This is a genomic window from Curtobacterium phoenicis (genome assembly GCF_047238015.1).
GTDB lineage: Bacteria > Actinomycetota > Actinomycetes > Actinomycetales > Microbacteriaceae > Curtobacterium.
Genome location: NZ_JBDFLZ010000002.1, coordinates 510,504 through 622,604, shown reverse-complemented (window position 1 = coordinate 622,604; position 112,101 = coordinate 510,504). Strand labels below are relative to the sequence as shown.

Here is a 112,101-nt window from a genome sequence, read left to right as displayed (position 1 = left end):
GCGACGTCACCAGCCCGTTGACCACCGCGAAGACACCGGTCATCGTGAGCAGGGTCGTGATGAGGAGCGCCCACGTACCGCGGCGCCTGAGGAACCGTGTCTCGACGAGGGGCTCGCGCACCCGCGACTCGACGGCCCAGAAGACACCGAACGCGACGAGCGCGACGACGATCCCGCCGACGACGAGTGCCCAGTCCGCGGCCGCGAGCTTGCCGGCCTCGTCGAACGCGGTGAGGAGCGCGCCGACGCTGACGACGAGCGGCAGGACGCCCCACCAGTCCATCCGGGTGCCGGCGGACGGCTTCGACTCGACGCCCCACGCGGCCACCATGAGCGCGGCCACGACGGTGACGACCGCGATCACCCAGAAGATCCCCCGGAACCCGAAGTGCGTCGCGATCCAACCACCCGCGAGCGCGTCGACGCCCGCGATGCCGCCGTTGACCGCGGTGAGCAGGCCGAGCGCGGCGCCGTAGCGCTTCGGGTCGGCGATCTCGTTGCGGAGGATGAGCAGGCCGATCGGCACGACCGGACCGGTGACGCCCTGGATCATGCGGCCGACGAACAGCATCGGGACGCTGACCGCGAGCGCCGCGACGACACTGCCGACGAGCATCACGACGAGCATGCCGAGCAGGACGCGTTTGCGGCCGACGATGTCCGACAGCCGGGGCAGGAACAGCGAGAACAGCGCCGCGAGGGTGAAGAACAGGGTCTGTGAGAGCCCGATCGTCGCGTCGTCGGTGCGGAGCTCGCGCGCCATCGTGACGAGGGCGGGGCTGAGCATGCTCGCGTTCAGCTGGAACGCGACGCAGGCGGCGAGCAGGGCGGCGGTGAGGGCCGCGACGGAGCGCGCCGGGGCGGTCGACGTCGTCGTCGAGGTGGTGGTCATGGTGGGTCAGTGCTCCGGGGTGACGGCGGTGTCGGGGTCGGTGATGGTGGCGGCCACGGCGTGGGGTGCGGCGGCAGCGCGGGGCGTCCAGCCGGTGTCGGGCGTCTCGCCGATGCGCTCGAGGGCATCGACGACGAGGTCCCAGAAGCGGCCGTGGTCGAGCTCCGTCGCGGCGCTCGTGCGGCAGTCCGCCGGCGCCGGGGCACGGAAGTCGGCGACGGTCATGCCGAGGGTGTGCTCGCCCTTCGTCTCGATCGTGATCGGCACCTTCACGGTGCGCACGACGGTCGGGTCGATGACGTACGCGACGGCGCAGGGGTCGTGCACCGGCGGCGCGTCGAAGCCCTGCGCGTCCTGGTAGGTCTGCCCGAAGAAGTCGAGGAGCTCGCCGACGAACGCGGCCGGGCCGGTTCCGACGGCGGCGATGCGGGCGGCGACCTCCGGGGTGGCGAGTGCCTGGTGCGTCAGGTCGAGCCCGACCATGACGACGTCCCACCCGGCGCCGAACACGATGTCCGCGGCCTCGGGGTCGATGACGATGTTGAACTCGGCGACCGGGCTCCAGTTGCCGACGTGCAGGCCGCCGCCCATCAGGACGACCTCCTTGACGCGCTCGACGATGCGGGGCTCCTTGCGGGCGGCGAGGGCGATGTTCGTCAGGCCGGCGGTCGGGACGAGCGTGACCGTGCCGGGCTCGTGCGCCATCACGGTGTCGATGATGAGGTCGACCGCGTGCCGCTCGTCGAGACCGAACGCCGGCTCGGGCAGCACCGGCCCGTCGAGGCCGCTCTCGCCGTGGATGTCCTCGGCCACCTCGATCTCCCGCAGCAGCGGGCGCGGCGATCCGGCGGCGAACGGGACGCCGGTGATGCCCGCGATCCGGGCGACGGCGAGGGCGTTGCGGGTGACCTTCGGGAGGGTCTGGTTGCCGACGACCGTGGTCACGGCGAGCAGCTCGACGTCGGGGTTCCCGTGGGCGAGCAGCATGGCGACGGCATCGTCGTGGCCGGGGTCGCAGTCGAGGATGATCTTGCTCGGCACGCGGTCGTCTGCCACGGGGTCTCCACTTCGTCGGGGATGGAACGCTGAGGCCTGACGCGGTGGGGTCCGCGGCGGAGGAATCAGCTCCCGCGGCACGTCAAGCGTTTGACATGGAAGCACGTCAAGCGTTTGACGTCAAGTCCGCCGAGGTCGCTCGCTACGATCGTCTGGTGCCCTCCCCCGCCCGCGTCACCGCCGCGATGGTCGCCGAGCGCGCGGGGACGAGCATCGCCACCGTGTCGCTCGTGGTCAACGGGAAGGACCGCGGCCGCGTCTCGGCCCCGATCGCCGAGCGGGTCCGCGCGGCGGTCGACGAGCTCGGGTACGTCGTCGACCACGCCGCGAGCTCCCTCGCCCGGGGCAGCGGCGACCTGGTGGTGCTCATCGCCCCCGACCTCTCGAACCCGTTCTTCGCCGAGGTCATCCGTGGCGTCCGGGACACCCTGACGGACCGATTCCAGCTCGTGCTCTCCGTCACCGAGCGCGGACGGCAGCCCGAGACCGCGGACGTGCGGCGCTTCGAGCGGCTCCGACCGGCCGGGATCCTCGTGGACGCCCCTGCCGCCGGCGAGGACCTCTCCGCGAGCGTGCCCGTCGTGCAGCTCGACGCCCCGGGCGGTGCGGACGCCGTGAACTACGACCTGACGACCGGCGTGCAGCACCTCGTGGCGCACCTGGCCGACCTCGGACACCGCCGGGTCGGGTACCTCGACGGCACGTCCCGCGCGGCCACCTTCGCGCTCCGCCGACGCCTGCTCCAGGACGCAGCGACCGACGCAGGGCTCAGTGTGTCACCGCTCGTCGGGCGGGCCGACCTCACGGTGGACGCCGGCGCCGAGGCGGCGTCGGAGCTGCTCGACCAGTGGGTCGCGGACGGGGTCACGGCGGTGGTCGCGGCCGCCGACACCCTGGCGTACGGCGTGCTGCGGACCGCGGCGGAGCGTGGGCTCCGGGTGCCGGAGCGGCTCGCGGTCGCGGGCTTCGACGACCTGCCGTCGTCGTCCGTCACCGCACCGGCCCTGACGAGCGTCGCACTGCCGGGAGCCGACCTCGGCCGGGCCGCGGCCCTCCGGCTCCTCGCGACGCTCGACGGTGGCGCCGCCGAGGTCCCGTCGCTCCCCACGCGACTCGTCGTCCGCGCGAGCACCGCGGGCTGACGCCGAGCCGAGCCGGGATGCCCGGCGCGAAAGCGACAACGTGCGGGGACGGGGCGCCGTCAGTGCTGCGAGAGCGACAGGTGCGCGCGTGTGGACGGCGGAGATCTGTCGCTTTCGCGAGAGCGACAGATCGCTCGTCGGCGAGCGACCGCGCTCGCGAGACCACGGACGGACGGGAGGCGCGGTACCAGCTGGCACAGCGCCTCCCGTCCGGGGATGGTGACGCAGGAACCGCTCAGGCCGGGTCTCGGCCGTCGCCCTCCGGCGCGGCCGCCGCGGCCGGCGTGCTCGCGCCGCGCTGCGCGCGCTCGAGCTCGTCGGCCTCGGCACCGCCGACGGCCTCACCGCGGGCGACCATCCCGGCCACGTCGGCGAGCTGCATCTGCGGGATGAACAGCGCCAGCACGAGCGCGACCGCGATGAACGGCAGGAGGTACCAGAAGACCGGTGCGAGCGAATCCGCGTAGGCGTTGACGATGCCGTCCTGGATCGCCTGCGGCAGCTTCGCGAGCGCCGTCGGGTCGATGCTCGCGCTCGCGGAGGCCGCGTCGGAGGCGCTGCCCCCGGCGCTCGTGAACACGTCGCGCAGCGCGTCGGTCAGGCGCGACGTGAAGAGCGCACCGAAGACGGCGACGCCGAGGGAGGCGCCGACCTCGCGGAAGTAGTTGTTCGTCGACGTCGCGGTGCCGACCTGCTCCGGGGGGACCGCGTTCTGCGCCACGAGGACGACCACCTGCATGATGAGCCCGAGCCCGGCGCCGAACACGAACAGGTACACGCAGATGAGCCAGATCGGGGTGCTCGCGGCGAGGGTCGTCATCGAGAGCATCGCGAGGCCGACCAGGACCGTGCCGACGATCGGGAACATCCGGTACTTCCCGGTCTTCGTGATGAGCGTGCCGGACAGGATCGAGGTCCCCATCAGCCCGGCCATCATCGGCAGCATCAGCAGGCCGGAGACCGCGGCCGAGGTCCCCGATGCCATCTGCAGGAACGTCGGGACGAAGCCGATCGCCGCGAACATGCCGACGCCGAGCACGAAGCCGATCGCCGTCGCGGTCACGAACGTGCGGTTGCGGAAGAACGACAGCGGGATGATCGGGTCCTCGGCGCGGGACTCGACGAACACGAAGAGCGCGGCGGCGACGAGGAACCCGGCACCCCACGCCCACGTCTCGGGGGCACCCCAGCCGTGGTCGCGGTTGCCGCCCGACTCGGTGAAGAACACCAGGCACGCGGTCGTCGCCGAGAGCAGGAGCACGCCGGGGACGTCGATCCGTCGGGTGGCCCGCTTGCTCGGCAGGGTCAGCGCGAACCACGCGACGGCGAACGCGGCGATCCCGACCGGGATGTTGATCCAGAACGCCCAGTGCCAGGTCAGGTGGTCGACGAAGAAGCCGCCGAGCAAGGGGCCGCCGACCGCCGAGAGGCCGAAGATCGCCCCGAGGGGGCCGAGGTACTTGCCGCGCTCGGACGCGGGCACGATGTCGGCGATGATCGCCTGCGACAGGATCATGAGCCCGCCGCCGCCGAGGCCCTGCATCGCGCGGAACACCACGAACTGCCAGAAGTCGGTCGACACCGCGCAGCCGAGCGACGCCAGCGTGAACAGCGCGATCGCCACGAGGAACAGGTTGCGGCGGCCGATCACGTCGCCGAACTTGCCGTAGATCGGCATCACGACGGTCGACGCCAGCAGGTACCCGGTCGTGATCCAGGCCTGGTGCGCCACCCCGCCGAGGTCGCCGACGATGGTCGGCATCGCGGTCGAGACGATGGTCTGGTCGAGGCTCGACAGCAGCATGCCGGCGATCAGCGCGGAGAAGATGATCCAGATGCGCCGCTGGGTGAGCAGCAGCGGTCCGTCGGAGCCGGGGCGGGCGCGTCTCGAGCCCTGCGCGGTGGCGGTCATGCGGTGGGGTCCTGTCCGGTGGTGGTGACGGCCGCCCTGAGTTGGCGGAGGTTGTCGGTGAGCAACGCCTCGAACGGCAGGTCGGTGGCCTCGTCGTAGGCGTCGTCGAAGTACGCGGCCGCGGTGACCTTGAGCAGGGTGCCCGCGGTCTCGGCCACGAGCTGCGCGCGACGGTCCGCCGGGTCGTCCCAGCCGAAGCGCGCACGGACCGCGCGGGCGACGGCGGCGAGCTGCTCGTCGACGACGGCGAGGAACTTCGGAACCATGGCCGGTTCGCGCTCGAACACCCGGCGTGCGAGGTCCTGTTCGGCCCGGTCGAGCCCGACGACGTGCACCTGTTCGATCGCCAACGCGACGACGGCCGCGAGCGGGTCGAGGTCCTCCGGCACGACGGCGCGGGTGGCGAAGGCGTGCAGCAACGCTTCGGACGCGCCCTGTTCGATGCCGAGCACGGCGTCGTCCTTCGAGGCGAAGTGGTTGAAGAACGTCCGACGGGACACCCCCACGGTCTCGCACAGCTGCTCGATCGTGAAGCCGTGCAGGCCGTGCTCGACCGTCGCCCGGCGCGCCTCGACGATCATGCGTCGTCGGAGTGCGCGGGTGCGCTCGGCCGTGGTCACCCGACAAGAATTGCACTATCAATCTGAGAGTGCAATGGACGGTCGGCGGCTAGAGCGTCTTCGCGAAGCAGAACGACCAGGGCATGGTCTCCGCGTACGGCGCGTAGACCGGGATCTGCTCCCACCCGGTCTTCCGGTAGAGCGCGACGGCCTCGGGCTGCTTGTCGCCGGTCTGCAGGATCACCCGCGCGGCGCCCTCCTCACGTGCGACCTGCTCCCCCTCGGCGAGCAGTGCCGTGGCGGCACCCTTGCCGCGAGCGGCCGACAGGACGATGAGGCGCTTCAGCTCGACCTCGTCGCCGAGCCGACGCACGGCGATGTGCCCGAGCGCCGTGCCGTCCTCGTCGATCGCCAGGAGCGACGTGATCACGTCGGCCGGGTCGACCGTCAGCACCCGGTCGCGTTCGGCGGTGACGGCGGGGTCCTCGGCGGCGTTGGCCGAGCCGTACCGCTCGTGCATCTCCTCGTCCATCGTGGCGCGGAGGGCCACTCCGCGGGGGTCGTGCCAGGCGACGCGTTCGATCGTGATCACGAGGAACGATCCTCGCACGCCAGGACGACGGCGAGCGCCCGACGACGCGCGGCGCAGCGCTCACCGCAGGGCGGCGATCGGTCCCTCACCAGCTCGGAGCGCCGCCAGGACCGCGGCCGCGTCGTCGTACACCGCCGCCGCCCCCGCTCCGCGGAGCTCGTCACCTCCGACGCCCCCGGTCATCACCCCGATGCTCGTGACACCGACCCGCCCGGCCGACTCGACGTCCCACACGGCATCGCCGACCATGACCGCGGCGTCGGCGGACACCCCGGACCGCTCCAGCGCGACCGCGATGATCCCCGGGTCGGGCTTCGCCTGCTCGACGTCCTCGGAGCTCGTCACCGCGGTGAGCCACTCCTCGGCGTCGAGCAGTTCCCGGAGTCGGACGAGCTCAGACTCCGGGGCGCTCGTGGCGAGGACGACGGCGTGCCCGGCACCGGCGACGGCGGCGAGGAGGTCCCGCGCGCCGGGCAGGAGCCGGAGTCGCGGCTGCTGCTCGGCGTAGTACGCCGAGTGGTACTGCTTCGCGGTGTCACGGGTCTCGTCGGAGGCGTCGGGCAGGAGTGCCCCGAGCAGCTTCGCCGAGTCCATGCCGATCGACCGGTGGATGCGCCACGCGTCGACGGACTCGCCGATCGCCGTGAACGCCCGCCACCAGGCGTCGATGTGGGCGTAGTTGGAGTCGACGAGCGTGCCGTCGATGTCGAAGAGGACTGCGGTGGTGGGTGCGTCGGCCATGACGCCATGGTCCTCGGCGCCCGACCTGCCGCCTCCCAGGGCTGTCCGTCAGACCGTGATCGACTCTCCGGACGCCAGGATCGCCACGGGCACCGGTCCGAGTCCGTCCGGTCCGAGGAACCGGGCGGCCGACTGCTGCCCCATCTCGCTGAGCATGGCCTCGTGGATCTGCACGGCGCGCTCGGGAGCGACAGCGCGCACGAAGTCGACCGCCTCCGAGGTGTGGGACCACGGACCACTCGTGGGCACGAGGAGGGTCTGCACGGGGACACCGGGCACGAGGTACGCGTCACCGGGGTGGAACACGGCGTCGTCCACGAGGTACCCGACGTTCGCGATCGTCGGGATGTCCGGGTGGATGACCGCGTGCTGCTCGCCGAAGACCCGGACCGAGAACGGACCGACCTCGAACGCGTCCCCTGCCTGCACCGCGACGACGCGGCCGTCGTGCTCGCCGAGCTGGTCGACCACGGGCTGCGGCGCACGGACCACCAGCGCGGGGTTCGCCTCGAGCCCGGCGCGGACGGCGTCGGCGTCGAAGTGGTCGAAGTGCTCGTGCGTGACGAGGACGCCGGTCGCGGCACGGACCAGGTCGGCGGCCTCCGGGGTGAAGGCACCGGGGTCGATCACGAGGGTCGCGCCGTCCCGCTCGAGGACGACCGTGGCGTGGGTGTACTTCGTCAGCTCCATCCCGCAACTGTACAACACGGTTGTACAGTTCAGGTGAGCTGACGGTGAGCGAGCGCTCGGTCCGCGTGCCGCGCCAACCGCTCGAACAGCTCCGGCAGCCGGGTCAGGAGTGCGATCTCGTCGTCGTCGAGCTCGGCGCGCATCGCCTCGGCCAGCCAGTCTGCGCGGGCGTCCATCTCCTGCTGCAGCGCGTCGCGACCGGCTTCCGAGGCGCGGATCACCGTCGCGCGACGGTCAACCTCGGACGCGGCGCGCTCGACGAGGCCGAGCGCTGCGAGCTCCGCGACGGACCGGGACTGCCCCTGGTGCTTCACCCCGCGTCGACGGGCGAGCTCGGCGATCGTGAGCGGCCCCTCCCGGACGAGGAACCCGAGCGACGCCGTGTGGGCGGGCGGCATGGTGTCGCCCTCACGGCGGACGGCACGCACCACGCGCCCGAGCGACTGGCGCAGCTCCGCCGCGAGCGCGTCGATCGGGTCCCCACCCGGTTCCGTGCCGCGGTCCATGCCCGGAACGCTACCGCGCAACGGCCTGGAGGCCCGTGGCGGCGTCGCCACGGGCCTCCAGGCCGCCTGCTGGTCGCGTCAGCTGCTGCGCACGTCCTGCGCCGCGCCCTGCGCATGGTCCTGCACGTCGGACGCGGCGCCCTGCGCCTCGTCCTTGACGGTCTGCGCCGCGTCCTGCGCGGTGCCCTTGAGGTCCTGCGCGTGCCCCTTCGCGGCGTCGCCGAGCTGCGAGCCGACGTCCTTCGCCTGTTCCTTGACGTCCTCGACGAGCGGAGCGGCCCGGTCCTTCAGTTCACCGGCCAGCTCCTCCTCCTTGTCCGACGTCGGGATGAGCGACGAGACCAACCACCCCGCTCCGAAGGCGATGAGCCCGACGGCGAGCGGGTTGCCCTTGGCCTTCGCGACGCCCTGGTGCGCGACGTCCTTCGCGTGGTCGGCGACACCCGAGGCGGAGCCCGATGCGCTCGAACGGGCGGAGTCGGCAGCGCCCATCACGGACTCGCGGACGTTCTGGAACCGTCCCTTGACCTTCTCGGTCTGCCGGTGGGCGATGGACGACGGGCTGACCTTGTCGGCCAGCGCGTCGACGTCCGAGCCGAGTTCGCCGCGTGTGCGTTCGATCTCGGCACGGATCTCGTCGGGCGTACGGCTCTCGTCGGTGGTGCTCATGACTTCCTCCCGGTGGTGTGGGGCTTGAGTGCTTCGGGGACTTCCTTGGCCGTCTCGACGGTCTGCGGCGCGCCCTGGATCTCCTGGATCTCCTTGCGACCACGCAGCGCGAGCACGGCGGCGACGATTGCGTAGACGACCGCGACGACGACGGCGGACCAGGCGTTGCCGATGAGGTACCCGAGACCCCACCACGCCGCGATCGACAGGAACAGCAGTGCGAAGAGTGCGGTGATCCCGGCACCGCCGAACATCCCGCCCGCCTTGCCCGCCTTCTTCGCCGACTCGGTGAGCTCGGCCTTGGCCAGCGCGACCTCCTGGCGGAACAGGCTCGACAGGTCCTTCGAGACGTCGGACAGCAGCTCGCCGAGCGGGGTGGTCGCCGCGCGCTCCTGCGGACTCGGTTCGCCGAGCGGTGTCTCGTGGGCGCTCGGTGGCGTGTGGCTCATGCGCCGTCCGCTTCCTTCTCGTGCTTGACCTCGGTCGCGAGCGCCTTCGTCAGGCGTCCGGCGAGGATGCCCGCACCCGCGGCGATCGCGATGAAGGTCCCGGGTCGCTTCGCGGCGAAGGACTTCACCTCGTCGAGGAGCGAGCCGGGGTCACGGCCTTCGAGGTACCCGGCGGCGCTGCTGGCACGGTGCGACAGGTCACGGACGACCTTGGACGCGATGCCCTGCTCGTCGTCGTTCTCGGCCATGCGCCCCAGTTGCTCGCCGATGTCGCGGAGACCGGACGCGGCGCGCTGCTGCTGGTCGGCAGCCTGGGACTTCAGGGTCTCGCTCGCCTGACCGTAGAGCTGCTTGGCGTGGTCGGTGGCCTCGGACGCGACCTTGCCGGCCTGCTCCTTGGCGGTCCCGGCGACGTTCGCGGCCTTGTCCTTCGCGTCGCCCGCGACGTCCTGGGCCGCGGCCTTCGCGGCGTCGGCCTTCCCGCTGCCGGCGCCGTCGCTGCTGCCCGCGCTGCCCGCGCTGCTGGTGCCGCTGCTCGCGCTGGATCCGGTCGCGAGCCCGATGCCCGCGGAGCCGGCCGCGCTCGGGGTCGCCGGCAGCTGCTCGTCGGCGGGGAGGGCGTCCAGTGGCTCGTCGAGCAGGGGGTCGACACCCCGTCCGGCGTGCTCGGCACCGCCGGTGCCGGTGTACTCGGTCGCACCGGCGCCGTCGTGCTGCGCAGCGCCCTCGCCGAACGGTGCGTCCTCGCCGAACGGGTCGTAGCGCTGGGGCACGCCGGGGTCGGTGCTCGGCAGGCCGTCGGCGGCAGCGGTGCGGTCGTGGATCGGCGTCCCGGAGTCGTTCCCGGGTGGGTTCGTGGTCATGGTGGCCTTCCGGTTCGAGCCCCGCGAGCACGGCGCCCGCGGGTACGGAGCCGAACGTGCGCCGTGCCGGCTCCGACCCGTTCCAGACCGTCCACCAGGCGCGGTCTCGTTGTCCGCTGCGCGCGGACGCGCCGCGCCGCCGCTCGCCGCCGCCGCGCGCCGCGCGCCCGCCGCCGCGTGCCGCATCAGCGTCGAGCGGACCGCCCGGCCCGCTGTCAGCGCAACGCCACCCACACCGGGAACGCCGCCGCCGCACTCCAGGCCTGCGGCCGGCACGCGGCGGGGTACGGCGCCGGACGAGCGACGTCGGTGGCGGCGTCCCCGGCGTGCAGTTCGGGCATCCGGAACTCGAACGCGACCGCGGCCGCGAGCAGCTGCTCGGCGAGCACCCGCGCCTCGACCGCGTGTCCGGTCCGGACCAACCCGCTGATGACGACCGCGGTGTCGTGCGCCCACACGGTGCCGCCGTGGTAGCTCAACGGCCAGTAGCCGGCGGCCGTGGTGGACAGCGTGCGCAGGCCGAAGCCGCTCGCCATGTCCGGGGCGACGACACGGGCGGCCACGACCGACTCCTCCTCCGGGGTGAGGATCCCGGTGCCGAGCAGGTGCCCGATGTTGCTCGTGGCGGAGTCGACCGGACGCTTCGCGGCGTCGAGGGCGATCGCCGGGTAGGGCCCGACCTCGTCACGGACCCAGAACGCCTCGCGGAAGCGCTCCGCCAGCCGAGCGGCCCACGCCCGCCAGTCGTCGCCTCCGCTGCGGCCGAACGCGTCGAGCAGGTCCGCGCCGTGCACTGCTGCCTCGTGCGCGTACCCCTGCACCTCGCAGAGCGCGATCGGCCCCTCGGCCAGCGTCCCGTCGCGCCACTGCACACTGTCGCCCGAGTCCTTCCACCCCTGGTTCGCCAGACCGCGGCCGGTCTCGTCGACGTACTCGAGCAGCCCGTCGCCGTCGTCGTCGCCGTGGTCGCGCATCCACGCCAGGGCCCGTTCGAGCGCGGGGAGGAGCGCCTCGACCTCGGCGTCGGGCAGTCCGGCCCGCCAGGCGTCGTGGAGCAGGCAGACCCAGAGCGCGGTGGCGTCGACGGTGCCGTAGTACAGCGGCGGCAGGGTGAGCTCGTCGTTGTCGATCGCGAGGGTCGCCTGGCGGAGCTCGTGCATGACCTTGCCGGGCTGCTCGGCCGTGGCGGGGTCGGTCCGTGTGCCCTGCAGCGCGGCGAGCACCCGGAGCGTCCCGCCGGCGATCGACGTGTCGACGGGCAGCAGGAAGCGTGCGGCCCAGATGGAGTCGCGGCCGAACAGCGTGAAGAACCAGGGCGCGCCCGCGGCGAGGAACTCCCCCTCGGGCCGGGTGAGCCGCAGCGCGTCGAGGTCGTCGGTCGCCCGTGCCAGCCAGCGGCGGAGACGGTCGTCCCCGACGCCGTCCGGTGCCGCGAACGGAACAGGGCTGGTGGCGCCGGTCACGACGGCGTCCGGCGCGACGACGGAGCAGTCCCAGCCGAGCTCGACGACGCGGTCGCGTCGGACGCGCCAGGTCAGGACGACGTCACCGTCGTCGAGGGAGACGTCGGCTCCGGGGGCGCTGAGCGTCACCTCGACCGATCCGGCCGTCCAGGAGGCGCGGCTCGCCCCGTCGGGTCCGGGCTGCGTCGGGAGGGCGGCGGGGACGGGCGCGGGGGCGCCGCCTCCCTTCACCGCGTCCATGCCGCTCGCGTCCGGCGAGATGCGGACGGTTACCTCGATCGTCCCCGCGGACGCGTCGACGGCGGCGGCACCGTCGACCGTCCGGTCCGTGATCCGGAGGGTCTCGGCCACGCCGTCGGTCCGCACGCGCCGACGGCGGTCGAGCCGGACGTCGGGGTCGGCACCGGGCGCGTCGAGTCCGCGGAGGAGCGCGGTGAAGACGACCTCCCTCGCGTCCACCGGCGCGGTCGACACGGGTTCCACGTCGGTGGACGCGATCGTCACCCCGACCCGCGACACGAACCGCTGGTCGCCGGTCCAGTACCCGTGCACGGGGTTCGTGCCGACGGTGCCGTGCCGGTCCGACCACGCCTGCGTCGGCGCGGCGAGGACGACGACCTCGTCGTGGAGCAGCGGTTGCCTGGGCCCCGCTGACGCTGCTGTGGTCGTGGTCGTGGTGTCGCTGGTCGTCGTGGTCATTCCTTGACCGCCCCGTCGCTCGTGTTCATGATCCGCTTCTGGAAGACGAAGAAGGCGATCGCGACGGGGATCGTCATCACGAACGCGGCGGCGAGCTTCACCGGGAACTGGTTGCCGGCGCTCAACGCACCGGAGGCCAGGGACGCGACGCCCTTCGTCAGGGTGGTGAGTGCCGGCGAGGACGCCGACACGATGAAGTGCGGCAGCTCGTTCCAGGACCCCTGGAACGACAGGATCGTGATGGTCACGACGGCCGGCCTGGCCATCGGCAGCACGATCGACCAGAACGTCCGGAACACCCCGGCGCCGTCGATCTTCGCCTGTTCCTCGACGCTCACCGGGATCGACTCGAAGAAGTTCTTCATGATGAACACCCCGGCGGCGTCGACCAGCAGCGGGATGATCATGCCGGAGTACGAGTCGTACATGCCGAGCTGGTTGATCACGAGGAACTTCGGGATGAGCAGCACGACGTTCGGCACCGCCATCACCGCGATGATGAGCGCGAACACCGTCTGCCGCCCGGGGAACCGAAGACGTGCCAGCGCGTAGCCGGCGAGGGAGTCGAAGAAGATCCGACCGACGGTGACGAACACGGCGACGATCACCGAGTTCATCGTCCAGATCCCGAAGTCGGAGTTCTCGAACAGCGTCCGGAACGCCGCTCCCGTCCAGGTCGCGGGGAGGGCGAGCGGGTGGAGCGACGCGTCCTCGTCGGTCTTGAACGAGTTCACGATCGCGACGTAGAACGGCAGCAGGTAGACGACGGCGATGACGGCGCCGACGACGAGCAGGGCGATCCCGCGGCCGGTGAGCCTGCGTGGTCGTCGGCCCGGGCCGGGCGCCTGTGTGACGGCTGCGGCGCGGAGGTCCGGCACCGCGCCTCCCGGCCGGGTGGAGGTGGCGGTCATCGCGACCCTCCCTGCTCGATCCAGCGCATGCGGCGGCGTGAGACCGGACGCTCGCGCAGTGCCCACCGCTGCAGGAGCGTGAAGACGATGATGATGGCGAACAGGATGAACGCGATCGCCGCGCCGACGCCCCACTGCTGGTTCTGCCCGAACGCGGTCGAGTAGGCCAGGTAGGCGGGCGTGAGCGTGGTGTTCGCGGGCGCGCCCTTGGTGCCGGTGTAGATCTGGTCGAACACCTGCCACGTCCCGATCAGCCCGAGGGTCAGCACCGTGAACAGGGTCGGGCGCAGCTGCGGCAGGGTGACCCGCCAGAACCGCGTCCAGGCACCGGCGCCGTCGATCATCGCGGCCTCGTCGACGTCGTGCGACAGGTTCTGCAGCGCCGCGATGAACAGCAGCATGAAGGTGCCGCTCGTCGTGAACACCGCAAGCAGGATGAACGCCGTCATCGCCACCGACGGGCCGGCAAGCCACTCCGACCACGGGATGCCGAGAGCGGTGTGGTCGGCGAGGAAGGCGGGCGGCTCGCCCCCGCCGAGCTGGAAGATGCCGGTCGGCTCGTTGAACCAGTTCGGCCCCTGCACCCCGATCCACCCGATGATCGTGTTCACGGCCCCGGTGGAGGAGAACAGGAACAGCCAGAGGACCGTGATCGCGACCGAGCTCGTCACCGACGGGAAGTAGAACGCGGTGCGGAAGAACCCGCGGCCGCGCAGGGCCCGGCCGTTCACGAGGACGGCCAGACCGAGCGCGACGGCGGTCTGCAGCGGCACGACGAACACGACGTACCAGAGGTTGTTCCGCAGCGCCGTGCCGAAGTTCTGCTCGTCGAGGCCGCCCCCGCCGAGGATCTTCGCGTAGTTCTGCCCGCCGACGAACTGGACGCCGGACGAGAACGGGCTGCCGACGCCGCGCCAGTCCGAGACGCTCACCCACGCGGCCATGAGGACGGGGACGAGGAGGAACAGGCCGAGCACGATCACCGTGGGGGCGGTGAACAGCCAGCCGGAGACGGCCTCTCCGCGGTTCTTCCGGGACACGGTCGTCAGCCCTGCAGCGCTGCGGACATGTTCTTCTGCACGCCTTCGAGCAGCGTCTTCACGTCCGTGCTCTTCAGCGTGCCGAGCTTCGAGTCCATGTCCGCGATGACGTCCGCCGTCCCGCTCTTGGTCGGCAGGCCCACCGCGTCGCCGGCCTGGTCGAGGAACGGCGCGTACTGCGGGTACTCCTGCTTCCAGGTGCCCGCGGCCGACTCGACGGAGGGCATGACGCCGAACGCCTTCGCGAACGCGAGCTGCTGGTCGGTGCTCACCATCTTCTCCACGAACGACAGGGCGGCCTTCTGGTTCGGGGAGTCCTTCGCGATGCCCCAGCAGTTCGTGAACTGGAGCGTCCCCGCGCCCTTCGGCCCCGCGGGGAGCTTCGCCACCTCGTAGCCGACGCTCGGGTAGCTCGACGACATCGCACCGGTGAGCCAGTTGCCCTCGATCGTCATCGCGGCCTTGTTCTTGCCGAAGGCGTCACCGCCCCAGCTCTCGCCGAGGTCGCTCGAGAACTTCATCGAGCCGTCGTCGAGCAGGCCCTTGACGTAGTCCAGCGCTTCGACGTTCGCCTCGGAGTCGACCGTGGCCTTCGTCTGGTCACTGTTCGTCAGTGCGCCGCCGGCCTGGGCCATGAACGCTCCGAGCCGCTCGACCTGGGGGCTCACCGCGAGCCCGACGCGGCCGTCCTGCGTGAGCTTCTCGGACACGGACTTCAGCTGGGCCCAGGTCGTGGGGACGTCGGCGTCGGTCAGCCCGGCGGCCTTCCAGTCGGCCGTGTTGATGAAGAGCGCGAGGGTCGAGAAGTCCTTCGGCGCGCAGTACAGCTTGCCGTCGAGGGTGAACGACTTCGTGAGGGTCGGGTAGAAGTCGCTCGTGTCCTTCAGCTGGTCGCCGTACGCCAGGAGCGAGCCGTTCGAGGCGTAGCCCGCGAGCGACGAGGTGCTGACGTAGAAGACGTCGGCGGGCTTGCCGGACGCGAAGCCCTGGGCGAGCTGCTGGTCGAGGTTGTTGGCGGCCTGCACGGTGGCCTTCGTGCCGGACGACTTCGACCACGACGCAGCGGCGCGCTTCACCGCGGCGGTCTCGGCATCGCCGGACGAGCCGATCAGGACACTGATGGGGTCGCTGCTCGAGGTGAGCTTCCCGGACGCGGAGCCGCCCGAGCCACCCGATCCCCCGGAGCCGCCCGACCCGGAGAACCCGGACCCGCAGGCGGAGAGGGTGAGTGCCGCCGTGAGGGCGATCGCGCCCGCGGTCAGCTTGCGTGCTGTGCTTCGTCGCACTGGTCGTTGCATCGGGGACTCCTCGTCGAGTTCATGCTCACGGTGGTTTCGATCGTTCAAATTTGATCGATCAAACGATGTCACGGTACACCCTGGAACCGCTAACGTGAACCCCGTGTCCCAGCCCGCCACCGTCGCCGACGTCGCAGCGGCCGCCGGGGTGTCCCGACAGACGGTGTCGAACGCGCTGAACCGCCCCGAGGTCGTCCGGCCGGCGACGCTGGACCGGGTGCGCGCCGCGATCGACGAGCTCGGGTACCGGCCGCACGCCTCGGCCCGGCGGCTGCGGACACGGCAGAGCTCCACCCTGGGCGTCCGGCTCCCGCCGGTGCACGGCATCTCCGGCGCGGTCCTCGACCGGTTCCTGCACGCGCTCGTCGAGCGGGCGGACGAGCGCGGCATGCGGATCCTGCTCTTCACCGCGACGGATGTCGACGACGAGCTCGCGCACATGGAGCGCCTCGTCGAGGGCTCGGACGTCGACGGGTTCGTCCTGACCTCGACGGCGCACGGTGATCCGCGGGCGGCCTGGCTCGGTGAGCGCGCCGTGCCGTTCGTGACCTTCGGTCGGCCGTGGGGTGTGCCGGACATGGACGACGCCTCGCACCCCTGGGTCGACGTCGACGGTCGGGCCGGGCTCCGGGAGGCCACGGCGGGGCTCATCGCGCGCGGACACCGACGGATCGGGTTCCTCGGCTGGCCGAGCCCCTCCGGCCAGGGCGACGAGCGGCGACTCGGCTGGCGGGACGCCCTGGCCGCAACGGGGCTCGCCGGTGACCGGGACGCGCTCACCAGTCAGGACGACGTCGCTGCGGCCGAGTCGGTGGTGTCCCGTGCGGCGCGCGACGGTGCCGCGTTCGACGCCGTGGTCTGCGCCTCCGACACGCTCGCGCTCGGAGCCCGGTTCGCCCTCGGGGCGGACGTGCCCGTGGTCGGGTACGACGACACCCCGGTCGCCGAGGCCGTCGGCATCTCGAGCGTCGAGCAGCCCCTGGACGCGGCGGCGTCTGCGGCGGTCGAGCTTCCTCATGGGGTCGGGCCGCGCGGTCCTGCCCGCGACGACCGGGCACCGCCTGCTCGCGCCGCGGGTGGTCTGGCGCGGCTGACCACCGCTGTCCTGCCAGCCACGACCGGGCACCGCCTGCTCGCGCCGCGGGTGGTCCGGCGCGGCTGACCACCGCTGTCCGAACCGGTCGGACACGATCCGGTGACGATGGCGGCGACGACGATCCGGACGCGCAACCCGGGGCTACCGTGCACCTCGACGGCCATCGAGTGCACGGACGGTCAGGGGGACGGTCATGGCGGGCAGGCAACGAAGTGTGAGGACGAGGGAGGCGACCGGGACGCGCATCGGCGTGGTGCTCCTGGCGGCCCTGGCGCTGACCGGCTGCGCGACGACGACGGCGGCCGACCCGACAGCGACGCCCGTCACCGGGAGCGCGACCGACGCCGCGGCCACCACGACGACCCCGTCACCGACGACGGCGACGACCCCGCGGCCGACCTCGACGATCACCCCGGTCCCCGGTGTGGACGACGACGCCGGCAAGCTCCCCGACAGCTGCACCGGGCTCGTCACGGCCGGGAAGTGGGACGACGCCTTCGCCTCGGCGCCGCTGAACGACCCCGACGTCGTCGGCGACCCGGTCGAGGCGCCGAAGGACGACCTGACGCCGGTGCTGCAGCCCGACGGGAAGTCCCTGTACTGCGTCTGGCGCGACCCCCGGGCGGACACGACCTTCCTGTCGATCCGGGTCGCGGTCGTGGACTCGACGACGGCGTACGCGCACCTGCAGAGCGCACTGCAGGGCTACGACTGCTCCCTCGACGGGTACGGCTACCGGTGCCAGAAGGTCTCGCAGAACCCCCAGTACCCGGTCACCGACGGCGACACGTACTACACGCGCGGCGACGTCGGCATCCACATCCAGCAGTCCAATGTCACGACCTCGGGTCTGCTCGACGACGTCATCGACCACGTCTTCTAGCGGACGTCCGAGTCCTCCCGAGGGGTGGGCTTCGACCGGACGTGCGCCCGCTCGCCCTGCGGCCCGTACAGGCACAGCACCTCGGTGACCTCCTCGGTCGTGTTCCCCACCCAGTGCGGGGTGTGCGTGTCGAACTCGACGACCTCACCGGGTGCGAGGTCGAAGTCCCGGTCGCCGAGCAACAGCCGGAGCCGACCCGACAGCACGTACAGCCACTCGTAGCCCTCGTGCGTCCGCAGGGTCCGGTCGGTGTTCGCGGGTTCCGGCGGGATGAGCTGCTTGAACGACCGCATCCCGCCGGTCCGCCGGGTGAGCGGCACGACCACCCGTCCGCCGTGCCGCTCGGGCTTGAGGTGCACCCGCGGGTCCCCCGTCGGCGGCGCTCCGACGAGGTCGTCGAGCGGCACCTGGTAGGCCCGCGCGAGCGGCAGGAGCAGCTCGAGCGTCGGCCTGCGCTGCCCGGACTCGAGCCGCGAGAGCGTCGACACCGAGATGCCGGTCTCGGCGGCGAGCGCCGCCAGCGTGACGTCGCGGCGCCCGCGTAACGCGCGGAGTCGTGGGCCGACCGCCTCGACGACGTCCGCGGTCGTCCGCGGGGTGATCCGTGCCTCCCGGTCGTGTGCCATGCCGACATGTTGCCATGTCGGCAAGGTTCCTTGCTGATCCATGTGCTCGGTACGCATGCTGCAGTCATGCGAGATCACTTCGACGTCATCGTCGTCGGCGGCGCGGCCGCCGGCCTGTCAGCCGCGCTCATCCTCGGTCGGTCCCGACGCTCCGTCCTTGTCGTCGACGCGGGCGAACCCCGGAACGCGCCGGCGGAGGGCATCCACAACTACCTCGGGCGCGAGGGCGCCTCGCCAGCAGCGCTCGGTCGCGTCGGTCGCGAGGAGGTCGCCTCGTACGGCGTCGAGGTGACGGCCGGCAGGATCGTGGCGACGTCCACCACGGAGGGGGACGGGACCGATCCGGTCGCCTTCTCGGTCACGTTCGACTCCGGCGCGGTCGTCACGGCACGCAGGCTGGTCGTCGCCTCCGGCGCCGTCGACGTCCTGCCGGAGGTCCCGGGCCTCGCCGAGCAGTGGGGACGCGGGGTCGTGCACTGCCCGTTCTGTCACGGGTGGGAGGTCCGCGACCAGCGCATCGGCGTGCTCGTGACGACCCCGAACGGCGCGCACCACGCCCTGATGTTCCGCGCCCTGAGTGACGAGGTGACGGCGTTCGTCGCCGATCCGGGCCTCGTCGACGACACCGCCCTGGCCGGTCTCCGCGCCCGTGGGATCGAGGTCGTGCACGAGTCGGTCGCCGCGGTGGAGTCCGAGGATGATCGGCTGATCGGCGTGACCCTCGGGTCCGGGGAGTTCGTGGCACTCGACGCCCTCGCCGCAGCGAGCACGGTCGAGGCGCGGGTGGACTTCCTCGCCGGGGTCGGTCTCGAGGCCACCGACTTCGTCGTGGGTGACCACCGCTTCGGGTCTGCGCTGACGGTCGACGGGGTCGGGCAGACCTCGGTCCGGGGCGTGTACGCGGCCGGGAACGTGACCGCGCCGATGGCGACCGTGATCGCGTCGGCCGCGGCGGGGACGGCGGTCGGTGCGGCGGTGCACGGGGACCTCGTGCAGGCGGACCTCGCGGCTGCGGTGGCTGCTGCAGCGTCGCCGCTTCAGTCGACGCGGTAGCCCGCCTGGGCCGCGAGGAGCGGGGCGAGCGTGTACAGCTGCTCGCTGCCGATCGTCGCCCCGCGGAGGCCTTCGAGCCGCTCCACGCGGTCGAGGTCGGTCTCGCGCAGGTCGACGTGCTCGATGCGGGTGTTCGTCCCCTCGACCACGCGGATCCGCGTCCCCGGGAACGCCACCCGGACGAGCTTCGCGTCGGCGAGGTCGAGCTCGTCGACCACGCAGTCGCGCAACACGACGTCGGTGAGGGTCGCGCCACGGAGGTTCACGAAGCCGAGCTTCATGCCGACGAACTCGACACCGTTCAGCCCGGCGTCGTAGAGCTCGGCGGACCCGACGCGGCCGCCCGCGACCCGCACGTCGCGCCAGGTGCTGCTCGAGACGCGGAGCACGGGCGCGTCCAGTTCCTCGACCACGGTGTCCCGGATCCGCAAGCCTCGGAGGTCGGCGTCGTCGGCGCGCAACGACTCGACGACGGACTCCTCGAGCTCGAGGTCGGGCACGCGCTCCCCGGCGAGGTCGAGCACGGCGATGCGCTTGCCCTCGATCCGGTCGCCGGACAGGACGTCGCCGGGGCCCGGCGTCCACGGCTCGAGGTCGGACGGGGACGGGACGGTGGTGCGCGGGGCGTCGGTGCCGTCGGTTCTGCGGGCCATGCGCTCAGTCTGCCCCGCGGGTCCGACGTCGGAGCTCACTCGCGAGCGTGTAGTCCTTCGCCGGGCCGCGGGCGTCCCAGCGGACGGTCCACCGGTCCGCGTCCCCGTCCAGGACGCCGGTGTAGTCGTCCGGCGAGCAGGCGTGCTCCACGGAGGTACCCCAGACCCACGGGTGGAAGACCCGGCCGTCCGAGAAGTGCACCATCCACGAGCCGTCGTCGTCACGCTGGACCGACAGCGTCCGCGAGACCGGCACCGTGCGGCCGTCGAGGGTCATCGTGCCGGACTCGTCCCAGCGCACCTCATCCGGACCGATCAGGGACAGCGTCGTGCTCCCGGTGACGGTGCCCTCGACGTGAGCGAGCCGGTCGACCACCCGCCGCCGGAGTTCCCACTCCCCGAGGAGGTCCGTCGGTTGCAGCACGGGTCCACCCTACGGCCGCGCGCCCGGCCGGTCCCGCGCGCCCGGCCGGTCCTGCTCGCCCGGCCGGTCCTGCTCGCGCTGGCGGCGTCGGAGCGCGAACCAGAGTGCGCTGCCCACCCCGGCCAGAGCGGCTGCGGCGAGCAGTCCACCCGCGATGCCGGCAGTCGAACCGACGCCGTAGTTCGACCAGGGCAGACCGAGCGCCCACTGCGTCGCCGGCCCGACGAGCAGCAGCACCCCGGCCGGGACGACGACCAGGCGCAGTCGCCGCGCGTCGGACCAACCGGGGCGCAGGAGCACGGCGGCGCCTGCCAGCAACGCCACCGCGGCGGCCCCGTACACCCAGGACGATCCGGAGACCCGCCATCCGTGGTGGGCCAGCCAGGCCTCGACGTCGTGGACGATGCGGGCCCAGGCGCCGTCGTCGAAGCCGTACCGTCCCGCGCCGACGGGCAACGGCCAGCCGACGACCGCGAGCAGACCGACGACGGCGCCGAGCACCCCGAGGAACACCGCCCAGAACCGCGGCCCGGCGGCGGGTTCGACGTCGTGCTCGGGGATGCTCACCCGCCGAGCGCCTCCCCGCGGGCCTTCCGGTGCTCCTCGTCGGAGATGACCCCACGGGTGTGGAGGTCGTCGAGCTCGGCGAGCCGCTGCTCGAGCGACTTCGCCGGTGCGAGGGTCTGGCTCTGCATGGCCTGGTACGCCAGGTCCTCCTGCAACGTGAACGGGTTCTGCCCACGCTTCGCCATCCGTGTGCTCCGGACGACGATCGTCACGATGATCGCCACGAACCCGAGGCCGATGATCACCGAGACGACGCCGAACAGCACCCCGAACGCGCTGATGCCGGCGCCCATCTCGTCGCCGAACAACTCTCCGAACACGTCGTCCCCCTTCGTCGGACTGCTCCGACCGTAGTGGACGCCGGGTCGGTCGTGCTGCCCCGCGAACGAGGCCTGCCGACGCTCGGAGGAGTCGCCCGTCAGTGCGAGGTCCTCACCCCTGCAGCGGCCCGGACGCCGGCACGTTCGCCCCGTCCGCGAACCCACCGACGAGCTCGCGCAGCGCGTCCTCCGCGGTGTGCCGCGGTTCCCACCCGAGCTCCGTCCGGGCACGGTCGGTGCGCATGACCGGCACCCCCGCCGCGATGTCGATCCACCCGGCGTCCGTCGGCTGCAGTCGGAGTCGCCACGTCAGCGTCACCAGGCCGCGCAGCAGCCGGAGCGGGACGCGGACGGCCCCGCGCATGCCGAGCGCCCGCGCGATGCGGGGCGGGGTGAGCACGGGTGCCGCGGCGACGTTGAACGCGCCCGCCGCCCGCTGGTCGAGCACCCGCCAGTACGCGTCGGCGAGGTCGTCGGCGTGCACGGCCTGGAACACGAACGGGTACGGCAGCGGCAGCATCGCCCACCGCACCCAGCGGACGATGCGCATCGGCACGAGGTGCCCGAGGAACAGCCCTCGCAGCTCAGCGGCGACGTTCCGCTGGAACACCAACCCCGGGCGGAGTCGCGACACGGTGATCGTCGGGTGCGCCTCGGCGAAGGCGTCGAGGGCGGCCTCGTTCTCGGCCTTGTGCTTCGAGTACGTCGCGGTCGGGATGCCCGTGGCGGGCCAGGACTCGTCGACGGGCGTGCGTTTCCCCGCCGCGTCCACACCGTGGTACGCACCCACCGACGAGGCGACGACGACGTGTCCGACGCCCGCCCGGACCGCGGCCTCGAGCACGTGCGCCTGACCGTCGACGTCCGTCCGTCGTTGCGCGGAGACGTCGTGGGTCGGCTGGAGCGCCCAGGCGAGGTGCACGACCGCGTCCGCGCCCTGCAGCACGGCGGCGAGCTGCGGTACGACGCCGGGGTCGCCGACGTCGAGCGCGTGCCAGACGGCCACGTCGTACGGTGCGACGCGGGCGTCGGGCAGCCGGCGCGCGACCCCGACGACCTGCAGGTCGCCGCCGTCGACACCCTCCCCGGCCAGGCGCGCCGCGGCGAGCCGGCGGAGCACGGCGGTCCCCACGTTGCCGGTCGCCCCGACCACGACGATCCGCATCAGCGTGACCCGCGCGCCGGCCCGCCACAGGACGCCAGCGACCCGGTCACGCCGCGGCCATCGCGGGATCGAGCACGACCTTCACGCAGTCGTCCTGCTTCTTCTGGAACACCGAGTACATGCGCGGTGCGTCCTCGAGCGACACGCGGTGCGACGTGAGGTCGAGCGTGCCGAGCGGGTCCGCGGGGTCCGACACGAGCGGCATGATGTCGTCGATCCAGCGCTTGACGTTGCACTGGCCCTCGCGGATGGTGATCTGCTTGTCGAACAGCGTCATCATCGGCATCGGGTCGGCCATCCCGCCGTAGACTCCACTGAGCGACACCGTGCCGCCCCGGCGGACCAGGTCGATCGCGGTGTGCACGGCTGCGAGCCGGTCGACACCGGCGGTCTCGATCGCCTTCTGGGCGAGCTTGTCCGGCAGCAGTCCGGCAGCGCGCTGCGCGAACCCGGCGACGGGGTTGCCGTGCGCCTCCATCCCGACCGCGTCGACGACGCCGTCGGGTCCGCGACCGTCGGTCAGGTCGACCAGCTGCGGCACGAGGTCGTCGGACAGGTCGAACACCTCGGCGCCGTGCTCCGCCCCGAGGTCGCGTCGGACCTGCTCGGGGTCGACGGCGAGCACCCGGTAGCCGAGGTGCTTCCCGATCCGGGCGGCGAACTGCCCGACGGGGCCGAGACCGAGCACCGCGAGGGTGCCGCCCTCGGGGACGTCGGCGTACTGCACCGCCTGCCAGGCGGTCGGCAGGATGTCGCTCATGAACAGCCAGCGGTCGTCCGGGGTCCCGTCGTCGGGGACGACGATCGGACCGTAGTCGGCGTGGGGCACCCGGAGGTACTCGGCCTGACCGCCGGGCACCTGGCCGTACATCTTCGTGTACCCGAAGAGCGACGCGCCGGTGCCGTACTCCGTCACCTGGGTGGTCTCGCACTGCGACTGGAACCCGTGCCGACACATCCAGCAGTGCCCGCAGGAGATGTTGAACGGGATGACGACGCGGTCTCCGACCTTGAGGTTCGAGACGCCGGAGCCGACCTCCTCGACGATGCCCATCGGTTCGTGCCCGAGGACGTCGCCCTTGTCGATGTACGGTCCGAGCACCCGGTACAGGTGCAGGTCGGACCCGCAGATCGCGGTCGACGTGATGCGCACGATCGCGTCGGTGGGTTCCTGGATGGTCGGGTCGGGGACGGTCTCGACGGACACCTTCTCGGTGCCCTGCCAGGTCAGTGCGCGCACGTCGCGTTCCTCTCGTGGTCGCTCCGGGCCGGCCTGGAGGCACGGCTCGTCTCCGCCCCGTCGCTACCCGCCCGCCCCCGGGTGCCCTCCCAGCCGCGTCCCCGACACGCGGTACCGGCGACGGCGAGCCGTGCCTCCCGTCCGACCGTGCGGCGACCTGCGGTGGCCGACCGGCCACCGCAGGATCGTCCGCCACGGCGATGTGCCGGACGAGAACCCGTCGGATCGTGGTGGGGATGGACCACCGCACCACCCGTCGCACCCTGCTCGCCGGAGCCGGTGCGCTGCTCGCCACCTCGGCGCTGTCGGCGTGCTCGCCTGCCACGCCTCGGCGCGTCGCGGATCCGTCACGCTCCTCGGTGCCCGTCGGCGTCCCGTCGTCGACGCCGACGCCGACGCCGACCCCGACCTGGACTGCGCCGACGATCGCGAAGGTCCCGCTCCCGGCCGGCACGGTGACGGCGCTGCCCGCCGGGACGCCCGCCATCGCGTGGACGGTCGACGACGGCGCGTCCTCCGACGTCGTCGACGCCTACGTCCGGTTCGCCCGCGAGACGGGCACGCGGCTGACCTTCTTCGTCAACGGCGTGCGCCCGTCGTGGACGGAGCACGCCGACGCCATCCGTCCGCTGGTGGAGTCGGGCCAGGTGCAGATCGGGAACCACACGTGGGACCACCCGGCACTGACGGGGCTACCCGACCAGGCGATCGAGGACGAGCTCACCCGCAACCACGACTTCATCGAGCGGACCTTCGGCGTCGATGCCCGCCCGTACTTCCGGCCGCCGTACGGGTACCACGACGCCCGGGTCGACGCCGCCGCCGCGCGCGTGGGCTACACGACGCCGTTGCTCTGGTACGGCACGCTCGCGGACTCCGGGGACATCGGCGCCGGCCAGATCGTCGGGTTCGCCGACGAGTGGTTCACGGCGGGGCGGATCGTCATCGGCCACGCGAACCACCCCGGGACGATCGGTGCGCTCCCCCGGCTCGGTCGACTCCTCCGGCAGCGGCGACTCGGGACCTACACGCTCGACGACGTGTTCTCGCGCTGATCCGGATCCGCGGCGTCGAGGGAGCGACCGAAGCAGACCGAGACGTCCGAGCCCGTGTACGCGCCGAAGAGCGGGATCGGCTCGTACCCCTCGCGCTGGTAGAACCGGATCGCGTCCGGTTGGGCCGGCCCGGTCTCGAGCACCAGCCGCCGTGCTCCGAGTCGGCGGGCCTCCTCTTCCAGTGCCCGGAGCACCGCCGTTGCCACGCCGGTGCCGCGGGCCCCGGGAGCCGCGTACATCCGCTTCACCTCGACCACGCCGGGTCCGAGCACGTCGTCAGTGAGCGGCCGGAGTCCGCCGCAGGCCACCGGAGTGCCGTCGGCGTCCCGCGCGACGAGGAACACCGGGACGTCAGCGGCCGACGGTGGCACGCCCGGTTCGTGGTCGCTCGAGCCGTAGCGGTCGTCGAGCTCCCGGCGCTGCGCGCGGCGGAGGCGGTCCGCGTCGGGATCGTCGAAGGAAGTCGTCGTGATGGTCCAGGGCGTGGCGTCGGGCATGGCCGTCCTTTCGTGACGATCGTTACGGTAACACCTGTTACGCTTACTCTGTGCCCCGGATCCGCGACGACGCCGCGCAGCGCGCACGCCTCTCCGACGCGGTGTTCACGACCCTTGCCGAACTCGGCCCCACCGGGCTGACCCTGCGCGCCGTCGCCGAGCGGGCCGGCTGCACCACCGGGCTCGTCCTGCACACCTTCCCGGACAAGCGCGCGTTGCTCCTCCACGCCCGTGACGTCCTCCACGAGCGCACCCGGGTCCGAGCCGACCAGGCCGAGTCGACCGCTCCCGACCCCGCCGCGGCCGTCCGCGCCGTGGCGCTCGGGGCACTCGCGACGGACGCCGACCGTGCCGCGGAGGCCCGCGTCTGGGTCGGCTTCCTCGCTGCAGCACTCGGCGACCCGGTCCTCGCCGAGCGACACGCCAGGAACGCCCGCGCGTTCGCCGATCGGCTCGCGCGCCTCATCGGCGCCGCGACGGACCTGCCTGCGGACACCTGCACGGCGCGGGCAGCGTCGCTCGGCGCGGCGGTGGAGGGCGTCACCGCGCTCGCTGCCGGCGACCCGGAGCACTGGACGCCCGAGCGCCAGTCGGCGGCGCTCGACGTCGTGCTGCGCGCGGCGCTCGCAGCGGAGCCCGATCCGCGGAGCTGATCGGGCTCCGCTGCGCTGATCCCGTCAGACCCTCCCAGGATCCGTGACCGGGTCCGCGAGCACGGCGTCGAGGACCGCCCGGTGTTCGTCCGCGTCACCCGGCCCGGCGCTCCCGGCGAGCATGATGAGCGACTTCCAGAGCGCCCAGCCGCGAGCCCGCGCCCATGTGTCCGCGTCCAGGCCGACCGCGTCGCGGAACACCCGGCGGGCATCGGGGTCGAGGAACGTCCACGCCAGCACCAGGTCGCACGCCGGGTCCCCCACGCCGCACGTCCCGAAGTCGATCACGGCGCTGAGACGGCCTCCGTCGTCCACGAGGAGGTTCCCGGGAGCGACGTCGCCGTGGAACCAGACGGGCGGTCCGCTCCATGCCGAGCGCGTCGCTGCGTCCCAGACGGCCTCACACGCCCGGCGGTCGACGCGGGCGCCGAGTCGGTCGAGCGCGGCGACGACCTCGGCGGCGTAGTGCGACGGGTGGGCCCCGCGGTGGAACGAGTGCGCGCCAGCAGCCGGCCCCGGTCCGACAGGCAGGCTGCGCAACTGCACGAGCACCGCGGCGACGTCGGTCGCGGCCAGCGTCCGGTCCGCGTCCGGCACGTCGACGAGCAAGGAGCCCGGCAGCCAACGGCGCACCGACCACGGGAACGGGTAGTCGGCGTCGGGCGCCCCGGTCGCGACGGGCTCCGGAACGGGGACGTCGAGGCGCGCGGCGAGGTACGGCAGGACCCGCTGCTCCTTCTCGACCGCGGGCACGTACCCGGCGGCGCTCGGGAGGCGCACGCTCAGGTCGTCACCGAGCCGGAAGGTCCGGTTGTCCCAGCCCTGGTGCGCGACCTCGCGGACGGGCAGGTCCGCCCACCCGGGGAACTGCGTCGCGACGAGCCGATGGACGAGGTCGGCGTCGATGCGGGGCGCGTCGGTGTCCATGGGCAGCAGGGTAGACGGGCGCCGTACGTGGGCCCGGGCACGCCACCGACGGGACGGAGGTGCCCCGTGCCTCCAGGCCGTCACCCGCGCAAGCGGTCCCGCTCCGCCGGGGGCAGGTGCTCCGTCGCCGTCGCACGCGCGACGGGCGTGAGCCAGCGGCCCTGCCGCTCGAGGAACGCCACGAGCGCCGGTTCGGAAGCGCGCTTCCCGACCTCCCGCAGCACCCAGCCGATCGCGGACTGCACCGTGTCGCCGCGCTCCCGGACGAGCCGACCCACGATCCCGAGAGCGACGTCCGCATCGCCCTGCTTCACGAACGCCAGCGTCGCGACCACCGCGATCCGCCGCACGATCGCGACGTCGGACTTCGCGAGCGCGAAGAGCGGCCCCGTCGACCCGCCGGCGACGAGGGGTGCACCCACGAGCTCCTCCGCCGCGAGGTCCACGAGCACCGGGTCGTCGAACCGCTCGGCCTTCGCCGCGGCGAGGTACTCCTCGGTCAACTCGTCGTCCGGACGCGCCCGCATCGCCTGCACGAGGAGCAGCACCGCGACCAGCCGCGCACCCGCGTCCTCGCTCCACAGCAGCGCCGAGCGCTCACCCTCGTCGAGGGCGGCGAACCGCCGCGCGACCCTGCGGGCCGCGGCGACGTCGCCGGTCGTGCGAGCGAGGGCCGTGATGACGTCCTCCGCCGACCCGCCGGCCTGGAGGCCCGTCACGCGACCTCCCCGGCGGTCGCCTCCGCCGCCCGTCGGCTCCGGCGACCGCGCCGCAGCACGATCACCGCGACCACGACGAGGAACGCCGCGAACAGCCACGTGCTGACCTGCGGGTCCACCAGCCGTGCGAGCCACGCACCGGCCGGCGAGCAGACGGCGGCGGTCACACCGACGGTGAGGCCGACCCGCACGTCCACCGCACGCCGTCGGAGGTTCGCGACGGTGCCGGACACCGACGTCGGCACCATCGTCAGCAGCGACGTCCCCTTCGCCAACAGGTCACCGGCACCGAGCGCCACCTCGAGCCCCGGCACGATCACGACACCGCCCCCGACACCGACGAGCCCGGACAGGACGCCCGACAGGAGCCCGAGGGCGAGCAGGACGAAGGCCTCGCCGACGCCGAAGTGCACCTCGCCGCCGCGGGTCGGGACCGTCGTGAACAGCGAGACGAGCACCACCGCGACGAAGCCGACGAAGATCCACGGCAGGGCACGGAGCGGGACGGTCCGGAGGAGTCGTGCACCGATCGGCGCACCGACGACGCTGCCGACCGCCAGCGTGAGGGCCGCCAGCCAGTGGACCTCTCCCTGCACGGCGTAGGTGACCGCACCGACGACGGCCGCCGGTGCGATCGCCACGAGCGAGGTGGCGGAGGCACGACGCTGGTCCATGCCGGCGAAGGCCATCAGGGCGGGGACGACGACCACACCGCCGCCGACGCCGAACAGCCCCGACAGGAGCCCGGCGACGACGCCGATCGCGACGAGGGCGAGGGTCCGGGGCATCGTCCCAGCCTAGGACGCGCGTCGCGGGAACCGGCGTACCAGTCCCCGTGGGCTGTCCTGCGGGACGGCCGTTCCCCGGACGACTGCCCCGGGCAGAGGTCGCCCCCGACTGCCCGCCCGCGTCAGCGGAAGTGCAGGATCGACAGCGGGTCGATGAGGGTGCCGCCGCGGCGGGTCTCGACGTGCACGTGCGGCCCCGTCGACTGTCCGGTGTTGCCCGACTTCCCGATCGTGGTCGAGAGCGACACGATCTGTCCCTTCTTGACCTGGATCGCGCTCAGGTGTGCCGTCAGGACGGTCACGTTGCCGTAGGTCACGACGACGTAGTTCCCGTACGTGGCGTTGTTCGCGACGGTGGTCGTCACGGTGCCCGTCCCGGAGGCGTAGACCGGCGTACCGACGGCCACCGGGGAGTCCGTGCCCTGGTGGTACCGCGGGACGTGGTTCGCGCCGCGGTCGTCGCCGTACCGTCCGGAGATCTTCGTGCTCGCCACCGGCCAGCGCAAGCCGGTCACCGGCTTCGTCGACCAGACGCGGGTGTCGCTCTTCCCGTAGAGCACGACGTTCCCGTCGACCTGCACGAGGAGTTGACCACCGCCGTACTTGTACGTGCGCGTCGACCACTTGGCCGCGTTCGCCGCCGTGTAGACGACGAGGTTGCCGTCGGTCTGCACGGCCGCGTACGCCCCGGGGTTCCCGGACGTGCCGGAGGACCACACGACCTTGCCCGCCACCGACTGGACGAGGTTGCCGTCGGTGCGCATCTCGAGGGTGCGGGTGGTGCTCGCGTCGGAGCGGAGGGTGGTGCCGCCGAGGATCGTGTACCCGGCCGGGACCCGGTCCTGGTACCCCTTCCAGCTGACGATCGGCGTCGTGCCGGAGAGCAGTGCCATCGTGCCGTCGCCGCGGAGGACGAACGACGTCGACTGCTTGGTGCCTGCCGACGACCACCGCGTGACCCGCTTGCCGCCGAGGAGCAGGTCGACCGCACGGTTCTTGCCGATCTTGAGGATCGCGCCGGGCTTGTTCGAGGTTCCGGACGCCCACAGCACAGCGTTGCCGATGCCGTACTCGACGAGGTTGCCGTCGCCCTGCAGGACGAGGCGGAACTGTCCGTTCGGCGAGGTGACCGAGTCACCCGGGTTGAGCGTGGTCCCGGCAGGGACGGAGCCCTTCCAGACGACGGCGGCGGAGGCCGGCTCGGCCGTTCCGATGAAGCCACCGGCGACGACGGCGATCGCTGCGAGGCCCGCTGCCAGGCGGGACGCGCGGGCTCGGAACGGCCGGCGCGGACGCGTGGCGATGGACGGGTTGCTGGTCATGGTTCCCCTGCTGGTCGGTGCGCCGTGCCCCTGCACGGACTGCGACCCGCCCTGCACGAGTCACCGAACGATGGTCGGTGTTCTGCGTCCGCGAGGACAACCCCAGTTCCGGGGGCACGGTGCGAGCGGAGCAGGATGGGAGCATGCCGACACCGAACCCCGCCTTCGTCCCGCCCACCTCGACACCGACGCGCCCGGACCTCGCCGGCACGTTCGGAGCGGTCGCGTCCACGCACTGGATCGCGACCGCCACGGCCCAGTCGGTGCTCGAGCGTGGCGGCAACGCGTTCGACGCCGCGGTGGCCGGAGCCTTCGTGCTGCAGGTCGTCGAGCCGCACCTCAACGGTCCGGGCGGTGACCTCACGGCGGTGTTCGCGACGGCCGACGACCCGACACCGGTCGTGCTCTGCGGGCAGGGACCGGCCCCCGCCGGCGCGACACGTGGACACTTCCTCGCGGAGGGCCTCGACCTCGTCCCCGGCGCCGGCGCCCTCGCCGCCGCGGTGCCCGGGGCGGTGGACGCCTGGCTCCTCCTGCTCCGCGATCGCGGAACCTGGGACCTCGCGGACGTCCTGGCCCCGGCGATCGGGTACGCCCGCGACGGTCACCCGGTCACCGCCGGCGTCGTGCGGACGATCACGGCCGTGCAGGACCTGTTCCGCGAGCACTGGCCCACGTCGGCTGCGCAGTGGCTGCCGGGAGGCACGGTGCCGGTCCCAGGCGACCTGCTCCGCAACGAGCCGCTCGCGGCCGTCTACGAGCGGCTCGTCGCCGCCGGCGGTGAGCACGCCGGCCGGACGGCCCGCATCGACGCCGCTCGCACCGAGTGGGCGGAGGGCCTCGTCGCGCAGACGATCGACGCGTTCGTCCGCGAACCGCACCGGCACGCCTCGGGCACGGACCACGCCGGCGTGATCCGCGCGACCGACCTGCAGGCGTTCCGCGCGACGTACGAACCGGCGACCACGGCCGAGTTCCGCGGCTGCACGATCGCGAAGACCGGGCCGTGGGGCCAGGGCCCGGCGCTGCTCGAGACCCTGCGGCTGCTCGAACCGTTCGACGACGCGCTGCTCGACCCGTCGACCGAGGTCGGCGTCCACACGATCGTCGAGGCGCAGAAGCTCGCCCTCGCCGACCGCGACCTGTTCTACGGCGACGGGGACGTACCCCTCGAGGTCCTGCTCTCGGACGCGTACACCGACGAGCGTCGCACCCTGATCGGCGAGCAGGCCTCGGCCGAGCTCCGACCGGGCACCGTGCCAGGCTTCGAACACGCCACCCCGCCGCTCCGCACCGCGTACGACACCGAGGCCGACGGCACCGTCGGCGAGCCGACCGTCCGGGTCGCCTCCGACGCGGACGAGACCGTCCCGGTCGAGGACCGCGGCGAGCCGTTCGTCGCCCCGAACGGCGAGACACGCGGTGACACGGTCCACATCGACGTGGTCGACCGCTGGGGCAACATCGTCAGCGCGACGCCGTCCGGCGGGTGGCTCCAGTCGTCGCCGACGATCCCGGGTCTCGGGTTCTGCCTCGGCACCCGGCTGCAGATGACCTGGCTCGAGGAGGGCACCGCGTCCACACTGACACCCGGCGAGCGACCCCGGACCACCCTCACGCCGACCCTCGTGCTCCGGGACGGCCACCCGGTCGCGGCGCTCGGGTCGCCCGGGGGCGACCAGCAGGACCAGTGGCAGCTGCTCTTCCTGCTGCGGTGGATCGTCGGCGGCTACTCACCACAGCAGGCGATCGACGCGCCGATGCTGCACACGACCTCGTTCCCCGGGTCGTTCTGGCCACGGACGTGGGAACCCGCTGGCCTCGTGGTCGAGGACCGGCTCGGCGCCGACGTCATCGACGCACTGGAAGCCCGTGGACACGTCGTCACCAGAGCCGGCGACTGGGCGCTCGGCCGGCTGTGCTGCGTCACCCGCGACCCGTCAATCGGGGTCGTCGGGGCGGCGGCCAATCCTCGGGGCGCGCAGGGCTACGCGATCGCTCGCTGAGGACGGGGCCGGACGACGGGAGGCCCGGGGCGGAGTCGCCACGGGCCTCCCGTCCGGCGCACGGGCCGACGGTCGAGCGTCAGCTGCGGGGCCGCGCGGCGCGCACCCAGCGCACGAGGTTGACGACCGGGTACGCGAGCGCGAGCAGCGCGATGACCGCCATGCCGATCGCGCCGGCCCACACGTCAGCCGGGCCGGCGAGGATCCGGCCCACGACCACGAGCGCGTTGATGCCGATCGCGGCGAGGACGATCGAGGCGACGATCCGCCAGACCAGTCCCGACCGCGAGACCGGTTCCGACACGCCGCTGACGAGGCCGCGCTCGGGAGCGTCGTACGGGATCCCCACCGCCATGCCACCGTCGGTGGTCCCGTCGCCTGAGGCCCGCGGCCTGACGGCCTCGGTGTACTCCGGGTTCGTCACCATGATCTGCTCCCCACTGCGGAGCAGCCACTGCCCCGCGAGCTCACGGTAGCCCCGGCGGGCCGGTCCGGACCAGTCCCGTTACCGGATCGTCGTCAGCGACCGAGGGTCGGCACGACGACGGCTCGACCGGAGAGCTCCCCGGCCTCGAGCTTCCGGTAGGCCTCGAGCGCGTCGTCGAGTGCGTACCGCTCGACGTCCGGCACGATCTGGCCCGCCCGGTACATCGCGACGACCTCGTGCAGGTCCTCGATCGTGCCCCAGTAGGTGTTCGTGATCGTCGACTCGTACGGGGTCGAGAAGAAGTTCCACTCGGTCGTGCCGCCGGCGATGCCGACGACGGTGAACCGGCCGCCGATCGCCATCGACGCCTGCGCCGTCTTGACCGTCGGGGTGGCACCGACGAAGTCGAACGCGGCGTCGACGCCGCGCCCGCCGGTGATGTCCCGGATGGCGGCGACCTGGCCCGGGCCCCCAGGGACGGTGACCGCGCCACGGGCGGCGGCTCGGTCCATCGCGTCCTGCTTCACGTCCGTCGCGATGACGGTCGCTCCGGTGAGCGCGGTGAGGATCTGCACGGCGATCTGTCCGAGTCCGCCGAGCCCGACGACGAGCGCGTACTTGCCGCCGCCCGCGAGGTTCGGCAGCGCTGCCTTGATGGCGTGGTACGGCGTCAGGGCGGCGTCACTGAGCGGTGCCGCGGTGATCGGGTCGGCGTCGCCGAGGGGCACGAGGTTCCGCGCGGGCACGACGACGTACTCGGCCATGCCCCCGTCGCGGCCGAGGCCGATGCCCGCGTACGGGTTCGTGGCGGCGTTCTCGCAGTACGTGTCCTGCCCCTTGGAGCAGTACGAGCAGTGCCCGCACCCGACGGGGCCGTACACGAGGTAGGCGTCCCCCGAGGTGAACCCGGTCACGCCGGGGCCGACCGACTCGACCCAGCCGGAGTTCTCGTGCCCGAGGACGAACGCGGGTGCCTGCGCTCCCGGCTGGCCCTCGCGGAACTCGCGGTAGACGGCGACGTCGGAGTGGCACGCCCCGGCGCCGGCGACCTTGAGCAACACCTCGCCCGGCCCGGGCGTGGGCTTCGGCACGTCCGTGAGGGACGGGAAGGTCTGGTACTGCTCGAACACGACGGCACGCATGGTTGCTGCTCCTCCTGACGGGTCACTGGTGAGCGTCGACTCGACTCGTCGGGCGTCACGGGGTGCGGCGTCGCGATCGGATCGGGCCGATCCACCGCCAAACTACACCTGTTGCGTAAGTGCCGGGCCCGGATCCGGGTCGGGCAGGGACTCCCGACGCCCGGCGAACAGCCCACGGTCGAAGCGCGCACCACGCACGCGGGGACGACTGACCACCATGCCGGTGACGACCAACCACCCGATCGGGCCGGTGAAGACGAGGAGCAGGATCCACATCCCGGTGTGGTCGCGGTCGTGGAGCCGCCGGACGAGCAACGACCACCGCGGGATCGCGGTGACGAGCAGCCCCACGATGATCGCGACGTCCCAGCTGTCGGGCCAGGCGTCACGGCCCGACCCGTACCCCCACCACGCGGTGGAGGACCGGCCCTGGTGGATCTCGAACAGGTGGAACCCGACCTGCGGCGACGGGACGATGCCGAACGGGTCGGCGTAGACCGTCCAGCGCGCGGTCATGCCGAGCTGCTGCACGAGCCACCAGACCGCGAGGGCGACCACTGCCTGCAGGGCGATGACCCAGAAGAACTCCGTCCGGCTGGCGCGGCCGTGGAACCGCCACCCCTGCGTCCAGAACCGCACCCACGCCACGTCCGGGCGTCGGGACACGTCGACCGGCCCCTGCTCGAGCACCCGCGTCCGGAACGACGTGCTGTCCCCCATGCGCCCGATCGTAGGGCAGACCTGCGTCTTCCCCGTGAGCAGGTTGCGAGAACGGTCGTTCTCCGATTGACTCGGCCTTGGCTCCGGACCGGAGTCGACGGCTCCGCACGGGGCCGACCCCACACGAAAGGAGCGGGAATGCCCACGCGCACCGCACGCACCGCCTGGAACGGCGGCCTCAACGACGGTTCCGGCCAGGTCGAACTCTCGAGCTCGAAGGTCGGCACCTACGACGTGTCCTTCCCGAAGCGCGCCGCGGACGAGGCCGGTGGCACCACCAGCCCCGAGGAGCTGATCGCCGCGGCCCACTCCTCCTGCTACGCCATGCAGTTCTCGGCGATCCTCGGCGAGGCCGGCGGCACCGTCGAGGCGCTCGACGTCAAGGCCGACGTCTCCCTCGGCCCGGACTCGGCCGGCGGCTTCAAGCTCACCGGCATCGTCCTCACCGTGAGCGGCGAGGTCTCCGGCATCGACGAGGCGGCCTTCCTCAAGGCCGCTGACGAGGCCAAAGCGACCTGCCCGGTCTCCAAGGCGCTCACCGGCGTCGACATCGAGCTGCACGCGACGTTCGAGCAGTAGCCGTCACCCCCTGACGGCCGGGAGGCCCGTGGCGACCCCGCCACGGGCCTCCCGTCCGTCCGTCACCTACGCTGAGTGCCGTGCCCCGGTTCCTCGCCACCCCGACCTGGCTCGCCCTGTGGGCGGGCGCCGCCGTCCTGGTCGCGGGCGTGGTGGTCTGGCTCTCCGCACCGACCGCCTCGTTCGGCTGGTTCGCGTACGCCCCGCTCGCCGGAGCGGTCTTCGACCCGGTGACGCACTCGTGGCAGCAGGTCGTCGGGCCGGTCCTCATCCTGGTCGGCGCGGTCGTCGCAGCGTTCGCCCTCGGCCGGCTCAGCGTGCGTCGACGGCGCTGACCGTCCCAGCCGGCGGCAGGGCCGCGTTCAGCGCACGTCCGGACTCGGTCGACCGCGACTGGCACCATGGCGGGATGGCCGAGCAGTCCCTCCCCGGCGTGCCGAGACCCGGCCGCCCGCCGCGGCCCCGCGTCCGGAAGGTCGCGCAGCACGACCTCCGCGACGCCCGCGCACGGCTGCGCGGCACGATCTACGAGGACGTCGCCCCGGACGTCCGACCCCGCGAGCAGTACTCCCCCGTGCAGATCGTCGACTTCTGCCTCGACCTCGCGGAGGTCATGCTCGCCTCGGGCGCCGACACCCGGAGCGTCGAGACCGCGGTGGTCGCGGTGTCGACGAAGTGGAACCTCGCGCCGCTCGACCTCGACCTCACCGGCAGCTCGGTGACGATCCAGTACGCGCCGGCCGACGGCCCCGCGCTCGTGAAGTTCCGCACCGTGACGATCGACGGCTCCGACCTCGGGCGCCTCGCGTGGGCGAACCAGATCGTGGACGACCTCGTGCACGGTGCGCGCGACATGACCTCAGCCGTGAGCGCCCTCGTCGCCGTGCTCCGGATGCCGCCCCGGTGGCCGAACTGGCTCGCCGACGTCGGGCTCGCGATCCTCGGCACCTCGATCGCGATGCAGGCCGGCGGCGGGTGGCGAGCCGGCCTCGGGGCGTTCGTCCTGATGATGGGGATCATCGTGTCCGGCCGCTGGCTGACCGGACGGGGCTTCCCACAGTTCTTCGTGTCGGGAGCCCAGGGCGCGGTGGCCTCAGCCCTCGGCACCCTCGCGATCGCGGCGGGCGTCCTCGGGCCGGCCGGTGCGGCGACGATGGTGGCCGCGCTCGTCGTGCTGCTGCTGCCGCACGTCTCGCTCGTGACCTGGGCGCAGGACGCGATCTCGGGCTTCCGGGCGATGGCGGTCGCGCGGGCCTTCTCGATCCTGCTCGTCATCGCCGCGATCGTCGTCGGGGTCCCGGCGGGCATCGCGTTGACGCACTGGCTGCGGATCGAGGTCGACCCGTCCGGCATCGTGCTCGATCCGCTGCCGCTGTGGGCGTCGCTGTCCCTCACGGTCGTGTCCGCCGCGGCGAACTGCTTCGTGCAGCAGGCCAGCGCGCGGGTGATCCCGGTCGCGGTGACCTTCTCGGTGGCCGCCGGTGCGTCGCTGTGGGCGCTGCGTCAGCTCGGGTTCCCGCTCCTCGGCGCGACGTTCCTCGCGTCCGTGCTCCTCGGCGTGCTCGCGACGATCGCCGCTGCGCGGATGCGGACCGCCGTGGGGGCGATCGCCGTCCCGGCGTTCTGCGGCGCGCTGCTCCCCGGTGTCGCGGTGTCGAACGCCCTGCTCAACGTGATGTCGGGGTCGTCGACCTCGGCACTCGACTTCGTGTCCGCCGTGACCGTCGCGCTCGCGATCGGCGCCGGCCTCGTGCTCGGCGGGCTCTTCGCGACGCCGGGCGCGCGACGGGCCCTGCGGCGAGCGCGGAAGGTCGTCGTCCACTCGGTGCACAGCGACACCACGGCGCTCCGCGTGATCCGCGACTCGGGTTACGACCCCGGGGACGGCAGCCGGCCGCGCTGGTGACCCCGGCGCGGCCGGCCGTCACCCCGGTCGATGTCGGCCCGTGGCGTCGTCAGCTCGCGTCGGTGACGGCGCTCGAGACGGCGGTGGGTGCGTCGTAGTCACCGTCCGGGATGTTCTTCAGGGCTTCGAGCGCGTCGCCCGAGGCGCCCTCGCGCTCGGCGGTCGCGACGATGTCGTCCTTCGACGCCGGGTACTCGATGCCGCTCAGGTACTTCTGGATCTCGATCGGGTTGGGGTTCGCCACGACGGCTCCTTCCGGTTGGGGTCTCCACCGAGTACCCCGCTCGGACTTCGTCCCCGCACGGGTCCGCGCATCCCGGCCAACACCACCGGGTTGCGGGTCAGATCTCCCAGCTGCCCGGGTCGCTCCACGTGGCGTGCTGGACCTGGGCGCGAGGCTGGTACCGCTCCATCCAGCCAGCCTCGAGGCGCGCCACGGCCCGGTCGAACGCCTGGACGAGGTCCATGTCGGCACGCAGGAGCGCCTGGAGCTGCAGCCCCTCGTAGAGGGCGATGAGCTGCTCGGCACCACGCCGGGGGTCCATCGTGTGCGGGGCCCGGCCGACGGCCACGTCCCGCTCGAGGCCGCGCTTGATTTGCGAGAAGAACAGCTGGTAGCGGGAGCGGAGGTACGTGGCCATCGGGTGCGCCGGGTTGCCGGCCACCGACAGCAGCGCGACGAGCAGCCGCATGAGTGCCGGGTCCTCGGCGTTCGACGCGACGATCGCGCGGAGGAGGTCCACCGTGGCGGCGTCGCCGACCTCGGCCGCGACCTCTTCCATGCGGCCGCCGTTCCAGCGGTCGACGGCGGCGAGCACGAGACCGTCCCACGACGGGAAGTGCAGTTCGAGTTCGGTGAGCGTGATCCCCATCCGCTCTGCGACCTGCTCGGGTCGCGCCTCGTGGAAGGGCACGTCGCGCAGGAGGTCGACGGTCGCCCCGACGATCGTGATCCGCAGGTGCAGGGTGGCGGCCGCAGCGGCTGCCGCGTGCGTGTCCGCGCTGGTGTTCTCGAGCATCGTGCCCTCCGTTCGCCGGACGTCCTGTCCGGGGCGCCCTCGTGGGGCGCGTGCTGCACCCGGAACGGGTGCACGATCCATCCTGGTGGATGACGGGGGACACCAGAATCCCCGGTCCGGGTGTCGGCATTACGGGGGACAGGCGCCCCGCTCAGCCGGTTCGCGGCCGGTCGTGTGACGATGCCGCCATGTCCCCGAACGACTCGATCGCGCACGGCCTCGCGACCATGGCGTCCGCCGGCTTCGAGTTCGGCGGCGACGCCGACCAGGTCGCGCACGACGTCCGGACGATGTGGGAGCAGCTCGGCCGGCCGTCCGGAGCCTTCGAGGCCGCCGCGCGTGCGATCGCCGAACTCCCCCAGCGCCCGGAGGTCCCGATCGTGGACCAGGCGCGACGTCGTGCGTTCGAGCGGGCCATCGGCATCAACCCGGTCGAGGTCGAGCTCGCCGCCGCGCTGTCGGCACGCGAGCTGCTGGAGCGCCTGGCCCGCACCTCCGACGCGCCCTGCTGACGATCGTCCATCCGGGATCCCGTCACGCGTTAGGTGAACCTAAGTAGGTGAGGCTACCCTTACCTCGTGGTCGATCTGCATGCACGCGACGTCACCGTGGGGTACCACGGCGAGGACGTCGTCCACGCCGCCTCGCTGGAGCTCGCCGCCGGGACGGTGACCGCCCTCGTCGGACCGAACGGGTCCGGCAAGTCGACGCTCCTGCGCTCGATCGCGCGGCTCCAGCCCGCGCGCTCCGGGGCCGTGCACCTGCGCGGCGCGACCGACGCACACGACGCGGGCCGTGCCTCCAGGCCGGTGTCGACGGCGCGTGCGGCCGGGGACGCCGACGGGACCGACGTCGTCGACGGCCTCGCACTGACGCCGAAGGCGTTCGCCCGGCAGGTCGCCCTGCTCACCCAGGGCCGCCCCGTCCCGGGTGGCCTCCGGGTCCGCGACCTCGTGACCTTCGGACGGCACCCCCACCGCGGTCGGTTCGGCGGACAGGACCCCGACGGACAGGTCGTCGTCGCCCACGCGCTCGACGTGACGGGTCTGACGAGCCTCGCCGAGCGGCCCGCCGACGAGCTGTCCGGCGGACAGCTGCAACGGGTGTGGCTGGCGAGCTGCCTGGCGCAGCAGACCGGCGTCCTCCTGCTCGACGAGCCGACCACCTACCTCGACCTCCGCTACCAGGTGGAGCTGCTCGACCTGGTCCGCGACCTCGCTGACGTCCACGGCACCGCCGTCGGCGTCGTGCTCCACGACCTCGACCAGGCGGCCGCCGTCGCGGACCGTCTCGTGCTCCTGCGCGCCGGCGTCGTCGTCGCGGACGGCAGCCCGGAGGACGTCCTCGACGCCGAGCGCCTCTCGGACGTGTACGGCATCCGCATCGACGTGGACCACGACCCCACCACCGGAGCGCTCCGGACCCGCGCGATCGGTCGACACCACTCCCGGACCACCCCTGCACCCGCCCGCTGACGTCGGGCGCAGCACGCGTCCGAGCCCAGCTCCACCCTCATCGAACAGGAAGAACCGAGCCGCCATGAAGCGACGACTCCTCACCGCCACTGCCATCGCCGCGGCAGCCGCACTGGCCCTCACCGCCTGCGGCTCGACGCAGGCGGCGACCGACGCCAGCCCCTCCGCCGCGAAGATCACGGTCACCGACGCCCAGGGCACGAAGGTGACGCTCGACGGCCCCGCGAAGAAGGTCGTCGGCACGGAGTGGAACGTCGTCGAGGACCTCGAGACCCTCGGGGTGGCGCCCGCCGGCGTCGCGGACGTGAAGGGCTACAGCCAGTGGGACTCGAAGGTCCCGCTGACCGGTGACCCGAAGGACATCGGCACCCGCGGCGAGCCGAGCACCGACACGATCGCCTCGATCGCCCCGGACCTCATCGTCGCCACGACCGACCTCAAGGACTCGGTCGTCGCGCAGCTCCGCAAGATCGCCCCGACGATCGTCATCGCCTCGGCGAAGTCGGGCGCGCAGCTCGACACCATCAAGGACACGCTCGACCTCATCGCGGAGGCGACCGGCACGACCGCGAAGGCCGATGCCGTGTGGAAGGCCCTCGAGGAGAAGATCGCGGACGGCAAGCAGGAGATCGCCGACGCGGGCAAGGCCGGCACGAAGGTGGCGTTCGCGGACGGGTACGTCCTGTCGAACCAGGTCACGATCCGGCCGTACACGAAGGGCTCGCTCATCGGCCAGGTCAACGCCGAGCTCGGGCTCGCGGACGCATGGTCCGGGACGGGCATCGAGGGCGACGCCGCGTACGGCCTCGGCTCGACCGACGTGGAAGGGCTGACGAAGCTGCCGGCGGACACGCAGTTCCTGTACATCGACAACAAGACCGCGAGCGAGGACGACGTCTTCGGCACGACGCTCGCGTCGAACGCCGTGTGGAAGTCGCTGCCGTTCGTCGAGCAGGACCACGTGCACCGTCTCGACGACGGCATCTGGATGTTCGGCGGTCCCGGGGCGATGGACGCCTACGTCGACGCCGCGGTCGCCGCGCTCACGAAGTAGCGGTGACCGGGACCACCGCGCCCGCGCGGGCCGGGAGGCGCTCCACGAGCGTCGCCCGGCCCGCGCTCGGCGTCCTGCTGCTCGTCGCCGGGATCGTGCTCGTCGCGGTGCTCGCAGCGGTGGACACGACCCAGGGCACCGCGAACGTCGGGGTCGCGGACGTCTGGAAGGCCCTCACCGGCCGAGCGGACGGCGCCGACGCGTCCGTCGTCGTCGCCTCCCGCTTCCCCCGCGCCGCAGCCGGCCTCGTGGTCGGCTTCGCGCTCGGCGTCGCCGGCGCAGCGCTGCAGGCGGTGACCCGGAACGTGCTCGCGGCGCCGGACACCCTCGCCGTGAACGCGGGCGCGTACCTCGCACTCGGCATCGTCGCGGTGTCGGGCATCGGACTGCCGGTCGTCGCGCAGTCCGGGATCGCGTTCCTCGGCGGGCTCGCGGCAGCCGCCCTGGTGCTCGCGCTGTCCGGGCTCGGCAGCGGCGCCCTGCGGCTCGTCCTCGCCGGGACGGCGCTCGCTCTCGGCCTGGGATCCGTCACGCAGGCGCTCGTCCTGCTGTTCCCGCAGCAGACCCGGGGCCTGTACAGCTGGAACCAGGGCGGCATCGCGCAGAACGGGTACGACACGGTCCTGTCGATGCTCCCGGTGGTGGCCGTCGGTGTGGTCGGCTTCCTGGTCCTGTCCCACCGGGTCGATGCCCTCGCGCTCGGCGACGACGCCGCCCGCGGGCTCGGCGTCCCGGTCCGGAGCACCCGGGTCGTGGCGGTCGTGCTCGCCGTGCTGCTCAGCGCGGCGGCGGTCACGATCGCGGGGCCGATCGGGTTCGTCGGTCTCTGTGCACCCGCGCTCGTGCGTCCGATCGCGAGGACCTTCCCGACCCTGCACCGCTCGTGGGCGCTCCTGATGGTCTCGGGGCTCGTCGGTGCCGGCATCGTGGTCGCCTCCGACGTGCTGCTCCGCGCCGTCGTGTCCGGTGACCGGGCGGTGACCGTCCCCACTGGCGTCGTCACGAGCGTCGTCGGCGCGGTGTTCCTCGTCGTGATGGCGCTCCGGATGCGGGACACCGGACAGACGACCCCGCTCGAGGTGTCCCGCATCCCGGGGCGGCTCGCCGTCACCCTGACGGTGGTCGCCCTCGTGGCCGTGCTCGTCGGCGTGGTCGTCGCGTCGGTGCTGCTCGGCGACGCGAAGCTCCTGCTCGGTGACGTCACGAACTGGTTGACCGGCAGGGCGAACCAGGCGATCGCGTTCATCCTCGACACCCGCGTCCCGCGGGTCACCGCCGCGCTCCTGGCCGGTGCTGCACTGGCACTCGCCGGGACGCTCGTGCAGGGCGTCACCCGCAACCCGCTGGCCGACCCCGGGGTCCTCGGTGTCTCGAGCGGCGCCGGGCTCGGCGCAGTACTGGTCGTGACCGCGGTCCCCGCGGCCTCGACGTGGAGCGTGGCCGGTGCCGCGTTCGCCGGCGCCGCAGCTGCGGCACTCGTGGTGTTCGGCCTCGCGGCCCGCGGCGGGTTCCGGCAGAACCGCCTCGTGCTCGTCGGCGTCGGGGTGTCGGCCGGGCTCACGGCACTCATCAGCCTGCTCATCGTGGTCACCGACCCGTTCAACGCGAACAAGGCCCTGACCTGGCTGTCGGGTTCGACGTACGGCCGGACGTGGCAGGACTCACTGCCCGTGGTCGCGGTGCTCGTGGTGGCCCTCGCGCTCGTGCTGCCCGGCCACCGCGAGCTCGACATCGTGTCCCTCGACGAGGACTCCCCCAGGTTGCTCGGGGTCCGACTCGGCCGGACCCGCCTCGGCTTCCTGACGCTCTCGGTGCTCCTCACCGCCACGGCGATCGCGGCCGTCGGGACGATCGGCTTCGTCGGGCTCGTCGCGCCGCACGCCGCCCGCTCATTGGTCGGTCGAGCGCACGCCCGGGTCGTGCCGGTGGCGGTGCTGCTCGGAGCGGTGCTCGTCTGCCTCGGGGACCTGCTCGGACGGACCGTCATCGCGCCGGCCCAGCTCGGCGCGGGCATCCTCACCGCGCTCGTCGGCACGCCCTACTTCGTGTGGTTGCTCCTGAGGACGCCGCGGGCGGCGCACTGACGGCGCTCGGCCCACTGACGGACGGGAGGAGCGGTGCCAGCCGGCACCGCTCCTCCCGTCCGTCAGGTGGTCGCCGCTACGGCGTCGGCATGCCGCCGTCCACGTGGAGGGTCTCACCCACGACGTAGGACGACTCGCCGCTGGCGAGGAACACGTACGCCGGTGCGAGTTCGGCGGGCTGTCCCCAACGGCCGAGGTAGGTCTGCTCACCCGCGCTCGGCAGGTCCTCGGGCTTCTGCCCGCCGGCGGGCTGCAGCGGCGTCCAGATCGGTCCGGGCGCGACGGCGTTCACCCGGATGCCCTTCGGCGCGAGCTGGGCGGCGAGACCCTTGGCGAGGTTGTTCACGGTCGCCTTGGTCGCCGCGTAGTGCACGAGGTGGGGCGACGGCGCGTACGCCTGGATCGACGTCGTGTTGATGATGGTCGACCCCGGCGCGAGGTGCGGCACGGCGGCCTTCGTGATCCGGAACGTCGCGTAGACGTTCGTCTTGAACGTCTCGTCGAACTCCTCGTCCTCGATGTCCGTGATCGAGTCGACGTTCTGCTGCTTGCCGGCGTTGTTCACGACGATGTCGAGACCCCCGAGACCCTCGACGGCCTTCGCGACGAGTTCTTCGCACCACTCCTTCGACGTGATGTCGCCGGGGAGCGCCACGGCCGTCCGTCCGGCGGCCTCGATGAGTCCGACGATGCGCTGCGCGTCCTCTTCCTCCTCGGGGAGGTAGGCGATCGCGACGTCGGCGCCCTCGCGGGCGTACGCGATCGCGACGGCGGCGCCGATCCCGGAGTCCCCGCCCGTGACGAGCGCCTTCCGGCCCTCGAGACGACCGGAGCCGCGGTAGGTGTCCTCACCGTGGTCGGCCGGCACGTTCTGCGCCATCTCCTCGTCGGTGCCGGCGCCGGGCAGGTACTGCTCGTCGGGCTTCTTGTCCGCGTACATCGCGGTCGGGTCCTGCATCGTGTACTGGTCCGTCATGCGCTGCACGGTACGCACGCCCGGGTCCGTCGTCGTCCAGGGCGCTGTCCCCCGACGGCCGCACGGGAATGTCACGGGGAGGTGACGGCCCGGAACCGATTCGGTAACACCCGTCGCCCATCGAGGTCCGAGGTCGTACGGTCGTGTGGTGACCTCCCGCCCCTTCCTCGCGCTCGGCGCCGCCGTGCTGGCCGCCTCGGCGACCGTGCTCGCGACCGGCGCACCTGCCGGGGCGGCGGAGTTCGTGCGGGCGTCCGAGTCGACGGCGTCCGTGTCGACGACGTCCGCGTCGACGGCGTCAGTGTCGGCGGCGTCCGTGTCGAACGGCAAGCTCAAGCGTGTCGACGCCATCGAGCTCCACGCGGAGTCGCTCGTCCTCGAGCGAGACCACCGCGCCGTCGTCGACCTGTCGATGCGCGATGCCCGCTCGACCGTGAACGTGCTCAACCGGCTCCTCGGGACTCCGTCGCGCACCCAGACCGCCGAGGGCGACGGCGGGGCGTGCTTCCCCGCCGGTACGACCTACACCTGGGGCGGTGCGATCCGCGTCGCCGCGCTGACCACCCCCGCCGAGCTCGGCAACGCCGTCGAGATCCGCATCCTCCGCGACGAGGTGCGCTCCCGCAGCGGGTCGATGGTCGAGCTGTCCGGCCCGCACGGCGTGCAGGTCGGCGACGACGTCGAGCGGCGCATCGAGCGGGCCGCCCCGGAGGACCGGATGTCCTTCGGCTCGGACGACTCGGACGCCCCTTCCGCGTGGCAGGTGCTCCTGCAGCACGGCTGGGACGACGGCGAGCACGCCTCCGACACCCGCAGCACCGACTCCCGGTCGAGCGACGACCGCCGGGTGCCGGCGTCGACCGCCGGGGACACCGTGGGCGACGACACCGACCCCGAGGTCTCCGGCCGGAACGGCGTCTCCGCACTGACCGACGACACCACCGTGACCGTGCTCGGATCACCGATGCCGATCAACGCGACGGGCGGCTGCTGAGCCTCACACGCGGATCGTCGCGACGACCGGGAAGTGGTCGCTCGCGAACCACGTCTCCGGACCGTCGTGGTCGATCACGACCCGTTCGACGGCGCGCACACCCCGCGTCCAGATCCAGTCGATGCGCTCACCCGACGCCACCGGCGGCTGCCAGTCGTTGAACGTCGCGGTGCGGTCGTCCGGGTCACCACCGGCCTCCCATGCATCCGTGTAACCCGCAGCGCCGAGGACCCGGGACGCCCGACCGGCGCCTGCGGGTTCGTTGCAGTCCCCCGCGATGACGACCGGTCCGTCGACAGCCGCCGTCCGCTCCGCGATCAACGCCGCGCTCTTCGCCCGGACCTCGTCGCCGTGCGGGCCCTCCTCGTGGTCGAGGTGCGTCGTCACGAGCGTGAACGCTCCGCCGTCGACGTCCAGGAACCGCGCGTGGTTGGCGATGCGGGGGAAGACGCTCCCCCAGGTGTTGGACACCGGCTCGTCCGGGGTGTCCGAGAGCCAGAACGACCCCTGCTCGACGGGACGGAGTCGGTCGCGTCGGAAGAACACGGCGGCGTGTTCGCCCGCGGTCCCGCCCTCGCGACCCTGACCGACGTCTCCGTGCTCCGGCAGGCCCGCGCGGAGGTCGTCCATCTGGTGGTCGAACGCCTCCTGTACGCACAGGACGTCCGGATCGTGGCGTCGCACGACCTCCAGCAGCACCGGCAGACGGGCGGGCCAGTCGTGTGCGGGGTCTGGGTTCTTGACGTTGTAGGTCATCAGGGTGATCGGACGCTCGGCGTTGCTCACCCGTCGAACCTACCGATCACGCCGGTTCCGGGGCCATGGCCCTCCGCAGCGCGATGACCCCGTCGCGAGCCCGCGTCTTGGCGGTCCCCACCGGGACGCCGAGTTCGGTGGCCAGCTCCGGTCCGGACAGTCCCACGAGGTGCCGGAGCACGACCGCCTCGCGCTGCCTCGGAGGCAGACCTGCGATGCTGCGGCGCAGGGCCGCGCGGTCGAGGACGCTCTCAGCGCGCTCCGCGGCGGAGTGGTCGATCGCCTCGTGGTCGCGGGCGCCGATCCGGAGATCGCGCTCCCGGTCGGCGCGACTCTTCCGCACGCGGTCGATGGCCCGGCGTTGGGCGATCGTCCGGACCCAGGCGATGACCGAGTGCTGCGGGTCGTACCGCTCGGCGATCAACCAGATCTCGAGGAAGACGTCCTGCACGACCTCCTCCACCTGGCTGGGGTCGTGCAACTGGTGACGCACGTACCGCTCGACGAGCGGGCGGAAGCGTTCGTGCAGTGCCGTGAAGGCCCGACGGTCACCGGCAGCCACGGCGAGCATGAGGTCGCACTCCTGCGAGCGCTTGGCGAGGAGTTCGTCGTTCACATTCTATATTTTGCATGATGCAGAATGGACTCACAAGTACACTCCGCGTATGGCCGTGCCCTCGTCGGATCCCGCTACCGTTCGCCGCCGCACCACCAAGGGACTGCGCACCCGCTCTCGGATCGTGGCGGCCGCAGCCGACCTCATGCTGACCCGCGGCGTCGCGGGGACCACCCTCGACGACATCGGCGCTGCCGCGGGTGTCGGTCGATCGCAGCTGTACCACTACTTCACCGACAAGGACGGGCTCGTCCACGACGTGATCGAGCTGCAGGCCGATGCGGTCCTGGCACGTCAGGGAGCCGATCAGGCCGACTTCTCGACCTGGGACGCCTGGACGCGGTGGCGGGACCGCACGGTGGACGGTGCGCACGCAGGGGGCTGTGTCGGTGGTTGCCCGCTCGGCTCGCTCGGCACCGAGGTCGCCGAGCGGGACACCGCGGCACGCGACCTGGTGGCGGCCGGTTTCACCCGCTGGGAGGAGTTGTTCCGGCGCGGGATCTCGGTGATGCAGGAGCGCGGCGCGCTCGGACCGGACGCCGACCCCGCGACGCTCGCCACCGGGGTGATGGTCGCGCTGCAGGGCGGCCTGCTCCTCGCGCAGGTGCACCGCGACGTGCGCCCACTGGCCATCGGGCTGGACGCCGCGATCGCGGCGATCCGGGGGCACGCGACCACGGCCTGACGCCGGACGCGCGCGTCAGTTGATGCAGACGTTCGCCTTGCCGTAGTTGTGCACGTCGGTCGACTTGGGCGAGGGCTCCCCGCTCGGCTTCGCCGACGAGTCGCTGGAGGAGGAGCCACCGGACGACGATCCACCGGAGGAACCCGACCCGCCGGCGGCCGGCGTCGAGGCCGACGATCCGGGCTGGGCCGGCGCGGAGACGGTCTTGCCGTCGGAGCCGAGCACGAGCGTCACGCCTGTGACGTCGTTCGTCCGGACGGCGACCGCGCCCGGGGTGACCGCCGCGACGGCCTTCGCCTGGGACTCCATGCCGTCCGGGTACTGGACCTGCGTGGCCTTGGTGGTCTCCGAGGAGCCGGGCGTCCCGACCTGGAAGCCGCGGGCGGTGAGGTTCTGGCTCGCGGCCGCCGCGGCCCCGGTGACCCCGCTGCCGTTCAGCACGGTGACCGTCGTGCTCGCGGGCGAGGCGCTCGTGGCCTTGGTGTAGGCCTCCGGCTGGCCGACGAGGCCCTGCACGAAGGCGGGCAGACCGACCTCGTCGACCTGGACGATCGAGAGCGCGGAGCCGTTGACGGTGATCGTCGGCGTGCCGAGCGTCGGGATCGTCGCCGACTGGATGTTCCCGGGCCGGAGGTCACGCATCTGGGCCGCGAGCGACACCAGGTCGGTGTCGGTCTGGATCGAGCCGCCGACCGCCTTGAGGATGTTGCCGAGCTTGACCGGGTTGAGCAGGGTGCCGGCGGACAGGACCTTCCGGGCCTCCTGGGACAGGAAGTACTGCTGGCGGACGTTGCGGTCGAGGTCGCCGTTCGGCAGGCCGTGGCGCTGGCGGACGAACGAGAGTGCCTGCTTGGCGTCGAGCGAACTCTTGCCCTTCGGCAGGTTCACGCCGGAGTACGGGTCGTTGACCGCGTTGTTCAGGCAGACGTCGACCGGTCCGAGTTCCTTGACGACCTGGTAGAAGCCGAGCAGGGAGACGCGGACGTAGTGGTCGATCTGCAGCCCGCTGAGGCCCTCGATCGTCTTGATCAGCAGCTTCGCACCGCCGGTGTCGCCCCCGCCGTTGAGGGTGCCGTAGTAGAAGGCGCTGTTGAGCTTGCCCTTGCCGACGCCCGGGATGTCGACGTACGAGTCGCGGGGGAAGGAGATCATCGTCGCCTGCGAGCCGTCGGCGTTGATGTGGAGCACGATCATCGTGTCCGTGTTGGTCGCCCCGCCGTCGCTCGTCGTGCTGAGCTCGGCCATCTGTTCCGGGGTCGCGTTGTCGGGCCGGTGGTCGTCGCCGACGAGCAGGATGTTCTGCGCTTCGCCGTCGACGTCGTTCTTGGTGTCCTTCTTGCCGGTGATCGCGTTGACGATCGTGACGCTGCCGGCGAGCTGGTCGTACGTGTAGAACGCGTACGCGCCGCTGAGTGCGACTGCCATGGTGACGACACCCGCGATCGCCGGGAAGACGGCGCTCAGCCGCCGCTTCTGGCGCCCGTGGCGGGGCGGCACGGAGCCGCGACGGGCGCGGCGGGTCGTCTCGTCGGGTGCATCGCTCACCCGGAAAGGGTAACCGCAGTGCTCGGACCTGCCATGAGAACGCCTGGCAGGTCGCTCCGGACGGCCGTCACCACGGGGCGGACGGGAGGCGCGGTGCGTGCCCGCGCCGTGCCTCCCGTCCGCCGGGCGGTCGCGTCCGCGGCCCTCGCTACTGCTCGCGCGAGGGGAGGAGGTGCACGGCCTCCATCGCGAGCTCGGCCGCGATCGGGTCCTTCGCCAGCACCGCGGCCTTGAGCTTCTCGAGCTCGGGGACGATCGTGTCGACGGGGATGAGCTCGGCGAGCTCGGGCACGCGCAGCTTGAACGCCAGCCCGTCGGTCGTGGACCGGCAGAGGGCCGCGAGCGAGGCATTGCCGCAGGCCTCGACCCACATCGCGTAGATGTTCGCGCCCTCTCGGGCGACCTCGTCCTGCTTGCCCGTCGTCGAGCGCGCGATCACGTCGTCGATGGTCTTGACGACCTTCTTGCGCTGCGCCTCGGTGAAGCGCGGGACCGCGAGGCGAACGACGCCGCCGTAGATCACCCCGAGCGTCCGGTAGGCGTCGAGGAGCTCGTCCTTCGTCGGCGCCGCCACACGGGTGTACCGGTTCGGTGCCATCTCGATGAGCCCGGACCGGGAGAGTTCTGCCAGTGCTTCACGGATGGGGGTGCGGGAGACGCCGAGCCAGGCGATGAGGTCGTCGTCGTTCAGCCGCTCGCCGGGTTCGAGGGTGCCGTCCATGATCGCGTCGCGGATCTTGTCCTGCACGGTGTCGCGGAGGAGCTTCCGCTCGGCGGCGGGCTGGGTCGAGGGCACTGGCATGTGCCCAGCGTGTCACATGTGATGGGCAGGGCGCGAGAGGCGCGACGGCCACCACGCCCGACGGCCGAGCTCGTACGTCAGGGCCGGGACGAGCAGGGACCGGACCACCACGGTGTCGAGCAGGACCCCGAAGGCGACGACGAACGCGATCTGCGCCAGGAACAGGATCGGGATGACGCCGAGTGCCGCGAAGGTCGCCGCGAGGACGATGCCCGCAGAGGTGATCACGCCACCGGTGACACCGAGGCCGCGCAGCACCCCCTCGCGCGGGCCGTGCAGCAGGGCCTCCTCCCGCACCCGGGTCATCAGGAAGATGTTGTAGTCGACGCCGAGCGCCACGAGGAACACGAACGAGTACAGCACCACGCTCGGGTCGGCCCCGGGGAAGTGGAACACGTGGTCGAACACGAGCGCGCCGATGCCGAGCGCGGCCGCGAACGACACGATCACGCTGCCGATGAGGACGAGCGGCGCGACGATGCTCCGCAGCAGGAGCATGAGGATGAGGAGGATCACGGCGAGGACGACCGGGATGATGACGGACCGGTCACGGATGCCGGTGTCGTTGGTGTCGAGGGCGGTCGCCGTCACCCCGCCGACGATCGCGCCGGGGTCGACCCGCTCGACGGCGGTCCGGAGCTCGCGGACGGTCCGCTCGGCGGCAGCGGAGTCCGCCGGGTCGGCGAGCGTGGCCTCGAGCAGGACGTCACCCCGGGACACCGTCGGCTCTCCCGAGCCCCCGCCGCCAGTGCCGCTGCCCTCGCCGCCGTCGCCCGCGGCGCTCACCGGCACGGTGCCGGACGGGGAGTCCTTCGCCGCTGCGGTCACACCGTCCACGCCGTCGACGTCGGTGATCGCCCGCACCAGCTCGTCCTGCCGGGCTGCGCTCCCGATGACCTGCGCCGGGCTGCCGGAGCCGCCCGGGAAGTGGTCGGCGAGCACGTCCTGCCCGTCGCGGGCCTGCGATGCCCCGATCACGAGGTCGCTCTGTGGCACGCCGTCGGCCCGCAGGCCGAACAGCCCCGCCCCCATGGCGAGGAGGCCGACCGTGCACACGACCCAGACGATCCGCGACCGACGTGCCACGAGCCTCCCGACCGATGCCCAGAGCCCCTTCGCGTCCGGACCCGACACGACGGGGTGGGCGGACCCATGCGCCGGCCGGAGCGGCCAGAAGGCCGCGCGCCGGAAGGCGAGCAGCAGCGCGGGGAGGAGCGTGAGCGCCGCGAGCAGGCTGAACGCGATGCCGATCGCCGCCACCGGGCCGAGCGCCTTGTTCGAGTTGAGGTCGGAGAAGAGCAGGCAGAGGACGCCCACGATGACCGTGCCACCCGACGCGAGGATCGGTTCCAGACTCCCGCGCAGGGCCGCCTTCGTCGCACCCCATCCGGTCCGGTGGTCTCGGAGTGCCTCGCGGTAGCGCGCGGTGTGCAGCAGCGCGTAGTCGGTCGCGGCGCCGATGACCAGGATCGAGAGGATGCCCTGCACCTGGCCGTTGACGGTCACGACGTCGGCCTTCGCGAGCCAGTACACGACGAGGATCGAGGCACAGAGCGCGAACGACGCCGTGCCGAGGACGAGCACGGGCAGGAGCGGCGACCGGTACACGACGATGAGGATCACGAACACCGCGGCCAGCGCCACACCGAGCAGGAGCCCGTCGATGCCGGCGAACGCCTCGGTCAGGTCGGCGGTGAACCCGGCCGGTCCCGTGACGTACCCGCGCAACCCGGACGGGAGGGCGTCGTCGACGTCCGCGCGGATCGCCTCGACCGCGTCACCGGTCTCCGCGGACTGCGCGAGCGTCGCGACGATCTCGAGGGCGTCGCCGTCCTCGCTCGGGATCACAGGACTCACGCCCTGCACGTCGTCGCGGTCACCGAGCCTGTCGGCGAGCTGCGCGGCGGCGGTGCGGTCTGACCGGGTCAGTCCACCGTCGCGCTCGAGCACGACGATCGCCGGTGCCCCGGACGCCTGCCGGAACTCGGCGGCACGCTCCTGCACCTTCGTGGCGTCCGCCGATGCCGGCAGGAACGAGGTCTGGTCGTTCGTCGAGACGTCGGCGATCTTGCCGAAGTACGGTCCGCCGACGGAGGCGACGGCGAGCCAGGCGACGATGACGACGGCGGGGAGCACGATGCGGAGGAAGCGGGACACGGTGCGAGCGTACACGGATCGTCAGCATGCTGATCATCTGGTGTCGATGCGGCCTCCGTAGACTGCATCCATGCACGACGAGCCCGCAGCCTGGCCCATGGGTCGCCTGCTGGCCGCGGCCGCCCGACGGGTCGAACGCGACTGGGACGAGCGCCTCCGCGAGATCGGGCTGCCCCACGCCGGGCTCATCGCGATCGACATCCTCATCCGGACCGGCCCGACCGGAGCGGACACGATCGCCCGAGCGGCCCGGGTGCAGCCGCAGACGATGTCGCGCACGCTCGAGCGCCTCGAGCGTGACGGCCTCGTCGAACGCAGCCCGCACCCGGACGATCGGCGACGCAGGGTCGTGACGGTGACCGACGCCGGTCGCGCCGCTTGGGACACGGCGAAGCACATCGAGCGCGAGGTCCTGCCGGAGGACGAACAACTCCGTGGCGCGCTCGCGGCCATCATCGCGCGAACGAATCCCTAGCAACTGATATACGGAATGCGGTACGCTGGCTCGGTCGGCATCAGGGCCGGCCTGTCCCCCGGGGAGTCCGCATGTCAGAACGTCGTGCCGCTCGCGCGGCCGAGCGAGCCGTGTCCCACTCCACGAACCGGCGTCGCCGACGCCCGTTCCTCGTGGCACTCGTCGCGACGATCGGTTCGCTCGTGGGGATCGCTGCGGTCGTCGCCGTGACCGCGAGCATCTTCATCGGTGGCCTTGCTCGGTCCTTCGACGCCGGGACGACGACGATCACGGACGCCTTCCCGGCCGGACCGCGGCCGGAGGGCACCGCGGGCGCGCAGAACATCCTGCTGATCGGCTCGGACTCGCGAGTCGGACTCGACCCCGACGGAGACCGCGCGGTCGGCGGGCGTTCGGACACCCTGATGCTCCTGCACGTCTCCGCCGACCGCCGGACGGTCCACCTCATGTCGATCATGCGTGACTCGTGGGTGGACGTCCCCGGTCACGGCACGGCCAAGATCAACGCCGCGTACAGCTGGGGCGGGGTACCGCTCGTCGTCCGGACCGTGGAACAGCTGCTCGACAGTCGGATCGACCACGTCGCCGAGATCGACTTCGCCGGGTTCGAGGGCATGACGGACGCGCTCGGAGGCGTCACGGTGCGGTCACCGCAGGCCTTCGAAGCCCGTGGTCACTCCTTCACCGCGGGCCCGAACCACCTCGACGGCGACGCGGCACTGACCTTCGTCCGAGAGCGGTACGCGTTCGCCGACGCCGACCACACCCGCGTCCGCAACCAGCAGGCGTTCATGCGCGGCGTGGTCGACGGACTGCTCTCGAAGGGCACGATCACGAACCCCGGGCGCATCCAGGACTTCGTGGCGGCGACGAGCGAGTACCTCTCGGTCGATGCCGGACTCGACTTCCGGACCCTGGTCGACCTCGGCTGGTCGCTGCGCGGCGTCCGGTCGTCCGACCTCGTCACCTTCACGATGCCGACCGCCGGCGGGGGCACCTCGCCGGACGGTCAGTCGTACGTCGCGGTCGACAGCCTCGCCGTGCAGTCGCTGTCGCAGGCGCTGCGCTCCGACGACGTGGCGACCTGGCTCGAGGCGACCCCGCAGTAGCTGCCAGACGACGGAACCCCCTCGACCGCGGTCGAGGGGGTTCCGTCGGACGAGCTCGCGGCGATCAGGCCGGGAGCTGCAGGGTCTGACCCGCGTAGATGAGGTTCGGGTCGTCGATGGTGGACGTGTTCGCCGCCCAGAGCTGCTTCCAGCCGCCCGTGACGCCGAGCTTCGTCGCGATCGTGTCGAGCGTGTCACCGGAGGCGATCTTGTAGGTCTTGCCGCTCGTCTTGACCGGGGCCGGCTTGCTCGACGCAGCCGGGGCGGCGGTCGTGGCCTTCGGCTCCGCCTGCTGCGGAGCCGACTGCTGGGGCGCCGACTGCTGCGGCGCCGCCTGCTGGGGAGCGGCCTGCGTGGTGCTCTGCTCCGCCGGAGCCGGGGCTGCGGCCTGCGGAGCCGCACCGGTGGTGCCGCTCAGACCGAGCTTCGCGGAGCACGCGGGCCACGCGCCCCAACCCTGGGACGCGAGGACACGCTCGGCGACGGCGATCTGCGCCGAACGGCTCGCCGAGGCCGGGTTGCCGGAGCCGCCGTTGGCCTGCCAGGTGCCGAGGGTGAACTGCAGACCGCCGTAGTAGCCGTTGCCGGTGTTGATCGCCCAGTTGCCACCGGACTCGCACTGTGCGAGCGCGTCCCAGGTCGAACCGGACGCTGCGTTCGCGGGCGCAGCCGCGAGGCCGACACCCGTCGCGGCGATGCCTGCGAAGGCGAGGCCACCGACGATGGTGCGGGTACGGGAAAGCTTCTTCATGTGATTGCTCCACCGGGGTCACGCGCCGGAGGACCGGCTGTCCACTGCCCACCCCGACCGTTCGCGGTCACGTTGTGGGGTGCGCCACCGGGGGCAGTGGTCTCGCGCCGGTGGCACCTCGGTGGGCCACCATAGGTGGGTCCGGACTGTTATCAAACCGAGACAATCGGTTCTACCCAGCGATGCTATGTACCCCGTGGCACTTCCTGTACGTGCCGATCGCCGTCGTACCGCAGGACGCCGTGTCCCCCACAAGGGTGACTTGGCAATTCCCTGGGAAAACCGGCCTGGAGGCTCGGATCACCGCCGCGAGAGCAGCGTCACAGCTTCGAGGTGGTCGGTCTGCGGGAACATGTCGAGCACCCTGACGCGCTCGAGCCGGAAGGACGGCATGCGCGCCAGGTCCTTCGCGAGGGTGACCGGGTTGCAGCTCGAGTACACGACGTGGCCGACGGTCGACTGCTCGAGCCAATCGGACAGTGTCGCGCCGATCCCGCGTCGCGGCGGGTTCACGACGACGAGCTCCGGGACCGCGTCCGGTCGCGCGCGGAGGGCGTGCTCGGTGGCGTCGTCCGCGGCGAACCGGACGTCCGACAGGCCGGCCTCCCGAGCGGACTGCCCCGCGGACCGGACGGCCTCGCGGCTGGTCTCGATGCCCGTCACCGCGCGTCCGGGCCGGGCTGCGTGCAGTGCGAACCCGCCGACGCCGCAGTACAGGTCCCACATCGACGCCGGGTCTACCTCGTCGATCCACGCGGACGCCTGCGAGTAGAGCTGCGCAGCCACGGCGGTGTTCGTCTGGAAGAAGCTCTGCGGGCGGAGGTGCATCGTGACGGCGCCCATCCGCATCGGCAGGGTCTCCTGCTCGGTCAGCACCACCTCGCGGTCACCCTCGGTGACGGCCTTGTGTTCGGGAAGCAGGTTCGCCGTGACGACGACGGCTTCCGGGAGGACCGACCGGAGCGCGTCGAGGTGCTCCCGGAGCCGGGGCAGCTGACCCTCGGACCGGAGCACGAACCGGACCATGAGTTCGCCGTCGGGTGACTCGGTGACGAGCACGAACTTGAGCTCACCCCGACGGGCCGCGACGTCGTACGGGATCAGCCGGGCGTCCGCGATGAACTGCGCGAGGTTCGGCAGCGCCCGCTGGATGCCGGGCGTGCAGATGCCGCAGTGCCGGAGATCGACACCGCGCTGCCGGTGGTCGAGGATCCCGACCGTGGGTCGCTGCACGGATCCCCCGACGACCATCTTCGCCTTGTTCCGGTAGCCGGAGTCGGGGCTGGTGATCGCCGGCAGCCACGCCACCGCACCCGGACCGCCCGCCGCGTCCACCGCGTCGTGGAGCAGCTCACGGGTCCGGATCTCCTTGTCGAGGACCTGGTCGGCGTAGGGCTGGCCCATGAGCGTGCACGATCGGCACACCCCGCGGTCGAAGTAGTCGCACTGCATGGCCGGCTCAGGATACGGCGTACTCCCCCTGCCAGGCCTCCCGTGCGCGCGCATCGGCGGCCCGCGCGAGCGCCGCGGTACCGTCACGGGGTGCCGCAGCGGCTCGTTCTATCGCGGCACACCAGGACTCGACCGGATCCCCGGCGAGGTACCGGTCATCCGGGTAGAGGTCGGTCATGCTCGATCCGGCCGGTCCGACGGCGGGCGTGCCGAGTTCGAGGGACCGGATCGCGACGCCGGACTGGTAGAAGCGGCGGTACGGCACGAGCACGACGCCCGCCGCGGCGATCAGCTCGTCGAGCGCGGCCTCCTCGACGAAGGCGTCACGGACCACCCAACCGTCCACGGCGGGCCACCCACGACCGATCACCTCCAGTCGATACCGTCCTCGGAGACGGTCGGCGAGGCACACCAGCAGCTCGAGGTCTCGGTCGGGCTTGTACTGGCCGAGCACGCGGATGGTGCACGCATCCACCGCCGGACGCCCCACGTCGTACGCGCGCGGTGCGACAGGGTGCGGGAGGAGGAGCGCGACGTCCTCCGGGCAGTCCTCCTGGAGATCGGTCCGCGCGGTCTCGCTGTGCACGATCATCCGGACCTGACGACCGAACCGGCGGCCCACCCACCTGGACGCCCGGCCGTACCCACGCGCGTGGACGAGTGGCCGAGGATCGTGCACGACGACCGACGCGTCGGCCCGTGCACCGAGGAGGACCCGCATGAGCACCCGGTCGAGGTGCCCGAGGACCGGCCAGGTGACGACGACGCGACCACCGCTGCGGCGGGCCTCGACCAACGCCCGCACGGTGCGCCCGATCCAGGCGAACCCCGATCCCCCGGCGACGCTCGGCTCGTCGACGCTGATGAGGCGGACCCCACGAGCCTGGCCGCCCAGCGTCGTCACCAGTGCCGCCGAGTAGTGGTGCAGTGCTCCTCCGAGGGTGTTGACGACGACGATCCGTGCGGCACTCATGCGTGCAGCCAAGCGTCCGCGACGATCCGACCGTCCCGCTCCGGGAGGGCCCCACGAACCGCGTCACGCGGGAGGGGTGCGGCCAACGCGGCGAGCAGCGCGTCGGCGAGCCGAAGCGGGTCTCCGGGCGGGACGACGCCGTGCCCGTGCTCGGCGAGCCACGGCGCGAGCCCCGTCTGGTCGGTCGTCACCACGGTGAGCCCCGCGGCGAGCGCCTCCTTGACCGGCAGCCCGACCTGCTCCCGCCACCGTCCGTCCGGCACCGACGGAGCGACGAGCACCGATGCGCGAGCGAGTTCCTCGTTCGTCGCGCGGTGCGGCAGCTGCCCGAGGACGCGACGGCTGCGTGGACGTTCCGCCGCCCACCGCTGGAGCCGGTCACGCTCGGGCCCCGGGCCGATGAGCGTGAGGAACGCGTCGGTCCGGCGCTCCTCGACGATCTCCCAAGCCGCCGTGAGCACGTCGACGCCCTTCCGGACCTCGAGCACGCCGACGAAGACGCAGGCTCCCGGCACCGCCGGGTCCACGCCCGCCGCGGCTGCCGGGAGCTCCAAGCCGACCGAGTGCTCGACGGAGTCGATGAACGGCAACTGAGCGTAGGCGGCACGAGCGGCGGGCGTCGCGAACCAGATGCGGTCGATGGTCAACCGCGCGACGCCCCCGACGAGCAACGCGATCGCCGAGACGACCCAGGCGGGCACTGCGTGTCGGCCGCCGACGAGCGTGCGGACCTCGTTGTTCTCCATCGCGTACGTCACGACACTGTGTCGGCGACCTCGGATCGCGCCCGCCAGTCGGAAGCCGACGGCGAGCAGGACGTGCTTCGGCCAGAACCGCACCCACAGGGGCTCAGGTACCTCGAGGGTGCTCGCCCCGGTCGACAGGAAACGACCGAGAGCACCGACGAGCGTCGTCCGGCGGATCCCCTCGGCGAGCTCGGTTCCCGCGAGGTCGTAGTTGGTGTCGAGGTAGAGGAGCTCGGCGGCGGTGCCGGTGCGGTGGCGCTCGATGTGCGCTGCCCGCAGTTCGGGGACGACACGGATGCTCGCCGGGCTCACGCTGCGACCTCCGTCATCCCCTCGGGAACGCCGACCTCCGTGGCGAGCGCTCGCTCGTAACCGGCGCTGACGGCACGCCACGTGTAGTGCTCCCGCGCGCGCTCGCGCACGGCCCGTCCGAGACGCTCCTGCTCGGCCGGGTCGTCGAGCAGCGCGAGGACGGCGTCGGCGATGGCGTCCGGCTCGGGCTGCACGAAGGTGGTCTCGGTGCGGGCGAGGACCTCCCGGTTGAAGACGGTGTCGCGGGCGACGGTCGGCGCTCCGAGGTGCATCGCCTGGACGAGCGCCGGGTTCGTCCCACCGACGCTGTGCCCGTGGAAGTAGGCGCCGGCGTGCTGCCACAGCGCGAAGAGCCGCTCGTCGTCGGCGACGTGGCCGAGCCAGTGCACGTCCGGGGCCGCGTCGGCGAGCAGTCGGGCGTGCTGGTCGAGGTCACCGCCGTACCCGCTCGAGCCGACGATCACGACCGGGTGGCGCTGGGCGATGCGCTCGGCAGCGACGAGGAACTCGGGCACGGTGTTCTCGGGGACGAACCGGGCGACGACGAGCGCGAACGGGCTCCCCGCGAGGTGCGCGTCCTCGGGGTGCAGGCTGAGCGCGGGCGCTTCGGTCCCGCCGTACGGGATCACGACGCCGTCGCGCCCGAACACCCGTCGCCAGTACGCGCCGATGGCGTCGGCGTCGAAGACGAGACGGTCGGCGGTCCACGCGGTCATCCGCGCACCCGTCTTGAAGACCGCCTTCGCGAACCGCCCCCACTTCGCGCGCTCCCACTCGATGCCGTCGACGTTGACCACCGTCGGGATGCCGGCGAGCTTGAGCAACGGCAGCCAGTACCCGTTCGCGCAGTTCATGACGAGGGCGACGTCCGGGCGTCGGCGGATCGTGTCGAGCACGGCCGACAGTCCGTAGGTCAGCGTGGAGAGCGACCGCGACTCGAGCCCACGGGTGGTGCGCCGGGTGATGCGCGGGTCGAGCGACGGGTCGTCGGCGCGCTCCTGGCCGGGCCGCCCGTAGACGGTGACGTCCCACCCTGCGTCGGCGAGCGCCGGTGCCACGTGACGGACGGCGGTCTCGAACCCGCCGTAGTACGACGGGTACCCGCGGGTCCCGATGATCGCGACGCGCTTCGGCACGGCTGCTCCCTCGTTCGACCGACAACTGCAATGATATTCTACACGGCAGTATCAGCACGGGGAAGCGCGGATCAGCGGAGGACGGCGTCCTTCGTCCCGGTCCGGAGGCGGTAGATCGACGAGGTCGCGGTGAGGAACAGTTCGGTGCCGTCGTCGCCGCCGAAGCAGAGGTTCGAGACGACCTCGGGCACCGGGACCTCGCCGAGCCGTCGGCCCGCGGGGTCGAACACGACGACGCCGCGGTGCGACGAGGACCACACGTTCCCGTGCTCGTCCACCCGGATGCCGTCGGGGATGCCCTCGTCGGCACCGAGGCGTGCGAACTCGCGCCCGTTCTTCACCCGGACGCCGACGTCGTCGACCGCGACGTCGTACGCCCGGATCAGCGGGAGCTCCCCCGAGGAGCTGGCGACGTAGAGCACCCGCTCGTCCGGCGAGAACGCGAGGCCGTTCGGTTCGTCGGCGTCGGTGACCACCGGTCGCAGGTCGTCGCCGTCCGGACCGCACCGGAACACCCAGTGGTCGCCGTACTCCCGGACACCGGGGTGCCCCTCGCGCGGCTGGGTGATGCCGTACGCCGGGTCCGTGAACCAGACCGCTCCGTCCGATGCGACCACGACGTCGTTCGGTGAGTTGAGCCGCAGGCCGTGCCACCCGTCCACGATCACGCCGACGTCGCCGTCCCGGTCGCGCTCGACCCGTCGGAGCCCGTGGGAGCACTGCACCACCGAGCCGTCGCGGTCGAGGAACCGTCCGTTCGTGAACTCGACCGCCTCGGCGTACGTGTCGACGGCGCCGGTGTCCGCGTGCCACTGCAGGATCCGGTCCCCCGGGATGTCCGACCACCGCAGGGTCCGGGACGCGGGGACCCAGCACGGACCCTCTGCCCAGGTGCTCCCGGTGGCGATCCGCTCGACGGCGGTCGGGTCGGGGACGAGCTCGGTGAACTCCATGACGCTCCTTCGCGTGGGTGGTGTGGCCAGCATCGCACCGGCCGGGTGGTCACGTGCGGTCGACGATCTCCTGCATCGCCGCCCGGGCTGCTGTCGGGTCGCCGTCGGCGACGGCGCGCGCGAGGACGACGTGGAGGCGCACGTCGTGCGCGTCCGGTGCGATCCCCGCACGCTCGTCGAGCGCGCGCTCGACGACGCCGTGCAGGCGCCGGAAGAGCGCGTTCCCGGACCGGTCCAGCACGCGACGGTGCAGGTCGCGGTCGGCCTGGAGGAACGTGACGGCGGCATCGGGACCCGTGGCGGTGGCGAGACGGTCGGCGGAGGCGAGCAGTGCCTCCAGGCCGTCGACGTCGCCACGGGTGGCCGCAGCTGCCGCCGCCGCTACCGGTTCGACGGCGCGGCGGAGCGCGCGCAGTTCGTCGAGCGCGGCCTGCCGGTCCGGCCCCGTGAGTCGCCACCCGACCACGCGCGGGTCGAGCACGTCCCACTCGGCGGCGGGGAGCGCCGCGACGCCGACCCGCCGCCGTGCGCGGAGGAGTCCAAGACCGACGAGGACACGGACCGCCTCGCGCACGATGCTGCGGCTGGCGCCCGTGCGGGTGACGAGGTCGTCGATGCTCACCGGGTCGCGGTCGAACGTGCCGTGCACGACGGACGACCCGAGGTCGTCGAGGACCCGTTCGTAGATCACCGCTGCGCGACCGGACTGATGACGAGCTCGTCGACGCGGACGTGAGCGGGTGCCTCGAGCACGAACGAGACGGCGCGGGCGACGTCGTCGGGCTGGAGCATCACCGCGCGCGCAGCGGCGTCCGGGACGACGGGACGGCGGTCGAGGAAGTCCGTGGCGACGTCGCCGGGGCAGAGGTGCGTCGCCCGGACTCCGTGCTCGGCGCCCTGCTGGTTGAGCGTCCGGACGACGGAGCCGAGCGCGGTCTTCGACGCCGAGTACGCAACGCCCGCGCCCGGTTGGGAGGACCACCCGGCGTAGGACGAGACCACGACCACCGTGCCGCCGGCGGCGCGGAGCGACGGGAGCGCGGCGTCCACGACGGCGACCACGCCGGTCAGGTTCGTGTCGAGGATCGCCCGGAAGTCGGCCATCGACTGGTCGTCCCACCGGCGCTCGGGGGCGTTCAGCCCGGCGGCGAGGACGAGTCCGTCGACCCGACCGTGCCGGGCGAGCAGGGTGTTGCGAGCGGACGCGACGGCCGCCACGTCGGCGGTGTCGAGCGGCAGGACGTCCGCGCTGCCGCCGGCCGTGTTCACGGCCTCGGCGACGGCGTCGAGGCGGTCGGCCCGACGTCCACTGAGGACCACCGTCCAGCCGTCCCGTGCCGCGCGCTCCGCCACCGCCGCGCCCATGCCGCTCCCCCCGCCGGTGATCCAGAGCACCCGTGCATCCGTCATGGGTGAATAGTATGCCTATTGGGGACCAACGATGGGAGCGACGATGCACCTCGACCTGACCGACCGGGTGGTGGTCGTGACCGGAGCCGCGCGCGGCATCGGTGCCGTGATCGCCGCACGCTTCGCCGCCGAGGGCTGCCGCGTCGTGGCGTTCGACCTCGGGTTCGACCCCGCCGCGAGCCACGGTCCCGACGTCGACCAGGTGGTGTGCGACGTCACCGACCCGGACTCCGTGCGGACGGCGGTCGACGCCGTCGTGGAGCGGCACGGCACGATCGACGTGCTCGTCAACAACGCGGGCATCAACGTCGACGGGCTCGTCGCCGACCTCGAGTGGGAGGCGTGGCGACGGTGCATGGACGTCAACGTCGGCGGGACCTTCCTCGTGAGCCAGGCGGTCGCGCCGGTGATGCGCACCGCGGGACGCGGTCGGATCGTCAACGCGGCGTCGTTCGCCGCGATCGTGCCGAGCATCGGGAGCGCGGCGTACGCGGCCTCGAAGGCGGCCGTCGTGCAGTTCACCCGGGTGCTCGCGTCGGAGCTCGGGCCGTGGGGCATCACCGTCAACGCGTACGCGCCGGGGATGGTGCCGACGGCGATGAACGGGTTCGCCGAGATGGCGCCCGAGCAGCAGGACCGGCTGCTCGACACGCTCTCGATCCGACGGTGGGGGACACCCGACGACGTGGCCGACCTGCTCGTGTTCCTCGCGAGCGACGCGGCCGGGTACATCACCGGGACGCTCGTCGACGTCTCCGGGGGCAAGCTCGCGACCCAGATCCCGGCGCGGGCGCACGGGCGGTGAGCGGACAGCACGGGTGCGGCACGAGCAGAGTGGACCCCGTCGGCTCGCTGGTCATCGAGCCGCCTGTCCGAGCACACAGGTTCTTGCCATCCCGCGCTCCGTAGTCTTGGAGCATCCAGTGAGCCGGACTGCAGCCCGACCCCGAGGAGGTGCCCCATGGTCACCGTCCTCATCGCGTTCGCGGCGCTCGCCCTCATCGTCCCGGCGCTCACGCCGTGGCTCGGGCGCCGGGTGTTCCTCGTCGCAGCCCTCGCCCCCGCGGCCGCCGCGGTCCTGACGATCACGCAGACGTCCGAGGCGCTCGGCACCGGTGTCCGGGAGCGCTTCACCTGGGTCCCGCAGCTCGACCTCGCGATCGGTCTGCGGGTCGACGCCCTGTCGTGGGTGCTCGCGCTCGTGGTGACGGTGGTCGGCACCCTCGTGCTCGTCTACTGCGCCGCGTACTTCGAGGAGCGTGAGGTCGGACTCGGGCGCTTCGCGGGCGTCCTGACGGCGTTCGCCGGCTCGATGTACGGGCTCGTGGTCGCCGACGACGTCATCGTGCTGTTCGTCCTGTGGGAGGCCACGACGGTCTTCTCGTACCTGCTCATCGGGCACGACGCGGTGAAGCGGGCCAGCCGAGCGGCCGCGATGCAGGCACTCGTCGTGACCACGGCCGGCGGACTGGCGATGCTCGCCGGGCTCGTCCTGCTCTCCGTCCGCGCCGGCACGACCTTGCTCAGCGCGATCGTCGACGACGGCCCCGCGCTGACGGCCTCGGGCGGTGCACTGGTCCCGGTCGCGGTGGCGCTCGTGCTGCTCGGCGCCCTGACCAAGTCGGCGATCGTCCCGTTCCACTTCTGGCTGCCCGCCGCGATGGCCGCGCCGACCCCGGTGAGCGCCTACCTCCACGCCGCGGCGATGGTGAAGGCCGGAATCTACCTCGTCGCCCGGCTCGCCCCGGCGTTCGCGCTCGTGGACGGCTGGCGGGAGACCGTCACGGTGCTCGGTGTCCTCGGCATGGTGGTCGGCGGGTACCGCGCACTCCGGCAGACCGACCTCAAGCTGCTGCTCGCGTACGGCACGGTCGCACAGCTCGGGTTCCTCGTCCTCGCCGTGGGGTGGGGCGAGCCGGCGATCGCACTCGGCGGGGTCGCGCTCCTGGTGGCGCACGCGACCTTCAAGTCGACCCTGTTCCTCGTCGTCGGGGCGATCGACCACGCGACCGGCACCCGTGACCTCACCCGCCTGAGCGGCCTCGGACGTCGGATGCCGTCGCTCGTGGCCGTCACGGTCCTCGCGCTCGCCTCGATGGCCGGGCTCCCCCCGACGATCGGTTTCGTCGCGAAGGAGGCAGTGCTCACCGGCTTCGTGGAGGCCCTGCACGGTGACGGCAGCGGATGGGCGTGGTTCGCGCTCGTCGGCGTCACGGTCGGCTCGGTGCTGACGGTGGCCTACTCGCTGCGGTTTCTCTGGGGCGCGTTCGCCCGGAAGCCCGGCGTCGCACAGACGGAACCGCACGGCCTGCACGGACTCGGTGCCGTCCCGTCCGTCCTCGGGGTCGCCGGGGTCGTGCTCGGCGTCCTCACCCCGCTCGTGGCGAAGGGCATCGAGCCGGCCGCGAGCGCCGCGTCGGCCGGCTCCGCCGCGGTCCCGCACCTCGCGCTCTGGCACGGACTCGAGCCGGCGCTCGGCATCTCCGCGACCACATTCATCGGCGGTGTCCTGCTGTTCCTCGCTCGCCGCCCCGTCGAGGCGCTGCAGCACCGGCTCGCCGGTGCCCCGAGCGCGGCCGGCACCTACCGCCGGGTGATGCGCGGACTCGACCGGGCAGCGACCTGGCTCACCGCCGCACTCCAGCGCGGCTCGCTCCCGTACTACCTGACGGTCATCCTCTCGGTGTTCGTCGCCGGGGCGATCCTGAACCTCGTCCTCGGCGGCCCGTGGGCGTTCTCGGTCCGGTTCGCCGACTCGTGGGGACAGGTGCCCGTGGTGGTCGTGATGGGCATCGCCGCGATCGCCGTGCTCACCGCGAAGACCCGCTTCGCCGCAGCGGTCCTCGTGGGGGTCACTGGGTACGGCATGTCGGTCCTGTTCGTGCTGCACGGCGCGGTCGACCTCGCGCTCACACAGCTCGTGGTCGAGACCGTGACGCTCATCGCGTTCGTCCTCGTCCTGCGCCGACTGCCCCCGCGGATCGCGACGGCGAACCCCTCCCGCTTCCGCATCGTGCGGGCGCTGTTCGCCGCGCTGGCCGGACTCACCCTCGCGGTCGTGGTCATCGTCGCCGCGTCGTCCCGGACCGCGGAGCCGCTGTGGCCCGACCTGCCCGCGCTGACGAGCTCGTTCGGGCACGGGCTCAACGTGGTGAACGTCGCGCTGGTCGACCTCCGCGGCTGGGACACCCTCGGCGAACTGACCGTCGTGGTCGCAGCGGCCACCGGCGTCGCGAGCCTGATCTTCGTCAACTCGCGCGAGGACACGCTGCCGCGGCTCCGGGACCTCCCCTCGAGCATCACCAGCGACAAGCACCGCCCGGACGGCGAACCCCGCGCCTGGCTGCCGACGAGCGCGGCGATCCCGACGGGCCGTTCGGCGCTCCTCGACGTGGTCGTGCGGCTGCTGTTCCACGGTCTCATCGTGCTGTCGGTGTACCTGCTCTTCGCCGGCCACAACGCCGCGGGCGGTGGCTTCGCCGGCGGACTCGTCGCCGGCATCGCACTCGCCGCCCGGTACCTCGCCGGCGGCCCGGCCGAACTCGGCGCGGCCGCTCCGGTCCGTGCCGGTCGCCTGCTGGGACTCGGGGTCGCGACGGCCGCCGTGACCGCGCTCGTCCCGCTCCTCTTCGGACGGGAAGCCCTGTACTCCGAGTTCGTCGAGGCCACCCTCCCGGTGCTCGGGCACGTCGAGTTCGTCACGGCGACGTTCTTCGACATCGGTGTCTACCTCGTCGTCGTCGGGCTCGTCCTCGACGTCCTCCGCAGCCTCGGCGCCGAGGTCGACCGGCAGCGCCTCGAGGACTCGCGCGCGCCGATCGCCGACACCACCGAGTCCGACCCCGCCCACGCCGCCGCCACCACCACCCCGGAAGGGAGCGCCACGTGACCGTCACCCTCGTCCTGGTCATCGCGATGGCCGTGCTGTTCTCCTGCGGCGTCTACCTGCTGCTCGAACGCTCCCTCACGCGGATGCTGCTCGGGTTCCTGCTCCTCGGCAACGCGCTCAACCTGCTCCTGCTCGTGATGTCCGGCGCGGCCGGCAAGCCGCCGATCGGGAAGTCAGCGGACGGCATCACCGACCCGCTCCCCCAGGCCTTCGCGCTCACCGCGATCGTCATCACCTTCGCCGTGAGCGCGTTCCTCCTCGCGCTGATCCACCGGTCGTGGAAGCTCTCGCGCGCCGACGAGGTCGAGGTCGACGAGGCCGACGCCGCCATCGGTCGGGGCCGCGACGACGCCGAGACGGACCCCGCCGACGACGACCCCGAGCTCGACACCGACCCCGAGGCCGCCCAGCAGGAGGAGCACACCCGATGACCTGGCTCGTCCCCCTCCTCGTGCTCGTCCCGCTCCTCGGGGCGGCGGCGGCGCTCGGGCTCGTCCGCCACCAGAAGACGCAGCGGGCGATCACGGTCGGCGTGCTCGTGGTCGCCGTGGTGGTCGCAGCGACGCTCATGGTGCTCGTCGACCGGCACGGCACGATCGTGGTGCAGGTCGGCGGGTGGCAGGCGCCGTACGGCATCTCGCTCGTCGTCGACCGGCTGAGCGCGCTGCTCCTCACGGTGAGCGCGAGCGTGCTCCTGCTCGTCCTGCTCTTCTCGGTCGGGCAGGGCCTCGCCGACGACGACGCGGACGCCCCGGTCACGATCTTCTACCCGACGTACCTCGTGCTCGCGGCGGGTGTGCTCGACTCCTTCATCGCGGGCGACCTCTTCAACCTCTACGTCGCGTTCGAGATGCTGCTCGTGGCCTCGTACGTGCTCATCACCGTCGGCGGCAGCGAGCAGCGGGTCCGGGCCGGCACGACGTACATCGTGACGAGCCTCATCGCGTCCGCGATCTTCCTCGCCGCCATCGGACTCGTGTACGGGGCGACCGGCACCGTGAACATCGCCCAGATCTCGGAGCGCGTCGCCGACCTGCCGGAGCACGTGCAGCTCCTGCTCCACACGATGTTGCTCATCGGGTTCGGCATCAAGGCCGCCGTGTTCCCGCTCGCGTTCTGGCTGCCGGACTCGTACCCGACGGCCCCGGCGCCGGTCACCGCGGTCTTCGCCGGTCTGCTCACCAAGGTGGGCATCTACGCGATCATCCGTCTCGAGACGATCATCTTCCCGAGGCCACAGCTCAACACGGTGCTGCTCGTGGTGGCGATCCTCACGATGGTCGTCGGGGTGCTCGGCGCGGTCTCGCAGACGGACGTGAAACGACTGCTGTCCTTCACGCTCATCAGCCACATCGGGTTCATGGTGATGGGCATCGGGCTCGGCTCGGTCGTCGGCACGGCCGCGGCGGTGTTCTACACGGTCCACCACATCGTCGTGCAGACCACGCTGTTCCTCGTCTCGGGGCTGATGGAACGCGTCGGCGGGACGACCTCGACGCGGTCCCTCGGCGGTCTCCTCAGGGCCGCTCCCCTGCTGGCGGCCCTGTACCTCGTCCCCGCGTTCAACCTCGGCGGCATCCCGCCGTTCTCCGGGTTCATCGGCAAGCTCGGCCTGTTCCGCGCCGCAGCGGAGGACGGCTCCCCCCTCGCGTACGCGACGATCGCCGCCGGGGTCGTGACGAGCCTCCTGACCCTCTACGCGCTCATGCGCGTCTGGGACGCCGCGTTCTGGCGGCCGAAGCCGGCCGCGGAGCCGGCCGCGCCGCACGCGAGCACGGCCGAACCGCACGCGCACCTGCGGGCGCCGGAACCGGCGCCGCTGACCGTGTCGGAGGAGAGCGGCGAGGCGTACCACCCGGGAGGCTCGGCAACCGTCACCGACGCAGCGCACGTGAGCACCGCCTCCCGTCCGGCGACCGGTTCCACGGCCACCGCAGGCGAGGCACCGGAGCGCGTGCGCCTCCCCCGCATGCTGGTCGGCGTGACGACCGTCGCGGTCCTCGGGTCGGTCGCCCTCACCGTCGTCGCCGGACCGCTGTACGGCTACGCGACCCGCGCCGCCGAGTCGCTCGAGTCCCCGGACCGGTACGTCCAGGCCGTGCTCGGGGGTGACCGGTGAGCGACACCCGGCGCATCACGAACGCGCGGCGGATCGCCGTCGCGTGGCGCTACGACGTCCCGCTCGTCGCCGGGCTGACCGTGCTGTGGGCGCTGCTCTGGGGATCGTGGACCCCGCTCACGTTGCTCTGCGGCCTGGTGGTGGCGCTCCTCGTGACCCAGCTGCTGCCACTGCCGCCGGTCCCGCTGTCGGCGCGGTTCTCCGTCCTGTCCGCCCTCCGCTTCCTCGTGGTCTGGAGCGGGTTGGTCGTCGCGGCGTCGTTCCGCGTCGCCTGGGCGGCGTTCCGACCACGCGGGGTTCGGCGCAGCTCGATCGTGCTCGTCCAGCTGCACACGACGTCGGAGATGACCTTCACCCTCGCGACCATCGCGATCTCCCTCGTGCCGGGGTCGTACGTCGCCGACGTCGACCTCCGGCACCGACGGATCCTGCTGCACGTGCTCGACACCGAGCGGCTCGAGCAGGTCGAGGCCGAACGGCGGACCGCCCTCCGGATCGAGGCGATGGTCATCCGCGCGCTCGGCTCGGCCCAGGACGTCGCGGAGCTGTCCGAGCCCCTGCCGGAGGTGGTCCGGTGAGCGCCGGGGTCGTCGTCATGGCGGTGTGCATCGCCCTCGTCCTGCTGCTGCTCGGTGTGACCCTGGGGCTCGCGGTGGGCCGGATCGTCCGCGGGCCGACGATCCTCGACCGCATGATCGGGTCGGACATGGTGCTGACGACGGTCCTGCTCGTCATCGCCGCCGCGATGGTGCTGCGGCGCGACCTCACCGCCGTCCCCGTGCTCGTGGTCATCGCGGCGACGAGCGTGTTCGCGACGATCGCTGTCGCACGGGCGGTCACGCCGTCGTCCGACCCGTCCGACGAGGGGTCCGACGTCACCACGCCGGAACACGCCATCGAGGAGGAGCCATCGTGATCGAGCTGATCGAGGGCTTCGTGGACGAGGCCGGCGTGCGTGCCTGGGTCGCCGTCGGGCTGCTGATCGTCGGGTCCGTGCTGTCCCTCGGCGCTGCTGTCGGCATCGTCCGCTTCCCGGATCCGCTCGTCCGACTGCACGCCATGGCGAAGCCGCAGGTCCTCGGACTGGCGTGCGCACTCGCGGCGGTCGTGGTGGCGGTGTGGACGTGGACGGCGCTGTGGCTCGTGCTGCCGATCATGGTGTTCCAGCTGTTCCTGGTGCCGGTCTCGACGCACATGATCGCCCGGGCGGGGCTCCGGTCGGGTGACTACCGGCACGACGCGCTGCTGCACGACGACACCGAGTAGCCCGGCCGACGCGGCGCCCCGTTCGTCAGGCGCAGCGGCCCGTCCATCAGGCCCCCGGCCCGTCCATCAGGCCCCCGGCCCGTCCGTCAGGCCCGGCGGCCCGTGCGTCAGGCGCGACGGCCCGTCCGTCAGGCGCGGCGCGCGTCCGTCAGCGCCCGCGCGCGGCGCGCGAGAGCACGAGGTTCGCCACTGCGGCGACCACCACCACGGCCGCCGCCACCGCGGGCAGCACCATCGCGCCCGCGGCTCCGGCACGCTCGGCGACCTCGCCCGTGACCGCCGACGCGAGCGACTGCCCGACGATGACCGCCGACCCCAGGATCGTCATGGTGGTCGCGGACCGACCGACCGGGGAGCGGTCCGACCCGAGCGAGTACTGCGTCACGAGTGTCGGCCCGATGCCGATCCCCATAACGCCGAGCACGATCGCGACCGCGGCGACCGAGTCGGCCTGCGAGAACGCCACCGCACCGGCGAACAGGACCACCCCGAACACGAGCCACCGCCACCCGAGGCCGAACCGTCGCGGGAACGCCGCGGACCCGAGCGCGAGTCCAGCCGACCCGATGCCCATCACGCCGTAGAGGAGGCCGGCGCGGGAGGCCCCGCCGTGCGTCTCCATGAACGCCGTCAACGAGGTCAGCGTCGCGCCGAAGAACAGGCCGATGCCGAGGATCCCGAGCACCACGACCACGAGGCGCGGCCGGAGCAGCTCGCGGGCCGGCGCCTGCGTGACCGGACCGGACGCAGCGACGACGAGCTTGCCCGTCGGGTGGAGCGCGAACGCGGTCACGAACAGGAAGGTCAGCACGGACGCCCCCACGACGGCGACCCACGGCGCGATCGCACTCGCGAGCACCCCGACGAGGAACGGCCCGATGATGAACACCGTCTCGTCCGCGGCGGACTCGTACGCCATGGTGCCGCTGAGGACCTTCTCGTGCCGGTCCTTCGCCATCCGCTGCCGGATGATCGCCACGAGGCGGGTCCGGGACATGGGCGCGACCTGCGGCGCGGAGGCACCGATGAGGAAGGACATCGCGAGCACGGCGAGGTCCGGCGCCGCACTCGACACCACGAACGGCAGCGCCCCGAGCAGGACACCGTTGACGATGCCGACCGGCACGAGGACGCGGCGCTGACCGAAGCGGTCGGCTGCCGCCCCGACCATCGGGCCGAAGATCGCCGAGCCGATGCCGACGGACGCGGAGTTGACGCCGCCGAGCGCCACGGAGTCACGGGCCGCGACGACGAGCGTCAGGACGCCGACGACCATCATCGCGAACGGGAGCCGCGCGATGAACGCGATCGGGAAGTACCACCGGCCGGCGTGGCCGATGAGTGAGGTGGGTCGTGCCTGGAGCATGGGGGTGTGCCTTCTCGGCCCGGCCGGACAGGGGGCGGGCCCATCGGGTGCCGCCGCTGTCCGTCGGGCCCCGCGTGGGGCGGCCGACGGCCGGTAGATACACACTGCGTGTTCTGCTTGCGCCTCGAGGGTACCGCCTGTCGGCCGGGAGGCACGGGTCGGCGGCGTCACGAGCCTCCAGGCCGACGGGTCGACGGGTCGACGGGTCGACGGGTCGACGGGTCGACGGGTCGACCGGTGGTGACGCTCCATCACCGGCGGTCGGCACGCGCATGCGTCCGCGTCGCGCGGTGAGCGGCGCTCGATCAGCGGCGCGCGATCAACGGCGCTCGATCAGCGGCGCTGGATCAGCGGCGCTCGGCGACGGTGCAGAGCACTTCGTGTGCGACGATCACGGGCACCGCGAGCGCGTGGGGCAAGCGCGCTCCGAACTGTTCGAGACCGGACAGCACCGCATCGAGCACGGGGTTGTCCGTCGGCGCGGGCCAGTTCGAGGGAACGGTGCGAGCGATGTCCTGGTGCGGGAGAACGGTCATGATCGGGTCCTTCGGGACGTCGGCCGACCCTGCGTCGACCTCACGATGTCCAACATGTTGCCGGCCCGATGTCATGTCAAGTGCGATTGGAAAGAAGCGCATAGGATCTCGACCATGGTGGAGATCCCGGCGCCGCGGCCGACCGACCTGTTGTCGATCGGGGAGGTGGTCCGCCGGACCGGAGTCGCGGCCTCGGCGCTGCACTTCTACGAACGCAGGGGCCTCATCCACCCGGAGCGCACGACCGGCGGGACGCGGCTCTACCCGCGACACGTCGAACGTCGGATCGCGATCATCCAGGTGGCGAAGCGGCTCAACATCCCGCTCAGCGAGGTCGCCGAGCAGTTCGAGACGCTGCCGAGCGACCGGATGCCCTCGCTCCGGGACTGGGCACGGCTCAACGAGCGGTGGCGCGCGCGACTCCGAGCCCGCCAGCTCGAGCTCGAGCGGCTGCAGGAGGAGATGACGCAGTGCATCGGCTGCGGGTGCGTCTCACTGAACGCCTGCCTCGTGATGAACCCGGGCGACGCGATGGGCGCGGACGGCGCGGGCGCTCGGCGCCTGCTCCCGATCGAGGACTGACGGGTACGGGCGCGCCCGCGGTCCCGGCCCGCAGCCCCGGCTCACGGTCCCGGCCGGCGGTCACGAACCGCGCGCGTTGCGACCGGACGCGCGTCGATCGACGCGTGCGGCGTCGGGACGTGCGCGTTCCGTCATCCCCGGGACGACCCCGGGACGACTTCGGGCGACCGTCAGGTCGTGGTGCGTGTGCGCGGCCCGCGCAGGAACGGGATGCGGGGCATGAGCCAGTCGACCCAGACGACCCGGACACCCGGGGCGACCGCGAGGGACCAGAGGATCGAGGCCGCCGCGTCCGTCGGGTAGTGCACGGCGTCGATCGACACCGCGAAGAACACCACGACGATCGCGGCCGTCCCCGCGATGAGCACGACGCGGTGCCACCGGTTCTCGCGCAGGAGCCAGATGAGCGCGATCACGAACGCCGTGATGTACACGGTGTGCCCGCTCGGGTAGCCCGGGTCCGGCTGCACGGCGAACGGGTGCGGCAGGACGCCGACGTCGGGCCGCGCACGGTGCACGACCTCCTTCACGACAGCCGAGGGGATCCACGTGATCGCGATGGTGCCGCCGAACGCCAGCGCCGGCCGGAGGTCGCGGGTCCGCCACCAGATCACCCCGACCACGACGAACGTGATCGCGATCGCCGGCGCTGGGCTGATGACGTGGTAGACGGCGTCGGTGAACGCGCCGACCGCCCCCGTGTGCACCGCGTTGAGCGCCTTCGACAGCCCGAGGTCGACCGTCCCGAGCGTGAAGCCGACCACCGTGATCACGATGACCGCGACCACGGCGAGCAGCACCGACGCGAGCGGGTACCGGGCGGGCTCGAGGATGCCGACGACGTCCCGGTCGGCGGACGAGCGGCCTCGGGGGCGCAGCAGCGGGGCGTCGGCGGTCATCCGACCATGGTCGCAGGTCGGCGCGGCGGGTGGCCCGGATTCCCGTGACGCTCCCTCAGAGACCGTTCAGCGAGCGGCTCGGCGCTCGGCGTCGAGCAACTCAGTGCTCGGCGCCGCCCTGCTCGACGAGGTCCGGGCCGCCGCGGAGGGCTTCGCGGACGACGACATCGAGCGCACGGACGACGTCGTCGAGCGGGACGGTCGGCGTCGTCCCGTCACCGAAGCCCGGAGTGGCCGGCACGTGCACGAACCCGGCGCGCAGTCCCTCCCGGCCCGCGAGGGACATGAGCTCGTAGAACGCCTGGTTGCAGGTGAAGGTCCCCGCCGTGTTCGACACCGCCGCGGGGACACCGAGCGCGCGGAGCCGGGCGACGATGCGCTTGATCGGCAACCCCGAGAAGTACGCCGACGGCCCACTCGGGTCGATCGGCTCGTCGATCGGCTGGTCGCCGGCGTTGTCCGGGATCCGGGCGTCCTGCACGTTGATCGCGACCCGCTCCGGCGTGACCGCCGTCCGCCCCTCGGCCAGACCCGTCGCGACGACCACCGTGGGCTGGTGTTCGAGGATCGCCGCCGCGAGGCGCTGCCGCACCTCGGCGAACACCACCGGGAGCTGTTCGGTCACGAGCCGCGCCGGGCCGTCCCATCGTTCGGCGAGCGCCGACACCGCATCCCAGGAGGGGTTCGTCGACGCGCCGCCGAACGGCTCGAACGCGGTGAGCAGGACGGTCGTTCCGGTCGTGTCGGCCACGGCCCCAGCCTAGAGGGCAGGGCATCGGATCCGCGGCGTGAGCCGACGGAGCACAGACCGGTCTGTGTAGTGTTGTGCGTGACCGCTGATGTACGACATCGGGAGCGCATGGACTCGGCACGGCCGCGGCCGAGGGGAAACTCGCGAACGAGCACGACGAGCACGTCGACGAGCGCCACGAGTGGCACCGTCGCGGCATGCTCCACCCGGCCGACATCGAGGCGCTCGTGCACCGACGACTCGCCGAGAACCTGCCCCACGACCCCGTGTACGCCGACTTCTCCGGGCCGGTCAGCCGTCCACGCGAGCCCGATCGCGAGCGGTGAGTCCGCCGTCCACGGGGATCACCGGTCAGCGTCACGCAGCGAGCGGTCGCGTTCCCAGCCGAGGCACCCGTGCGGGAGCGAGCGCATGTGCGACACCGATGCTGTGCTGCGACCCGACCAGACCCGGACCGGGTGCCACGGCACCCGAGCCGCGTGACGCCGGACAGGAGGCTCGGTGCGGGCCCGACCCGTGCCTCCCGGCCGTCACTCGGTCACCACCCGAGTGGCGCGCCGTCCTCCAGGAAGGCACCCGTCGGTGCGTCGGCCCCGGCGTCGGCGACCGCCACCACGGAGCTGGCGCTGACCTCGACCGGTCGGCCGTGCGGATTCTCCACACCGCCGAACTCCGTCGCCGTGTAACCAGGCTCGACCGCGACGAACCGGACCTCCGGCACGGCGCGCGCGTACTGCACGGTCAGCATCGAGACCGCAGCCTTCGATGCGCCGTAGACGATCGCCTGGTACTGCGACGCCGGTTTCTCCGGGTCGTGGTTCGCGGCGAACGAGCCGAGCGCACTCGAGATGTTCACGACGACGGGCGCGGTCGAGCGCCGGAGCAGCGGGAGTGCGGCCTCGGTCGTGCGGACCACGCCGACGGCGTTCGTGTCGAACACCTCGAGCGCCTCGGGGCCGTTCAGCGCGACCTTTCCGATGCCGGCGTTGTTCACGAGGACGTCGAGACCGCCCTCGGCGTCGACGTGGGCGAGGGCCGCGGCGACCGAGCGGTCGTCGGTCACGTCGAGCTGCACGGCTCGGGCGGTCGTGGTGGGGGTGCTGATCTCCTTCGCGACGGCCTGGCCGGTCGCGAGGTCGCGAGCGCCGACCCAGACGGTGTGTCCGGCGGCGACGAGCTGGCGTGCGGTCTCCTTGCCGAGCCCGCGCGAGGCTCCGGTGACGAGTGTCGTTGTCATGCCGTCAGCCTGCGACGCCCTGCTCACCTCGGGCAGTCGTCCGATCGTCCTGGGACCAGCGGACCCAGGACAGCTGTTCGTCCGCGTCGCAGACTGGGCGCATGGCAACCGAGTTCGGCCGCACGCTGCGGCGGCTGCGCGACCACGTCGCGCCGGAGACCGTCGGTGCGGTGCCGGGCAGCCGGCGGCGAGCCGCGGGACTCCGCCGCGAGGAGCTCGCCGCACTCGCCGGGATCTCCGCCGACTACCTGACCCGGCTCGAGCAAGGGCGCGCGATGACGCCCTCGGCGCAGGTCGTCGAAGCGCTCGCCCGGTCGCTCCGGGTCGCCGACGCCGAGCGGGAGCTGCTGTTCCGGCTGGCCGGGCACGCCGTCCCCGGGGCCGAGGTCGTCCCGACGCGGATCCCGTCGAGTGTCCAGCGGCTGCTCGATCGACTCGCGGACACTCCCGTGGCGGTGCTCGACGCAGCGGGCACGATCCTCACTGCGAACGCCCCGTACGACGCGCTCATGGGTCCCGTCGATGCACTTCGGGGGCACGAACGGAACACCGCGTGGCGCCATCTCGTCGGCCCGGGGAGTCGTGCCGTGCACACCGTCGAGGAGCAGCGCGCGTTCGAGGCGTCACTCGTGGCCGCGCTGCGGATGACGGTCGCTCGGTTCCCGCTCGACCACGGCCTCCGAGACCTGGTGCGGGATCTCCGTGCGGCGAGCCAGCGGTTCACGTCGCTGTGGGAGGCCGGTGATCTCGTACCCGTGCGCGAGGTCGGGCGACGGAAGGTCGTGGAACACCCCTCGGTCGGGCGGATCGCGCTCGACTGCGACACCCTGCAGATCGCTTCAGACGACCTCACGGTGCTCGTGTACACGGCGGAGCCGGGGTCGGAGGACGGCGAACGGCTCGCGCTGGCGATCGCGCTCGGGAACCAGTCGTTGGTCGGCTGACGAGACGAACTCTGTGTCGTCCACGCGAGCCCGATCGCGAGCGGTGGGTCCGTCGTCCACGGGGGTCACCGGTCAGTCCTCGATGTCGAACACCACGACGCGCTCGCTACCGCCGCGGATGTGCTCGGCGACGGGCTGGTGCTCGGGGTGCGGCAGGTACCCGGCGAGCGCCGCGCGGTCGCGGAACCGCACGACGAGCATCCAGTCGAAGCCACCCTCCAGCCCCTCGGTGCTCACGCTCGGCCCGGAGCGCACCGACTCGACGCCCTCGATGCGAGTGAGGTGCTCGCGGGCGAGCGCATCGGCCTGCGTGGCGAGTCCATCCGTCCCGTTCCACGTCACCAACACCACGTGCGTCACGCCTGCCATCACTGCTCCCGTCGTCGGACTCCATGCTGCCCGTGCGGTGCTGGGCACCACGTCGGCTGGGACCGCCCACATGCGCGCGACCTACCGTCGGCCGGGCACGACATCGACGACGAGAGGGAACACCATGGCGAGTGGAGTGGCAGCGGTCTGGGTACCGGTCACCGACATGCAGCGAGCGGTCGCGTTCTACCGGGACACGCTCGGCCTGTCGGTCGCGAGCGAGTCGGACGACTGGAGCGAGATCGACGCGAACGGGCTGCGGCTCGGGTTGAACGCACGGGAGTCAGCCAGCCCGTCGGAGGGTGGCGGCGCGGTCGTCACGTTCCAGCCGGACGGGAGTCTCGAGGACGAGGTCGCCGACCTCCGGTCGAAGGGGGCGGAGTTCACGGGCGACATCAGCGAGCACCCGTGGGGACGGATCGTCCCGTTCACGGACAGCGAGGGCAACGACCTGCAGCTGTACGCGCCCCCGCAGGGCTGACGCCCGCCGGCCGCGGGAGCGGCCGGGTGACTGACGGGAGGCACGGTGCCAGCTGGCACCGTGCCTCCCGTCCGTCGGCTCCTAGAACGCGGGCGTCCCGCCCGCGATCGTGATCGTCGAGCCGGACTGGTAGCTCGACTCGGGGCTGACGAGGTGGACGTAGGCCGCAGCGAGCTCCGCGGGCTGACCCGGACGGCCGAACGGCGACGACTCGCCGAAGTGCGCCACGGTCTGCGCGTCGTCGGACCCCGGCTGCAGCGGCGTCCAGACCGGGCCGGGCGCGACCGAGTTCACCCGGATGCCCTTCGGAGCGAGCTGCTGGGCGACGGCCTCGGTGAAGGTCTTCACGGCGCTCTTCGAGATCGCGTAGTCGATCTTGTCCGGCGAGGGCGTGCTGGCCTGGATCGAGCCCGTGGTGACGATCGTCGAACCGGGTTCGAGGTGCGGCACCGCTGCCTTGGTGAGCCAGAACAGCGAGTAGATGTTCGTCTTGAAGGTCGAGTCGAAGTGCTCGGTGCCGAGCGACAGGATGTCGTCGTTGCTGTCCATCCGACCGGCGACCATGACGAGGGTGTCGAGCCCACCGAACTCGTCGACGGCCTTCTGCACGAGGTCCTGGCAGTACTGCTCGTCGGAGATGTCGCCGGGGAAGAGGACCGCGCGGCGCCCCTCACCCTCGAGGAGGTCTCGGACCTGCTCGGCGTCCTCCTGCTCGTCGGGGAGGTACGAGAGCACGAGGTCGGCGCCCTCGCGGGAGAGCGCGATCGCGGCGGCGCGGCCGATGCCCGAGTCGGCTCCGGTGACGATGCCGCGGTAGCCGGTCAGCCGCTCCTTGCCGACGTAGCTCCGTTCGCCGTGGTCCGGCTCGGGTTCCATCTTCCACGCGGCACCGGGCAGCGACTGCTCCTGCTCCGGGAACGGCGGTGCGGGGTAGAGGGTCTTCGGGTCGCGCTTGTCGTACTGGCTCATGCGCCCACGATGCCCGCGCCCCGCTCCGCGCAGGTCCAGGCCTGCGAGCTGCGCACGGGGTTGACGACCTTTACAGCCCTATCCGGTCTTGATGAGGTTGGTAAGGCTGTAAAGCATCGGGTACGCCGAATTCACGGTCCCGCAGTTCGACGAGTTCATGCTCCGGTACATCCCCGACTTCTGATCCTCCGCAGCTCCGGCGACCGCCCGAGCACCGAGGCTCCGGTGGACTCGTGCGGGTACCGTCCGGGAGGTGGCAGGTGACTGGGTCGAGTTCGACGATGAGCCCGAGCGACGTGTCCTTCGCCGTCGACTCCGGCGCGTCTGGCCGTTCGTCCTGGCGCTCGGGACGGCTTCGGCGTTCATGAGCAAGGGCGGCGAGACACCGTTCCAGTGGCTCGGCTGGATCGCGGTGCCGATCTGGTTCGTCGGGTGGGGGGTGATCCTGCTCGCATCCTGGGGTGTGCTCCACCTGGTGTCACGGCCGTTCGCTATCGATCCCGGTCGTCGTGTCGTGCGCATCCGCAACCGGGTCGTGCCGTTCTCCGACGTGGACTTCGCTGAGCTGGCGCCCTCCACGAACGAGGACCCGGACCTGCTCTCCCTCCGTCTGGGGACTCGGAAGCGACGGAAGGTGTCGATCGCCGTCCGCGAAGGTCGCGACGCCGCCGTGACCGGTGTGCGACGCGAGGCCCTGCTCGCGATGCTCGCCGGCTCGTCGATCACCCGACCGACGAGCATCCACGACCCGACGGGACGGTTCGCTCGGTTCAACTTCCCCGGGATGCTCGACAAGGCGGGCGCCGCCGAAGTGGTCGAGCACCCCCCGCAGGCCGGTGTCGCCGGCCCCTGACAGCCGCCGGGTCAGACGACGGGCGCACCCCCGAGCACGAGGTCCCGCGCCTGCGCCGCCGCGCCGAGCGCGACGGCGTCGGACCCCAGCGTGGACAGCGCGAGCCGGATCGATGCGCCGCTGACCGGGGGTTCGGCCGTGATGGCCGCGGTGATCGCCGGTTCGAGGAGGTCCCACGACCGGGCGATCCCCCCGCCGATCACGACGGTCGTCACGTCGAGGACCCCCGCGGTCAGCAGCGCGGCGCGAGCGAGCCCCCACCCGGCGCGCGCGAAGACCTCGGCAGCGTCGGCGTCACCGGCACGGGCCGACTCGGCGACCTCGCGCGCGGTGACCCGCCGACCGGAGCGTTCGGCGTAGCGGTCGGCGATGCCTCGGGCACCGGCGAGCGTCTCGAGGTGCCCGACCTGCCCGCACGTGCACCGTGCGTCGCCGAAGCCCGGGACGTGCCCGATCTCGCCGGCGGCACCCCGGGGACCGGCGAAGAGCGCCCCGCCGAGCACGAGCGCTCCGCCCACGCCGGTGCCGAGCGTCATCCCGAGCACGTCGGGTTCGCCCGCGACGGCGCCGGTCGCGACCTCGCCGAGCAGGAACGCGTTCACGTCGTTGTCGAGGGTCGCGGGGACGCCGAGCGCCTCGGTCACGGCCGCGGTCACGCCGTACCCGGCCCAACCGGTGAACGAGTTGCCGGTCACCAGGACCGTACCGGTCCCTGCGTCGACGACGCCGGCTGCGCCGACTCCGACACCCACCAGGGAGGCCCGGTGCCGGTCGAGCAGGTCCGTCACCGCGCGGACGCCGGTCGCGACGATGGCCGCCCCTCCGGCGTGCGCCGGTGTCGGCAGGTCGATGCGGTCGAGCACCTCGAGGTCGGGTGTGGTGAGCAGCACCTTCGTGTTCGTCCCGCCGACGTCGATGCCGGCGATGACCTCGGCGCTCATGCGGTCACCGTACCGGCGCCGGCGAGCCGCTCGGCACGACGACGGCGTTGCACGACGGGATCGGGCACGGGCACGGCCGCGAGGAGCCGCCGGGTGTAGTCGGTCTCCGGGTGGACGAGGGTGGCACCGGTCGCGCCCTGCTCCTCGACCACGCCCTGGCGCATCACGACGACGCGCTCGGCGAACTGCTGCACGACGGCGAGGTCGTGCGACACGAACAGGCAGGCGAACCCGAGCTCGCCCTGGAGTTCCCGGAGCACGTCGAGCACGGTCTCCTGCACGCTCACGTCGAGCGCGCTCGTCGGTTCGTCGGCCACGAGGAGCCGTGGCGACAGCACGAGCGCCCGCGCGAGCGAGACCCGCTGACGCTGCCCGCCGGAGAGCTCCCGCGGCGCCCGGGACGCGAGGGCCCGGGGCAGTCGGACGGCGTCGAGGACCTCGTCGATGCGGCGCCGCTTGTCGGCCGAGGACATCCCACGACGGTGCACGGCGAGCGGTTCTGCGATGCACTCGGCGACGGACATCCGGGCGTCGAGCGAGGCCACCGGGTCCTGCAGCACGACGCCGATGCCCGAGCGGAGCGAGCGGCGGTCACGTCCGCGGGCCCGGGCGAGGTCGGTGCCGAAGAGGTGCACGCTGCCCGAGGTCGGCTTCTGCAGGCCGAGCGCGACGCGTGCGGCCGTGGACTTGCCCGAGCCGGACTCGCCGACGAGCCCGACGGTCTCGCCGGCGTGGACGGCGATGTCGATCCCGCGGAGGGCGTGCACGGCGCGCGCCCCGCGCCCGAACGTCACCGAGACGTCCCGGAGGTCGACCACCGGGGGCGAGTCGTGCCTCCCGGCCGGGTCGGACGACGTCGACGCCGCGGACGACGTGGCCGTCGGGTCCGACGTGACCGACGCGACCGTGAGCCGCGGCACCGCGGCGAGCAGTCGCTTCGTGTAGTCGTGCTGCGGGCGGAGGAGGACGTCCTCGACGCCTCCCGTCTCGACGACCTCGCCCTGCAGCATGACCGCGACCCGGTCCGCGAAGTCCGCCACGACCCCCATGTTGTGCGTCACGAGGAGCACGCCCGTGCCGGTGTCGGCGGCGAGCCCGCGGAGGAGCTCGAGGATCTCGGCCTGCACGGTCACGTCGAGGGCAGTGGTCGGCTCGTCGGCGATGAGGAGCTTCGGCTCGTTCGCGATCGCCATCGCGATGACGACGCGCTGCCGCTGCCCGCCGGACAGCTCGAACGGGTACGCCTTCGCGCGGGCCGCGGGCGACGGGATGCCGACGCGCTCGAGCAACTCGACCGCTCGGGCTGCGGCGTCCGCGGCGGACACGTCCTGGTGGTTCCGGATGACCTCGGCGATCTGTGCGCCGACCCGGGTGAGCGGGTCGAGCGCGGTCGCGGGCTCCTGGAACACCATCGAGACGGTCGACCCGCGCAGGGGTCGGAGGGACGACTCGGGCGCGCCGACGACCTCGTGACCGTCGACGACCGCGCTGCCGGTGGCGGTGGCGTTGCCGGAGAGCAGCCCCATCGCGGCGAGCGCCACGGTGGACTTGCCGGAGCCGGACTCGCCGACGAGCGCGAGCGTCTCGCCCGGTCCGACGTGCAGGGTGACGCCCCGGACGGCGTCGACGGTGCCGGACTCGGTCGAGAAGGTGACCCCGAGGTCGGTGGTGGTCAGGACGGACATCAGCGGCCCCTCACGTCGAAGGCGTCCCGGAGACCGTCGCCCACCGCGTTGAACGCGCAGACGACGAGGATCACAGCGAGTCCCGGTGGCACGATGAGCCACCACCTCCCGGAGTAGGCCGAGGTCAGGCCGGCCGAGAGCATCCCGCCCCAGTCCGTGGCGGGCGCCTGGACGCCGAGTCCGAGGTAGGAGACGTAGGCCACGAGGAGGATCGCGTCCGCGACCTGGAACGTGGCCGCGACGACGATCGTGGACACCGAGTTCGGCAGCAGGTGCCGACCGATCGCCCGGGCGTGCGAGCCACCGATGGCGCGCAGGGTGAGCACGTAGTCGCGGTTCTTCAGCGTGAGGGTCTCCGCGCGGATGAGCCGGGAGGGCACGAGCCACGACACGAGTCCGAGGATCACGATGAGCCCCCCGACGCCCGGGGTGGTGATCGCCGAGATGACGAGCAGGATGAACAGCGCGGGGATGGCGATGCCGGCGTCGACGATGCGCATCATCACGGCGTCGACCCACCCGCCGACGTAGCCGGCGACCGAGCCCCAGAGCGTGCCGACGACCGTCGCGAGGATGCCCGCGGCGATGCCGACCATGAGCGACACCTTGCCGCCGAACATCAGCCGACCGAGGACGTCGTGCCCGACGGCGTCGGTGCCGAGCAGGTGCGCGGCGCTCGGTGCGAGGTTCACCTGGTCGAGCTGCGTGTGGGTCTGGTCGGTCGGGTACAGGAACGGGCCGACGAAGCAGAACAGGACGACCACGACGATGACGACGAGGCCGATCACCGCCAGGGTGTTGTGTCGGAAGCGTCGGACGGCGAGGCGCCAGCCGGTCGACGCGACGACGACGGGTGCACCCGGGGCTTCCGGGGCCAGTTGGACGGCGCTCATGCGCGGCTCGCCTTCGTTCGCGGGTCGATGAGGGTCTGCGCGACGTCGGCGAGGAGCGTACCCACCACGGTCGCGATCGAGATGACGAGGACGCAGCCGAGGAGCGTCGGGTAGTCCGACGTCTGCGCTGCGTTCCAGAACAGCAACCCCATGCCGGGGTAGTTGAACAGCTGCTCGGTCACCAGTGCGCCGCCGAAGAGCACCGGCAGGTAGTAGCCGAGCATCGCGACCACGGGCGTGAGCGAGTTCCGGAACACGTGCCGTCGGAGGATCGTCGCCGTCGACGCTCCCCCCGCGCGGGCGGTGCGGACGTAGTCCTCCTGCAGGTTCTCGAGCGTCGCGGCCCGCATGTACCGGCTGAAGACGGCGATCATCGCGAGCGCACCCGTGACGACGGGGAGCACGAGGCCGGCCGGGTCCTGGAAGACCTCGGCGAGGGTGTTCCCGCTCGGGGCTTGGGACGGCAGCCACGGGAGCTGCTGGCTGAACACGATGATGAGCACGAGGCCGAGGAAGAACGCCGGCGTCGAGTAGAAGACGAACGCCAGGGCCGTGGCCGCGTAGTCGACCGCACCGTTGCGGCGGACGGCCTGCCACATCCCGACGGGGATCGCGATGACGAGGCCGAGGACGGCCGACATGCCGGTGAGCACGAGGGTCTTCGGCAGGCGCTCGGCGATGAGCTGCGCGACCGGCTCGTTCAGCGTGTACGACATGCCGATGTCGCCGCTGAGCAGGCGTCCGAGGAACCGGAGGTACTGCAGGGGCAGCGGCTGGTCGAGACCCTGGGACTGGTTGAAGGCGGCGATCTGCGCCGGTGTCGCGGAGACGCCGAGGACGCCGCGGGCGGGGCCGCCCGGCAGGGCGTGGAGCAGGCAGAACACGACGATCGTGACGATGAGGACCACGGCGAGTGCTTGCAGCACGCGCCGGAGCAGGTACAGGGCTGTGGTCATGCGGCTTCCGTCATCGAGATGGGTGGTGGGTGGGCCTGGAGGCTCGGTGCGGGTCGGACCCGCACCGAGCCTCCAGGCCGTGGTCGCGTCAGCGACCTACTTCGACCACTTCCACTGCGCGGGGTGGAAGTTCGCGAGGGAGTCCTGGTCGAACCCGGTCAGGCCCTTCTTGACGACCGAGATCTGGTAGTCGGGCTCCGGGAGCCAGATCACCGGGAGGTCCTTCGCGACGGCCGCGCTGTACGCCTGCACGGCGGTCGAGTCGGTCGACGTGGTGGTCGCGTCGATGAGCTGGTCGACCTCCTTGTTCGAGTACGACCCGAAGTTGGCCGAACCATCGGTCTGGAAGAGCGACTCACCCGTCGGGTAGGCCGGGAAGTACCAGCTGCCCGCCGTTCCGAAGAAGGAGAGGTCCCAGTCGCACGACGCCTCGTCGCTCGTGCAGGTCGGGGTCTGCGAGAGGACGCTCGACACCGGCGCGGTCTTGATCGTGAAGCCGATGCCGGTCTTCGCGAGCGAGGACTGGATCGCGCTCATCATGTTGTCGGTCACGGTCGAGCCGGACTGCGAGAGCACGTTCATCGTGAACTTCGTGCCCTTGTCCACGCCCTCGCCGCACTGGCTGTCGGACGTGCCCGGGTCGGTGCAGACCATCGTGCCGCCCTGCTCCTCCCAGCCGTGGCTCGTCAGGAGCGCCTTGGCCTTGGAGGTGCTGAACGGGTACGGGTTGTCCTTCTGGATGCTCGACACGTAGTCGGACTCCTGCGCCTGCGGGATCGGGCCGTAGGTCGAGGTGGCGGTGCCGTTGAACACGACCTTCGACAGCGAGGTCTGGTCGATCGACATCTGCACGGCCTGGCGGGCGTAGAGCTGCTTGAAGACCGCACCCATGGTCGGGTTGTTGAAGTTGTACGGCATGTACGTGATGGCCCAGCCGGTCCAGGGCTTGACCTCGTAGCCCTTGGCCTCGAAGGACGCCTTCTGGTCCATGTCGGTGGCGTTGATGTAGCCGTAGTCGACCCCGCCCGAGCGGACGGCGTTGACCTCGGCGTCGGCGGAGGTGAACGGCAGGAGGTTCACCGTCTTGATGGACGGCTTCTCGCCGCCGTCGTACTGCTTGTTGGCCGTCAGGGTCACCTTGCCGGCGGTCGAGAACGCGCTGACGCCGTACGGGCCGGAGATGATCTTCCACAGGTCGTCGCTGGCGTAGTCCGAGATCTTGCCGGCGGCGGTGTTGAGGTACTTCCAGACCTGCTTCGCGCCGTCGGTGGTCTCGTCGGCGTTGCCCACCGAACCGCTCGCACTCGTCTTGTCCCAGGCGTGCTGCGGCAGCGGGATGATGTGGCTCAGCTGGTTCGCGAGCATCCAGTCCGAGTTGTAGGCCTTGTCGAACGTGATCGTGAAGTGGGTGTCGTCGACGGCCTTGAAGGACGTCCAGTTGTCCGGTGCCTTGCCCTTCGAGTACGAGCCCCACTGGTCCTTGTTCGCCTTGATGAGGTTGAACCAGAACTCGACGTCGCGGCTCGTGATCGGCTTGCCGTCCGACCAGTGCCGGTCGCCGAGGGTCACCGTGACGCTCTTGCCGTCCTTCGCGAACGCGGCGTCGGTGGCGACGGACCCGGCCTTGTTCCAGGTGATCTTGCCCGTCGACCCGTCGTACGCGACGAGCGGCTCGTAGAGCGACTGCGCGATGGACCCGTTGTTCGTGTTGAGGTGCGCGGCGGTGCCGATCGGCAGGATCCAGTTCGGCGTGAAGTTCGCCGGCAGCGCGTAGTTGATCTCGTCGGCGTTGCTGCTGCCGGACGAGGCGTTGCCGCCCCCGGAGCAGCCGGCGAGCAGCGCGCTCACGGCGATCGCGGCTCCGGTGAGGAGCGCCCAGCGACGGGGCTTGGTCATGTGTGTCTCCTGGTGCGTGGGAGGTGTCGGGGTGTGGAGCACGCGTGCCGGTCGGCACGGGGACAGTCAATGACCAAAGCCGTTGGAAAAACAAACATCTCCGTGTAAATAGTTCGTTTCTGCGGATCCGACGAAAGGGTGGACCGGTCGATCTGCCGCCTAGGCTCGGGTCCACGGTCGGCGATCGACCGCGTTTCCCCCGGATTGGAGAAAGTCGTGCCGGACCTCAGCGCCCGCGTCCTGGAGCTCGTCGCCTCCGGGCAGGCCTCCAGCCGCACCGAGATCGCGGCCCTGCTCGCGGCGGCGCCGTCGACGGTCTCGCACGTGGTGGCGTCGCTGCTCGCGCACGGACTCCTCGCCGAGGAGGGCACCGACGTCTCGACGGGTGGTCGTCCCCGCAAGGTGCTCCGGATCGGCGGGGCCGACGAGTACGCGGTCGCCGCGGACGTCGGCGGCGGTCACGCACGGATCGGCGTGGTCCGACCGGGAGGCGCGCTCGAGTCCGTCGCGAACGTCCCGTTCGCGCTCGCCGACGGTCCGACCGCGGGGCTGCAGCGGTTGGCCGGGATGCTCGAGCGGCTCGCCGACGAACAGGGCCGCGCGGGACTCCGTGGAGTCGGGCTCAGCCTGCCCGGCCCGGTGGACGTCGAGGCCGGCGTGGTCGACCTGCCGAGCCGGATGCCCGGGTGGAACGGGTTCCCGGTCGCGTCCTGGCTCACCGAACGGTTCGGGTTGCCGGCGATCGTGGACAACGACGCGAACTGCATGGCCGCCGGTGAGCAGAGCGTGCAGGACCCGTCCCGTCGGCAGACGATCACGATCAAGGCCGGGTCGGCGATCGGCGCCGGGATCGTCATCGACGGTCGGCTGTACCGCGGGTCGACCGGGTCCGCGGGCGACATCACGCACGTGCGCATCGACGCCGCCGGCGACACCCCGTGCTCGTGCGGCAACACCGGCTGCCTGGAGACGGTGGCGTCGGGTGCTGCGCTCGTGCGCATCCTGTCGAACGCCGGGGTCGCGGTCGAGTCCACGGCCGACGTGGTCCGGCTCGCCTCGGACGCGCACCCCGAGGCCACCCGGGCGGTACGGCTCGCCGGCCGGTACCTGGGCGAGGTGCTCGCCGCGAACGTCAACTTCTTCAACCCGGACGCGGTGTACCTCGGCGGCATCCTGTCGACCCTCGACCCGTTCATCGCCGCGGTCCGGAGCCAGCTCTACGAGAGCTGCCACCCGCTCATGACGCAGCACCTCGCGATCGAGCCGGTGTCACTCGGCGCCGACGCCGGGCTCGTCGGCGCCGGACAGTTCGCGCTCCAGCGCGGGCTCACCGCCTCGCTCAAGGAGCTCTCCACCCCGATCCCCCAGTCCACCGTCAGGAAGAGGAACGTCCGTGTCTGAGTCCGTCTCTGAATCCGTGCCTGCCGCGCCCGCTGCGTCCGGCGTCCGTCGCCCGGTGATCGCGATCGCGGGGCTCGCCATCGAGACCTCGACGTTCACGCCCACCCGGACGCACGCGCCCGCGTTCCACCCGGACCGCGGCGGCGAGGTCGTCGCGCGGTACCCGTTCCTCGCGTCGTACGCGGACCGGGCCGAGTTCCACGGCGCACTGATCGGGCACGCCCTGCCCGGCGGCATCGTCGACCGCGACTCGTACGAGTCGCTCGCGACCGAGATCTGTGACCGGCTGTCGGTGATCGTCGCGGACGGCCCGGTGGACGGGCTCTGGTACGACATCCACGGCGCGATGGTCGTCGAGGGGCTCGACGACGCCGAGACGGACCTGCTCGGGCGCATCCGCGGGGTGGTCGGGCCGGACGTCGTCGTGTCGGCGTCGATGGACCTGCACGGCAACGTCACGGCGGAGCTCGCGCACCAGGTCGACCTCGTCACCTGCTACCGGATGGCCCCGCACGAGGACGCCGTCGAGACGAAGGAGCGCGCCGTCCGCAACCTGGTCGACGTGCTCACCACCAGGCCGGTCGGCGAGCAACGTCCCGTGAAGGCCTGGGTGCCGATCCCCGTGCTGCTCCCCGGCGAGCAGACCTCGACGCGCATCGAACCAGCGGCCTCGCTCTACGCGCAGGTGCCGGAGGTCGAAGCGGCGGAGGGCGTGCTCGACGCGGCGATCTGGGTCGGGTACGCCTGGGCCGACCAGCCCCGCGACCGCGCCGTCACGGTCGTCACCGGGTGGGACCGCGAGGCAGTGTCCGCCGGCGCCGAACGGCTCGCCCGCGCCTTCTGGGACGTGCGCGAGGACTTCGTGTTCGTGGCGCCGACCGGCTCGTTCGACGAGTGCCTCGCCGCTGCGCTCGCGCCGGGGGCCGCGCGACCGTACTTCGTCTCGGACTCGGGCGACAACCCCACCGCAGGTGGCTCCGGGGACATGACGTGGGGGCTGACGCAGGTGCTCGCGAACCCCGCATTCTCGTCGCCGGACGGCCCGACCGTCATCTACGCGAGCGTCCCCGGCCCGGAGGCCGTTGCCACCGCGGTCGAGGCCGGAGTCGGGGCGACCGTGACCGTCACCGCCGGGGCAGCGGTCGACGCCGTGCACGCGGGGCCCGTCACCATGACCGGCCGGGTGCACGCGGTCAAGCACGGGGACCGCGACGCCGAGACCGAGGTCGTGCTCCAGGTCGGGTCGGTGTTCGCGATCCTCACGAAGCTCCGGAAGCCGTACCACCACGAGCACGACTTCACCGACCTCGACCTCGCCCCGCGGGACGCCGACGTCGTCATCGTCAAGATCGGGTACCTCGAACCCGAGCTCTTCGACATGGCCGCGGACTGGATGCTCGCGCTCACGCCCGGTGGCGTCGACCAGGACCTCGAGCGGCTCGGGCACCACAGGATCCAGCGTCCGATGTTCCCCTACGATCGGGAGTTCCCGTCGGCGCCCGACCTCGGCGCCCGGATCATCCCGCCGTCGAACGAACCGCTCGGAGCCATCGCGTGACCACCGCCCCCGTCGCCCTCGAGATCGCGGTCACCTCGCCTGCCGGCGCGCTCGTCGCCCGGGACGGCGGCGCCGACCGCGTCGAGCTCTGCGTCGGCCTCGAACTCGGTGGCCTCACCCCGTCGCAGGCCCTCGTCGAGACCGTGCACGAGACGGGCATCCCGGCACACGCGCTCGTGCGGTGCCGGCCGGGCGGGTTCGTGCACGACCGTGACGAGGTCGACCTCATGGAGCGCGAGGTCCGCACGGTCCTCCGCTCCGGCGCGGCCGGGGTCGTCGTCGGCGCCCTCCGCCCCGACCGGACGCTCGACACGGACGCCCTGCGCCGGTTCGTCGACGCCGCCCGGTCGGTGAGCGCCACTGCCGAGGTCACCCTGCACCGCGCGATCGACCACGCGGCGGACCCCGTCGCCGCCGCGGCGTCGCTCGCCGAGCTCGGCTTCACCCGGGTGCTGACGTCCGGTGGCGCGCCGACCGCTGCAGCCGGTGCCTCGACGATCGCCCGTGTGGTCGAGGCCGCCGGTGGCGTGCAGGTCATGGCCGGCGCCGGCGTGACCCCGGCGGACGTCGCCGCACTCGTGTCCGTGGGGGTGGCCGCCGTGCACCTCTCCGCGAAGCGCCCGGCCGTCGGCAGCGCCCACGCCGGCGTCCCGATGGGCGGCTCCGACGACGGGTCAGCCCACTTCGTCACCGATGCCGAGGTCGTGCGGGCGGCTCGGCGCGCGCTGGACGTCGTCGCCGCCTGACCGCAGACACCGGTCCGCGCAGCGACCACCGGTGGACGGGAGTCGCGTTGCGGGCCCGCACCGTGCCTCCCGGCCGGCGCTGGGTCACGTCGTCGACGCGACCCGCCCGTCAGCGTCCGGCGGTGGCGTGGTTCGCGACCTGCGTCGCGGAGAGCACGGTGCTGTAGACGGCCGCGTACCGCATCTGTCCCGTGAAGAAGAAGTTCGACGGCTGACCGGGCCACCCGGAGACGGTGTCGTAGCCGATGCGCCAGTACCCGGCGTAGTTCTCGGGCGTCGTGTAGGCGGCGTTCGACGCGACGAGCGCGCCGTCGGCGTAGAGCTTCATCCCCGTGGACGCGGACATCGTCGCGACGACGTGGTGCCACGCGCCGTCGGTGTAGGCCTTCGGCGAGGTGACGACCTGCGTGGTGCCGTTGTACGAACCGAAGACGAGCTGCCCTGCGGTGTTGAGGTACACCTGCCGGTCGTGCTGTCCGGACGTCGTGATCTGGTTGCTGCCGAAGCCGACGAGCATCCCGCCGGCGACGGTGGAACGGAACCAGACCTCGGTACTGAAGGTCGTGGGGTTCGTGTACCGCGTCGGCGTCGAGACGAAGCTCGTGGAACCGTTCAGCTGGTAGGCCGTCCCGGCGTCCCGCGGGCAGGCGTTCGGACTCGGTGCGACCGCCGCCACGGACCCCTGGTACGCACCGTTCTGGCCCTTGCCGGACCAGTCGGTCGCCACCGTCGACCCCGAGGCCTCACCGAGGCGGTAGGCGAACACGGCGTTCGCGGTGTCGGCGCCGACGGCTGCGGAGCACGTGAAGTACGGCGCGGTCCCGGCGGTGTCCGTGTCGTTCGTGATCTTCGCACCGAACGCCGACCGGGTCGGGGCGAACGCGTTGAACAGCACGACCGCGGCGATCGCGAGGACGAGCACGAGTGCGACCACGCGGCCGTCGCGGAGGCTCCGGAGCGCGGTCACGACGCCCGCACCGCGTCGGTCCGGCCGACGGAGAGGCAGAGCACCAGCGGCACGAGGCACGCGGCGATGAGGAGCCCCCAGCCGACGGGGCCGAGGTCGATGTTCGCGGTCAGCTGGTAGTGGCCGTTCTTCGTGAGCTCGTGGATGACCATGTGTCCGACCTGCCCGTCGACGAGGTGCAGCGGTTCGGCACCGGGCGCGGTGATGCGCACCGGGAACACACCCGAGGACACGATGGTCGCATCGACGGCGGTGTGGTCGGCGGTGTTCGTGATCGTGGTCACGTTGACGAACGGCTTCAGGACGAACGCGGCGTAGGACACGGTGAGCGCGCCCCCCGCGATGCGGAGGCACGTGCGGGTGACACGGTCGGTGAAGACGCTCGTGAGCGTCCAGATCACCAGCGTGCCGATGAGCAGGAGCGGGGCCGCGCGGAACAGCCAGCCGAGGTGCGGGACGAGCAGTACCGGCGAGCCGATGACGTCGGCCTGGGTGAGGGTCCACGGGTCGGTCGCGCCGTTGATGTCGCCTCGGGTGTGCAGCCCGCCGTCGTGGTCGACGCCGATGATGCGGTGCGTGTAGACGACACCGGGGTTCGCCGCGGTCTCGAACGTGACGACGTCACCGACCGCGAGGTCCGACGCGCGGGCCGGCAGGTCGAGGACGAGCGTGCCGACCGGTGCGGCCACGCCCATCGACGGGGTCTCGACGACGAACCAGCGCCCGCCGGAGCCGAGGAACAGGACCGCAGCGCCGAGGAGGACCGCGGCGACGACGGCGACCGACCAGGCGAGGACGGTCTCGAAGCGGGTGGCGGTGTGTCCGCCGAGGAGCGGCCGGTCGAGCGTGCCGCTGAGCGGGACGGCTGCGGTCTGGCTCATGTGCTGCTCCGGTCGTCGAGGGTGGTGCGGGGTGGGGACGGGGTGGTGGGTGGCGACGCTCGGCCGGAGGGGGGTCGGTCGAGCGTCGCCGGTCTGGGGTGGTCCGGGCCGCTAGGCGGTGAAGGTCCAGGTCATCGGCACCGAGGCGGCGAGGCCCTGGTAGGTGTTGCCGGCCGACGAGTCGAGCGTCACGGCGAAGTTGAACGGGACGCTGGCACCGGCCGCCGGGGCGGGCGGCATCGTGAACGCGGTCGAGGCAGCGCCCTTGAAGCTGGCGAGCGTGCCGCTGAACACGGTGGTCGAGCCGGAGGTGATGACGAGGTTCATCTTCGAGCACAGGTCGGTGGCGCTGCCGTTGACGGTGCCGTTGTTGGACTGGGTGCAGGTCGCGCCCGGGGTCAGCGTGAAGGTGGCGGCGTTGGCGGTGCCGGTGTTCTTGATCGAGATCGCGGTGTTCACGGTGTTGCCCGGCGTCATCGTCGTGCTCCCACCGAACTTGTTGATCGTCGAGCAGGTCGCGGCGTTCGTCGAGACCGATCCGCCGTCGGTGCTGGTGCAGGTGACCGTGCCGCCGGCGTTCTGCTCCTGCATGGTCAGGGTGCCGCTGGCGGCGGTGTTGCTGCTGTTGGTGATGCTCGCGGCGAACCCGGACAGCGTGCCGGTGAGCGACAGCGAGAGGAGGACGGCGGCGAAGATGCCCGCGAGCAGGGCGACGGGGGCGAAACGGATCCGCTTCGCTGCGGAGGTGCGGGGCTTCTTGGACACGGGGAACCTCTTCGGTCGGTGTGGTCTGGCTGGTCGGTGTGGTCCGGCTCTTCCGGAGGAGCAAGGGGTTCGGGCCGACTTGCTTCACTCATCAAGATACTCAACCATTCACAAACTTGGCTACTCGTGTACTGTCCCCAATGTGAGGGACGCCGGAACTGACCCCGCTGAGCTGATCAGCGCGTTCGACGCGGTCGTGCGCGCGAACGCCGTCCTGGTCCGACAGCTCAGTGCTCGCGCGGGCGTGCACGAGAACGCCCTCCGCGCACTCGTGCTCATCGACGACACGGGCTACTCGACCCCGACCGAGGTCGCCGGCTACCTGGGGCTCACCTCCGGTGCCGTCACGAACATGGTCGACCGGATGACCGCGGCCGGCCTCGTCGAGCGCGCACCGAACCCGAACGACCGGCGGGGGTCACTCCTGCGACTCCGACCCGAGGGCGACGCGGTCGTCCGGGGGTACCGGCAGCGGTACGCCGAGCTGCTCACCGCGGTCGACGCCACGCACGACGGCGACCTCGTCACGCTGCTGAGCGACCTGGCGACGAGCCTCTACGAGCAGGCCGGCGCCGCCGAGGACTGACCGAGCGCGACCACGGCGTCGGCGGCCGCCACGGCGACCGGGTCGTGCGCCGCGTGCACGACGACCACCCCCGCGCGGGCCTCCTCCGCCAGGGCGGCGACGACGAGCGCCGCCGACGCCGCGTCGACACCGGCCGTGGGTTCGTCGACGAGCAGCACCGGCGCTTCCTGCGCGAGCCCGAGCGCGAGGAGTGCACGCTGCCGCTGTCCGCCCGACAGCTGGTCGAAGGAGCGGTGCGCGAGGTCGGCGACGGCCAGGCGCTCGAGCTGGGCCTCGACGACCGAGCGGTCACGCCGCGTGGCCGGGCGCCACCAGGGCCGGGCCCGCCACCGCCCCATCGCCACGGCGTCACGCACGGTCAGCGGCAGCGCGGTGGGCGGGACGGACTGCGGCACGTACGCAACGTCGGCCGGGAGGCCCGCCACCAGTCCGGCGGACCAGGGAACGAGTCCCGCGACCGCGTCGAGCACGGTCGACTTGCCCGACCCGTTGGGTCCGGTGAGCGCGGTGACGGCGCCGGCCCGGAAGGTCGCGTGCAGCCCAGCGACGACACAGCGGTCACCACGGAACAGGGTGACGTCGGTCAGTTCGATGGTCATCTCGGGCACCTGAGCACGCTATCAGTATTGATAGTCGTTTTCATGTAGCGTCTCCGATCGTGACCTGGCTGACCGACCCCTTCTCCGTCGACTTCATGCTGCGCGCCCTCGTCGGCGGCACGCTGGCCGCGGTGCTGTGCGCGGTCGTCGGCACCTGGGTCCTGGTGCGCGGGATGGCCTTCCTCGGCGAGGCACTCGCGCACGGGATGCTCCCCGGCGTCGCCGTCGCGACCCTGACCGGCGTCCCAGCCGCCCTCGGTGCCGCGGCGAGCGCGGGCGTCATGGTCCTCGGCGTCGGAGCACTGCGCCGGCGCGCCCGCCTGTCCTACGACGCGTCGATCGGCCTGCTGTTCGTCGGCATGCTCGCCCTCGGCGTCATCGTCGTGTCCGCGTCGCGCTCGTTCGCGACGGACGTGACCGCGATCCTGTTCGGGGACGTGCTCGCCGTGACCGCGGCGGACCTCGCCGGCCTCGCCGTGGCCGCCGCCGTGGCGCTCGGCACCGCGATCTGCTTCCACCGACCGTTCGCCGCGACGGCGTTCGACGTCCGGAAGGCCGCGACGCTCGGACTGCGACCGCGCCTGGCGGAGGTGGTCCTCGTCGCCCTGGTCACCCTCGCCGTCGTCGCGTCGTACCGGGCGGTCGGGACGCTCCTCGTGGTCGGGCTCCTCCTCGCCCCGGCCGCCGCCGCGCGCGCGTGGACCCGTTCGGTCCGCTCGACGATGCTCCTCGGCGCCGGCATCGGTGCCGCAGCCGTCCTCGCCGGCCTGCTCGTCTCCTGGCACCTCGGCACGGCCGCCGGCGCGAGCATCGCCGTCGTCGCGGTCCTCGGCGTGGCGGTCTCCCGTGGTGCCGCCGCCCTGCTGCACGGCCGCGCGCCGGCGCACTCCCCGACCGTCCCGACCACACGGACCCCAGGGTCCACCGCACCTCGAGAGGCCCCATGAACCACCGCTCCACCCCCGCCGTCGGCGCCGCGCTCGGACTCACGCTCCTGCTCGCCGCCTGCTCGACCGACCCGGCCACACCGGGAGCCTCCGCGACGACCGGCCGCCCGCACGGGTACGTCGAGGGCGCACGGGAGGCCCGCGAACCGCAGGTCCGCCTCCTCGCGGTGGGCCCCGACGGCCAGGCCACGATCCACGACCTACTCACCGACGAGTCCTCCGGACTCGACGACGTCGACGCTCCGACGCACGCCGCGACGGACGGACGGTTCCTCGTCACGTCCGACGACGACCGGACGACGATCACCGACGGCGGCGCCTGGACGGTCGACCACGGCGACCACACGCACTACTACGCAGCCGAGCCGAGGGTCGTCGGGCACGTCGGCCGGGGCGGCGCGGTCGACGTGCACTCCTCCGAGACGGCGACGACGCTGACCTGGCCGGACCGCGGCCAGGCCGTCGCACTGGACCGCGAGGCACTCGGGCAGGGCGAGGTCGAGGAGGTCCTGCGCGTCGAGGCATCGGTCCTGCTGCCGTTCGGCGACCGCTTCGTCGCCGGGACCGACGACACGGTGACCGTCCTCGACGACGCTGGCCGCGCCGTGGGCGACCCGGTGGCCTGCCCGGAACCGGCCGGCGGCATCGTGACGCGGGCGGGGGCCGTGGTCGGGTGCGCGGACGGCGCGGTCGTCGTGGACGAGGACTCTGCGACGTCGGTCCCGCTGCCGGAGGGGAGGACGGACCGGCCGACGTCGTTCGCGGCGCGAGCGGGACGCCCGACCGTCGCCGGGGTCGCCGGGGACGGTGGTGCCTGGCTGCTCGACGCACGGGAGCGCTCCTGGCAGCACGTCGCCTCGGAACGACCGCTCCGTGCGGTCACGGCGGTCGACGACGCCGACGGGCACGTCGTCGCGGTCGACGACACGGGACGGGTGGTCGTCGTCGCGACGGCGGACCCGACGTCCACGAGTGGCCGCACCGCCACGACCGACCCTCTGGTCACGGCGGACAGCCCGGCCCTCCTGCAGGTCGACGCACAGCGGGCCTACGTCGCCGACCCGACCACCGGGTCGGTGCACGAGATCGACTTCGCGGACGACGCCCGGGTGGCCCGCACGATCGAGCTCGGTCACCCCGTCGCCGCCTTCGCCGAGGTCGGCCGGTGACCCCCGCAGCCCGAGCGACCGCTGCCGTCCGCACGGCCGCCGTGCGCGCCACCGCCGTGCGTGCCACCGTCGCGCTCCTCGTCGCCGGACTCGTCGCGACCACCGCCGGCTGCACCACGGCCGAGCGCGACCGCCCCTTCGTGGCCGTGACGACGAACATCCTCGGCGACGTCGTCAGCGAGGTCGTGGGGGACGCCGCGGACGTCGAGGTCCTCATGCCCCCGGGTGCGGACCCGCACTCCTTCGAGGTCTCCGCCCAACAGGCCGCGCGACTCCGTTCCGCCGACCTCGTCGTCGAGAACGGTCTCGGGCTCGAGGAGGGGGTGGCGCGGCACGTCGGGGCGGCAGCCGCCGACGGTGTCCCGGTGTTCACGGCCGGCGACGCGATCGACGTGCTCGACTGGCGCTCCGAGGACGACTCCGGCCCGGACCCGCACTTCTGGACGGACCCACAGCGGATGAACGAAGTGGTCGCCGCGCTGGACGAGGCGCTGTCCACGGTCGGGATCGACGCCCCCGGGACCGACGCGTACCGAGCAGAGCTCGCCGCGCTCGACGACGAGGTGGCCGCAGCCCTCGCGACCGTCCCCGCCGAGCGCCGCGCCCTCGTGACGAACCACCACGTGTTCGGCTACCTCGCCGACCGCTACGACTTCCGGGTGGTCGGCGCCGTCATCCCGAGCGGCACGACCCTCGCCTCGCCGAGCGCCGCCGACCTCCGCGACCTTGCGACGGCGATCGAGGACGCCGGCGTCCCCACGATCTTCGCCGACCTCTCCCAGCCCGCCCGACTCGCCGAGGTCCTCGCCGACGAGGTGGGCGTCGAGGTCACCATCACCCCGCTCGCCACCGAGTCGCTGACCCCGACCGGTCCCGCGAGCACGTACGTCGGCATGACCCGCTCCAACGCCGATGCCATCGCCGACGGCCTGTCGGCTTCCCGATGAGAAAGAGGAACAACGCAGTGAGAACCACGACGACACCACCGAAGCGACGCGCAGCCGTCGCCCCCGCCCTGCTCCTCGGGGCGGCCGCCCTCACCCTGACCGCGTGCTCCACCGACCCCGCGGACACAGCGGACCGCGCAGAGCGCACGCGCGCTGCCGACGAGACCCGTGTGACCGTCACCTACGACGGCGGCGTACTCGTCCTCGACCAGGACCTCCGCGTGGTGTCCGACGACCCGATCGAGGGCTTCACCCGCGTCAACCCCGCCGGGGACGGCCGTCACGTGCTCGTCACCGTCCCCGAGGGCTTCCGCGTCCTCGACACTGCGTCGGACCCGGCGCTCACCGACGCCGTCTTCCCCGCCGAAGCCGGCGGCCACGCGGTCGTCCACGGTGACCGGACGACGCTCTTCGCCGACGGCACGGGCGACGTGACGGCGTTCGACCACGACGACCTCGCCGACGCCGTGGACGACGGCAGCCTGCCCGAGGTCGACACGACGCGGTCCGAGGCCGCGCACCACGGTGTCGCGATCGAGCTCGAGGACGGCACGCTCCTCACGACGATCGGCACCGAGGAGTCCCGGTCCGGCGTGCGCGCGCTCGACGACGACGGCTCCGAGGTCGCGCGCTCCGAGGTCTGCCCGAACGTGCACGGCGAGGGCACGGTCGCGGACGAGGTCGCCGTCTTCGGCTGCACCGACGGCGCGCTCGTGTACCGGGACGGCACCTTCACCAAGATCGACGCCCCGACCGAGTACGGCCGCACCGGCAACCTCTTCACGACCGACACGAGCACCGTGGCCGTGGGTGACTACAACGACGACCCGGACAGTGAGGGCTACCTCCTCGACCAGCTCGCACTGATCGACACCGCACAGGAGTCGTACGCGACCGCGGACCTGCCCGAGGGCGTCGGCTTCACCTTCCGCGACCTCGCGCGCGGACCGGACGACGAGGCGGTGGTCCTCGGGTCCGACGGCGCCCTGCACACCGTCGACGTCACGACGGGCGAGCATCTCGACACGTTCCCGGTCATCGACGCGTGGGAGGGCCCCGTCGAGTGGCAGGACCCGCACCCCGCCCTGAAGGTGGTCGGTGACACCGCCTTCGTGACGGATCCGGCGACGAAGACCGTCCACGCGGTGGACCTCACCAGCGGGGAGGTCGTCGCCTCCAGCGACGAGCTCCCCGGTGTCCCCAACGAGATCGCGGTCGCGTAGCGCCGGGACGGACCCGATGACGGACTGGAGGCGCGGCGCGGGCCCGCACCGCGCCTCCAGTCCGTCCAGAGGGTGCGTCAGCCCCAGACGCGGTCCGCGATCGCGACCACGCTGCGGACCTTCGCCCACTGCTCGTCCTCGGTCAGCACGTTGCCCTCCTCCGTCGACGCGAACCCGCACTGCGGGCTCAGCGCGAGCTGCTCGAGCGGCGCGTACTGCGCGGCGTCCCGGATACGCTGCTCGACGACCGCCGGGTCCTCGAGCTCGCCGGTCTTCGACGTGATGAGCCCGAGCACGACCACCTGGTCGCCGTGCGGCAGGAACCGCAGGGGCTCGAAACCGCCGGCACGGTCACTGTCGTACTCGAGGAAGAACCCGTCGTAGCCGGTGTTGCCGAGCAGCTCCTCGGCCACGGACTCGTACCCGCCGGACGAGATCCAGGTCGAGCGGAAGTTGCCGCGGCACACGTGCGTCGTCACCACGAGGTCCGACGGCCGTCCGTCGAGCACCCGCCGGACGATCGAGGAGAACCGGGCGGCGATGCCGTCGGTGTCGATGCCGCGCTCCCGAGCCTTCTCGAGCTCGACGTCGGAGCAGAGGTACGCCCACGCGGTGTCGTCGAGCTGCAGGTACCGGACGCCGACTCCGTGGAAGGCGGCGATCGCGTCGCGGTACGCCGTGACGAGGTCCTCGGTGATCGCGGCCCGGTCGGCGTAGTGCTCCGTGCGGACCTGGTCGGCGTCGAGCCGGAAGTCGAACACCGTCGGCGACGGGATGGTGAACTTCGCGGTGACCCCGCGACGGGCTGCCTCCTGCACGACGAACCGGGCGTGCGCGAGGAAGGGGTGGTCGGACGGGAACGACACCGGGCCGGTCACGCGGAGCCCCTTCGGCGTCGTGGAGACCCCCTGGAAGGCGATGCCGTGGTCGAGCTCGACGACCTCGACACCGTCCAGTCCGCCCCAGAAGTCGAGGTGCCACCAGCTGCGCCGGGCCTCGCCGTCCGTGACGACCTGCAACCCGGCCGTCTGCTGCGCGTCGGCGAGCGCCCGGACGGCCTCGTCCTCGACGGCGCGGAGGGCGTCGTCGTCGATCGTCCCGGCTGCGTGCGCGGCGCGGGCCTCCTGCACGGCGGCGGGACGGAGGTAGCTGCCGACGACGTCGGCTCGGAACGGCGGTCGCGATGACATGCGCCGATGGTACCGAGGCGGAACCAGGAGCCGGGAGCCCGCTGCGTCGCACGGCGTAGTGTGCGCTGCATGCCCGCAGTGACCGACACGTTCACCCTGTCCAACGGTCTGCACATCCCGAAGATCGGCTTCGGTACCTGGCAGATCCCGTCCGGCAGCGATGCCTACGACGCCACGAAGACCGCCATCGAGGCCGGTTACCGCCACATCGACACCGCACTCGCGTACGGCAACGAGGCCAGCGTCGGCGAGGCCGTCCGTGACAGCGGAGTCCCGCGCGACGAACTGTTCATCACGACGAAGCTCCCCGCCGAGGTGAAGACGGCTTCCGGCGCCCGTGACGCCTTCGAGGAGTCGTCCCGGAACCTCGACCTCGGCCACGTCGACCTCTACCTGATCCACGCGCCGTGGCCCTGGAGCGACATGGGGTCCGACCACCGCGACGGCAACGTCGAGGTGTGGAAGGTGTTCGAGGAGCTCTACGACGCCGGCCGGACGAAGAGCATCGGTGTGTCGAACTTCATGGTCGCCGACCTCGAGGACCTGCTCGACCGGACCGACGTCGTGCCGCACGCGAACCAGATCCGCTGGTTCGTCGGGAACACGCAGGACGAGACGACCGCGTTCGACCGTGAGCACGACATCCTCACCGAGGGCTACTCGCCGCTCGCGACCGGCGGGCTGCTCGAGAACGCGAAGATCCGGGACATCGCGGCGGAGTACGGCAAGTCCGTCGCGCAGGTCGCTATCCGGTACCTGCTCGAGAAGGACGTGCTGCCGCTGCCGAAGTCGACGACGCCGTCGCGCATCGCGGAGAACGCGGACGTGGACTTCGTGCTGTCGGCGGAGGACGTCGCGGCGCTCGACGCGCTGGAGGACACGACCGCGTGAGCAGCGGTCGCTGACGCGACCACACGACGGACGGGCGCGCCCCGCTCAGCGGCGACGCGAAGCGTTGCGCGGGGCGCGCCGACCGAGCCTGCGAGGGAGGACGGTGCCGGCTGGCACCGCGCCTCCCGTCCGTCTCCACTGCCCGCTACAGCAGCCGGTCCCAGACCCAGCGGAGCGGCTCCAGCACCGGTCCCTGCTCGTCCTCGCTGCGCGGACGCAGGAGGAGCGCGCTCGCGATCTGCGTCACGAGCAGCGCCGTGGCCTCGATGCGCTCGTCGTCGGCGCCGGGGTCGAGCGACCGGAGCTTCAACCGCACGATGCCGGCCACCTCGTGCGCGAGCGGCCGGAGCCGACCCGCCTGTCGTTCCGCGAGCGCCGGGGACGCCGTGAGCACCTCGCGGCGTCGGCTGACCAGTCCGCCCGGTCCGTCCGGCACCTCGACCAACCCGATCAGGCCGGACAGCACGCCGGCGTCCGGATCGGCGAGGTAGGCGCGCACCCGACCCTCGTCGAGCGCCGGCAGGGCCGCGCCGAGCAGTGCGTCCTCCTTCGTGGGGAAGTGGTTGAAGAAGGTGCGCTGCCCGACACCGGCCTCGGCACAGATCTGGTCGACGGTCAGAGCGGCGACGCCGTGCTCGACGGCCAGCCGGATCGCCGCCTCCTCGATGGCGCGTGCGGTCGCCCGGCCTCGCGCGTTCGTGGTCCTGCCCGTCGTCGCCGCCATGGTCTATTCGTACCGCAACGCGTCGATCGGGTTCTTCCGGGCGGCGCGCCGAGCAGGCAGCGTCCCGGCGAGGAACGCGATCGCCACGATGAGCAGGACGACCCCGGCGATGCCCTCGGGGCGGAACAGCAGCAACTGCAGCCCGTCGAGGCCCGAGAGCGGACCGTCGGCGAGCACGGCGTTGAGCGGCAGGCCGACGAGCATCGCCACGACGACGCCGAGCACGCTCCCGAGCAGGCCGATGATGACCGCCTCGATGCTGAACACCGTGAACACCCTTCCGTTGCCCATCCCCATCGCCTTCATCAGTCCGATCTCCCGTGTGCGCTCCTGCACGCTCATGAGCAGGGTGTTCACGATGCCGAAGGCCGCGGCGAGCAGGGCGATCACGGCGAACGCGTTGAGCACCCCGGTGATCCCGCTGATGACGGTCTGCACGGTGCCGAGCTGGTCCGCGATGGTCTGCGCACGCATCCCCGCATCGGCGACGGAGCGCTTGAGGGAGGCGACCTCGGACGAGGTGGCGTCGGCGGAGAAGTGCGCGATGGCCACCTGGTAGCGGTCAGGTGCCTTCGTGCCGGCCTTCTGCTGCTCGGCGATGTCCCGGACGAGTGCGGCGTTCCCGCCGGCTCCGGAGTTGAGCAGGCTCGTGTTCGAGACGCCGACGACGGTGGCGCTCACCGTGTGCGCGTCGCCGAGGACGTCGGTGAAGCCGAGGGTCACGGTGCGTCCGACAGCGGCCCGGGCACTGCCGAACCCGAGCGGGTCGACGTAGTCCGCGGGCAGGGTGACCTGCCGTCCGTCCGCCCCGGCATCGAGTTGCGCACCGGCGGCCAGGTCCGCCTTCGCGATGGACGACGTCGGAGCGATCGAGAACTGGTAGCGCTCGTCAGCGGATCCCCGCACCCAGTCGATGCTGACGCTGTTCACGGGCGCGACGTCGGTCAGCCCGTCGATCTGCCGCAGGTCGTCGATGTCCGCATCCGTCAGCGCTCCGGCGGACCCGGTGAGTGGGTTGCTCGTGCCGTTCGACGCCGTGGAGGTCGCGGGGTCGTACTCCTGCGGGCCTGAGCCGGTCGTGGCGGAGGACGCCTTGGACACGAGGAACACGTCGCCGGCGCCGAGGGACGCGACCTGCTTCGTGACGTAGTCGGACACCCCGGCGCCGAGCGCGGTGGTGATCGTCAGCGTGAACGCCCCGACGAAGAGCGCGAGGACGGTGAGGACGGTCCGGAGCTTGCTGCGGAAGGTGTTCGCCGCAGCGGCACGGACGAGGTCGGTGGTCTTCACGCCGCCACCGCCGTCGAGGCGTCGACGATGCGCCCGTCGCGGACGAGCACCTGGCGGTCGCACCGCGCCGCGAGGTCCTCGTCGTGGGTGACGATCACGAGGGTGATCCCGCGGTCGCGGTTGAGCCCGAACAGCTCGTCCTCGACGATGGCGCCGGTGGCGGAGTCGAGGTTGCCGGTCGGCTCGTCGGCGAAGATGACGTCCGGCTCGGCGACGAGCGCACGGGTCAGCACCACGCGCTGCTTCTGTCCACCCGACAGGTCACTGGCGCGGTTCTTCGCCTTGTCCTCGAGCCCGAAGCGACGGAGCGCCTCGAGCCCACGACGCCGCCGTTCTCCGGAGGGGACCCCGGCGATGGCGAGCGGCAGGGTGACGTTGTCGAGCACGGAGGTGCTCGCGGTGAGGAAGAACTGCTGGAACACGAAGCCGAAGCGTCGGTTCCGCAGGTCGTTGACCCGCCGCGCGGACAGTCCGGCGGTGTCGGCGCCGTCGACGAGCAGCTGCCCCGAGTCCGGCCGGTCCAGCATCGCGAGCAGGTGCATGAGCGTCGACTTGCCGGAGCCGCTCTTGCCGACGATGGCGAGCGATGCGCCCCGGTCCACGCGGAGCGAGACGTCCGAGAGGGCCTGGAAGCGGTTCTCCCCGCGCCCGTAGGCCTTGGACAGCGACCGTGCCTCGAGCACGGGCGACGGTGTGGATGTCGATTTCATGCAGTGAAAGTAGCATTTTTCGGCAGTTACTGCCATAAGTCTCGCTCCGAAGCCCGCTGTCGCACAGTGTTCACACGGCGGCGTCCGCCGACACGAGGACGAAACAGACGGGCAACGGCCACGACACAGCGCCGCACGACACTCGTACTACCTGTCGCCCGACAGGTACTGCCGCGAAAGGTCTGCAGCCATGCGCTCTCCCGAAGCTCCGCTCCACGCACCACGCGCCACCACGTCCTCCGGACCCGCCGCCGGCCCCTCGACGGCCGCCTCCGACCTCGCCGCCCTCGGGTACGAGCAGGAGCTCCACCGCGGCGTCGGGTCGTTCTCGTCCTTCGCCGCCGGGTTCTCCTTCGTGTCGATCCTCACCACGGTGTTCCAGCTGTTCGGCCTCGGTTTCGGGCTCGGCGGCGCCGCGTTCTTCTGGGCGTGGCCGCTCGTCTTCGCGGGACAGCTCCTCGTGGCGCTCAACTTCGCGCAGCTCGCGGCACGCTGGCCGATCTCCGGCGCGATCTTCCAGTGGTCGAGCCGACTCGCGGGCGCCCGCTTCGGCTGGTTCACCGGCTGGACGATGATCATCGGGCAGATCCTGACCGTGGCCGTCGCCGCCATCGCCGTGCAGGCGGTGCTGCCGTCGATCTGGGACGGGTTCCAGATCGTCGGGGGCCCGGGGGCGAACGCCTCGGTGGCCTCGCCGACGGGGGCCGCGAACGCGGTGGTCCTCGGGTTGGTGATGCTCGTGCTGACGACGGTGGTCAACATCGTGAGCGTCAGGTTCATGGCTCGGGTGACGAGCTTCGGCGTCCTCGTGGAGATCGTCGGCGTCGTCGTCCTCATCGCGGCCCTGTTCGTCCTGCCGCACCGCTCGCCGGCCGTGGTGTTCTCGACCGCGGGCTCGACGAGCACCGAGCCGTACGTGTGGGCGTTCCTCGCGTCGTCGCTCATGGCCGCCTACGTCATGGTCGGGTTCGACTCCGCCGGTGAGCTGGCCGAGGAGACCCACAACCCGCGTCGCACCACGCCGAAGACGATCGTCCGCGCCCTCACGGTCTCGGGCCTCGGCGGCGGCCTGCTCATCGTCGGCGCCCTCGTCGCCGCGCCGAGCCTGACGGACGGGAACCTCGCCACCCAGGGTCTCGCGTGGGTGATCACCTCGACGCTCGGTGACGTCTTCGGTCGCCTCCTGCTCTGCTGCGTCGCCGTCGCCGTCTTCGCCTGCACGCTCGCCGTCCAGACCGCGGGCGCGCGCATGGTCTACTCGATGGCCCGGGAGCGTGCGCTGCCCTTCCACCGCGTGCTGTCCCGGGTCTCGCCCCGGACCGGCACCCCGATCGCCGCCTCGATCGTCGTCGGCGTCGGCGCCGGGCTGGCCCTCGCGGTGAACATCGGCCAGTCGGCGATCTTCACCGCCCTGTCGAGCCTCTGCATCGCGATGCTGTACCTCGCCTACCTCGGTGTGACCGGCCCCCTGCTCCTCGAGCGGATCCGCACTCGGCGCACCGGCCTGCCGACCGGCGTGGACGAGGACGGGAAGCCACTGTTCACGCTCGGCCGCTGGGGCATCCCGCTCAACGCCCTCGCCGTACTGTTCCAGGTCGGCATGGCGGTCAACCTCATCTGGCCGCGGCCGGAGATCTACGACCTCACGGGCAACTCGTGGTGGCTGCAGTACAGCGCGCTCCTGTTCATCGGCGCGGTGCTGCTCATCGGCTGGGGCTGGTCCTCGTGGCGCCACCGGGCACACGGGCCGCTGACCCTCGCCGAGGTGCCGCACACCGCTCCCACGCCGATCGCCCCCGTCGAGGCCTGACGGCGCCCTCCCTGCTCGCACCGCCCGCTCCACCGAAAGGCCCACCCGTGCGTGACCTCCACCAGACCGACAGCGTGACCGCCTCACGCTCCGACGCCCGCGCGCAGGCCGGTGCGACGTCCGACTGGATGCCGTACCTCCCCGCGTCCACGTCGCCGTTCGCCCCCGAGGGGGTCGACCCGACCGACCTGGTGTGGGCCGAGACGGTGGCCCCTGGCGGCTACACGCATCGGGTGCTCGCCCGCGGGACCCGGTTCCGGTTCGACGACCCGACCGGCGACGCGTGCGCGAACGTCCTCGTCTACAACGCGCTCGAGCCGTGGGAGCGGTTGAACGTCGCGGACACGCAGAAGATCCCGTGGCAGGCGTACCTCGGGCAGGGCTCGCCGCTCCTCAGCGGCGACGGACGCGTCCTCGCGAGCATCGTCGAGGACACCTCCGGCCACCACGACGCGTTCTGCGGGACCTCGACCGACGCCTGGAACGAGCGGAAGTACGGCGACGCCGCGCCCGAGGGACCGAGCCCGAGCGGGCGGTCGCTCCTCGCGAAGGCCGCGGCGAAGCACGGCCTGTCGAAGCGGGACCTGCCGCCGAGCGTCTCGTTCTTCCAGGGTGTGCACGTCGAGGCGGACGGCACGCTGACGCCCACGGGGAGCGCCGGGCCGGACCGTCACGTCACCCTCGTCGCCGAGCTGCCGCTCCTCGTCCTCGTCGCCAACGTCGCCCACCCGCTCGACCCGCGCGCCGAGTACACCGTCGGGCCGCTCCGCGTGCACGCCTGGCGTGGGACGGCGACCACGGCGGAGGACGACCGGGCGACCGCGACACCGGAGCTCCACCGCGCCCACCTCAACTCGATCGACTACGCGGAAGCACGAGGCTGCTGATGACCACCGCCACCATCACGTCCACCGTCCCCGTCGGCGCCGTCCACGCCCCCGACGTCCCGCTCGACTGGAGCGAGTCCCTCGTCCCCGGCACCGTCGTCCGCGACGACCGGGTGGCGCCCCTCGCACCCTGGTCCGCCGTGGTCCACGCCGGCAAGGTCCTCACGATCGTCGACGTCGGCGGCAACCAGAGCGCCGACTGCCTCGTCTACGACGCACACGACCCGGACGAGCGGTACAGCGTGCCCGACACGTTGGCGGCCCAGGGCAACGCGTACGTCCGGACCGGCACCGTGCTGATGTCGAACGAGGGTCGTCCGCTGATGACCGTGGTCGCGAACGAGATCGACCGGCAGGACACCATCGGCGGCGCGTGCTCGAAGGAGTCGAACACGCTCCGGTACGGGCACCACACGCAGTACCAGCACGGCTGCCGCGAGAACTTCCTCGCTGAGGCCGCCCGCCACGGGCTCGGTGCCCGCGACCTCGTGTCGAACCTCAACTGGTTCATGAACGTCCCGGTCGAGGCGGACGGTGCGCTCGGCATCGTCGACGGCATGAGCGCCCCCGGCAAGCGCGTCGCGGTCCGGGCCGAGCGGGACGTCCTCGTGATCGTGTCCAACTGCCCGCAGATGAACAACCCCTGCAACGACTTCTCCTGCACACCGCTGCGCATGATCGTGGTCCAGCCGTGACCACGACGACGGACAGCACCGCCGCACTCGACCCCACCGGGACCGCCACCGTGACTCCTCCGCTCTCCACCGACACCGTCCTCGTCGCCAACCGCGGTGAGATCGCCCGACGGGTGATCCGCTCCGCGAAGGCGCTCGGCATGCGCACCGTCGCCGTGTACTCGGACGCCGACCGCGCGGCCCCGCACGTCCGCGAGGCCGACACGGCGGTCCGGCTCGGCCCCGCTCCTGCACGCGAGTCCTACCTGCGGATCGACGCCGTCGTGCAGGCCGCGATCGACACCGGCGCAGGGCTCGTGCACCCCGGGTACGGCTTCCTCTCCGAGAACACCGAGTTCGCCGCCGCGTGCGAGGCCGCGGGCATCCGCTTCGTCGGTCCGACGTCCGAGCAGATCGTGCAGTTCGGCGCGAAGCACACCGCCCGCGAGCTCGCCGCCGCGGCCGGTGTGCCGATGCTCGCCGGTACGGGGCTCCTCGCCAGCGTCGAGGACGCCGTCGCGCAGGCCGAGCGCATCGGGCTCCCCGTCATGCTCAAGGCCACCGGGGGCGGCGGCGGCATCGGCATGCAGGCCTGCGCGACCCTCGACGAGGTCCGGGAGGCCTACGCGAGCGTCGAGCGCACCGCCTCGGCCGCCTTCGGCTCGGCCGGGATCTTCCTGGAACGGCTCGTCCGACCGGCCCGCCACGTGGAGGTCCAGCTCTTCGGAGACGGTGAGGGGCGGGTCGCCGTGATCGGCGACCGCGACTGCTCCCTCCAGCGCCGGAACCAGAAGGTCATCGAGGAGGCGCCGGCCCCGGCACTCCCCCGATCCGTCCGGGAGGCACTGCACACGTCCGCTCGTCGGCTCGCCGAGAGCGTCGGGTACCGCGGCGCCGGGACCGTCGAGTTCGTCTACGACCCGGTGCGCGAGGAGGCGTCGTTCCTCGAGGTGAACACGCGCCTGCAGGTCGAGCACCCCGTCACCGAGCAGGTCTTCGGCGTCGACCTGGTCGAGCTCATGCTCCGGCTCGCCCGCGACGGCGCCGACGGGATCGCCGACGACGTCTTCACGCGCGAGTGGACACCGGAGGGGCACGCCGTCGAGGCCCGGCTCTACGCCGAGGACCCCGCGAAGGGTTCCCTGCCGTCGAGCGGCCTCGTCACCCAGGCGGTCTTCCCCGAGACGACCGGCCTGCGCGTCGACGGCTGGGTCGAGACCGGCTCCGAGGTGTCCGCGTTCTACGACCCGATGCTCGCGAAGGTGATCGCGACCGGCGAGACCCGCGACGACGCGCTCGACCGCCTCCGGGACGGCCTCGCCGGGACCCGGATCGACGGCATCGTGACGAACGCCGGCCTCCTCCGCGCGCTCACCGACGACCTCGAGCTCCGGACCGCCACGCACAGCACGTCGACCCTCGACGAGACCGACGACCCGGACCCGCGCATCGACGTCGTGGTGCCCGGCACGATGACCACGATCCAGGACCTGCCCGGTCGCACCGGGTACTGGCAGGTCGGTGTCCCGCCGAGCGGCCCGTTCGACGGCGCCTCCTTCGCCGAGGCCAACCGCGTGGTCGGCAACCCGGACGGCGCGCCCGCGCTCGAGGTCACCGCGACCGGCCCGACGCTCCGCTTCTCGGCGAGCGCCGTGGTCGCGATCACGGGCGCCCCGGTGCCGGTGACGCTCGACGGAGACACCGTGCCGATGTGGGAGCCGGTCGAGGTCGCGGCGGGACAGACGCTCGCGGTCGGCACCGCCACCGGCCCCGGGCTCCGGGCGTACCTGGCGGTGCGGGGCGGGTTCGACGTCCCGACCTACCTCGGGTCGACCGCCACGTTCACGCTCGGCGGGTTCGGCGGCCACGCCGGGCGCGCGCTCCTGGCCGGTGACGTCCTGCGCCCCGGTTCCCCGGACGCCGACGCCCCGCACCCGGCGTTCCCCGCAGGTGCCCGGCTCGGACTCGTCGGCGGCCCGACCCCGGCCGACCGCCGCACGGCGCTGACCGACACGTGGGAGGTCGCCGTTACCGAGGGGCCGCACGGAGCCCCCGACTTCTTCACGCGGGACGACCTCGACGTGTTCTACGCGACGGACTACGTCGTCCACCACAACTCGGCCCGCACCGGCGTCCGGCTCATCGGCCCCCGTCCGGGTTGGGCGCGGACCGACGGTGGCGAGGCGGGGCTGCACCCGTCGAACATCCACGACACCCCGTACGCCGTCGGCGCGATCGACTTCACCGGGGACACCCCGATCATCCTCGGACCGGACGGCCCCTCGCTCGGCGGCTTCGTCTGCCCCGCGGTGGTCGCCAGCGGCGACCTCTGGAAGCTCGGCCAGCTGCGGCCGGGCGACACCGTCCGCTTCGTCCCCGTCCGCGAGGCCGACGCCGCCGCGCTCGACGCGCACCGGGCCTCCCGGTCGGTGCCGCGCACCGGAGGCGACGGCGACGACGGCGTCCTGGCGCGCCTCGACGCGACGGACGCACGTCCGAGCGTCGCGTACCGGCGCGACGGGGACGACAACGTCCTCGTCGAGTACGGCGACATGACGCTCGACATCGCGCTGCGGATGCGGGTGCACGCGCTCATGACGAAGCTGCAGGAGGAGGCGCCGGCGGGGATCATCGACGTCACGCCGGGCATACGGTCCCTGCAGGTGCACACCGACACGAGCGTGCTGAAGGCGAGCACGATGGCCGGGCTCCTCCGCGAGCTCGAGGACGAGATCCCGCCGACCGACCAGCTCGTGGTGCCGTCACGGACCGTGAAGCTGCCGCTGTCGTGGGACGACCCGGCGACCCGGCTGGCGATCGAGCGGTACATGGCGGGCGTGCGGGACGACGCACCGTGGACGCCGTGGAACATCGAGTTCATCCGGCGGATCAACGGCCTGGACAGCGTGGACGACGTGTTCCGTACGGTGTTCGACGCGAGCTACCTCGTGCTCGGGCTCGGCGACGTGTACCTCGGCGCTCCGGTCGCCACGCCGCTCGACCCGCGGCACCGGCTCGTCACGACCAAGTACAACCCCGCCCGGACCTGGACCGCGGAGAACTCGGTCGGCATCGGCGGCGCGTACCTCTGCATCTACGGCATGGAGGGGCCCGGCGGGTACCAGTTCGTCGGTCGCACCGTGCAGATCTGGAACCGGTTCCGTCGCGGCGGACTGTTCCAGGACGACCCGTGGGCGCTGCGGTTCTTCGACCGGATCGAGTGGTACCCGGTCGGGGCGGAGGAGCTCCTCGAGCTCCGGGCCGAGACCGACGCCGGCCGCGGGCACTTCGAGACCGTCGACGGCGAGTTCTCGATCGCGTCGTACAACCGCTTCCTGGCGTCGAACGCGTCATCCATCGCCGAGTTCCGCGCCCAGCAGGCGCGTGCGTTCGACGCGGAGAAGGAGCGGTGGCGGGCCTCGGGCGAGTTCGACGTCCGGGACGAGCCCGCCGTCGTGCTGCCCGACGAGGTGGTGCTGCCCGCCGGCGCGACCGCGGTCACCGCACCGTTCACCTCGACGGTGTGGCAGGTGGACGTCCGACCGGGTGACCGCGTGGACGAGGGCCAGAAGCTGCTGGCCGTGGAGGCGATGAAGATGGAGTCGATGGTGCACGCACCGGCCGACGGGCACGTACTCGAGGTCTACGTGAAGCCGGGCGACCAGGTGGCGCCCGGGCAGGTCCTCGCCGCCATCGGAGCGGCGGCGTGAGCGCCGGGGGCGACGCCGTCGCTCGCGTGCACGACGCCTTCGACCGCATCGATGCTGTCGACCGGCCCGAGGTCTGGATCACCCTGCGCACCCGCGCGGCGGTCGTCGCGGAGGCGGAGGCCGTCGACCCGACCCTGCCCCTCGCCGGGCTGCTCTTCGCCGTCAAGGACAACATCGACGTCGCCGGGCTCCCGACCACCGCCGCCTCCCGGTCGTACGCGTACACCCCGACCGAGGACGCCACCGCGGTCGCCCGGCTCCGAGCAGCAGGGGCGGTCGTGGTCGGGAAGACGAACCTCGACCAGTTCGCCACGGGCCTCGTCGGCACCCGGTCACCGTTCGGCGCGGTCCGGAACGCCTGGGACCCGACCCGGATCTCCGGCGGCTCGTCGAGCGGCTCCGCCACCGCCGTCGCCCTCGGCACGGTCGACTTCGCGCTCGGCACCGACACCGCCGGCTCCGGTCGGGTACCGGCGGCGCTGAACCACCTCGTCGGGGTGAAGCCCACGAAGGGCCTCGTGCCGAACACCGGCGTCGTGCCGGCCTGCCGGTCGCAGGACTGCGTGACCGTGTTCGCGCGGTCGCTCGGCACCGCACGCACCGTCGCCGAGCTGATGGCCGGGCCGGACGGCACCGACCCGCTCGCCCGACCGGACGCCGCCCTGGCCGACGGGTCGCTCGTCGTGTTGCCCCCGGTCCCACGGATCGCGGTCCCGCTGCCGTCGCAGCTCGAGGGCCTCGCCCCCGGATGGGCCGAGGCGTTCGGGCGGGCCGTCGACCGGTTCCGGGCACTCGGCCACGAGGTCGTCGAGGTCGACATCGCACCGTTGCTCGACGCTGCCAGGCTCCTCTACGACGGTGCCTTCGTCGCCGAGCGGTACGCGGCGGTCGGCGCCCACATCGAGGCGAACCGTGACCAGATCGGCGACGACCTCGACCCGACCGTCGCCGGGATCGTCCTCGGCGGAGCCGCTCCGACGGCAGCAGAGCTCTTCGCCGACCAGGAGCGGCTCGACGCCCTCGGCGCCGCAGGCCGGGCGGCCCTCGACGGCACGACCGCGCTCCTCACCCCGACGACGACCTGGCACCCGACGCTCGCCGAGGTCGCCGCCGACCCGGTCGGCGCGAACAGCCGGATGGGCAGGTACACGAACTTCGCGAACATCCTCGACACGGCGTCCCTCGCTGTGCCGGCCGGCTTCGTCGACGGGTTGCCGTTCGGCGTGATGCTCACCGGACCGGCGTTCTCGGACCGACGGCTCGCCGCCCTCGCGTCGGCGTTCGCGGAACCGACCGTCGACCTGCTCGTGGTCGGCGCGCACCTCCGGGACGAGCCGCTCAACGGGCAGCTCGTCGCCGCCGGTGGCACGTTCCTCCGCGAGGCACGCACGGTCGGCGGCTACCGCCTGTTCGCGCTCGACACCGTACCGCCGAAGCCCGGCCTGGTCCGGACGCCAGCCGCCGGTCCGGCCAGCACCGCCGGCATCGCGGGCGAGGTCTGGCGACTGCCCGCCGCCGGCTTCGCGACCTTCGTCGCCGCACTCCCCGCGCCCATGGCCATCGGCACGGTGGCCCTCGACGACGGGACGGAGGTCACGGGCTTCACGGTCGAGCCGTACGCCGTCGAGGGTGCTGAGGACATCACGCACCACGGCGGCTGGCGCGCGTACCGGTCGCAGACGGTCGGAGCACCGGCGTGACGGTCGGCTGCGAGGATGGGTCCGTGCCCGCCGACGACCGTCCCACGCGCCCCGGACGCCCGCGTGCGGTCCCGGACGCCGCCCCGACCCTGAGCCCGCGCGACCAGGTCCTCGACGCGGCCGCCGCCCTGTTCGTCGAGCACGGCTTCGGCGCCACCTCCACCCGGGCGATCGCGGACCGCGTCGGCATCCGGCAGGCATCGCTGTACTACCACTTCGCCGGGAAGGACGACGTGCTCGTCGAGCTGCTCGAGACCTCGGTCCGCCCGAGCCTCGAGGTCGCGCGGGACCTCGACGAACGCGTTCCCGGGGCCGTCCCGGCAGCGGTCGCGCTCGCCGCACTCGTCGCGTTCGACGTCGGCACGCTCACGGCCACCCCGCACAACGTCGGCACGCTGTACCTGCTGCCGGAGGTGCAGGGCGAGCGCTTCGCCGGCTTCCGCGCGGACCGACAGGCGCTGCAGGACGTGTACGGACGCCTCGGCTCGCTCGCAGCGAGGCCCGAGGTCGCCGCCACGGTCGCCCCGGCGCAACTCGGCGGGATCCTCATCCAGCTCGTCGAGACCGTCATCCAGCTCCGCCGCGGCGGCGAGGTGGACGACCGCGACCGCGCGGCGATCACGAGCAGCTGCCTCCGGGTGTGTGGCCTCGACACCGACGCCGTCGCCACCGCCCGTGACGGAGCCGCGGCACTGCTCGCGGCAGCCGCGGCCGTCTCGGCCTGACCCACCCCTGTCCGGACCCGTTCCCACGAAGGACCGCCATGACCGCCGTCACCACCGCCCGTCCCCGCCCGCTCGCCGACGCCCTGCTCCCCCGCACCGTCGCCGTGAGCACCGCGCTCGTCGTCGCCGGTGCCGTCCTCACCGCCGGCGCCGCACAGCTCTCCGTCCCGCTCTGGCCGGTACCGATCACCGGTCAGACCCTCGCCGTCCTCGTCGTCGGGAGCGCCCTCGGTGCCCGTCGCGGCGCGTTGTCGGTGGCCCTCTACGCGCTGCTCGGCACGGTCGGCCTGCCCGTCTTCGCCGACGGCGCCGCAGGCCCCGGTGTGCTCGTGGGCCCCTCGGGCGGGTACATCATCGGGTTCGTCGCCGCGGCCGCCGTCGTGGGGTGGGTCGCCGAGCGCTTCGGCGACCGTCGCTTCACCGCTGCGCTGCTCTCCTTCGTCCTGGGCACCGTGGTCACGTTCGCGGCCGGCATGGTCTGGCTCGCCGTCTCGCTCGGCCTCGACCTGCAGCACACGCTCGAGTACGGGCTGTACCCCTTCGTCGTCGGCGGGGTCGCGAAAGCGCTCATCGGAGCGGGTGTCACCTCGCTCGGCTGGACGGCAGCCCTCCGTCGCCGGAGCACGCCGGGCACGATGGACTGAGCGCGGGAACAGTCGGCGGGTGCCGCCGGTTGCACCCGGTGATGCCGCAGCCAGCGGCAACGACGAAGCCCAGGAGGCCAGCATGACCACCACCGAGACCGCCATCCTCGCCGGCGGGTGCTTCTGGGGAGCGCAGCAGCTCCTCCGTCGCCGCCCGGGCGTCATCAGCACGCGCGTCGGCTACTCCGGCGGCGACACCCCGAACGCCACCTACCGGAACCACGGCGACCACGCCGAGGCCGTCGAGATCGTGTTCGACCCGTCGCAGATCTCGTACCGCGACCTGCTGGAGTTCTTCTTCCAGATCCACGACCCGTCGACGAAGGACCGGCAGGGCAACGACGTCGGACGCAGCTACCGCTCCGCGATCTTCTTCACGAACGACGAGCAGCGCCAGGTCGCGCTCGACACCATCGCGGACGTCGACGCGTCCGGCATCTGGCCGGGCAAGGTCGTGACCGAGGTCGAGCCCGCGGGCGACTTCTGGGAGGCCGAGGAGGAGCACCAGGACTACCTCGAGAAGCACCCGCACGGGTACACCTGCCACTTCGTGCGCCCGGGTTGGAAGCTCCCGCACCGCGACGAGGCGACCGCCACGGCATGAGCGGGCGCGCCGGACGGCGTGAGGGGCCGCCTGACGGCGCTACGGCGCACGCCTACGGCGCGACCGTGTGACCGACGGGAGGCGCGGTGCCAGCTGGCACCGCGCCTCCCGTCCGTCGCAGGCCGGCGTCAGCCGCGCGGCACCAGCGCGTCGATGGCCGCCAGCTCGTCGTCGGTGAGCGGCGCACCGTCGAGCGCCGCGAGCGTGTCGTCCAGCTGCCGGACGCTCGACGCGCCGACGAGCGCGGACGTGACGGCGGGCTGCCGGAGCACCCACGTGATCGCGAGCTGCGCGAGCGACTGCCCGCGCGCCGCCGCGATGTCGTTCAGCGCCCGCGCCGTCCGCAGGTAGTCGTCGTCGATCCGGTCGGCGCCGAACCAGCGGCCCTCGGCGGCACGCGACCCGACCGGCACCGACCCGTCGAGGTAGCGGTCCGTGAGGAGCCCGCCGGCCAGCGGGGAGAACACGATCGCCCCCGTACCGATCCGGGTGAGCTCGTCGAAGAGCCCGCCCTCGGGGGTCCGGTCGAACATGCTGTAGCGCGGCTGGTGGATGAGCAGGTGGATGCCCTCTGCGGCGAGCGCCTCCGACGCGGCTCGGGTCTGCTCGGGGTCGTGGTTGGAGATGCCCGCGTACAGGGCCTTGCCGGAGCGGACCGCGGTCACGAGCGCGCTGACGGTCTCTTCGATCGGGGTCGACGGGTCCGGGCGGTGCGAGTAGAAGACGTCGACGTACTCGAGGCCGAGGCGGGTCAGCGACTGGTCGAGCGAGGCGAGCATGTGCTTGCGGGAGCCCCAGTTGCCGTACGGGCCCGGCCACATGTCGTATCCGGCCTTGGTCGAGACGACGAGCTCGTCGCGGTACGGGCGGAGGTCGTCGGCGAGGACCCGGCCGAACTGCTCCTCGGCGGCGCCGGGCGGCGGCCCGTAGTTGTTCGCGAGGTCGAAGTGGGTGATCCCGCGGTCGAAGGCGTGCAGCAGGATGTCGCGCTGCGTCGCCAGGGGTCGGTCGGTGCCGAAGTTGTTCCAGAGCCCGAGAGAGATCCGCGGCAGGAGCAGGCCGCTCCTCCCCACGCGCTCGTAGGGGAGCTGCTCGTAGCGGTCGTCGGCGGGACGGTGGACGTCGTGCATCGTTGCTCGATCCGGGTCGGGGTCGGGGACGGCCGGTGGGCCGTGGACGACGCTACCGTGGCGCTGGGCGTGGGACGGGCAGTTCGCGCTGGACTATGGCACGTGCGGTCTCCGCGAGGAGCCGCTGGTTGGAGCGCGCGTGCGAGCGGAGCACGGCGAACGCCGTGTCCATGTCGACGTCGAGGGTGTGTGCGATGAAGCCCTTCGCCTGCTCGATCACGATCCGGCTGTCGAGCGCCTGCTGGAGCTGCTGCTCGACGCGGGCGGCGGAGTCGGCGGTCCGCTGCTGCAGGATGCCGATCGTCGCGACGTTGGTGAGCGCCTGCACGGCCGAGGCGTCCGCGTCGTCCAACCCGCCCGGGGCAGCGCGGAAGAGGTTCATCGAGCCGAGGGCGGTACCGGCGACCCGCAGCGGGATCGAGTGCACCGACGCGAACCCGACCCGGTCGGCCGCCGCCGCGAAGCGCGGCCAGCGCCGGCGGATGGCGGCGAGGTCGTCCGCCCGTACCACCACGCCGTCGACGTGTGCCTCGATGCAGGGGCCTTCGCCGTCCTCGAGCTGCAGGAACCCGACGAAGGAAGTCCGCTCGTTCGTCGAGACGGCGAGCTCGAGTTCGCCACGCGGGTCGAGCAGCATGATCGCCGCGGCATCGACGTCGAAGATGGCCATGACGTCGTCGACCAGGGACTGGAGGAGCTCGACGACGTCGTACTCCTCCACGATCGTCGCCGCGGCCCCCGTGAAGGCGTCGAACAACAGTGCATCCCGGTTCCCAGCCATCGTGAGGCGCCTCTTCCCGGGACGAAGGCGTCCACGGGTCAACCGTAGGGGCCGCCGACTGTCCGGCCGCACAGGAACCGTCCGCCCGCGCACGGCGGGTGGGTCAGCATCTGACGCAGTTCCGGTGCTTGCCCCGACGAGTCCGAGTGCCGTAGCGTGACCACCAGTCGCCCCAGACCCTGGCAACTGCACCGATGCACGACGTTCGAGCCAGTCAGGGATGGTCAGGATGACGGACGACACCAGCCGCGAGACGACGCCTGAGTCGCCTCCGCGCACGCCGGACACCAGCACACCGGAGACCAGCACGCCGAGACCGGCGGGCGAGGCACCGGGGCCGACGGGCCGGGCGCCCGAACCGACGTACGACGACTTCCTCCGCGCGCCGTGAGCGAGGCGACCACGCGCAGCGCCGTCCGGCTCGAGGCCGCCGGCAGCTCCCCGCACGGCGTCGTCGACGAGGTCGGCGCACTGTACGA

General features: G+C 72.4%; 116 protein-coding genes (2 of these 116 running past the window's edge). 48 read left to right on the top strand and 68 right to left on the bottom strand.

The window, feature by feature from the left end:
* Nucleotides 1–892 carry the 5' portion of a uridine transporter UriT gene (gene uriT / locus ABC270_RS03205; protein ID WP_412879477.1) on the bottom strand. Its footprint begins 536 nt before the window's first position, so 892 of the gene's 1,428 nt are visible here — the first part of the coding sequence; it begins with the start codon at nt 890–892; its stop codon lies beyond the left edge, outside the window.
* A gap of 6 nt (nt 893–898) precedes the next feature.
* Complete coding sequence (gene uriH / locus ABC270_RS03200) at nt 899–1,948, bottom strand: uridine-preferring nucleoside hydrolase UriH (protein WP_412879476.1); 1,050 nt, start codon at nt 1,946–1,948, stop codon at nt 899–901.
* 155 nt (nt 1,949–2,103) lie between these two features.
* On the opposite strand from uriH, the gene ABC270_RS03195 reads away from it, so the two are divergent.
* Entirely contained in the window at nt 2,104–3,090 is a 987-nt protein-coding gene (locus ABC270_RS03195; protein WP_412879475.1) for a LacI family DNA-binding transcriptional regulator, read from the top strand.
* 235 nt (nt 3,091–3,325) lie between these two features.
* Here the strand turns inward: ABC270_RS03195 and ABC270_RS03190 are convergent, their stop codons facing one another.
* The 13 genes from ABC270_RS03190 to ABC270_RS03130 form a co-directional block, all read right to left on the bottom strand.
* Nucleotides 3,326–5,002, bottom strand: a complete 1,677-nt coding sequence (locus ABC270_RS03190) for an MDR family MFS transporter (RefSeq protein WP_412879474.1) — start codon at nt 5,000–5,002, stop codon at nt 3,326–3,328.
* On the bottom strand, nt 4,999–5,622 hold the full coding sequence (locus ABC270_RS03185) for a TetR/AcrR family transcriptional regulator (RefSeq protein ID WP_412879473.1): 624 nt from the start codon (nt 5,620–5,622) through the stop codon (nt 4,999–5,001). Before ABC270_RS03185 ends, ABC270_RS03190 begins: the two co-directional genes overlap by 4 nt.
* 49 nt (nt 5,623–5,671) lie before the next feature.
* Entirely contained in the window at nt 5,672–6,154 is a 483-nt protein-coding gene (locus ABC270_RS03180) for a GNAT family N-acetyltransferase (protein WP_412879472.1), read from the bottom strand.
* Between the two features lie 60 nt (nt 6,155–6,214).
* Nucleotides 6,215–6,895, bottom strand: a complete 681-nt coding sequence (locus tag ABC270_RS03175) for an HAD family hydrolase (RefSeq protein ID WP_412879471.1) — start codon at nt 6,893–6,895, stop codon at nt 6,215–6,217.
* Nucleotides 6,896–6,943: 48 nt separating this feature from the next.
* Complete coding sequence (locus ABC270_RS03170; protein ID WP_412879470.1) at nt 6,944–7,585, bottom strand: MBL fold metallo-hydrolase; 642 nt, start codon at nt 7,583–7,585, stop codon at nt 6,944–6,946.
* 29 nt (nt 7,586–7,614) lie between these two features.
* A complete protein-coding gene (locus tag ABC270_RS03165; protein WP_412879469.1) occupies nt 7,615–8,091 on the bottom strand; it encodes a MarR family winged helix-turn-helix transcriptional regulator in 477 nt (158 codons plus the stop codon).
* A gap of 78 nt (nt 8,092–8,169) precedes the next feature.
* Entirely contained in the window at nt 8,170–8,760 is a 591-nt protein-coding gene (locus ABC270_RS03160) for a DUF3618 domain-containing protein (RefSeq protein ID WP_412879468.1), read from the bottom strand.
* The gene (locus ABC270_RS03155) at nt 8,757–9,209 is read right to left on the bottom strand and encodes a phage holin family protein (RefSeq protein WP_412879467.1); all 453 of its coding nucleotides are present in this window, start codon (nt 9,207–9,209) and stop codon (nt 8,757–8,759) included. Before ABC270_RS03155 ends, ABC270_RS03160 begins: the two co-directional genes overlap by 4 nt.
* Nucleotides 9,206–10,072, bottom strand: a complete 867-nt coding sequence (locus tag ABC270_RS03150; RefSeq protein ID WP_412879466.1) for a hypothetical protein — start codon at nt 10,070–10,072, stop codon at nt 9,206–9,208. The genes ABC270_RS03155 and ABC270_RS03150 overlap by 4 nt, the downstream gene beginning before the upstream one ends.
* A gap of 215 nt (nt 10,073–10,287) precedes the next feature.
* The gene (locus ABC270_RS03145; protein ID WP_412879465.1) at nt 10,288–12,234 is read right to left on the bottom strand and encodes an amylo-alpha-1,6-glucosidase; all 1,947 of its coding nucleotides are present in this window, start codon (nt 12,232–12,234) and stop codon (nt 10,288–10,290) included.
* Complete coding sequence (locus ABC270_RS03140) at nt 12,231–13,145, bottom strand: carbohydrate ABC transporter permease (protein ID WP_412879464.1); 915 nt, start codon at nt 13,143–13,145, stop codon at nt 12,231–12,233. Before ABC270_RS03140 ends, ABC270_RS03145 begins: the two co-directional genes overlap by 4 nt.
* Entirely contained in the window at nt 13,142–14,185 is a 1,044-nt protein-coding gene (locus ABC270_RS03135; protein ID WP_412879463.1) for a carbohydrate ABC transporter permease, read from the bottom strand. Before ABC270_RS03135 ends, ABC270_RS03140 begins: the two co-directional genes overlap by 4 nt.
* Before the next feature lie 5 nt (nt 14,186–14,190).
* Entirely contained in the window at nt 14,191–15,483 is a 1,293-nt protein-coding gene (locus tag ABC270_RS03130) for a sugar ABC transporter substrate-binding protein (RefSeq protein ID WP_412879462.1), read from the bottom strand.
* Between the two features lie 103 nt (nt 15,484–15,586).
* Between ABC270_RS03130 and ABC270_RS03125 the strand changes: the two genes are divergently transcribed.
* Both ABC270_RS03125 and ABC270_RS03120 read left to right on the top strand, forming a co-directional pair.
* Nucleotides 15,587–16,645, top strand: coding sequence for a LacI family DNA-binding transcriptional regulator (locus tag ABC270_RS03125; protein ID WP_412879461.1), 1,059 nt, complete (start codon nt 15,587–15,589; stop codon nt 16,643–16,645).
* Between the two features lie 148 nt (nt 16,646–16,793).
* Entirely contained in the window at nt 16,794–17,462 is a 669-nt protein-coding gene (locus tag ABC270_RS03120; RefSeq protein WP_412879460.1) for a hypothetical protein, read from the top strand.
* Here ABC270_RS03120 and ABC270_RS03115 read toward each other — a convergent pair.
* A complete protein-coding gene (locus ABC270_RS03115) occupies nt 17,459–18,088 on the bottom strand; it encodes a helix-turn-helix domain-containing protein (RefSeq protein WP_412879459.1) in 630 nt (209 codons plus the stop codon). The two genes, ABC270_RS03120 and ABC270_RS03115, sit on opposite strands and share 4 nt — an antisense overlap.
* A 66-nt stretch (nt 18,089–18,154) precedes the next feature.
* Between ABC270_RS03115 and ABC270_RS03110 the strand changes: the two genes are divergently transcribed.
* Entirely contained in the window at nt 18,155–19,141 is a 987-nt protein-coding gene (locus ABC270_RS03110) for an NAD(P)/FAD-dependent oxidoreductase (protein WP_412879458.1), read from the top strand.
* On the opposite strand, the gene ABC270_RS03105 is transcribed toward ABC270_RS03110, so the two are convergent.
* The 6 genes from ABC270_RS03105 to ABC270_RS03080 form a co-directional block, all read right to left on the bottom strand.
* Nucleotides 19,126–19,794, bottom strand: a complete 669-nt coding sequence (locus tag ABC270_RS03105) for a pentapeptide repeat-containing protein (protein WP_412879457.1) — start codon at nt 19,792–19,794, stop codon at nt 19,126–19,128. The two genes, ABC270_RS03110 and ABC270_RS03105, sit on opposite strands and share 16 nt — an antisense overlap.
* Nucleotides 19,795–19,798: 4 nt before the next feature.
* Nucleotides 19,799–20,218 carry a DUF6314 family protein gene (locus ABC270_RS03100; RefSeq protein WP_412879456.1) on the bottom strand — a complete coding sequence of 140 codons (420 nt, stop codon included), beginning with the start codon at nt 20,216–20,218 and terminating at the stop codon, nt 19,799–19,801.
* Between the two features lie 9 nt (nt 20,219–20,227).
* Nucleotides 20,228–20,785 carry a hypothetical protein gene (locus tag ABC270_RS03095; RefSeq protein ID WP_412879455.1) on the bottom strand — a complete coding sequence of 186 codons (558 nt, stop codon included), beginning with the start codon at nt 20,783–20,785 and terminating at the stop codon, nt 20,228–20,230.
* Nucleotides 20,782–21,105: an SHOCT domain-containing protein gene (locus ABC270_RS03090; protein ID WP_412879454.1), complete on the bottom strand. Its 324-nt coding sequence runs from the start codon at nt 21,103–21,105 to the stop codon at nt 20,782–20,784. Before ABC270_RS03090 ends, ABC270_RS03095 begins: the two co-directional genes overlap by 4 nt.
* Before the next feature lie 112 nt (nt 21,106–21,217).
* The gene (locus tag ABC270_RS03085; protein ID WP_412879453.1) at nt 21,218–22,270 is read right to left on the bottom strand and encodes an NAD-dependent epimerase/dehydratase family protein; all 1,053 of its coding nucleotides are present in this window, start codon (nt 22,268–22,270) and stop codon (nt 21,218–21,220) included.
* A gap of 46 nt (nt 22,271–22,316) precedes the next feature.
* Entirely contained in the window at nt 22,317–23,510 is a 1,194-nt protein-coding gene (locus tag ABC270_RS03080) for a zinc-dependent alcohol dehydrogenase (RefSeq protein WP_412879452.1), read from the bottom strand.
* 236 nt (nt 23,511–23,746) lie between these two features.
* On the opposite strand from ABC270_RS03080, the gene ABC270_RS03075 reads away from it, so the two are divergent.
* Nucleotides 23,747–24,565, top strand: a complete 819-nt coding sequence (locus tag ABC270_RS03075; RefSeq protein ID WP_412879451.1) for a polysaccharide deacetylase family protein — start codon at nt 23,747–23,749, stop codon at nt 24,563–24,565.
* Here ABC270_RS03075 and ABC270_RS03070 read toward each other — a convergent pair.
* On the bottom strand, nt 24,535–25,062 hold the full coding sequence (locus ABC270_RS03070; protein ID WP_412879450.1) for a GNAT family N-acetyltransferase: 528 nt from the start codon (nt 25,060–25,062) through the stop codon (nt 24,535–24,537). The two genes, ABC270_RS03075 and ABC270_RS03070, sit on opposite strands and share 31 nt — an antisense overlap.
* Before the next feature lie 50 nt (nt 25,063–25,112).
* Here ABC270_RS03070 and ABC270_RS03065 point away from each other — a divergent pair, with 50 nt between their 5' ends.
* Nucleotides 25,113–25,715, top strand: a complete 603-nt coding sequence (locus ABC270_RS03065; protein ID WP_412879449.1) for a TetR/AcrR family transcriptional regulator — start codon at nt 25,113–25,115, stop codon at nt 25,713–25,715.
* Nucleotides 25,716–25,739: 24 nt separating this feature from the next.
* On the opposite strand, the gene ABC270_RS03060 is transcribed toward ABC270_RS03065, so the two are convergent.
* The 4 genes from ABC270_RS03060 to ABC270_RS03045 all read right to left on the bottom strand — a co-directional run bounded on the left by ABC270_RS03060 (nt 25,740) and on the right by ABC270_RS03045 (nt 29,471).
* A complete protein-coding gene (locus ABC270_RS03060) occupies nt 25,740–26,642 on the bottom strand; it encodes an aminoglycoside phosphotransferase family protein (RefSeq protein ID WP_412879448.1) in 903 nt (300 codons plus the stop codon).
* Between the two features lie 80 nt (nt 26,643–26,722).
* Nucleotides 26,723–27,361, bottom strand: coding sequence for a DNA alkylation repair protein (locus ABC270_RS03055; RefSeq protein ID WP_412879447.1), 639 nt, complete (start codon nt 27,359–27,361; stop codon nt 26,723–26,725).
* Complete coding sequence (locus ABC270_RS03050; RefSeq protein ID WP_412879446.1) at nt 27,358–28,149, bottom strand: sulfite exporter TauE/SafE family protein; 792 nt, start codon at nt 28,147–28,149, stop codon at nt 27,358–27,360. Before ABC270_RS03050 ends, ABC270_RS03055 begins: the two co-directional genes overlap by 4 nt.
* Nucleotides 28,150–28,271: 122 nt before the next feature.
* Nucleotides 28,272–29,471 (bottom strand): peptidoglycan DD-metalloendopeptidase family protein, encoded by a 1,200-nt coding sequence (locus ABC270_RS03045; RefSeq protein WP_412879445.1) that lies wholly within the window; start codon nt 29,469–29,471, stop codon nt 28,272–28,274.
* Nucleotides 29,472–29,614: 143 nt separating this feature from the next.
* Here ABC270_RS03045 and ABC270_RS03040 point away from each other — a divergent pair, with 143 nt between their 5' ends.
* Nucleotides 29,615–31,477 carry a gamma-glutamyltransferase family protein gene (locus tag ABC270_RS03040; RefSeq protein WP_412879444.1) on the top strand — a complete coding sequence of 621 codons (1,863 nt, stop codon included), beginning with the start codon at nt 29,615–29,617 and terminating at the stop codon, nt 31,475–31,477.
* A gap of 79 nt (nt 31,478–31,556) precedes the next feature.
* Here ABC270_RS03040 and ABC270_RS03035 read toward each other — a convergent pair whose 3' ends face one another.
* The 3 genes from ABC270_RS03035 to ABC270_RS03025 all read right to left on the bottom strand — a co-directional run bounded on the left by ABC270_RS03035 (nt 31,557) and on the right by ABC270_RS03025 (nt 33,766).
* Entirely contained in the window at nt 31,557–31,904 is a 348-nt protein-coding gene (locus ABC270_RS03035) for a hypothetical protein (protein WP_412879443.1), read from the bottom strand.
* 92 nt (nt 31,905–31,996) lie between these two features.
* A complete protein-coding gene (locus ABC270_RS03030) occupies nt 31,997–33,046 on the bottom strand; it encodes an NAD(P)-dependent alcohol dehydrogenase (RefSeq protein ID WP_412879442.1) in 1,050 nt (349 codons plus the stop codon).
* Between the two features lie 102 nt (nt 33,047–33,148).
* Entirely contained in the window at nt 33,149–33,766 is a 618-nt protein-coding gene (locus ABC270_RS03025) for a DUF805 domain-containing protein (protein WP_412879441.1), read from the bottom strand.
* A gap of 138 nt (nt 33,767–33,904) precedes the next feature.
* Here ABC270_RS03025 and ABC270_RS03020 point away from each other — a divergent pair, with 138 nt between their 5' ends.
* The 3 genes from ABC270_RS03020 to ABC270_RS03010 all read left to right on the top strand — a co-directional run bounded on the left by ABC270_RS03020 (nt 33,905) and on the right by ABC270_RS03010 (nt 36,251).
* Complete coding sequence (locus tag ABC270_RS03020; protein WP_058724976.1) at nt 33,905–34,345, top strand: OsmC family peroxiredoxin; 441 nt, start codon at nt 33,905–33,907, stop codon at nt 34,343–34,345.
* Between the two features lie 80 nt (nt 34,346–34,425).
* Nucleotides 34,426–34,680: a hypothetical protein gene (locus ABC270_RS03015; RefSeq protein WP_412879440.1), complete on the top strand. Its 255-nt coding sequence runs from the start codon at nt 34,426–34,428 to the stop codon at nt 34,678–34,680.
* 74 nt (nt 34,681–34,754) lie between these two features.
* Complete coding sequence (locus tag ABC270_RS03010) at nt 34,755–36,251, top strand: threonine/serine exporter family protein (RefSeq protein ID WP_412879439.1); 1,497 nt, start codon at nt 34,755–34,757, stop codon at nt 36,249–36,251.
* A gap of 49 nt (nt 36,252–36,300) precedes the next feature.
* On the opposite strand, the gene ABC270_RS03005 is transcribed toward ABC270_RS03010, so the two are convergent.
* Together ABC270_RS03005 and ABC270_RS03000 are read right to left on the bottom strand one after the other, a co-directional pair.
* Nucleotides 36,301–36,495 (bottom strand): DUF2795 domain-containing protein, encoded by a 195-nt coding sequence (locus ABC270_RS03005; protein ID WP_058724973.1) that lies wholly within the window; start codon nt 36,493–36,495, stop codon nt 36,301–36,303.
* Between the two features lie 97 nt (nt 36,496–36,592).
* Entirely contained in the window at nt 36,593–37,270 is a 678-nt protein-coding gene (locus ABC270_RS03000; protein WP_412879438.1) for a TetR/AcrR family transcriptional regulator, read from the bottom strand.
* A 188-nt stretch (nt 37,271–37,458) separates the two neighbouring features.
* On the opposite strand from ABC270_RS03000, the gene ABC270_RS02995 reads away from it, so the two are divergent.
* The 4 genes from ABC270_RS02995 (at nt 37,459) to ABC270_RS02980 (ending at nt 41,883) form a co-directional block, all read left to right on the top strand.
* Nucleotides 37,459–37,782 carry a hypothetical protein gene (locus ABC270_RS02995; RefSeq protein WP_412879437.1) on the top strand — a complete coding sequence of 108 codons (324 nt, stop codon included), beginning with the start codon at nt 37,459–37,461 and terminating at the stop codon, nt 37,780–37,782.
* A gap of 66 nt (nt 37,783–37,848) precedes the next feature.
* Nucleotides 37,849–38,745, top strand: coding sequence for an ABC transporter ATP-binding protein (locus ABC270_RS02990; protein ID WP_412879436.1), 897 nt, complete (start codon nt 37,849–37,851; stop codon nt 38,743–38,745).
* A 64-nt stretch (nt 38,746–38,809) separates the two neighbouring features.
* The gene (locus tag ABC270_RS02985) at nt 38,810–39,799 is read left to right on the top strand and encodes an ABC transporter substrate-binding protein (RefSeq protein WP_412879435.1); all 990 of its coding nucleotides are present in this window, start codon (nt 38,810–38,812) and stop codon (nt 39,797–39,799) included.
* A 2-nt stretch (nt 39,800–39,801) separates the two neighbouring features.
* On the top strand, nt 39,802–41,883 hold the full coding sequence (locus ABC270_RS02980; protein WP_412879434.1) for an iron ABC transporter permease: 2,082 nt from the start codon (nt 39,802–39,804) through the stop codon (nt 41,881–41,883).
* 76 nt (nt 41,884–41,959) lie between these two features.
* On the opposite strand, the gene ABC270_RS02975 is transcribed toward ABC270_RS02980, so the two are convergent.
* On the bottom strand, nt 41,960–42,859 hold the full coding sequence (locus ABC270_RS02975) for a glucose 1-dehydrogenase (RefSeq protein ID WP_412879433.1): 900 nt from the start codon (nt 42,857–42,859) through the stop codon (nt 41,960–41,962).
* 148 nt (nt 42,860–43,007) lie between these two features.
* Here ABC270_RS02975 and ABC270_RS02970 point away from each other — a divergent pair, with 148 nt between their 5' ends.
* The gene (locus tag ABC270_RS02970; protein ID WP_412879432.1) at nt 43,008–43,853 is read left to right on the top strand and encodes a hypothetical protein; all 846 of its coding nucleotides are present in this window, start codon (nt 43,008–43,010) and stop codon (nt 43,851–43,853) included.
* Between the two features lie 3 nt (nt 43,854–43,856).
* Here the strand turns inward: ABC270_RS02970 and ABC270_RS02965 are convergent, their stop codons facing one another.
* Together ABC270_RS02965 and ABC270_RS02960 are read right to left on the bottom strand one after the other, a co-directional pair.
* A complete protein-coding gene (locus tag ABC270_RS02965) occupies nt 43,857–44,639 on the bottom strand; it encodes an endonuclease/exonuclease/phosphatase family protein (RefSeq protein ID WP_412879431.1) in 783 nt (260 codons plus the stop codon).
* Nucleotides 44,640–44,655: 16 nt separating this feature from the next.
* A complete protein-coding gene (locus ABC270_RS02960) occupies nt 44,656–45,225 on the bottom strand; it encodes a sigma-70 family RNA polymerase sigma factor (RefSeq protein ID WP_412879430.1) in 570 nt (189 codons plus the stop codon).
* Between the two features lie 124 nt (nt 45,226–45,349).
* On the opposite strand from ABC270_RS02960, the gene ABC270_RS02955 reads away from it, so the two are divergent.
* Nucleotides 45,350–45,910 carry a TetR/AcrR family transcriptional regulator gene (locus tag ABC270_RS02955; protein WP_412879429.1) on the top strand — a complete coding sequence of 187 codons (561 nt, stop codon included), beginning with the start codon at nt 45,350–45,352 and terminating at the stop codon, nt 45,908–45,910.
* 15 nt (nt 45,911–45,925) lie between these two features.
* On the opposite strand, the gene ABC270_RS02950 is transcribed toward ABC270_RS02955, so the two are convergent.
* From ABC270_RS02950 to ABC270_RS02940, 3 genes are all read right to left on the bottom strand, one after another.
* Nucleotides 45,926–47,455, bottom strand: coding sequence for an LCP family protein (locus tag ABC270_RS02950; RefSeq protein ID WP_412879428.1), 1,530 nt, complete (start codon nt 47,453–47,455; stop codon nt 45,926–45,928).
* 148 nt (nt 47,456–47,603) lie between these two features.
* The gene (locus tag ABC270_RS02945) at nt 47,604–48,257 is read right to left on the bottom strand and encodes a GntR family transcriptional regulator (protein ID WP_412879427.1); all 654 of its coding nucleotides are present in this window, start codon (nt 48,255–48,257) and stop codon (nt 47,604–47,606) included.
* A gap of 12 nt (nt 48,258–48,269) precedes the next feature.
* Entirely contained in the window at nt 48,270–50,414 is a 2,145-nt protein-coding gene (locus tag ABC270_RS02940; RefSeq protein WP_412879426.1) for an MMPL family transporter, read from the bottom strand.
* Between the two features lie 70 nt (nt 50,415–50,484).
* Between ABC270_RS02940 and ABC270_RS02935 the strand changes: the two genes are divergently transcribed.
* A complete protein-coding gene (locus ABC270_RS02935; RefSeq protein ID WP_412879425.1) occupies nt 50,485–50,889 on the top strand; it encodes a MarR family winged helix-turn-helix transcriptional regulator in 405 nt (134 codons plus the stop codon).
* Nucleotides 50,890–50,960: 71 nt separating this feature from the next.
* Nucleotides 50,961–51,998 carry an LCP family protein gene (locus ABC270_RS02930; RefSeq protein WP_412879424.1) on the top strand — a complete coding sequence of 346 codons (1,038 nt, stop codon included), beginning with the start codon at nt 50,961–50,963 and terminating at the stop codon, nt 51,996–51,998.
* Nucleotides 51,999–52,062: 64 nt separating this feature from the next.
* On the opposite strand, the gene ABC270_RS02925 is transcribed toward ABC270_RS02930, so the two are convergent.
* The 8 genes from ABC270_RS02925 to ABC270_RS02890 form a co-directional block, all read right to left on the bottom strand.
* Nucleotides 52,063–52,749 carry a transglycosylase family protein gene (locus ABC270_RS02925; RefSeq protein WP_412879423.1) on the bottom strand — a complete coding sequence of 229 codons (687 nt, stop codon included), beginning with the start codon at nt 52,747–52,749 and terminating at the stop codon, nt 52,063–52,065.
* Between the two features lie 300 nt (nt 52,750–53,049).
* Nucleotides 53,050–54,201, bottom strand: coding sequence for a 23S rRNA (uracil(747)-C(5))-methyltransferase RlmC (gene rlmC, locus ABC270_RS02920; protein ID WP_412879422.1), 1,152 nt, complete (start codon nt 54,199–54,201; stop codon nt 53,050–53,052).
* Between the two features lie 7 nt (nt 54,202–54,208).
* Nucleotides 54,209–55,174, bottom strand: coding sequence for a glycosyltransferase family protein (locus tag ABC270_RS02915; protein ID WP_412879421.1), 966 nt, complete (start codon nt 55,172–55,174; stop codon nt 54,209–54,211).
* Entirely contained in the window at nt 55,171–56,232 is a 1,062-nt protein-coding gene (locus ABC270_RS02910; RefSeq protein WP_412879420.1) for a glycosyltransferase, read from the bottom strand. Before ABC270_RS02910 ends, ABC270_RS02915 begins: the two co-directional genes overlap by 4 nt.
* The gene (locus ABC270_RS02905) at nt 56,229–57,368 is read right to left on the bottom strand and encodes a glycosyltransferase (protein WP_412879419.1); all 1,140 of its coding nucleotides are present in this window, start codon (nt 57,366–57,368) and stop codon (nt 56,229–56,231) included. The genes ABC270_RS02910 and ABC270_RS02905 overlap by 4 nt, the downstream gene beginning before the upstream one ends.
* 71 nt (nt 57,369–57,439) lie before the next feature.
* Entirely contained in the window at nt 57,440–58,321 is an 882-nt protein-coding gene (locus ABC270_RS02900) for an SMP-30/gluconolactonase/LRE family protein (protein WP_412879418.1), read from the bottom strand.
* Nucleotides 58,322–58,370: 49 nt separating this feature from the next.
* Complete coding sequence (locus ABC270_RS02895; RefSeq protein ID WP_412879417.1) at nt 58,371–59,012, bottom strand: FadR/GntR family transcriptional regulator; 642 nt, start codon at nt 59,010–59,012, stop codon at nt 58,371–58,373.
* Nucleotides 59,009–59,731, bottom strand: coding sequence for an SDR family oxidoreductase (locus ABC270_RS02890; protein WP_412879416.1), 723 nt, complete (start codon nt 59,729–59,731; stop codon nt 59,009–59,011). Before ABC270_RS02890 ends, ABC270_RS02895 begins: the two co-directional genes overlap by 4 nt.
* Before the next feature lie 43 nt (nt 59,732–59,774).
* Here ABC270_RS02890 and ABC270_RS02885 point away from each other — a divergent pair, with 43 nt between their 5' ends.
* From ABC270_RS02885 to mnhG, 7 genes are all read left to right on the top strand, one after another.
* Complete coding sequence (locus ABC270_RS02885; RefSeq protein ID WP_412879415.1) at nt 59,775–60,536, top strand: SDR family NAD(P)-dependent oxidoreductase; 762 nt, start codon at nt 59,775–59,777, stop codon at nt 60,534–60,536.
* A 156-nt stretch (nt 60,537–60,692) separates the two neighbouring features.
* Complete coding sequence (locus ABC270_RS02880; protein ID WP_412879414.1) at nt 60,693–63,620, top strand: Na+/H+ antiporter subunit A; 2,928 nt, start codon at nt 60,693–60,695, stop codon at nt 63,618–63,620.
* On the top strand, nt 63,617–64,051 hold the full coding sequence (locus tag ABC270_RS02875) for a Na(+)/H(+) antiporter subunit C (protein ID WP_412879413.1): 435 nt from the start codon (nt 63,617–63,619) through the stop codon (nt 64,049–64,051). Before ABC270_RS02880 ends, ABC270_RS02875 begins: the two co-directional genes overlap by 4 nt.
* The gene (locus ABC270_RS02870; RefSeq protein ID WP_412879412.1) at nt 64,048–65,739 is read left to right on the top strand and encodes a Na+/H+ antiporter subunit D; all 1,692 of its coding nucleotides are present in this window, start codon (nt 64,048–64,050) and stop codon (nt 65,737–65,739) included. The genes ABC270_RS02875 and ABC270_RS02870 overlap by 4 nt, the downstream gene beginning before the upstream one ends.
* Entirely contained in the window at nt 65,736–66,317 is a 582-nt protein-coding gene (locus ABC270_RS02865; protein WP_412879411.1) for a Na+/H+ antiporter subunit E, read from the top strand. Before ABC270_RS02870 ends, ABC270_RS02865 begins: the two co-directional genes overlap by 4 nt.
* Nucleotides 66,314–66,655, top strand: a complete 342-nt coding sequence (locus ABC270_RS02860; protein ID WP_412879410.1) for an MrpF/PhaF family protein — start codon at nt 66,314–66,316, stop codon at nt 66,653–66,655. The genes ABC270_RS02865 and ABC270_RS02860 overlap by 4 nt, the downstream gene beginning before the upstream one ends.
* Nucleotides 66,652–67,005, top strand: coding sequence for a monovalent cation/H(+) antiporter subunit G (gene mnhG / locus ABC270_RS02855; RefSeq protein ID WP_412879409.1), 354 nt, complete (start codon nt 66,652–66,654; stop codon nt 67,003–67,005). Before ABC270_RS02860 ends, mnhG begins: the two co-directional genes overlap by 4 nt.
* A gap of 148 nt (nt 67,006–67,153) precedes the next feature.
* Here the strand turns inward: mnhG and ABC270_RS02850 are convergent, their stop codons facing one another.
* Nucleotides 67,154–68,371, bottom strand: a complete 1,218-nt coding sequence (locus ABC270_RS02850) for an MFS transporter (protein ID WP_412879408.1) — start codon at nt 68,369–68,371, stop codon at nt 67,154–67,156.
* 347 nt (nt 68,372–68,718) lie between these two features.
* Nucleotides 68,719–68,907: a hypothetical protein gene (locus tag ABC270_RS02845; protein WP_412879407.1), complete on the bottom strand. Its 189-nt coding sequence runs from the start codon at nt 68,905–68,907 to the stop codon at nt 68,719–68,721.
* A 114-nt stretch (nt 68,908–69,021) separates the two neighbouring features.
* Between ABC270_RS02845 and soxR the strand changes: the two genes are divergently transcribed.
* The gene (soxR, locus tag ABC270_RS02840) at nt 69,022–69,489 is read left to right on the top strand and encodes a redox-sensitive transcriptional activator SoxR (RefSeq protein WP_412879406.1); all 468 of its coding nucleotides are present in this window, start codon (nt 69,022–69,024) and stop codon (nt 69,487–69,489) included.
* Nucleotides 69,490–69,659: 170 nt separating this feature from the next.
* Here the strand turns inward: soxR and ABC270_RS02835 are convergent, their stop codons facing one another.
* Nucleotides 69,660–70,388 (bottom strand): phosphatase PAP2 family protein, encoded by a 729-nt coding sequence (locus tag ABC270_RS02835; protein WP_412879405.1) that lies wholly within the window; start codon nt 70,386–70,388, stop codon nt 69,660–69,662.
* A 100-nt stretch (nt 70,389–70,488) separates the two neighbouring features.
* Complete coding sequence (pcp, locus tag ABC270_RS02830; protein ID WP_412879404.1) at nt 70,489–71,139, bottom strand: pyroglutamyl-peptidase I; 651 nt, start codon at nt 71,137–71,139, stop codon at nt 70,489–70,491.
* Between the two features lie 197 nt (nt 71,140–71,336).
* Here pcp and ABC270_RS02825 point away from each other — a divergent pair, with 197 nt between their 5' ends.
* Nucleotides 71,337–71,465: a hypothetical protein gene (locus tag ABC270_RS02825; RefSeq protein ID WP_412879403.1), complete on the top strand. Its 129-nt coding sequence runs from the start codon at nt 71,337–71,339 to the stop codon at nt 71,463–71,465.
* A 212-nt stretch (nt 71,466–71,677) separates the two neighbouring features.
* Here the strand turns inward: ABC270_RS02825 and ABC270_RS02820 are convergent, their stop codons facing one another.
* Nucleotides 71,678–72,376: an SDR family NAD(P)-dependent oxidoreductase gene (locus tag ABC270_RS02820; RefSeq protein ID WP_412879402.1), complete on the bottom strand. Its 699-nt coding sequence runs from the start codon at nt 72,374–72,376 to the stop codon at nt 71,678–71,680.
* A 101-nt stretch (nt 72,377–72,477) separates the two neighbouring features.
* Between ABC270_RS02820 and ABC270_RS02815 the strand changes: the two genes are divergently transcribed.
* On the top strand, nt 72,478–73,320 hold the full coding sequence (locus tag ABC270_RS02815) for a helix-turn-helix transcriptional regulator (protein WP_412879401.1): 843 nt from the start codon (nt 72,478–72,480) through the stop codon (nt 73,318–73,320).
* Nucleotides 73,321–73,392: 72 nt separating this feature from the next.
* On the opposite strand, the gene ABC270_RS02810 is transcribed toward ABC270_RS02815, so the two are convergent.
* Nucleotides 73,393–73,689, bottom strand: coding sequence for a Dabb family protein (locus ABC270_RS02810; protein ID WP_412879400.1), 297 nt, complete (start codon nt 73,687–73,689; stop codon nt 73,393–73,395).
* A gap of 124 nt (nt 73,690–73,813) precedes the next feature.
* Here ABC270_RS02810 and ABC270_RS02805 point away from each other — a divergent pair, with 124 nt between their 5' ends.
* The gene (locus ABC270_RS02805) at nt 73,814–74,170 is read left to right on the top strand and encodes a VOC family protein (RefSeq protein WP_412879399.1); all 357 of its coding nucleotides are present in this window, start codon (nt 73,814–73,816) and stop codon (nt 74,168–74,170) included.
* 81 nt (nt 74,171–74,251) lie between these two features.
* Here the strand turns inward: ABC270_RS02805 and ABC270_RS02800 are convergent, their stop codons facing one another.
* Nucleotides 74,252–75,139: an SDR family oxidoreductase gene (locus ABC270_RS02800; RefSeq protein ID WP_412879398.1), complete on the bottom strand. Its 888-nt coding sequence runs from the start codon at nt 75,137–75,139 to the stop codon at nt 74,252–74,254.
* 253 nt (nt 75,140–75,392) lie between these two features.
* Between ABC270_RS02800 and ABC270_RS02795 the strand changes: the two genes are divergently transcribed.
* Nucleotides 75,393–75,992: a hypothetical protein gene (locus ABC270_RS02795; RefSeq protein WP_412879397.1), complete on the top strand. Its 600-nt coding sequence runs from the start codon at nt 75,393–75,395 to the stop codon at nt 75,990–75,992.
* A gap of 11 nt (nt 75,993–76,003) precedes the next feature.
* Here the strand turns inward: ABC270_RS02795 and ABC270_RS02790 are convergent, their stop codons facing one another.
* The 5 genes from ABC270_RS02790 to ABC270_RS02770 form a co-directional block, all read right to left on the bottom strand.
* Nucleotides 76,004–76,933 (bottom strand): ROK family protein, encoded by a 930-nt coding sequence (locus ABC270_RS02790; protein ID WP_412879396.1) that lies wholly within the window; start codon nt 76,931–76,933, stop codon nt 76,004–76,006.
* Nucleotides 76,930–78,618 carry a dipeptide ABC transporter ATP-binding protein gene (locus tag ABC270_RS02785; RefSeq protein WP_412879395.1) on the bottom strand — a complete coding sequence of 563 codons (1,689 nt, stop codon included), beginning with the start codon at nt 78,616–78,618 and terminating at the stop codon, nt 76,930–76,932. Before ABC270_RS02785 ends, ABC270_RS02790 begins: the two co-directional genes overlap by 4 nt.
* Nucleotides 78,618–79,511, bottom strand: a complete 894-nt coding sequence (locus ABC270_RS02780; RefSeq protein WP_412879394.1) for an ABC transporter permease — start codon at nt 79,509–79,511, stop codon at nt 78,618–78,620. Before ABC270_RS02780 ends, ABC270_RS02785 begins: the two co-directional genes overlap by 1 nt.
* Nucleotides 79,508–80,467 carry an ABC transporter permease gene (locus ABC270_RS02775; RefSeq protein WP_412879393.1) on the bottom strand — a complete coding sequence of 320 codons (960 nt, stop codon included), beginning with the start codon at nt 80,465–80,467 and terminating at the stop codon, nt 79,508–79,510. The genes ABC270_RS02780 and ABC270_RS02775 overlap by 4 nt, the downstream gene beginning before the upstream one ends.
* Before the next feature lie 96 nt (nt 80,468–80,563).
* Nucleotides 80,564–82,363 carry a peptide ABC transporter substrate-binding protein gene (locus tag ABC270_RS02770; protein ID WP_412879392.1) on the bottom strand — a complete coding sequence of 600 codons (1,800 nt, stop codon included), beginning with the start codon at nt 82,361–82,363 and terminating at the stop codon, nt 80,564–80,566.
* 216 nt (nt 82,364–82,579) lie between these two features.
* Between ABC270_RS02770 and ABC270_RS02765 the strand changes: the two genes are divergently transcribed.
* Genes ABC270_RS02765 through ABC270_RS02755 form a run of 3 tightly spaced genes read left to right on the top strand, consistent with a single transcriptional unit; the run spans nt 82,580 to nt 86,068 of the window.
* On the top strand, nt 82,580–83,764 hold the full coding sequence (locus ABC270_RS02765; RefSeq protein WP_412879391.1) for an ROK family protein: 1,185 nt from the start codon (nt 82,580–82,582) through the stop codon (nt 83,762–83,764).
* A complete protein-coding gene (locus ABC270_RS02760; protein WP_412879390.1) occupies nt 83,757–85,322 on the top strand; it encodes a M81 family metallopeptidase in 1,566 nt (521 codons plus the stop codon). Before ABC270_RS02765 ends, ABC270_RS02760 begins: the two co-directional genes overlap by 8 nt.
* Nucleotides 85,319–86,068: a copper homeostasis protein CutC gene (locus tag ABC270_RS02755; RefSeq protein WP_412879389.1), complete on the top strand. Its 750-nt coding sequence runs from the start codon at nt 85,319–85,321 to the stop codon at nt 86,066–86,068. The genes ABC270_RS02760 and ABC270_RS02755 overlap by 4 nt, the downstream gene beginning before the upstream one ends.
* Nucleotides 86,069–86,177: 109 nt before the next feature.
* Here the strand turns inward: ABC270_RS02755 and ABC270_RS02750 are convergent, their stop codons facing one another.
* The 3 genes from ABC270_RS02750 to ABC270_RS02740 form a co-directional block, all read right to left on the bottom strand.
* Nucleotides 86,178–87,035, bottom strand: coding sequence for a LamG domain-containing protein (locus ABC270_RS02750; RefSeq protein WP_412879388.1), 858 nt, complete (start codon nt 87,033–87,035; stop codon nt 86,178–86,180).
* Entirely contained in the window at nt 87,032–87,916 is an 885-nt protein-coding gene (locus ABC270_RS02745) for a S26 family signal peptidase (protein WP_412879387.1), read from the bottom strand. Before ABC270_RS02745 ends, ABC270_RS02750 begins: the two co-directional genes overlap by 4 nt.
* A 111-nt stretch (nt 87,917–88,027) precedes the next feature.
* Entirely contained in the window at nt 88,028–88,681 is a 654-nt protein-coding gene (locus ABC270_RS02740; protein ID WP_290133130.1) for a COG1361 family protein, read from the bottom strand.
* Nucleotides 88,682–88,823: 142 nt separating this feature from the next.
* On the opposite strand from ABC270_RS02740, the gene ABC270_RS02735 reads away from it, so the two are divergent.
* Entirely contained in the window at nt 88,824–89,267 is a 444-nt protein-coding gene (locus ABC270_RS02735; RefSeq protein ID WP_412879386.1) for a MarR family winged helix-turn-helix transcriptional regulator, read from the top strand.
* Here the strand turns inward: ABC270_RS02735 and ABC270_RS02730 are convergent.
* On the bottom strand, nt 89,237–89,866 hold the full coding sequence (locus ABC270_RS02730; RefSeq protein WP_412882024.1) for a metal ABC transporter ATP-binding protein: 630 nt from the start codon (nt 89,864–89,866) through the stop codon (nt 89,237–89,239). The genes ABC270_RS02735 and ABC270_RS02730 overlap by 31 nt on opposite strands.
* A gap of 59 nt (nt 89,867–89,925) precedes the next feature.
* Here ABC270_RS02730 and aztB point away from each other — a divergent pair, with 59 nt between their 5' ends.
* From aztB to ABC270_RS02710, 4 genes are read left to right on the top strand one after another with little or no spacing between them, the layout of a single operon-like run.
* Nucleotides 89,926–90,813: a zinc ABC transporter permease AztB gene (gene aztB, locus ABC270_RS02725; RefSeq protein ID WP_412879385.1), complete on the top strand. Its 888-nt coding sequence runs from the start codon at nt 89,926–89,928 to the stop codon at nt 90,811–90,813.
* Nucleotides 90,810–91,982 (top strand): ABC transporter, encoded by a 1,173-nt coding sequence (locus ABC270_RS02720; RefSeq protein ID WP_412879384.1) that lies wholly within the window; start codon nt 90,810–90,812, stop codon nt 91,980–91,982. The genes aztB and ABC270_RS02720 overlap by 4 nt, the downstream gene beginning before the upstream one ends.
* Before the next feature lie 56 nt (nt 91,983–92,038).
* Nucleotides 92,039–92,929: a metal ABC transporter solute-binding protein, Zn/Mn family gene (locus tag ABC270_RS02715; RefSeq protein WP_412882023.1), complete on the top strand. Its 891-nt coding sequence runs from the start codon at nt 92,039–92,041 to the stop codon at nt 92,927–92,929.
* A 17-nt stretch (nt 92,930–92,946) separates the two neighbouring features.
* On the top strand, nt 92,947–94,152 hold the full coding sequence (locus tag ABC270_RS02710; RefSeq protein ID WP_412879383.1) for a hypothetical protein: 1,206 nt from the start codon (nt 92,947–92,949) through the stop codon (nt 94,150–94,152).
* Nucleotides 94,153–94,229: 77 nt separating this feature from the next.
* Here ABC270_RS02710 and ABC270_RS02705 read toward each other — a convergent pair whose 3' ends face one another.
* Entirely contained in the window at nt 94,230–95,342 is a 1,113-nt protein-coding gene (locus ABC270_RS02705) for a 5-methyltetrahydropteroyltriglutamate--homocysteine S-methyltransferase (RefSeq protein ID WP_412879382.1), read from the bottom strand.
* A 69-nt stretch (nt 95,343–95,411) separates the two neighbouring features.
* Between ABC270_RS02705 and ABC270_RS02700 the strand changes: the two genes are divergently transcribed.
* Complete coding sequence (locus ABC270_RS02700) at nt 95,412–96,233, top strand: aldo/keto reductase (protein WP_412879381.1); 822 nt, start codon at nt 95,412–95,414, stop codon at nt 96,231–96,233.
* 145 nt (nt 96,234–96,378) lie between these two features.
* On the opposite strand, the gene ABC270_RS02695 is transcribed toward ABC270_RS02700, so the two are convergent.
* The 3 genes from ABC270_RS02695 to ABC270_RS02685 are packed head-to-tail and all read right to left on the bottom strand — an operon-like array spanning nt 96,379 to nt 98,957.
* Nucleotides 96,379–96,957 carry a TetR/AcrR family transcriptional regulator gene (locus ABC270_RS02695; protein ID WP_412879380.1) on the bottom strand — a complete coding sequence of 193 codons (579 nt, stop codon included), beginning with the start codon at nt 96,955–96,957 and terminating at the stop codon, nt 96,379–96,381.
* Nucleotides 96,958–96,960: 3 nt separating this feature from the next.
* Nucleotides 96,961–98,247 carry an ABC transporter permease gene (locus ABC270_RS02690; RefSeq protein ID WP_412879379.1) on the bottom strand — a complete coding sequence of 429 codons (1,287 nt, stop codon included), beginning with the start codon at nt 98,245–98,247 and terminating at the stop codon, nt 96,961–96,963.
* A complete protein-coding gene (locus tag ABC270_RS02685; protein WP_412879378.1) occupies nt 98,244–98,957 on the bottom strand; it encodes an ABC transporter ATP-binding protein in 714 nt (237 codons plus the stop codon). Before ABC270_RS02685 ends, ABC270_RS02690 begins: the two co-directional genes overlap by 4 nt.
* Nucleotides 98,958–99,147: 190 nt before the next feature.
* Here ABC270_RS02685 and ABC270_RS02680 point away from each other — a divergent pair, with 190 nt between their 5' ends.
* The 8 genes from ABC270_RS02680 to msrA all read left to right on the top strand — a co-directional run bounded on the left by ABC270_RS02680 (nt 99,148) and on the right by msrA (nt 109,711).
* On the top strand, nt 99,148–100,767 hold the full coding sequence (locus tag ABC270_RS02680; protein ID WP_412879377.1) for an APC family permease: 1,620 nt from the start codon (nt 99,148–99,150) through the stop codon (nt 100,765–100,767).
* Between the two features lie 47 nt (nt 100,768–100,814).
* A complete protein-coding gene (locus tag ABC270_RS02675; RefSeq protein ID WP_412879376.1) occupies nt 100,815–101,654 on the top strand; it encodes an urea amidolyase associated protein UAAP1 in 840 nt (279 codons plus the stop codon).
* Nucleotides 101,654–102,349 (top strand): urea amidolyase associated protein UAAP2, encoded by a 696-nt coding sequence (locus ABC270_RS02670; RefSeq protein ID WP_412879375.1) that lies wholly within the window; start codon nt 101,654–101,656, stop codon nt 102,347–102,349. Before ABC270_RS02675 ends, ABC270_RS02670 begins: the two co-directional genes overlap by 1 nt.
* 50 nt (nt 102,350–102,399) lie before the next feature.
* Entirely contained in the window at nt 102,400–106,038 is a 3,639-nt protein-coding gene (uca, locus tag ABC270_RS02665; RefSeq protein ID WP_412882022.1) for an urea carboxylase, read from the top strand.
* Nucleotides 106,035–107,738 (top strand): allophanate hydrolase, encoded by a 1,704-nt coding sequence (atzF, locus tag ABC270_RS02660; protein ID WP_412879374.1) that lies wholly within the window; start codon nt 106,035–106,037, stop codon nt 107,736–107,738. Before uca ends, atzF begins: the two co-directional genes overlap by 4 nt.
* Before the next feature lie 23 nt (nt 107,739–107,761).
* Complete coding sequence (locus ABC270_RS02655) at nt 107,762–108,463, top strand: TetR/AcrR family transcriptional regulator (protein WP_412879373.1); 702 nt, start codon at nt 107,762–107,764, stop codon at nt 108,461–108,463.
* 38 nt (nt 108,464–108,501) lie between these two features.
* Nucleotides 108,502–109,107, top strand: a complete 606-nt coding sequence (locus ABC270_RS02650; protein WP_412879372.1) for a biotin transporter BioY — start codon at nt 108,502–108,504, stop codon at nt 109,105–109,107.
* 82 nt (nt 109,108–109,189) lie between these two features.
* Nucleotides 109,190–109,711 (top strand): peptide-methionine (S)-S-oxide reductase MsrA, encoded by a 522-nt coding sequence (gene msrA, locus ABC270_RS02645; RefSeq protein WP_412879371.1) that lies wholly within the window; start codon nt 109,190–109,192, stop codon nt 109,709–109,711.
* A gap of 128 nt (nt 109,712–109,839) precedes the next feature.
* Here the strand turns inward: msrA and ABC270_RS02640 are convergent, their stop codons facing one another.
* Both ABC270_RS02640 and ABC270_RS02635 read right to left on the bottom strand, forming a co-directional pair.
* Complete coding sequence (locus ABC270_RS02640) at nt 109,840–110,841, bottom strand: aldo/keto reductase (RefSeq protein ID WP_412879370.1); 1,002 nt, start codon at nt 110,839–110,841, stop codon at nt 109,840–109,842.
* 52 nt (nt 110,842–110,893) lie between these two features.
* Entirely contained in the window at nt 110,894–111,622 is a 729-nt protein-coding gene (locus ABC270_RS02635) for an ANTAR domain-containing protein (protein ID WP_412879369.1), read from the bottom strand.
* A gap of 387 nt (nt 111,623–112,009) precedes the next feature.
* On the opposite strand from ABC270_RS02635, the gene ABC270_RS02630 reads away from it, so the two are divergent.
* Nucleotides 112,010–112,101, top strand: the start of a protein-coding gene (locus tag ABC270_RS02630) for an AraC family transcriptional regulator (protein WP_412879368.1). The gene runs 868 nt beyond the window's last position; the window shows 92 of its 960 coding nt (coding positions 1–92); it begins with the start codon at nt 112,010–112,012; its stop codon lies off the right edge, out of view.

Coding starts and splice junctions, on each gene's coding strand:
- ABC270_RS03190 (WP_412879474.1), bottom strand. CDS start 5,002: ATGACCGCCACCGCGCAGGGCTCGAGACGCGCCCGCCCCGGCTCCGAC.
- ABC270_RS03175 (WP_412879471.1), bottom strand. CDS start 6,895: ATGGCCGACGCACCCACCACCGCAGTCCTCTTCGACATCGACGGCACG.
- ABC270_RS03170 (WP_412879470.1), bottom strand. CDS start 7,585: ATGGAGCTGACGAAGTACACCCACGCCACGGTCGTCCTCGAGCGGGAC.
- ABC270_RS03165 (WP_412879469.1), bottom strand. CDS start 8,091: ATGGACCGCGGCACGGAACCGGGTGGGGACCCGATCGACGCGCTCGCG.
- ABC270_RS03160 (WP_412879468.1), bottom strand. CDS start 8,760: ATGAGCACCACCGACGAGAGCCGTACGCCCGACGAGATCCGTGCCGAG.
- ABC270_RS03155 (WP_412879467.1), bottom strand. CDS start 9,209: ATGAGCCACACGCCACCGAGCGCCCACGAGACACCGCTCGGCGAACCG.
- ABC270_RS03150 (WP_412879466.1), bottom strand. CDS start 10,072: ATGACCACGAACCCACCCGGGAACGACTCCGGGACGCCGATCCACGAC.
- ABC270_RS03145 (WP_412879465.1), bottom strand. CDS start 12,234: ATGACCACGACGACCAGCGACACCACGACCACGACCACAGCAGCGTCA.
- ABC270_RS03140 (WP_412879464.1), bottom strand. CDS start 13,145: ATGACCGCCACCTCCACCCGGCCGGGAGGCGCGGTGCCGGACCTCCGC.
- ABC270_RS03130 (WP_412879462.1), bottom strand. CDS start 15,483: ATGCAACGACCAGTGCGACGAAGCACAGCACGCAAGCTGACCGCGGGC.
- ABC270_RS03115 (WP_412879459.1), bottom strand. CDS start 18,088: ATGGCACACGACCGGGAGGCACGGATCACCCCGCGGACGACCGCGGAC.
- ABC270_RS03110 (WP_412879458.1), top strand. CDS start 18,155: ATGCGAGATCACTTCGACGTCATCGTCGTCGGCGGCGCGGCCGCCGGC.
- ABC270_RS03105 (WP_412879457.1), bottom strand. CDS start 19,794: ATGGCCCGCAGAACCGACGGCACCGACGCCCCGCGCACCACCGTCCCG.
- ABC270_RS03085 (WP_412879453.1), bottom strand. CDS start 22,270: ATGCGGATCGTCGTGGTCGGGGCGACCGGCAACGTGGGGACCGCCGTG.
- ABC270_RS03075 (WP_412879451.1), top strand. CDS start 23,747: ATGGACCACCGCACCACCCGTCGCACCCTGCTCGCCGGAGCCGGTGCG.
- ABC270_RS03070 (WP_412879450.1), bottom strand. CDS start 25,062: ATGCCCGACGCCACGCCCTGGACCATCACGACGACTTCCTTCGACGAT.
- ABC270_RS03060 (WP_412879448.1), bottom strand. CDS start 26,642: ATGGACACCGACGCGCCCCGCATCGACGCCGACCTCGTCCATCGGCTC.
- ABC270_RS03050 (WP_412879446.1), bottom strand. CDS start 28,149: ATGCCCCGGACCCTCGCCCTCGTCGCGATCGGCGTCGTCGCCGGGCTC.
- ABC270_RS03045 (WP_412879445.1), bottom strand. CDS start 29,471: ATGACCAGCAACCCGTCCATCGCCACGCGTCCGCGCCGGCCGTTCCGA.
- ABC270_RS03040 (WP_412879444.1), top strand. CDS start 29,615: ATGCCGACACCGAACCCCGCCTTCGTCCCGCCCACCTCGACACCGACG.
- ABC270_RS03035 (WP_412879443.1), bottom strand. CDS start 31,904: ATGGTGACGAACCCGGAGTACACCGAGGCCGTCAGGCCGCGGGCCTCA.
- ABC270_RS03030 (WP_412879442.1), bottom strand. CDS start 33,046: ATGCGTGCCGTCGTGTTCGAGCAGTACCAGACCTTCCCGTCCCTCACG.
- ABC270_RS03025 (WP_412879441.1), bottom strand. CDS start 33,766: ATGGGGGACAGCACGTCGTTCCGGACGCGGGTGCTCGAGCAGGGGCCG.
- ABC270_RS03020 (WP_058724976.1), top strand. CDS start 33,905: ATGCCCACGCGCACCGCACGCACCGCCTGGAACGGCGGCCTCAACGAC.
- ABC270_RS03010 (WP_412879439.1), top strand. CDS start 34,755: ATGGCCGAGCAGTCCCTCCCCGGCGTGCCGAGACCCGGCCGCCCGCCG.
- ABC270_RS03000 (WP_412879438.1), bottom strand. CDS start 37,270: ATGCTCGAGAACACCAGCGCGGACACGCACGCGGCAGCCGCTGCGGCC.
- ABC270_RS02995 (WP_412879437.1), top strand. CDS start 37,459: ATGTCCCCGAACGACTCGATCGCGCACGGCCTCGCGACCATGGCGTCC.
- ABC270_RS02985 (WP_412879435.1), top strand. CDS start 38,810: ATGAAGCGACGACTCCTCACCGCCACTGCCATCGCCGCGGCAGCCGCA.
- ABC270_RS02975 (WP_412879433.1), bottom strand. CDS start 42,859: ATGACGGACCAGTACACGATGCAGGACCCGACCGCGATGTACGCGGAC.
- ABC270_RS02945 (WP_412879427.1), bottom strand. CDS start 48,257: ATGCCAGTGCCCTCGACCCAGCCCGCCGCCGAGCGGAAGCTCCTCCGC.
- ABC270_RS02935 (WP_412879425.1), top strand. CDS start 50,485: ATGCACGACGAGCCCGCAGCCTGGCCCATGGGTCGCCTGCTGGCCGCG.
- ABC270_RS02930 (WP_412879424.1), top strand. CDS start 50,961: ATGTCAGAACGTCGTGCCGCTCGCGCGGCCGAGCGAGCCGTGTCCCAC.
- ABC270_RS02925 (WP_412879423.1), bottom strand. CDS start 52,749: ATGAAGAAGCTTTCCCGTACCCGCACCATCGTCGGTGGCCTCGCCTTC.
- rlmC (WP_412879422.1), bottom strand. CDS start 54,201: ATGCAGTGCGACTACTTCGACCGCGGGGTGTGCCGATCGTGCACGCTC.
- ABC270_RS02915 (WP_412879421.1), bottom strand. CDS start 55,174: ATGAGTGCCGCACGGATCGTCGTCGTCAACACCCTCGGAGGAGCACTG.
- ABC270_RS02900 (WP_412879418.1), bottom strand. CDS start 58,321: ATGGAGTTCACCGAGCTCGTCCCCGACCCGACCGCCGTCGAGCGGATC.
- ABC270_RS02890 (WP_412879416.1), bottom strand. CDS start 59,731: ATGACGGATGCACGGGTGCTCTGGATCACCGGCGGGGGGAGCGGCATG.
- ABC270_RS02885 (WP_412879415.1), top strand. CDS start 59,775: ATGCACCTCGACCTGACCGACCGGGTGGTGGTCGTGACCGGAGCCGCG.
- ABC270_RS02880 (WP_412879414.1), top strand. CDS start 60,693: ATGGTCACCGTCCTCATCGCGTTCGCGGCGCTCGCCCTCATCGTCCCG.
- ABC270_RS02870 (WP_412879412.1), top strand. CDS start 64,048: ATGACCTGGCTCGTCCCCCTCCTCGTGCTCGTCCCGCTCCTCGGGGCG.
- ABC270_RS02850 (WP_412879408.1), bottom strand. CDS start 68,371: ATGCTCCAGGCACGACCCACCTCACTCATCGGCCACGCCGGCCGGTGG.
- ABC270_RS02845 (WP_412879407.1), bottom strand. CDS start 68,907: ATGACCGTTCTCCCGCACCAGGACATCGCTCGCACCGTTCCCTCGAAC.
- soxR (WP_412879406.1), top strand. CDS start 69,022: ATGGTGGAGATCCCGGCGCCGCGGCCGACCGACCTGTTGTCGATCGGG.
- ABC270_RS02835 (WP_412879405.1), bottom strand. CDS start 70,388: ATGACCGCCGACGCCCCGCTGCTGCGCCCCCGAGGCCGCTCGTCCGCC.
- ABC270_RS02825 (WP_412879403.1), top strand. CDS start 71,337: ATGCTCCACCCGGCCGACATCGAGGCGCTCGTGCACCGACGACTCGCC.
- ABC270_RS02820 (WP_412879402.1), bottom strand. CDS start 72,376: ATGACAACGACACTCGTCACCGGAGCCTCGCGCGGGCTCGGCAAGGAG.
- ABC270_RS02815 (WP_412879401.1), top strand. CDS start 72,478: ATGGCAACCGAGTTCGGCCGCACGCTGCGGCGGCTGCGCGACCACGTC.
- ABC270_RS02810 (WP_412879400.1), bottom strand. CDS start 73,689: ATGGCAGGCGTGACGCACGTGGTGTTGGTGACGTGGAACGGGACGGAT.
- ABC270_RS02805 (WP_412879399.1), top strand. CDS start 73,814: ATGGCGAGTGGAGTGGCAGCGGTCTGGGTACCGGTCACCGACATGCAG.
- ABC270_RS02800 (WP_412879398.1), bottom strand. CDS start 75,139: ATGAGCCAGTACGACAAGCGCGACCCGAAGACCCTCTACCCCGCACCG.
- ABC270_RS02790 (WP_412879396.1), bottom strand. CDS start 76,933: ATGAGCGCCGAGGTCATCGCCGGCATCGACGTCGGCGGGACGAACACG.
- ABC270_RS02785 (WP_412879395.1), bottom strand. CDS start 78,618: ATGTCCGTCCTGACCACCACCGACCTCGGGGTCACCTTCTCGACCGAG.
- ABC270_RS02780 (WP_412879394.1), bottom strand. CDS start 79,511: ATGAGCGCCGTCCAACTGGCCCCGGAAGCCCCGGGTGCACCCGTCGTC.
- ABC270_RS02775 (WP_412879393.1), bottom strand. CDS start 80,467: ATGACCACAGCCCTGTACCTGCTCCGGCGCGTGCTGCAAGCACTCGCC.
- ABC270_RS02770 (WP_412879392.1), bottom strand. CDS start 82,363: ATGACCAAGCCCCGTCGCTGGGCGCTCCTCACCGGAGCCGCGATCGCC.
- ABC270_RS02745 (WP_412879387.1), bottom strand. CDS start 87,916: ATGAGCCAGACCGCAGCCGTCCCGCTCAGCGGCACGCTCGACCGGCCG.
- ABC270_RS02730 (WP_412882024.1), bottom strand. CDS start 89,866: ATGACCATCGAACTGACCGACGTCACCCTGTTCCGTGGTGACCGCTGT.
- ABC270_RS02720 (WP_412879384.1), top strand. CDS start 90,810: ATGAACCACCGCTCCACCCCCGCCGTCGGCGCCGCGCTCGGACTCACG.
- ABC270_RS02705 (WP_412879382.1), bottom strand. CDS start 95,342: ATGTCATCGCGACCGCCGTTCCGAGCCGACGTCGTCGGCAGCTACCTC.
- ABC270_RS02700 (WP_412879381.1), top strand. CDS start 95,412: ATGCCCGCAGTGACCGACACGTTCACCCTGTCCAACGGTCTGCACATC.
- ABC270_RS02695 (WP_412879380.1), bottom strand. CDS start 96,957: ATGGCGGCGACGACGGGCAGGACCACGAACGCGCGAGGCCGGGCGACC.
- ABC270_RS02685 (WP_412879378.1), bottom strand. CDS start 98,957: ATGAAATCGACATCCACACCGTCGCCCGTGCTCGAGGCACGGTCGCTG.
- ABC270_RS02680 (WP_412879377.1), top strand. CDS start 99,148: ATGCGCTCTCCCGAAGCTCCGCTCCACGCACCACGCGCCACCACGTCC.
- ABC270_RS02670 (WP_412879375.1), top strand. CDS start 101,654: ATGACCACCGCCACCATCACGTCCACCGTCCCCGTCGGCGCCGTCCAC.
- ABC270_RS02650 (WP_412879372.1), top strand. CDS start 108,502: ATGACCGCCGTCACCACCGCCCGTCCCCGCCCGCTCGCCGACGCCCTG.
- msrA (WP_412879371.1), top strand. CDS start 109,190: ATGACCACCACCGAGACCGCCATCCTCGCCGGCGGGTGCTTCTGGGGA.
- ABC270_RS02640 (WP_412879370.1), bottom strand. CDS start 110,841: ATGCACGACGTCCACCGTCCCGCCGACGACCGCTACGAGCAGCTCCCC.
- ABC270_RS02635 (WP_412879369.1), bottom strand. CDS start 111,622: ATGGCTGGGAACCGGGATGCACTGTTGTTCGACGCCTTCACGGGGGCC.